98 protein-coding genes, 5 tRNA genes, 1 rRNA gene, 8 pseudogenes and 1 riboswitch (1 of these 113 running past the window's edge) are annotated in these 115,343 nt (G+C 55.5%); of the genes and pseudogenes, 51 read left to right on the top strand and 61 right to left on the bottom strand.

Annotated features, from left to right (window positions below; genetic code table 11):
* Nucleotides 1–169: ribosomal RNA gene (locus LA04_RS11850) — 16S ribosomal RNA — on the bottom strand; the annotation flags it as partial.
* Between the two features lie 810 nt (nucleotides 170–979).
* Here LA04_RS11850 and purH point away from each other — a divergent pair.
* Both purH and purD read left to right on the top strand, forming a co-directional pair.
* Nucleotides 980–2,569 carry a bifunctional phosphoribosylaminoimidazolecarboxamide formyltransferase/IMP cyclohydrolase gene (gene purH, locus LA04_RS11855; RefSeq protein WP_047651710.1) on the top strand — a complete coding sequence of 530 codons (1,590 nt, stop codon included), beginning with the start codon at nucleotides 980–982 and terminating at the stop codon, nucleotides 2,567–2,569.
* 15 nt (nucleotides 2,570–2,584) lie between these two features.
* The gene (gene purD / locus LA04_RS11860; RefSeq protein ID WP_047651712.1) at nucleotides 2,585–3,877 is read left to right on the top strand and encodes a phosphoribosylamine--glycine ligase; all 1,293 of its coding nucleotides are present in this window, start codon (nucleotides 2,585–2,587) and stop codon (nucleotides 3,875–3,877) included.
* A gap of 47 nt (nucleotides 3,878–3,924) precedes the next feature.
* Here purD and LA04_RS11865 read toward each other — a convergent pair whose 3' ends face one another.
* The 6 genes from LA04_RS11865 to nudC all read right to left on the bottom strand — a co-directional run bounded on the left by LA04_RS11865 (nucleotide 3,925) and on the right by nudC (nucleotide 8,277).
* The gene (locus tag LA04_RS11865) at nucleotides 3,925–4,617 is read right to left on the bottom strand and encodes a DUF1481 domain-containing protein (protein WP_047651713.1); all 693 of its coding nucleotides are present in this window, start codon (nucleotides 4,615–4,617) and stop codon (nucleotides 3,925–3,927) included.
* A gap of 11 nt (nucleotides 4,618–4,628) precedes the next feature.
* On the bottom strand, nucleotides 4,629–4,901 hold the full coding sequence (gene hupA, locus LA04_RS11870; protein ID WP_002445246.1) for a nucleoid-associated protein HU-alpha: 273 nt from the start codon (nucleotides 4,899–4,901) through the stop codon (nucleotides 4,629–4,631).
* 186 nt (nucleotides 4,902–5,087) lie between these two features.
* On the bottom strand, nucleotides 5,088–5,678 hold the full coding sequence (locus LA04_RS11875; protein WP_023309980.1) for a YjaG family protein: 591 nt from the start codon (nucleotides 5,676–5,678) through the stop codon (nucleotides 5,088–5,090).
* A 41-nt stretch (nucleotides 5,679–5,719) separates the two neighbouring features.
* The gene (gene nfi, locus LA04_RS11880) at nucleotides 5,720–6,391 is read right to left on the bottom strand and encodes a deoxyribonuclease V (protein WP_023309979.1); all 672 of its coding nucleotides are present in this window, start codon (nucleotides 6,389–6,391) and stop codon (nucleotides 5,720–5,722) included.
* A gap of 9 nt (nucleotides 6,392–6,400) precedes the next feature.
* Nucleotides 6,401–7,465: a uroporphyrinogen decarboxylase gene (hemE, locus tag LA04_RS11885; RefSeq protein ID WP_029742041.1), complete on the bottom strand. Its 1,065-nt coding sequence runs from the start codon at nucleotides 7,463–7,465 to the stop codon at nucleotides 6,401–6,403.
* Between the two features lie 38 nt (nucleotides 7,466–7,503).
* Nucleotides 7,504–8,277 (bottom strand): NAD(+) diphosphatase, encoded by a 774-nt coding sequence (gene nudC, locus LA04_RS11890; protein WP_045357738.1) that lies wholly within the window; start codon nucleotides 8,275–8,277, stop codon nucleotides 7,504–7,506.
* A gap of 95 nt (nucleotides 8,278–8,372) precedes the next feature.
* On the opposite strand from nudC, the gene LA04_RS11895 reads away from it, so the two are divergent.
* From LA04_RS11895 to LA04_RS11940, 10 genes are all read left to right on the top strand, one after another.
* Nucleotides 8,373–8,870, top strand: coding sequence for an Rsd/AlgQ family anti-sigma factor (locus LA04_RS11895; protein ID WP_032662962.1), 498 nt, complete (start codon nucleotides 8,373–8,375; stop codon nucleotides 8,868–8,870).
* A gap of 54 nt (nucleotides 8,871–8,924) precedes the next feature.
* Nucleotides 8,925–9,036: riboswitch (TPP riboswitch) on the top strand.
* A 78-nt stretch (nucleotides 9,037–9,114) separates the two neighbouring features.
* A complete protein-coding gene (gene thiC, locus LA04_RS11900) occupies nucleotides 9,115–11,010 on the top strand; it encodes a phosphomethylpyrimidine synthase ThiC (RefSeq protein ID WP_047651714.1) in 1,896 nt (631 codons plus the stop codon).
* Entirely contained in the window at nucleotides 11,010–11,651 is a 642-nt protein-coding gene (thiE, locus tag LA04_RS11905) for a thiamine phosphate synthase (RefSeq protein ID WP_047651715.1), read from the top strand. The genes thiC and thiE overlap by 1 nt, the downstream gene beginning before the upstream one ends.
* A complete protein-coding gene (locus LA04_RS11910) occupies nucleotides 11,638–12,393 on the top strand; it encodes a HesA/MoeB/ThiF family protein (RefSeq protein ID WP_047651716.1) in 756 nt (251 codons plus the stop codon). Before thiE ends, LA04_RS11910 begins: the two co-directional genes overlap by 14 nt.
* On the top strand, nucleotides 12,377–12,577 hold the full coding sequence (thiS, locus tag LA04_RS11915) for a sulfur carrier protein ThiS (protein WP_032644502.1): 201 nt from the start codon (nucleotides 12,377–12,379) through the stop codon (nucleotides 12,575–12,577). The genes LA04_RS11910 and thiS overlap by 17 nt, the downstream gene beginning before the upstream one ends.
* A gap of 1 nt (nucleotide 12,578) precedes the next feature.
* Nucleotides 12,579–13,349, top strand: coding sequence for a thiazole synthase (gene thiG, locus LA04_RS11920; protein WP_023334103.1), 771 nt, complete (start codon nucleotides 12,579–12,581; stop codon nucleotides 13,347–13,349).
* A complete protein-coding gene (gene thiH / locus LA04_RS11925; protein WP_047651718.1) occupies nucleotides 13,346–14,473 on the top strand; it encodes a 2-iminoacetate synthase ThiH in 1,128 nt (375 codons plus the stop codon). Before thiG ends, thiH begins: the two co-directional genes overlap by 4 nt.
* Before the next feature lie 337 nt (nucleotides 14,474–14,810).
* Nucleotides 14,811–16,352, top strand: a complete 1,542-nt coding sequence (locus LA04_RS11930; RefSeq protein ID WP_047651720.1) for a sensor domain-containing diguanylate cyclase — start codon at nucleotides 14,811–14,813, stop codon at nucleotides 16,350–16,352.
* Between the two features lie 181 nt (nucleotides 16,353–16,533).
* Complete coding sequence (locus tag LA04_RS11935; protein WP_010425948.1) at nucleotides 16,534–16,842, top strand: PTS sugar transporter subunit IIB; 309 nt, start codon at nucleotides 16,534–16,536, stop codon at nucleotides 16,840–16,842.
* Nucleotides 16,842–17,159 (top strand): PTS lactose/cellobiose transporter subunit IIA, encoded by a 318-nt coding sequence (locus tag LA04_RS11940; RefSeq protein ID WP_008503455.1) that lies wholly within the window; start codon nucleotides 16,842–16,844, stop codon nucleotides 17,157–17,159. Before LA04_RS11935 ends, LA04_RS11940 begins: the two co-directional genes overlap by 1 nt.
* Nucleotides 17,160–17,216: 57 nt before the next feature.
* Here the strand turns inward: LA04_RS11940 and rpoC are convergent, their stop codons facing one another.
* The 14 genes and pseudogenes from rpoC to LA04_RS12010 all read right to left on the bottom strand — a co-directional run bounded on the left by rpoC (nucleotide 17,217) and on the right by LA04_RS12010 (nucleotide 31,781).
* Complete coding sequence (gene rpoC, locus LA04_RS11945) at nucleotides 17,217–21,440, bottom strand: DNA-directed RNA polymerase subunit beta' (protein WP_029741888.1); 4,224 nt, start codon at nucleotides 21,438–21,440, stop codon at nucleotides 17,217–17,219.
* Between the two features lie 76 nt (nucleotides 21,441–21,516).
* Nucleotides 21,517–25,545, bottom strand: a complete 4,029-nt coding sequence (gene rpoB, locus LA04_RS11950; RefSeq protein WP_023334099.1) for a DNA-directed RNA polymerase subunit beta — start codon at nucleotides 25,543–25,545, stop codon at nucleotides 21,517–21,519.
* Nucleotides 25,546–25,864: 319 nt separating this feature from the next.
* On the bottom strand, nucleotides 25,865–26,230 hold the full coding sequence (gene rplL / locus LA04_RS11955) for a 50S ribosomal protein L7/L12 (RefSeq protein ID WP_006176746.1): 366 nt from the start codon (nucleotides 26,228–26,230) through the stop codon (nucleotides 25,865–25,867).
* A 66-nt stretch (nucleotides 26,231–26,296) separates the two neighbouring features.
* Complete coding sequence (gene rplJ, locus LA04_RS11960; RefSeq protein ID WP_001207203.1) at nucleotides 26,297–26,794, bottom strand: 50S ribosomal protein L10; 498 nt, start codon at nucleotides 26,792–26,794, stop codon at nucleotides 26,297–26,299.
* Between the two features lie 291 nt (nucleotides 26,795–27,085).
* Entirely contained in the window at nucleotides 27,086–27,790 is a 705-nt protein-coding gene (gene rplA, locus LA04_RS11965) for a 50S ribosomal protein L1 (protein ID WP_006810530.1), read from the bottom strand.
* A gap of 3 nt (nucleotides 27,791–27,793) precedes the next feature.
* A complete protein-coding gene (gene rplK / locus LA04_RS11970) occupies nucleotides 27,794–28,222 on the bottom strand; it encodes a 50S ribosomal protein L11 (RefSeq protein ID WP_008503452.1) in 429 nt (142 codons plus the stop codon).
* Nucleotides 28,223–28,378: 156 nt separating this feature from the next.
* Nucleotides 28,379–28,924, bottom strand: a complete 546-nt coding sequence (gene nusG, locus LA04_RS11975) for a transcription termination/antitermination protein NusG (RefSeq protein WP_002438628.1) — start codon at nucleotides 28,922–28,924, stop codon at nucleotides 28,379–28,381.
* A gap of 1 nt (nucleotide 28,925) precedes the next feature.
* Entirely contained in the window at nucleotides 28,926–29,309 is a 384-nt protein-coding gene (gene secE / locus LA04_RS11980) for a preprotein translocase subunit SecE (RefSeq protein ID WP_014068449.1), read from the bottom strand.
* Nucleotides 29,310–29,537: 228 nt separating this feature from the next.
* A pseudogene (locus LA04_RS25255) lies at nucleotides 29,538–30,422 on the bottom strand (EF-Tu/IF-2/RF-3 family GTPase); the annotation flags it as partial.
* Between the two features lie 3 nt (nucleotides 30,423–30,425).
* Nucleotides 30,426–31,220, bottom strand: a pseudogene (gene tuf / locus LA04_RS24795) (elongation factor Tu); the annotation flags it as partial.
* A gap of 118 nt (nucleotides 31,221–31,338) precedes the next feature.
* Nucleotides 31,339–31,414, bottom strand: a tRNA-Thr gene (locus tag LA04_RS11995).
* A 6-nt stretch (nucleotides 31,415–31,420) separates the two neighbouring features.
* A tRNA-Gly gene (locus LA04_RS12000) sits at nucleotides 31,421–31,495 on the bottom strand.
* A gap of 117 nt (nucleotides 31,496–31,612) precedes the next feature.
* Nucleotides 31,613–31,697: transfer RNA gene (locus LA04_RS12005), tRNA-Tyr, on the bottom strand.
* Between the two features lie 8 nt (nucleotides 31,698–31,705).
* A tRNA-Thr gene (locus LA04_RS12010) sits at nucleotides 31,706–31,781 on the bottom strand.
* 317 nt (nucleotides 31,782–32,098) lie between these two features.
* On the opposite strand from LA04_RS12010, the pseudogene coaA reads away from it, so the two are divergent.
* Nucleotides 32,099–33,050 (top strand): annotated as a pseudogene (gene coaA / locus LA04_RS12015) (type I pantothenate kinase).
* A gap of 43 nt (nucleotides 33,051–33,093) precedes the next feature.
* Here coaA and dppF read toward each other — a convergent pair.
* The 9 genes from dppF to LA04_RS12060 form a co-directional block, all read right to left on the bottom strand.
* Nucleotides 33,094–34,107, bottom strand: a complete 1,014-nt coding sequence (gene dppF / locus LA04_RS12020; RefSeq protein ID WP_047651722.1) for a dipeptide ABC transporter ATP-binding subunit DppF — start codon at nucleotides 34,105–34,107, stop codon at nucleotides 33,094–33,096.
* Nucleotides 34,104–35,087, bottom strand: a complete 984-nt coding sequence (dppD, locus tag LA04_RS12025; RefSeq protein ID WP_008502772.1) for a dipeptide ABC transporter ATP-binding protein — start codon at nucleotides 35,085–35,087, stop codon at nucleotides 34,104–34,106. Before dppD ends, dppF begins: the two co-directional genes overlap by 4 nt.
* A gap of 10 nt (nucleotides 35,088–35,097) precedes the next feature.
* Nucleotides 35,098–36,000, bottom strand: coding sequence for a dipeptide ABC transporter permease DppC (dppC, locus tag LA04_RS12030; RefSeq protein WP_047651724.1), 903 nt, complete (start codon nucleotides 35,998–36,000; stop codon nucleotides 35,098–35,100).
* Nucleotides 36,001–36,009: 9 nt separating this feature from the next.
* Nucleotides 36,010–37,029: a dipeptide ABC transporter permease DppB gene (gene dppB, locus LA04_RS12035; RefSeq protein ID WP_023334097.1), complete on the bottom strand. Its 1,020-nt coding sequence runs from the start codon at nucleotides 37,027–37,029 to the stop codon at nucleotides 36,010–36,012.
* A 161-nt stretch (nucleotides 37,030–37,190) separates the two neighbouring features.
* Complete coding sequence (gene dppA / locus LA04_RS12040; protein ID WP_029742038.1) at nucleotides 37,191–38,798, bottom strand: dipeptide ABC transporter periplasmic-binding protein DppA; 1,608 nt, start codon at nucleotides 38,796–38,798, stop codon at nucleotides 37,191–37,193.
* 620 nt (nucleotides 38,799–39,418) lie between these two features.
* Nucleotides 39,419–39,495 (bottom strand) — tRNA-Pro (locus LA04_RS12045).
* A 91-nt stretch (nucleotides 39,496–39,586) separates the two neighbouring features.
* The gene (gene eptB / locus LA04_RS12050; RefSeq protein WP_047651726.1) at nucleotides 39,587–41,281 is read right to left on the bottom strand and encodes a kdo(2)-lipid A phosphoethanolamine 7''-transferase; all 1,695 of its coding nucleotides are present in this window, start codon (nucleotides 41,279–41,281) and stop codon (nucleotides 39,587–39,589) included.
* Between the two features lie 239 nt (nucleotides 41,282–41,520).
* Nucleotides 41,521–42,723 (bottom strand): L-lactate MFS transporter, encoded by a 1,203-nt coding sequence (locus tag LA04_RS12055; protein ID WP_047651728.1) that lies wholly within the window; start codon nucleotides 42,721–42,723, stop codon nucleotides 41,521–41,523.
* A gap of 238 nt (nucleotides 42,724–42,961) precedes the next feature.
* On the bottom strand, nucleotides 42,962–43,660 hold the full coding sequence (locus tag LA04_RS12060) for an autotransporter domain-containing protein (protein ID WP_047651730.1): 699 nt from the start codon (nucleotides 43,658–43,660) through the stop codon (nucleotides 42,962–42,964).
* 154 nt (nucleotides 43,661–43,814) lie between these two features.
* On the opposite strand from LA04_RS12060, the gene tag reads away from it, so the two are divergent.
* A complete protein-coding gene (gene tag / locus LA04_RS12065) occupies nucleotides 43,815–44,396 on the top strand; it encodes a DNA-3-methyladenine glycosylase I (protein ID WP_047651732.1) in 582 nt (193 codons plus the stop codon).
* Nucleotides 44,374–44,820 (top strand): N-acetyltransferase, encoded by a 447-nt coding sequence (locus LA04_RS12070; RefSeq protein WP_032661790.1) that lies wholly within the window; start codon nucleotides 44,374–44,376, stop codon nucleotides 44,818–44,820. Before tag ends, LA04_RS12070 begins: the two co-directional genes overlap by 23 nt.
* Here LA04_RS12070 and LA04_RS12075 read toward each other — a convergent pair.
* Nucleotides 44,783–47,062: a molybdopterin guanine dinucleotide-containing S/N-oxide reductase gene (locus LA04_RS12075; protein ID WP_052119546.1), complete on the bottom strand. Its 2,280-nt coding sequence runs from the start codon at nucleotides 47,060–47,062 to the stop codon at nucleotides 44,783–44,785. The two genes, LA04_RS12070 and LA04_RS12075, sit on opposite strands and share 38 nt — an antisense overlap.
* A gap of 211 nt (nucleotides 47,063–47,273) precedes the next feature.
* On the opposite strand from LA04_RS12075, the gene LA04_RS12080 reads away from it, so the two are divergent.
* From LA04_RS12080 to ghrB, 6 genes are all read left to right on the top strand, one after another.
* Nucleotides 47,274–47,936: an OmpA family lipoprotein gene (locus tag LA04_RS12080; RefSeq protein ID WP_047651735.1), complete on the top strand. Its 663-nt coding sequence runs from the start codon at nucleotides 47,274–47,276 to the stop codon at nucleotides 47,934–47,936.
* A gap of 180 nt (nucleotides 47,937–48,116) precedes the next feature.
* Nucleotides 48,117–49,133, top strand: coding sequence for a LacI family DNA-binding transcriptional regulator (locus tag LA04_RS12085; RefSeq protein ID WP_039261180.1), 1,017 nt, complete (start codon nucleotides 48,117–48,119; stop codon nucleotides 49,131–49,133).
* Between the two features lie 103 nt (nucleotides 49,134–49,236).
* Complete coding sequence (locus tag LA04_RS12090) at nucleotides 49,237–49,986, top strand: sugar phosphate isomerase/epimerase family protein (RefSeq protein ID WP_047651737.1); 750 nt, start codon at nucleotides 49,237–49,239, stop codon at nucleotides 49,984–49,986.
* Nucleotides 49,987–49,989: 3 nt separating this feature from the next.
* Complete coding sequence (locus LA04_RS12095) at nucleotides 49,990–50,928, top strand: sugar kinase (RefSeq protein WP_047651738.1); 939 nt, start codon at nucleotides 49,990–49,992, stop codon at nucleotides 50,926–50,928.
* A 117-nt stretch (nucleotides 50,929–51,045) separates the two neighbouring features.
* On the top strand, nucleotides 51,046–52,326 hold the full coding sequence (locus LA04_RS12100; RefSeq protein WP_047651739.1) for an MFS transporter: 1,281 nt from the start codon (nucleotides 51,046–51,048) through the stop codon (nucleotides 52,324–52,326).
* Between the two features lie 26 nt (nucleotides 52,327–52,352).
* A complete protein-coding gene (ghrB, locus tag LA04_RS12105; RefSeq protein ID WP_047651741.1) occupies nucleotides 52,353–53,327 on the top strand; it encodes a glyoxylate/hydroxypyruvate reductase GhrB in 975 nt (324 codons plus the stop codon).
* A 58-nt stretch (nucleotides 53,328–53,385) separates the two neighbouring features.
* On the opposite strand, the gene cspE is transcribed toward ghrB, so the two are convergent.
* Nucleotides 53,386–53,598, bottom strand: coding sequence for a transcription antiterminator/RNA stability regulator CspE (cspE, locus tag LA04_RS12110; RefSeq protein ID WP_003860775.1), 213 nt, complete (start codon nucleotides 53,596–53,598; stop codon nucleotides 53,386–53,388).
* A 247-nt stretch (nucleotides 53,599–53,845) separates the two neighbouring features.
* Nucleotides 53,846–54,556: a DUF3053 domain-containing protein gene (locus LA04_RS12115; RefSeq protein WP_047651743.1), complete on the bottom strand. Its 711-nt coding sequence runs from the start codon at nucleotides 54,554–54,556 to the stop codon at nucleotides 53,846–53,848.
* 331 nt (nucleotides 54,557–54,887) lie between these two features.
* Here LA04_RS12115 and LA04_RS12125 point away from each other — a divergent pair, with 331 nt between their 5' ends.
* Entirely contained in the window at nucleotides 54,888–55,175 is a 288-nt protein-coding gene (locus LA04_RS12125; RefSeq protein ID WP_029740975.1) for an HTH-type transcriptional regulator, read from the top strand.
* A gap of 39 nt (nucleotides 55,176–55,214) precedes the next feature.
* Here the strand turns inward: LA04_RS12125 and LA04_RS12130 are convergent, their stop codons facing one another.
* Entirely contained in the window at nucleotides 55,215–56,834 is a 1,620-nt protein-coding gene (locus LA04_RS12130) for an ABC-F family ATP-binding cassette domain-containing protein (RefSeq protein ID WP_047651746.1), read from the bottom strand.
* 242 nt (nucleotides 56,835–57,076) lie between these two features.
* A pseudogene (locus LA04_RS12135) lies at nucleotides 57,077–57,568 on the bottom strand (Hcp family type VI secretion system effector).
* Between the two features lie 299 nt (nucleotides 57,569–57,867).
* Between LA04_RS12135 and LA04_RS23585 the strand changes: the two are divergent.
* The gene (locus LA04_RS23585; protein ID WP_235211332.1) at nucleotides 57,868–58,176 is read left to right on the top strand and encodes a polymorphic toxin type 44 domain-containing protein; all 309 of its coding nucleotides are present in this window, start codon (nucleotides 57,868–57,870) and stop codon (nucleotides 58,174–58,176) included.
* Nucleotides 58,154–58,618: a hypothetical protein gene (locus LA04_RS12140; protein ID WP_047651748.1), complete on the top strand. Its 465-nt coding sequence runs from the start codon at nucleotides 58,154–58,156 to the stop codon at nucleotides 58,616–58,618. Before LA04_RS23585 ends, LA04_RS12140 begins: the two co-directional genes overlap by 23 nt.
* 72 nt (nucleotides 58,619–58,690) lie before the next feature.
* Here the strand turns inward: LA04_RS12140 and glyS are convergent, their stop codons facing one another.
* From glyS to LA04_RS12155, 3 genes are all read right to left on the bottom strand, one after another.
* The gene (gene glyS, locus LA04_RS12145; protein WP_047651749.1) at nucleotides 58,691–60,760 is read right to left on the bottom strand and encodes a glycine--tRNA ligase subunit beta; all 2,070 of its coding nucleotides are present in this window, start codon (nucleotides 60,758–60,760) and stop codon (nucleotides 58,691–58,693) included.
* Between the two features lie 9 nt (nucleotides 60,761–60,769).
* On the bottom strand, nucleotides 60,770–61,681 hold the full coding sequence (glyQ, locus tag LA04_RS12150; RefSeq protein WP_003860141.1) for a glycine--tRNA ligase subunit alpha: 912 nt from the start codon (nucleotides 61,679–61,681) through the stop codon (nucleotides 60,770–60,772).
* Nucleotides 61,682–61,842: 161 nt separating this feature from the next.
* Complete coding sequence (locus tag LA04_RS12155) at nucleotides 61,843–62,148, bottom strand: YsaB family lipoprotein (protein ID WP_047651750.1); 306 nt, start codon at nucleotides 62,146–62,148, stop codon at nucleotides 61,843–61,845.
* 183 nt (nucleotides 62,149–62,331) lie between these two features.
* Between LA04_RS12155 and LA04_RS12160 the strand changes: the two genes are divergently transcribed.
* Complete coding sequence (locus LA04_RS12160) at nucleotides 62,332–63,327, top strand: acyltransferase (RefSeq protein ID WP_047651751.1); 996 nt, start codon at nucleotides 62,332–62,334, stop codon at nucleotides 63,325–63,327.
* On the opposite strand, the gene LA04_RS12165 is transcribed toward LA04_RS12160, so the two are convergent.
* The 4 genes from LA04_RS12165 to xylA all read right to left on the bottom strand — a co-directional run bounded on the left by LA04_RS12165 (nucleotide 63,320) and on the right by xylA (nucleotide 67,732).
* A complete protein-coding gene (locus LA04_RS12165; RefSeq protein WP_047651752.1) occupies nucleotides 63,320–64,240 on the bottom strand; it encodes a GlxA family transcriptional regulator in 921 nt (306 codons plus the stop codon). The genes LA04_RS12160 and LA04_RS12165 overlap by 8 nt on opposite strands.
* Nucleotides 64,240–64,779 carry an isochorismatase family protein gene (locus tag LA04_RS12170; protein ID WP_047651753.1) on the bottom strand — a complete coding sequence of 180 codons (540 nt, stop codon included), beginning with the start codon at nucleotides 64,777–64,779 and terminating at the stop codon, nucleotides 64,240–64,242. Before LA04_RS12170 ends, LA04_RS12165 begins: the two co-directional genes overlap by 1 nt.
* A 103-nt stretch (nucleotides 64,780–64,882) precedes the next feature.
* A complete protein-coding gene (gene xylB / locus LA04_RS12175) occupies nucleotides 64,883–66,337 on the bottom strand; it encodes a xylulokinase (protein ID WP_047651754.1) in 1,455 nt (484 codons plus the stop codon).
* A 72-nt stretch (nucleotides 66,338–66,409) separates the two neighbouring features.
* Entirely contained in the window at nucleotides 66,410–67,732 is a 1,323-nt protein-coding gene (gene xylA / locus LA04_RS12180; protein ID WP_087823749.1) for a xylose isomerase, read from the bottom strand.
* A 371-nt stretch (nucleotides 67,733–68,103) separates the two neighbouring features.
* Here xylA and xylF point away from each other — a divergent pair, with 371 nt between their 5' ends.
* The 4 genes from xylF (at nucleotide 68,104) to xylR (ending at nucleotide 73,081) form a co-directional block, all read left to right on the top strand.
* The gene (gene xylF, locus LA04_RS12185; protein WP_032650791.1) at nucleotides 68,104–69,096 is read left to right on the top strand and encodes a D-xylose ABC transporter substrate-binding protein; all 993 of its coding nucleotides are present in this window, start codon (nucleotides 68,104–68,106) and stop codon (nucleotides 69,094–69,096) included.
* Between the two features lie 72 nt (nucleotides 69,097–69,168).
* Nucleotides 69,169–70,710 carry a xylose ABC transporter ATP-binding protein gene (locus LA04_RS12190; RefSeq protein ID WP_047651755.1) on the top strand — a complete coding sequence of 514 codons (1,542 nt, stop codon included), beginning with the start codon at nucleotides 69,169–69,171 and terminating at the stop codon, nucleotides 70,708–70,710.
* Nucleotides 70,688–71,869, top strand: coding sequence for a xylose ABC transporter permease XylH (gene xylH, locus LA04_RS12195; RefSeq protein WP_047651756.1), 1,182 nt, complete (start codon nucleotides 70,688–70,690; stop codon nucleotides 71,867–71,869). The genes LA04_RS12190 and xylH overlap by 23 nt, the downstream gene beginning before the upstream one ends.
* 33 nt (nucleotides 71,870–71,902) lie before the next feature.
* On the top strand, nucleotides 71,903–73,081 hold the full coding sequence (xylR, locus tag LA04_RS12200) for a D-xylose utilization transcriptional activator XylR (protein ID WP_047651757.1): 1,179 nt from the start codon (nucleotides 71,903–71,905) through the stop codon (nucleotides 73,079–73,081).
* A 39-nt stretch (nucleotides 73,082–73,120) separates the two neighbouring features.
* Here the strand turns inward: xylR and LA04_RS12205 are convergent, their stop codons facing one another.
* Nucleotides 73,121–73,945, bottom strand: a complete 825-nt coding sequence (locus LA04_RS12205; RefSeq protein ID WP_032661838.1) for a protein bax — start codon at nucleotides 73,943–73,945, stop codon at nucleotides 73,121–73,123.
* A 314-nt stretch (nucleotides 73,946–74,259) separates the two neighbouring features.
* Here LA04_RS12205 and LA04_RS12210 point away from each other — a divergent pair, with 314 nt between their 5' ends.
* Nucleotides 74,260–76,290, top strand: a complete 2,031-nt coding sequence (locus LA04_RS12210; protein ID WP_047651759.1) for an alpha-amylase — start codon at nucleotides 74,260–74,262, stop codon at nucleotides 76,288–76,290.
* A 190-nt stretch (nucleotides 76,291–76,480) separates the two neighbouring features.
* Nucleotides 76,481–77,737 carry a valine--pyruvate transaminase gene (avtA, locus tag LA04_RS12215; RefSeq protein ID WP_023309932.1) on the top strand — a complete coding sequence of 419 codons (1,257 nt, stop codon included), beginning with the start codon at nucleotides 76,481–76,483 and terminating at the stop codon, nucleotides 77,735–77,737.
* Nucleotides 77,738–77,741: 4 nt separating this feature from the next.
* Here the strand turns inward: avtA and LA04_RS12220 are convergent, their stop codons facing one another.
* Nucleotides 77,742–78,197, bottom strand: a complete 456-nt coding sequence (locus LA04_RS12220; RefSeq protein WP_047651760.1) for a 4Fe-4S dicluster domain-containing protein — start codon at nucleotides 78,195–78,197, stop codon at nucleotides 77,742–77,744.
* Between the two features lie 93 nt (nucleotides 78,198–78,290).
* A pseudogene (locus LA04_RS12225) lies at nucleotides 78,291–78,641 on the bottom strand (helix-turn-helix transcriptional regulator); the annotation flags it as partial.
* 51 nt (nucleotides 78,642–78,692) lie between these two features.
* Here LA04_RS12225 and LA04_RS25145 point away from each other — a divergent pair.
* A pseudogene (locus LA04_RS25145) lies at nucleotides 78,693–78,794 on the top strand (hypothetical protein); the annotation flags it as partial.
* 195 nt (nucleotides 78,795–78,989) lie between these two features.
* The gene (locus tag LA04_RS12230; protein ID WP_047651761.1) at nucleotides 78,990–80,066 is read left to right on the top strand and encodes a type I restriction endonuclease; all 1,077 of its coding nucleotides are present in this window, start codon (nucleotides 78,990–78,992) and stop codon (nucleotides 80,064–80,066) included.
* Nucleotides 80,067–80,101: 35 nt separating this feature from the next.
* Here LA04_RS12230 and LA04_RS25005 read toward each other — a convergent pair.
* Both LA04_RS25005 and LA04_RS12235 read right to left on the bottom strand, forming a co-directional pair.
* Nucleotides 80,102–80,173, bottom strand: a pseudogene (locus tag LA04_RS25005) (type II toxin-antitoxin system HicB family antitoxin); the annotation flags it as partial.
* Nucleotides 80,174–80,461: 288 nt separating this feature from the next.
* Nucleotides 80,462–81,202, bottom strand: coding sequence for a MipA/OmpV family protein (locus tag LA04_RS12235; RefSeq protein ID WP_047651762.1), 741 nt, complete (start codon nucleotides 81,200–81,202; stop codon nucleotides 80,462–80,464).
* A 120-nt stretch (nucleotides 81,203–81,322) separates the two neighbouring features.
* Between LA04_RS12235 and LA04_RS12240 the strand changes: the two genes are divergently transcribed.
* Complete coding sequence (locus tag LA04_RS12240; protein ID WP_047651763.1) at nucleotides 81,323–82,285, top strand: LysR family transcriptional regulator; 963 nt, start codon at nucleotides 81,323–81,325, stop codon at nucleotides 82,283–82,285.
* Here LA04_RS12240 and aldB read toward each other — a convergent pair.
* The 6 genes and pseudogenes from aldB to LA04_RS12270 form a co-directional block, all read right to left on the bottom strand.
* Nucleotides 82,282–83,821, bottom strand: a pseudogene (gene aldB / locus LA04_RS12245) (aldehyde dehydrogenase AldB). The gene LA04_RS12240 and the pseudogene aldB sit on opposite strands and share 4 nt — an antisense overlap.
* Before the next feature lie 85 nt (nucleotides 83,822–83,906).
* Nucleotides 83,907–85,754, bottom strand: a complete 1,848-nt coding sequence (selB, locus tag LA04_RS12250; protein WP_047651764.1) for a selenocysteine-specific translation elongation factor — start codon at nucleotides 85,752–85,754, stop codon at nucleotides 83,907–83,909.
* Nucleotides 85,751–87,136, bottom strand: a complete 1,386-nt coding sequence (gene selA, locus LA04_RS12255) for an L-seryl-tRNA(Sec) selenium transferase (RefSeq protein ID WP_047651766.1) — start codon at nucleotides 87,134–87,136, stop codon at nucleotides 85,751–85,753. The genes selB and selA overlap by 4 nt, the downstream gene beginning before the upstream one ends.
* 103 nt (nucleotides 87,137–87,239) lie before the next feature.
* On the bottom strand, nucleotides 87,240–87,848 hold the full coding sequence (locus LA04_RS12260; RefSeq protein ID WP_047651767.1) for a glutathione S-transferase: 609 nt from the start codon (nucleotides 87,846–87,848) through the stop codon (nucleotides 87,240–87,242).
* Between the two features lie 90 nt (nucleotides 87,849–87,938).
* The gene (locus LA04_RS12265) at nucleotides 87,939–89,075 is read right to left on the bottom strand and encodes an HlyD family secretion protein (RefSeq protein ID WP_047651768.1); all 1,137 of its coding nucleotides are present in this window, start codon (nucleotides 89,073–89,075) and stop codon (nucleotides 87,939–87,941) included.
* Nucleotides 89,076–89,077: 2 nt separating this feature from the next.
* Entirely contained in the window at nucleotides 89,078–89,434 is a 357-nt protein-coding gene (locus tag LA04_RS12270) for a DUF3302 domain-containing protein (RefSeq protein WP_023334046.1), read from the bottom strand.
* 659 nt (nucleotides 89,435–90,093) lie between these two features.
* Between LA04_RS12270 and LA04_RS12275 the strand changes: the two genes are divergently transcribed.
* From LA04_RS12275 to trmL, 9 genes are all read left to right on the top strand, one after another.
* A complete protein-coding gene (locus LA04_RS12275; RefSeq protein WP_047651769.1) occupies nucleotides 90,094–92,001 on the top strand; it encodes a PTS mannitol transporter subunit IICBA in 1,908 nt (635 codons plus the stop codon).
* Nucleotides 92,002–92,100: 99 nt separating this feature from the next.
* Nucleotides 92,101–93,249, top strand: a complete 1,149-nt coding sequence (mtlD, locus tag LA04_RS12280; RefSeq protein WP_047651770.1) for a mannitol-1-phosphate 5-dehydrogenase — start codon at nucleotides 92,101–92,103, stop codon at nucleotides 93,247–93,249.
* On the top strand, nucleotides 93,246–93,836 hold the full coding sequence (mtlR, locus tag LA04_RS12285; RefSeq protein ID WP_023309920.1) for a mannitol operon repressor MtlR: 591 nt from the start codon (nucleotides 93,246–93,248) through the stop codon (nucleotides 93,834–93,836). Before mtlD ends, mtlR begins: the two co-directional genes overlap by 4 nt.
* 58 nt (nucleotides 93,837–93,894) lie before the next feature.
* Nucleotides 93,895–94,257, top strand: coding sequence for a YibL family ribosome-associated protein (locus LA04_RS12290; RefSeq protein ID WP_010436679.1), 363 nt, complete (start codon nucleotides 93,895–93,897; stop codon nucleotides 94,255–94,257).
* Nucleotides 94,258–94,528: 271 nt separating this feature from the next.
* On the top strand, nucleotides 94,529–96,184 hold the full coding sequence (gene lldP, locus LA04_RS12295; RefSeq protein WP_032650757.1) for an L-lactate permease: 1,656 nt from the start codon (nucleotides 94,529–94,531) through the stop codon (nucleotides 96,182–96,184).
* Complete coding sequence (gene lldR / locus LA04_RS12300) at nucleotides 96,181–96,954, top strand: transcriptional regulator LldR (RefSeq protein ID WP_023294814.1); 774 nt, start codon at nucleotides 96,181–96,183, stop codon at nucleotides 96,952–96,954. Before lldP ends, lldR begins: the two co-directional genes overlap by 4 nt.
* On the top strand, nucleotides 96,951–98,138 hold the full coding sequence (lldD, locus tag LA04_RS12305) for an FMN-dependent L-lactate dehydrogenase LldD (RefSeq protein WP_047651772.1): 1,188 nt from the start codon (nucleotides 96,951–96,953) through the stop codon (nucleotides 98,136–98,138). Before lldR ends, lldD begins: the two co-directional genes overlap by 4 nt.
* Before the next feature lie 182 nt (nucleotides 98,139–98,320).
* A complete protein-coding gene (locus LA04_RS12310; protein ID WP_047651773.1) occupies nucleotides 98,321–99,661 on the top strand; it encodes an MFS transporter in 1,341 nt (446 codons plus the stop codon).
* A gap of 45 nt (nucleotides 99,662–99,706) precedes the next feature.
* Nucleotides 99,707–100,180 carry a tRNA (uridine(34)/cytosine(34)/5-carboxymethylaminomethyluridine(34)-2'-O)-methyltransferase TrmL gene (gene trmL / locus LA04_RS12315; protein ID WP_033147028.1) on the top strand — a complete coding sequence of 158 codons (474 nt, stop codon included), beginning with the start codon at nucleotides 99,707–99,709 and terminating at the stop codon, nucleotides 100,178–100,180.
* On the opposite strand, the gene cysE is transcribed toward trmL, so the two are convergent.
* The 5 genes from cysE to LA04_RS12340 all read right to left on the bottom strand — a co-directional run bounded on the left by cysE (nucleotide 100,177) and on the right by LA04_RS12340 (nucleotide 103,286).
* On the bottom strand, nucleotides 100,177–100,998 hold the full coding sequence (gene cysE / locus LA04_RS12320; RefSeq protein WP_008502718.1) for a serine O-acetyltransferase: 822 nt from the start codon (nucleotides 100,996–100,998) through the stop codon (nucleotides 100,177–100,179). The genes trmL and cysE overlap by 4 nt on opposite strands.
* Before the next feature lie 74 nt (nucleotides 100,999–101,072).
* Nucleotides 101,073–102,092 carry an NAD(P)H-dependent glycerol-3-phosphate dehydrogenase gene (gpsA, locus tag LA04_RS12325; RefSeq protein ID WP_047651774.1) on the bottom strand — a complete coding sequence of 340 codons (1,020 nt, stop codon included), beginning with the start codon at nucleotides 102,090–102,092 and terminating at the stop codon, nucleotides 101,073–101,075.
* Nucleotides 102,092–102,559, bottom strand: a complete 468-nt coding sequence (gene secB, locus LA04_RS12330) for a protein-export chaperone SecB (protein WP_003860835.1) — start codon at nucleotides 102,557–102,559, stop codon at nucleotides 102,092–102,094. Before secB ends, gpsA begins: the two co-directional genes overlap by 1 nt.
* A gap of 32 nt (nucleotides 102,560–102,591) precedes the next feature.
* Nucleotides 102,592–102,843 (bottom strand): glutaredoxin 3, encoded by a 252-nt coding sequence (gene grxC, locus LA04_RS12335; protein WP_023309914.1) that lies wholly within the window; start codon nucleotides 102,841–102,843, stop codon nucleotides 102,592–102,594.
* Between the two features lie 11 nt (nucleotides 102,844–102,854).
* On the bottom strand, nucleotides 102,855–103,286 hold the full coding sequence (locus tag LA04_RS12340) for a rhodanese-like domain-containing protein (RefSeq protein ID WP_023309913.1): 432 nt from the start codon (nucleotides 103,284–103,286) through the stop codon (nucleotides 102,855–102,857).
* A 247-nt stretch (nucleotides 103,287–103,533) separates the two neighbouring features.
* Here LA04_RS12340 and gpmM point away from each other — a divergent pair, with 247 nt between their 5' ends.
* From gpmM to LA04_RS12355, 3 genes are read left to right on the top strand one after another with little or no spacing between them, the layout of a single operon-like run.
* Nucleotides 103,534–105,078, top strand: coding sequence for a 2,3-bisphosphoglycerate-independent phosphoglycerate mutase (gpmM, locus tag LA04_RS12345; protein WP_047651775.1), 1,545 nt, complete (start codon nucleotides 103,534–103,536; stop codon nucleotides 105,076–105,078).
* 33 nt (nucleotides 105,079–105,111) lie between these two features.
* A complete protein-coding gene (gene envC, locus LA04_RS12350; protein WP_235211333.1) occupies nucleotides 105,112–106,371 on the top strand; it encodes a murein hydrolase activator EnvC in 1,260 nt (419 codons plus the stop codon).
* Between the two features lie 3 nt (nucleotides 106,372–106,374).
* Complete coding sequence (locus LA04_RS12355; RefSeq protein ID WP_047651778.1) at nucleotides 106,375–107,307, top strand: divergent polysaccharide deacetylase family protein; 933 nt, start codon at nucleotides 106,375–106,377, stop codon at nucleotides 107,305–107,307.
* A 3-nt stretch (nucleotides 107,308–107,310) separates the two neighbouring features.
* On the opposite strand, the gene LA04_RS12360 is transcribed toward LA04_RS12355, so the two are convergent.
* On the bottom strand, nucleotides 107,311–108,111 hold the full coding sequence (locus tag LA04_RS12360; protein WP_047651779.1) for a glycosyltransferase family 2 protein: 801 nt from the start codon (nucleotides 108,109–108,111) through the stop codon (nucleotides 107,311–107,313).
* Nucleotides 108,112–108,316: 205 nt separating this feature from the next.
* Between LA04_RS12360 and LA04_RS12365 the strand changes: the two genes are divergently transcribed.
* Together LA04_RS12365 and LA04_RS12370 are read left to right on the top strand one after the other, a co-directional pair.
* Nucleotides 108,317–109,522: a glycosyltransferase gene (locus LA04_RS12365; protein WP_047651780.1), complete on the top strand. Its 1,206-nt coding sequence runs from the start codon at nucleotides 108,317–108,319 to the stop codon at nucleotides 109,520–109,522.
* A 15-nt stretch (nucleotides 109,523–109,537) separates the two neighbouring features.
* Nucleotides 109,538–110,452 (top strand): hypothetical protein, encoded by a 915-nt coding sequence (locus LA04_RS12370; RefSeq protein ID WP_047651781.1) that lies wholly within the window; start codon nucleotides 109,538–109,540, stop codon nucleotides 110,450–110,452.
* Between the two features lie 27 nt (nucleotides 110,453–110,479).
* Here the strand turns inward: LA04_RS12370 and tdh are convergent, their stop codons facing one another.
* Together tdh and kbl are read right to left on the bottom strand one after the other, a co-directional pair.
* Nucleotides 110,480–111,508 (bottom strand): L-threonine 3-dehydrogenase, encoded by a 1,029-nt coding sequence (tdh, locus tag LA04_RS12375; protein ID WP_047651782.1) that lies wholly within the window; start codon nucleotides 111,506–111,508, stop codon nucleotides 110,480–110,482.
* A 9-nt stretch (nucleotides 111,509–111,517) separates the two neighbouring features.
* Nucleotides 111,518–112,714 carry a glycine C-acetyltransferase gene (gene kbl, locus LA04_RS12380; RefSeq protein WP_047651783.1) on the bottom strand — a complete coding sequence of 399 codons (1,197 nt, stop codon included), beginning with the start codon at nucleotides 112,712–112,714 and terminating at the stop codon, nucleotides 111,518–111,520.
* Nucleotides 112,715–112,929: 215 nt separating this feature from the next.
* Between kbl and rfaD the strand changes: the two genes are divergently transcribed.
* The 3 genes in view from rfaD to rfaC are tightly spaced (at most 3 nt apart) and all read left to right on the top strand, a layout consistent with a single transcriptional unit that may run on beyond the window.
* Nucleotides 112,930–113,862 (top strand): ADP-glyceromanno-heptose 6-epimerase, encoded by a 933-nt coding sequence (gene rfaD / locus LA04_RS12385; protein WP_008502707.1) that lies wholly within the window; start codon nucleotides 112,930–112,932, stop codon nucleotides 113,860–113,862.
* 2 nt (nucleotides 113,863–113,864) lie between these two features.
* Nucleotides 113,865–114,911, top strand: coding sequence for an ADP-heptose--LPS heptosyltransferase RfaF (gene rfaF, locus LA04_RS12390; protein ID WP_047651784.1), 1,047 nt, complete (start codon nucleotides 113,865–113,867; stop codon nucleotides 114,909–114,911).
* Between the two features lie 3 nt (nucleotides 114,912–114,914).
* A protein-coding gene (gene rfaC / locus LA04_RS12395) for a lipopolysaccharide heptosyltransferase RfaC (RefSeq protein WP_047651785.1) crosses the window boundary here: on the top strand, nucleotides 114,915–115,343 show its beginning. 555 nt of this gene lie beyond the right edge of the window; the window shows 429 of its 984 coding nt (coding positions 1–429); its start codon is at nucleotides 114,915–114,917; the stop codon falls past the right edge of the window.

Below are 115,343 nucleotides of genomic sequence, written 5' to 3' on the forward strand. Positions count from 1 at the left end.
GCTACCGTTTCCAGTAGTTATCCCCCTCCATCAGGCAGTTTCCCAGACATTACTCACCCGTCCGCCGCTCGTCACCCGGAGAGCAAGCTCTCCTGTGYTACCGCTCGACTTGCATGTGTTAGGCCTGCCGCCAGCGTTCAATCTGAGCCATGATCAAACTCTTCAATTTAAGTTTGATGCTCGTGAATTAAACTTCGTAATGAATTACGTATGTTCACTCAGAGACTTGGTATTCATTTATTGTCCGAAGACATTAAGAATCCATGTCACTTTGAGTGCCCACACAGATTGTCTGATAAATTGTTAAAGAGCAGTTGCAACGCGGCTTTCGCTCACCGTTGCGAGGTGGCGTATATTACGCTTTCCTCTTTCAGAGTCAACCCGTTATTTCAGGATTTTTTCTCTTCAACCGACCGGGCTGTCTGTGAAGTGATTCACATCCGCCGTGTCGATGGAGGCGCATTATAGGGAGTTCTCAGCAGGCCGCAACCGCTAAATGACATTAAGAATCCATGTCACTTTGAGTGCCCACACAGATTGTCTGATAAATTGTTAAAGAGCAGTTGCAACGCGGCTTTCGCTCACCGTTGCGAGGTGGCGTATATTACGCTTTCCTCTTTCAGAGTCAACCCGTTATTTCAGGATTTTTTCTCTTCAACCGACCGGGCTGTCTGTGAAGTGATTCACATCCGCCGTGTCGATGGAGGCGCATTATAGGGAGTTCTCAGCAGGCCGCAACCGCTAAATGTCAGAAAAATGACTGACTGCTGCATTCCACAGCAAAACCCCGCCTTATACCTTTTTACACACAGACTTATCCACAATGATACGAAAAAATGAAAATGTGCGAGCGTTGCGCAAACGTTTTCGTTAAAATGCTCGCGCTTAATAAGGATGCCCCGTCAGGTGTGTTAGATGAGTTTTTCGCAGGAAAATTCATCTAACGCTCTCTGTAATCGTGAAATCCAGGGGATTTACCATGCAACAACGTCGTCCAGTCCGCCGCGCTCTGCTCAGTGTTTCTGATAAAGCCGGTATCGTCGAATTCGCTCAGGCACTTTCCGCACGCGGTGTGGAGCTGCTTTCTACAGGCGGTACCGCTCGCCTGTTAGCAGATAAAGGTCTGCCGGTAACCGAAGTGTCCGATTACACCGGTTTCCCGGAAATGATGGATGGACGCGTCAAAACCCTGCATCCCAAAGTGCACGGCGGTATCCTTGGCCGTCGCGGTCAGGACGACGCCATTATGGAACAGCATGACATCGCCCCAATCGACATGGTTGTCGTTAACCTCTACCCGTTTGCCCAGACCGTAGCCCGCGAAGGCTGTTCTCTGGAAGATGCCGTAGAGAATATTGATATCGGCGGCCCAACCATGGTGCGCTCCGCGGCCAAGAACCATAAAGATGTGGCTATCGTGGTGAAGAGCAGCGATTACAACACCATTATTAACGAGATGGACGCCAACGAAGGGTCACTGACTCTGGAAACGCGTTTCGACCTCGCAATCAAAGCCTTCGAGCACACCGCGGCGTACGACAGCATGATTGCCAACTACTTCGGTAGCCTGGTGCCGGCTTACCACGGTGAAAGCAAAGATCCTTCCGGCCGCTTCCCGCGCACCCTGAACCTGAACTTCATTAAGAAGCAGGACATGCGTTACGGTGAGAACAGCCACCAGCAGGCCGCCTTCTATATAGAAGAAGAGGTAAAAGAAGCCTCTGTTGCGACCGCTCAGCAGGTTCAGGGCAAAGCGCTCTCCTATAACAACATTGCCGACACCGACGCCGCGCTGGAATGCGTGAAAGAGTTCAACGAGCCGGCCTGCGTTATCGTTAAGCACGCCAACCCATGCGGCGTTGCCGTGAGCACCTCTATTCTGGATGCCTACGATCGCGCATACAAAACCGACCCAACCTCTGCGTTCGGCGGCATTATCGCCTTCAACCGCGAGCTGGATGCTGAAACCGCACAGGCCATCATCTCCCGCCAGTTCGTTGAAGTGATCATCGCGCCATCCGCATCTGAAGAAGCGCTGAAAATCACCGCGGCAAAACAGAACGTCCGCGTGCTGGTCTGCGGCCAGTGGGCAAAACGCGTACCAGGCCTGGACTTCAAGCGCGTGAACGGCGGTCTGCTGGTTCAGGACCGCGATCTGGGTATGGTGACAGAGGCCGACCTGCGCGTGGTAACCAAACGCCAGCCGAGCGAACAGGAACTGCGTGATGCGCTGTTCTGCTGGAAGGTCGCGAAGTTCGTTAAATCCAACGCCATCGTCTACGCCAAAGAGAACATGACCATCGGGATAGGCGCAGGCCAGATGAGCCGCGTCTACTCCGCGAAAATCGCGGGTATTAAAGCAGGCGATGAAGGTCTGGAAGTGAAAGGCTCTGCCATGGCTTCTGACGCCTTCTTCCCGTTCCGTGACGGTATCGACGCAGCTGCTGCAGTGGGCATCACCTGTGTGATCCAGCCAGGCGGCTCAATTCGCGACGACGAAGTGATTGCCGCCGCTGACGAACACGGTATTGCGATGATCTTCACCGACATGCGCCACTTCCGCCATTAATTCCCGGAGCAGAAAATGAAAGTATTAGTGATTGGTAACGGCGGACGCGAGCACGCTCTGGCGTGGAAAGCGGCGCAGTCTCCGCTGGTGAAAACAGTTTTCGTAGCGCCGGGCAACGCCGGTACCGCGCTGGAACCCGCGCTGCAGAACGTGGCTATTGGCGTAACCGATATTCCTGCGCTGCTGAGCTTTGCCCAGAGCGAGAAAATCGATCTGACGATTGTGGGCCCGGAAGCGCCGCTGGTGATTGGCGTGGTGGATGCGTTCCGCGCGGCGGGTCTGACAATCTTCGGGCCTACGCAAGGGGCCGCGCAGCTGGAAGGCTCCAAAGCCTTCACCAAAGATTTCCTCGCGCGTCATAACATCCCGACGGCGGAATATCAGAACTTCACCGAAGTGGAGCCAGCCCTGGCCTACCTGCGTGAAAAAGGCGCGCCGATTGTCATCAAGGCCGACGGTCTGGCCGCAGGTAAAGGCGTTATCGTCGCGATGACCCTCGAAGAAGCAGAAGCCGCGGTTCAGGATATGCTGGCGGGCAACGCCTTTGGCGATGCGGGCCACCGCATCGTGATCGAAGAGTTCCTCGACGGTGAAGAGGCCAGCTTTATCGTGATGGTCGACGGCGAGCACGTTCTGCCGATGGCCACCAGCCAGGACCACAAGCGCGTAGGCAATGGCGATACCGGCCCGAATACTGGCGGAATGGGCGCTTACTCCCCCGCTCCGGTAGTGACTGACGAAGTCCACCAGCGCACCATGGATCGCGTCATCTGGCCGACCGTGAAAGGGATGGCGGCGGAAGGCAACACCTACACCGGTTTCCTCTATGCGGGTCTGATGATCGACAAGCAGGGTAACCCTAAGGTCATCGAATTCAACTGCCGCTTTGGCGATCCGGAAACGCAGCCCATCATGCTGCGCATGAAATCCGATCTGGTGGAACTGTGTCTGGCAGCCTGCGAAGGCAAGCTCGACGAGAAAACCTCAGAGTGGGACGAGCGTGCGTCTCTGGGCGTGGTGATTGCTGCTGGCGGCTATCCGGGCAATTACAACACCGGAGATGAAATCCACGGCCTGCCGCTGGAAGAGATTGACGGTGCGAAGGTGTTCCATGCGGGTACGAAGCTGGCTGAAGACGATCGCGTCCTTACCAACGGCGGACGCGTGCTGTGCGCAACCGCGCTGGGCCATACCGTGGCCGAAGCGCAGAAACGCGCCTACGCGCTGATGGCGGATATTCACTGGAACGGCAGCTTTAGCCGTCAGGATATCGGTTATCGCGCGATTGCGCGCGAGCAGGGAGAGTAATTTCCCCCTCATCCTAACCCTCTCCCTCAAGGGAGAGGGGATTTAAATCAAAAACTTTTTTCCGTCGGCTGCCAGGTGCAGAAGTCTTCGTTCGCCACCAGCAGCAGCTGAGAGCCTTCCGGCGCTTCCAGCCACGCCACACTCACTTCCATTGATGAATGACGCTGACGGCGTTGAATGTGTTCGGTTGCCCAGGATTCAAGCTCAGGCTTGACCGTCTGTCCTTCGCAGGTTGTCACCGTCCCATCGGCATGCCAGCGCCCCTGACGCAGCACAACGCGTCCCAGACGAAGCGCATCGCTGGTCTGTCGGATTTGTTCGGCACGATAACGGTAAAGAGCGATTTGATCGCTGGAAAGCTGCTGTTTTTGACCGCTGACTTCGCGCTGCATAAAGCTCAGCTCGCCATGGTCGTCAAAACGCACTTTCACGTGTTCGGGGGTCTTGCTGTAGACGTTCAGTTCAATCAGCGACAGGTCATCTCCCTGCCAGCGATATTCCGCCGTCGACGTATTGCCGTTATGCCACGGGCTGAAGGCAGAAAGCAGGTGCACTTCATCGCCGGAATCTTTGCGCCAGATCCTGACCGCGCCCTGGTTGTCCGCGTAGCCGCTGGCGGTAAACGGCGGCAGGGAGGTGTCGTGGCTGCAGGCTGACAGCAGCAGCATGCCTGCCAGCGCGAGCGTTCCACGCCAGAAAGACAAAAGGGGCGTTGCCGCCCCTTCGCTAAAACTGTTCACTGCCACGCGTCTTACTTAACAGCGTCTTTCAGTGCTTTACCAGAAACAAATGCCGGCACGTTAGCTGCGGCGATTTTGATTTCTTTACCGGTCTGCGGGTTGCGGCCAGTACGCTCAGCGCGGTGGTTCACTTTGAAGGTACCGAAACCAACCAGTTGTACAGCATCACCTTCTTTCAGAGACTCAGTAATAGCAGCCAGGGTAGATTCCAGAGCAGCTTTAGCCTGCACTTTAGACAGATCAGCCTTGTCCGCAATTACATCAATCAGTTGAGTCTTGTTCATAAGTTATCCTTTCAATGTGTTTATCGCTTGCTAAGCATCGAGTGCGACGAAAATGCCAAAAAAGCACTCTCCTGCATACACGCACCGATAGCCACTTTTTTTCGCCCCCCAAATGTAGACCAGACAAGGGGCGAAAGGGAAGAGTCGAGGAGCGACAAAACGGGCGTTATCTCAAGTTTTCTTGTCTCATTGGTTAAAAATTATACCAATATTGCTCTCACCAGCCTCTCGTAAGTCCGCGCGCAGCCCTTTTATCAGCTCAATATCGCGTTCTTCACACTCTGCCAGCAGGCGGAAAATTTCCCACTGAATGTCCCATTCTTGCTCAACCGCCGGGTTCGCACGCAGCTCTTCGTCGGTCATCTCGCGACCTTCCTGGGTCATTTCCAGCATCGCGACGGTCGTAATAGACGCCTTACTGACTTCAATAGCGTGCTCCAGCGTTTCACCGCTCAGGCGGGAGTGGAGCAGTTCGCTTAACGCCACGCAGGCATCAATCGCCGGATAGACACCGTACAGGTCAAAATCATCCGCAGCCGGAATCGCCTCTTCCAGCTTTTCCAGCTGGGAGTCGAAGTTCACCTTCGCGTCTTTCACCGTCAGCGTTTCCCAGATCAGATCCAGAATGCGGCGGTAGATATGGCCATCACCAAAGCCCGTCTCCTTACAGAACGCGGCATAGTTGGGATACATGCGCTCGCACAGGCAAGCCATAAACGTCACGTGCTGCCAGCTTTCAAGTTTCTCAAGGCGCAGGTGAATCGGGTTTTGTAGCATGATGATCTCTCGAATCGAAAATTAGGCGCAGTTTACCTGAATCATCGCTGAATTTCCTGCCAACGAACAAAAGCCGGACGCGAAGAGGCCACCGCGTCTGCCCAGCGCGTCGGCTCCGGCAAGCGGTAACCCTTCATGCAGCGCTGCACCCACGCCAGGGCACTGTCCATGCTTACCCGGTGCCCGGTGGCGATAAAGAGCGGGTTACAGCGCGCCTTGCTGCGCCAGACCCACGCCAGCTGCTCACCTTTATGGATAAGCGGCGCCAGCGCGCCCGGCTCGGCAGAAAGAGGTTCAAACGCGCCGCACAGGCGTTTCTTGGCGACGCCAATGGTCGGCACATCCACCAGCAGCCCAAAGTGGCTGGCAACGCCTAAACGGCGCGGGTGTGAGATACCGTGTCCATCGACAAACAGCAGGTCAGGTTTTTGCGAGAGTTGCTCCCACGCTGCCAGCAGCGCGGGATATTCGCGGAAGGAGAGAAAGCCCGGAATGTACGGCATGGTGGTCGCGATACGCGCTACCTTGTACTCCACCAGCTCAAGCGAAGGGTATTTCAGTACCACCATCGCCGCTCGCGTCACTTCCCCACCCTGCTCGAATCCGACGTCTGCTCCGCCAATGTACTGCGGAGGATCTTTATCCAGACGATCCTCGCGGATCACCGATGAGGCCAGTTCGATTTGCTGAGCGCGTAGCGACGCGAGATCCATAATCACTCCTTACTTGTGATACTGGGCAGAAAGCCGATGCACCGCCTCCACAAATACGCCTGCGTGTTCTGGCGGTACATCCTGATGAATGCCGTGGCCGAGGTTAAAGACGTGGCCTTCACCCTGGCCGAAACCAGACAGTATAGTCGACACTTCTTCTTCAATACGGGCTGGCGGCGCATAGAGCATGGACGGGTCCATATTGCCCTGCAGCGCCACTTTGTCGCCCACGCGGCGGCGCGCATCGGCGATATCGGTGGTCCAGTCGAGGCCCAGCGCATCGCAGCCGGTTGCCGCCATCGCTTCCAGCCACTGGCCGCCGCCTTTGGTGAACAGCGTCACCGGCACGCGGCGACCTTCGTTTTCACGCAGCAGGCCATCAACGATTTTGTGCATGTAGTACAGGGAGAACTGCTGATAATCGCGCCCGGTCAGTACGCCGCCCCAGGTATCGAAAATCATCACCGACTGCGCACCGGCTTTAATCTGCGCGTTCAGGTAGAGGGTGACGCTCTTCGCCAGCTTGTCGAGCAGCGCGTGCAGGGCCAGCGGCTCGGCGTACATCATCTTTTTAATCATGGTGAAGGCTTTGCTGCTGCCCCCTTCCACCATATAGGTCGCCAGCGTCCACGGGCTGCCGGAGAAGCCAATCAGCGGCACTTCACCTTTCAGCTCGCGGCGAATGGTGCGCACGGCGTTCATCACGTAGCCCAGCTCGCCTTCCGGATCGGGGATCGGCAGCTTATCCACGTCGGCTTTGCTTTTGATTGGGGAGGTGAAACGCGGACCTTCACCGGTTTCGAAGTACAGGCCAAGGCCCATTGCATCCGGAATGGTCAGAATATCCGAGAAGAGGATCGCCGCATCCAGCGGGAAGCGGCGCAGCGGCTGGAGCGTCACTTCACAGGCCAGCTCGGCGTTTTTGCACAGCGACATAAAATCGCCCGCCTGCGCGCGCGTGGCTTTGTACTCTGGCAGATAGCGTCCCGCCTGGCGCATCATCCACACCGGGGTGACATCAACGGGCTGGCGCAGCAGCGCACGCAGATAACGATCGTTCTTCAGTTCGGTCATTTTTGCAGTTCCTTAAGCGTCATGGCCTCAGTGTAACACTACTCATACTCGGCCCGACACATTGCCACGGTATCTTCTATCAGCCGACGCGCCACGGTGCCCGGCGGAGGTAACAGCGGTAAATCGTCGTAGCGATACCAGTTCGCGTCCAGCAGCTCTTTCTGGTCGATAACGATCTCGCCGCTGTCGTATTCGGCCATAAATGCCGTCATCAGCGACTGCGGGAATGGCCACGGCTGGGAGGTAACGTAGCGCAGGTTCTTCACTTTGATCCCACTCTCCTCCATCACCTCGCGCGCCACCGCCTGCTCCAGCGTTTCGCCCACCTCGACGAAGCCGGCCAGCACGGTGTGAATGCCGTTGCGATGGCGGGTATGCTGCGCCAGCAGGATGGAATCCTCCCGGCGGATAGCGACGATAATGCACGGCGCGATCTGCGGATAGTAGCGTTCGCGGCAGTGGCTGCAGAGCATCGCCCACTCGGTTTTGCTCGGGCGCATGGTATGGCCGCAGTAGCCGCAGTATTTATGCGAGCGGTAAAACTCAGCCAGCTGCACGCCCCGCCCCGCCAGCTGGAACAGCCCCACGTCCAGATCCAGCACCTGGCGCACCGATCCCATATCCTGCCGGCGGGGCTGTTGGATCAACCACACCGGCTCACCCTGCCACTCGCCGATCTGTAGCGCTGGCTGGCCAACAAGATCGAACGCCTCAGCTGCACCGTAGGGAATTTCTCCGGCAGGAAGCCATAATTTTTGTTCGTGACTGACGATCCACCAACCAAGATCTGATTTTTCAATAATACGATCCATATCTATTGCACTACCTTCGCTTCACTGACATGTTGTTAGCATTGTGGTTACATTCTGGATAAGCAGATTCAATCCTACATTTTGCGGAGTCGACCATGTTAAACCAGCTGCAAAGCCTGACTGAGCGCGTTAGAGGAAGTAACAAACTGGTGGATCGCTGGCTACATGTGCGCAAGCATCTACTCGTGGCTTATTACAATCTGGTCGGTATTAAGCCTGGCAAAGAATCGTTTATGCGACTGAATGAAAAAGCGCTGGATGATTTTTGTCAGGGCCTGGTCGACTATCTGTCCGACGGCCATTTCAATATTTATGAACGCATTATCCGCGAAATGGAAGGGACAACGCCGTATTTAGCGGCCAGCAAGCTCTATCCACTTCTGGAAGCCAACACCCAGCAGATCATGGATTACTATGATTCCGCGCTCGAGAACGCTATCGACCACGATAATTATCTTGAGTTTCAGCAGGCGCTATCTGACCTCGGTGAAGCGCTGGAAGAGCGATTCACGCTGGAAGATAAGCTGATCGCCCTCGTGCTGGATAATGATTTGAACATCAGTAACGAAGAGAACGTCGCGCGCCCTGCTTGAGTTCTTCACCGTTAACGAGTAATTTACAACCATTCGCCCCTCTCACGAGGGGGATTTTTCTTGTCGGAGTGCCCAGCGCCTGAAAGCGCGGGCTGAGACCGTTAATTCGGGATCCGCGGAACCTGATCAGGCTAATACCTGCGAAGGGAACAAGAGTCACACTGCTGTTGAATCGCCCCCGGGCGATCCTCTCTTGCTTCATCCGTCGTCTGACAAGCCATGTCCTTCACTTTTGGAATGAGCTATGTCTACTGTAAAACTGACCCGCCGCGAACAGCGCGCACAGGCCCAACACTTCATCGACACGCTGGAAGGCAGCGCTTTCCCGAACTCGAAACGCATCTACATTTCCGGCTCGCAGGCCGATATCCGCGTCCCAATGCGCGAAATTCAGCTTAGCCCGACGCTTATCGGCGGCAGCAAAGATAACCCGCAGTATGAAGACAACGAAGCCGTGCCGGTGTATGACACCTCCGGTCCGTATGGCGATCCCTCTGTTACTATCAACGTCCAGCAGGGTCTGGCGAAGCTGCGCCAGCCCTGGATTGACGCGCGTAACGACTGCGAAGAGCTGAGCGTGCGCAGCTCTGCGTACACCAAAGAGCGCCTGGCCGACGACGGTCTGGACGAGCTGCGCTTTACCGGCCTGCTGACGCCAAAACGCGCTAAGGCGGGCAAATGCGTGACCCAGTTGCACTACGCGCGCCGGGGTATCGTCACGCCGGAAATGGAGTTCATCGCCATCCGCGAAAACATGGGTCGCGAGCGCATCCGTAGCGAAGTGCTGCGCTATCAGCATCCGGGTGAAGGCTTTGGCGCTCGTCTGCCGGAGAACATCACGCCGGAGTTTGTGCGTGACGAAGTGGCCGCAGGCCGCGCGATTATCCCTGCCAACATCAACCACCCGGAATCCGAGCCGATGATTATCGGCCGCAACTTCCTGGTGAAGGTCAACGCTAACATCGGTAACTCGGCCGTCACCTCCTCCATCGAAGAAGAGGTGGAGAAGCTGGTCTGGTCCACGCGCTGGGGTGCGGACACGGTAATGGATCTCTCCACTGGCCGTTATATTCACGAAACCCGCGAATGGATCCTGCGTAACAGCCCGGTACCGATTGGCACCGTCCCGATTTATCAGGCGCTGGAGAAGGTCAACGGCATCGCCGAAGACCTTACCTGGGAAGCGTTCCGCGACACGCTGCTGGAGCAGGCCGAGCAGGGCGTGGACTACTTCACCATTCACGCGGGCGTGCTGCTGCGCTACGTGCCGATGACCGCGAAGCGTCTGACCGGCATCGTCTCGCGCGGCGGTTCTATCATGGCGAAGTGGTGCCTGTCCCATCACCAGGAAAACTTCCTCTACGAACACTTCCGCGAGATCTGCGAAATCTGCGCCGCGTATGATGTCTCTCTGTCGCTGGGCGACGGCCTGCGTCCGGGCTCTATTCGCGACGCGAACGACGAAGCGCAGTTTGCCGAACTGCACACGCTGGGCGAACTGACCAAAATCGCCTGGGAGTATGACGTGCAGGTGATGATTGAAGGTCCGGGACACGTGCCGATGCAGATGATTCGTCGCAACATGACCGAAGAACTGGAGCACTGCCACGAAGCGCCGTTCTACACCCTGGGCCCGTTGACCACCGATATTGCGCCAGGCTACGACCACTTCACGTCAGGGATTGGGGCGGCGATGATCGGCTGGTTCGGCTGCGCCATGCTCTGCTACGTGACGCCGAAAGAGCACCTCGGCCTGCCAAACAAAGAGGACGTGAAGCAGGGGCTGATTACCTACAAAATTGCCGCCCACGCGGCGGATCTGGCCAAAGGCCATCCGGGCGCGCAAATCCGCGATAACGCCATGTCGAAGGCGCGCTTTGAATTCCGCTGGGAAGACCAGTTCAACCTGGCGCTGGACCCGTTCACCGCCCGCGCCTATCACGACGAGACCCTGCCGCAGGAATCGGGCAAAGTCGCGCACTTCTGCTCCATGTGCGGGCCAAAATTCTGCTCGATGAAAATCAGCCAGGAGGTGCGCGACTACGCCGCCGCGCAAACCATTGAAGTGGGGATGGCGGACATGTCCGAAACCTTCCGCGCCAGAGGCGGCGAAATCTACCTCAAAAAAGAGGAGGCGTAATGTACCAGCCCGATTTCCCGCCCGTCCCCTACCGTTTAGGGCTCTATCCGGTGGTGGACAGCGTGGCGTGGATAGAGCGACTGCTGGAGGCAGGCGTTCGCACAATTCAGCTGCGCATCAAGGATAAGCGCGATGAGGAGGTGGAAGCCGATGTGGTTGCCGCCATTGAGCTGGGGCGTCGGCATAACGCCCGCCTGTTTATCAACGATTACTGGCGGCTGGCCGTTAAGCACCGGGCGTACGGCGTGCATCTGGGTCAGGAGGACCTGGAAACAACGGATCTGAGCGCTATCCGCGAAGCCGGACTGCGTCTTGGCGTTTCAACACACGATGACATGGAGATCGACGTGGCCCTGGCGGCCCGTCCGTCTTACATCGCGCTCGGTCACGTCTTCCCGACGCAAACCAAGCAGATGCCCTCCGCACCGCAGGGGCTGACGCAGCTGGCGAGTCACGTTAAACGCCTTGCCGATTACCCCACCGTCGCCATCGGCGGAATCAGCCTTGAACGTGCCCAGGCGGTGCTGGAGACCGGCGTCGGCAGCATCGCCGTCGTCAGCGCCATCAGCCAGGCCGCAGACTGGCGGTCCGCCACCGAACAGCTTTTAAAGCTGGCAGGAGCGGGCGATGAACGATCGTGACTTTATGCGCTACAGCCGTCAGATCCTGCTGGAGGATATCGCCATTGACGGCCAGCAAAAACTGCTCGCCAGCCGGGTGCTGATTGTCGGTCTGGGTGGATTAGGCGCGCCCGCCGCGCTTTACCTGGCTGGCGCAGGTATCGGTACGCTGGTGCTGGCCGACGACGACGAGGTTCACCTCAGCAACCTGCAGCGGCAAATCCTCTTTACCACCGAGGATATCAACCAGCCGAAAGCGCAAATCACCCGGCAGCGCCTGAACCAGCTCAACCCGGATATCGCGCTGATTGCCCTGCAGGAACGGCTCAGCGGTGACAACCTCAGCCGTGAGGTCGCCCTTGCCGACGTGGTGCTGGACTGTACCGACAACATGGCGACGCGCCAGGCGATCAACGCCGCCTGCGTGGCAAATCATACGCCGCTTATCACCGCCAGCGCGGTGGGGTTCGGCGGGCAGATGATGGTCCTGACCCCGCCGTGGTCGCAGGGCTGCTATCGCTGCCTGTGGCCGGACGATGCCGAGCCGACGCGCAACTGCCGTACCGCGGGCATTCTTGGTCCGGTGGTCGGCGTGATGGGCACCATGCAGGCGCTGGAGGCCATCAAGCTGCTCAGCGGCATGGAGACGGAACGCAATACGCTACGGCTATTTGATGCCCGCTCCAGCGGCTGGCGCCAGCTGGCGTTACGCCGCGCCAGCCGCTGCCCGGTATGCGGAGGCCGCGATGCGCATTCTGTTTAACGATGAGCCGATGAGATGCGACGACGGGCTTACCGTTGCCGCACTGCTCGACAAGCTGCGTCAGCTCAAGCCGGGAACGGCGCTGGCGCTCAATCAACAGATCCTGCCGCGCGAGCAGTGGGAACATCAGCAGGTCAATGAAGGCGACCAGATCCTGCTGTTTCAGGTTATCGCAGGGGGCTGAGATGTTACGTATTGCCGATAAGGTTTTTGATTCGCATCTGTTTACCGGTACCGGAAAATTCGCCTCGCCGCAGCTGATGGTGGATGCCATTCGTGAAAGCGGCAGCCAGCTGGTGACGCTGGCGCTCAAGCGCGTGGATCTGCGCCATCACAGCGATGCCATTCTGGCGCCTTTACTGGAGGCTGGCGTCACGCTGCTGCCCAACACCTCCGGTGCCAAAACGGCCGAAGAGGCGATTTTCGCCGCGCAGCTGGCCCGCGAGGCGCTCGGCACCCGCTGGCTGAAGCTGGAAATTCATCCGGATGCCCGCTGGCTGCTGCCCGACCCGATTGAAACGCTGAAAGCGGCTGAAAAGCTGGTTCAGCAAGGGTTTACCGTCCTGCCTTACTGCGGGGCCGACCCGGTGCTGTGCAAACGTCTCGAAGAGGTCGGCTGCGCCGCCGTCATGCCGCTGGGCGCCCCCATTGGCTCCAACCAGGGGCTGGAAACCCGCGCGATGCTGGAAATCATTATTGAGCAGGCTACCGTACCTGTGGTGGTTGATGCGGGCATTGGCGTGCCCAGCCATGCCGCGCAGGCGCTGGAGATGGGTGCTGACGCGGTGCTGGTCAATACGGCCATCGCGGTGGCCGACGATCCGGTCATGATGGCGCGTGCGTTCCGCATGGCCGTAGAGGCTGGCCTGCTGGCAAGGGAGTCTGGCCCCGGCTCGCGCAGTTTCCAGGCGCAGGCCACCAGCCCGCTGACCGGTTTTCTGGAGGCGATCTCATGAGCACGTTTACCGAGCGCTGGCGACAGCTTAACTGGGACGACATTGCCCTACGCATCAACAGCAAAACGGCGGCTGACGTGGAGCGCGCGCTCAATGCCCGCCACCTGACCCGCGAAGATCTGATGGCCCTGCTCTCCCCGGCGGCCAGCGCGTACCTCGAACCGATGGCGCAGCGCGCCCAGAGGCTTACCCGCCAGCGCTTTGGCAACACGGTGAGCTTCTACGTGCCGCTCTACCTCTCAAACCTGTGCGCCAATGACTGCACCTACTGCGGCTTCTCCATGAGCAACCGCATCAGGCGTAAAACGCTCGATGAAGGTGAGATCGCCCGCGAGTGCGCGGCCATTCGAGAAATGGGCTTTGAACATCTTCTGCTGGTCACGGGCGAGCATCAGGGAAAAGTGGGAATGGGCTATTTCCGTCAGCACCTTCCCGCCATTCGTCGTCAGTTTGCGTCGTTGCAGATGGAAGTGCAGCCCCTGTCGCAGGAGGAGTACGCGGAACTCAAGACCCTCGGGCTGGACGGGGTCATGGTCTACCAGGAAACCTATCACGAGACGACGTACGCCCGGCATCACCTGAAGGGCAAGAAACAGGATTTCTTTTTCCGCCTGGAAACGCCGGACAGGTTGGGTCGCGCGGGCATCGACAAAATCGGTCTGGGCGCGCTGATCGGGCTCTCTGACAGCTGGCGGGTGGATTGCTATATGGTGGCGGAACATTTGCTGTGGCTTCAGCAGCACTACTGGCAGAGCCGTTATTCCGTCTCCTTCCCGCGCCTTAGACCTTGCGCGGGCGGAATTGAACCGGCTTCGCTGATGGATGAACGCCAGCTGGTGCAGATCATCTGCGCGTTTCGCCTGCTCGCCCCGGAGGTTGAATTATCGCTCTCAACGCGTGAGTCCCCGGCGTTTCGCGATCGCGTTATCCCGCTTGCGATTAACAACGTCAGCGCGTTCTCCAAAACGCAGCCTGGCGGCTACGCCGACGATCGTCCGGAGCTGGAGCAGTTTGTGCCGCATGACGGGCGACGTCCTGAAGCGGTCGCCGCAGCCCTGACGGCGCAGGGTCTTCAGCCTGTCTGGAAAGACTGGGACAGCTGGCTGGGAAGAGCCTCGCAGTGACGATGAAACGCACTGCAACACCTTAAAAAATTGTCGAGGCGCGACGAAAAGGCAAAACCGGAGGATTGTCAGCGATCGTCCGGTTTTTTATTGTTGCACGGTCAGCAACGGATGCTGACCAGGGCGAAAAGCTTCTTCCTCGTTTCGCCCTGCCTCTGGTTCATTACACAAACGGCCGCCAGCAAGCTGAATAAGTATTTTCTTAATGATTCTTAAGATAAATCATCCCGCCAGAAATCGTGTGCCGTATAATTCACCGCTAACCGCAGGACAGCGACTATGCTGAGAGGATATCGGCAAACGAAAAGTATTCACCATCAGGAACGATGTACAGCTCATGGCACTTCACAGCAAAAAGCTCTCTTTTACCCGGCCAATCATGCTCAGCTTCGCGGGGATCCTCTGCAGTTTTGCGGTGATCGCGATCGCGGTGACGCTTTCGCAACGAAAGGATTTTCTTGAGGATTATCATAAGATAAACAGCAATTTCACGCACAACCTGGCGGTGAACTACACCGGGTCGATCCTGCGTGAAAACGACTATATCCTGGGCCGTGCCGCGATGTACTTTTCGCGTAACGACAGGCTAAACGAGACGCTCAACGTCAACCCGACGCAAGGGCTACAGATGGTGATGCATCTGCAGAACCTGATGCCGACCGTCTCCTCCATCTCGCTGGCGGACACGCAGGGGCATTATCTCCGCGTACCGGAAGTACTCCCCACGGAGAAAAGTAAAACCTTCGATCCCCGGACGCGGCCGTGGTTTGTCGCCCAGGCCGAAGCCAGCATCTTCAGCCACTATACCAGCCCCTACATGGACTACTTCACTGGCCATCCGACGGTCACACTCTATAAGCCATTGATTTCTCCCGAAGGAAGACTGAAGGGAACGATCGCGTTTCATCTCGATTTGACGTCAATGGGCTACACCCTGCGTCAGATGGTGGCACCCGTTCAGGGGGAATTCTTCGTCGTCGAACGCGACGGCGCCGTGGTGCTTCACCCGGATACAGGCGCGCTCTTCAAACAGTACGTTAGCGAAGCGCTGATGGACAAAATGACCAGCGGTGAAGGCCACCTTTACGACAAGAAAAGCAACGTCTGGTATTACTACTACTCGTTTACCAACCCGGACTGGTTTGTCATCTACCGGGTCTCTGGCGAGACGCTCACCGATATCACCCGCCACGAAACGACGATTGTTGGCTGGGGATTTGCGCTGGCGGCCATCATCATCATCCTCTTCGGCTTATACCTGCGCCACGCCTCGCGTAGCGTGCTGATGCACATTATCAATGCCATCAAAACCGGCGACGTCAGCGAAGCGCCGCGCCTGGAAGCGATGCTGAGCCATACTATCCAGTCCAATAAAGAGCGTGAGATGGCCTATGTGCGTCAGGCGACTCACGATGCGCTGACGGGCTGTAAAAACCGCCGCGCGTTCGATAGCGATATCGCCGAGCTGCTGAATGCCCAGCAGCCTTTCGCGCTGGCGCTGGTGGACATTGATAACTTTAAATCGATTAACGACACGCTGGGCCACCTGACCGGTGATATCGTTCTGCGCAACGTGGCCCGCGAAGGGATCCAGATCATGCAGCCACATGACGTCTCGATTTACCGCTACGGTGGAGAAGAGTTCGCGGTAATTTTCCAGGCTGAGCAGATGACGTCTGCGCTCTCATTGCTGGAAGCGTGGCGTACCGCCGTTGAAAAGCGCGTCTGGCGGGAAGAAAACCTGCGGGTTACGTTCAGCGGTGGTCTTGGGGAGTGGCACTTTGAACCGCTGGAACAACTTGTCGGAAGCGTTGATAACGCCCTCTACAGCGCCAAACAGCAGGGCAAAAACCGCATTAACCGAACGTCCATCAGCTAATCCTCCCTCTTTCACCCCTGCCCGTTTCGACGGGCCGGGTACCCGACAACGCGAAATTGTAACCGGTTTCAGAAAATCGCCGGTTTCTTTGTGATGCCTGACACACAATCGCGGTAAACCGGTTGTTGAAGCGGTCTGCACGGGATAATTATCAATAAACACATGTAGATCGAGGCTGATTATGAAGAACATCGTTTTATGCTGTGCAGCGGGAATGTCAACCAGCATGCTGGTTCAACGTATGAAAGACGCCGCGCAGAAAAAAGGGGTTGAAGTCACCATTAAAGCCGTTCCGGTTGCGGAGTTTAAAGACAACATCGCGACGGCCGACATCGTATTGCTGGGGCCACAGGTTAAATACGAGCAGGCTAAACTCCAGGCGCAGGCCGACCCGTTGGGTAAAAAGGTCGCGGTGATCGACATGATGGATTACGGCATGATGAAAGGTGATGCCGTACTGGAAAAAGCACTCAAACTTCTGGAGTCATAATGGAAGACTTAGAAACCACGATTATGGAGCTGCTGGTCAATGCAGGCGCGGCGCGTAGTGCAGCCCTGACGGCGTTGCAGATGGCGCGTAAAGGGGAGTTTGACGAAGCTGAAAAAGCGATGGAAGAGTCGCGCGAATATGTGAAGCATGCGCACACCATACAGACGCAGCTTATCGGTCTTGACGAAGGGACCGGGAAGCTTCCGGTTAACCTGATCACCGTCCACTCTCAGGATCACCTGATGAACGCGATGGTCATTCAGGATCTGGCGGGCGATATGATTGAGCTTTATCGTCGGATCCCGCTGGTGAATTGAAAACATGCAGATGTAAAAAAACCCGCCGAGGCGGGTTTTTTATTAGCGGCTCAACGATTACTCGTTGTCGGAACCACCCAGACCTGCGTTCAGCAGTTCTGCCAGGCTCGCGGATGCATCTTCAGCAGTCACCTGCGGTGCAGCTGGCAGTTCGCCCGCAGCACGACGACGCATACGATCCTGATGGTACGCATAACCGGTACCCGCCGGGATCAGACGGCCCACGATAACGTTCTCTTTCAGACCGCGCAGTTCATCACGCTTACCAGCAACAGCGGCTTCGGTCAGGACACGAGTCGTTTCCTGGAACGATGCTGCAGAGATGAAGGACTCGGTTGCCAGAGACGCTTTGGTGATACCCAGCAGATCGCGCGAGAAGGTCGCACCGATTTTGCCGTTCGCTTCCAGATCGCGGTTAGCAATCTTGACGCGTGAGTATTCAACCTGCTCGCCTTCCAGGAACTCGGAGCTGCCTGCGTTTTCGATGGTTGCTTTACGCAGCATCTGACGAACGATAACTTCAATGTGCTTATCGTTAATCTTAACGCCCTGCAGACGGTAAACGTCCTGCACTTCGTTGGTGATGTAACGCGTTACCGCGTGTACGCCACGAAGACGCAGAATGTCGTGCGGAGCTTCTGGACCATCGGAAACCACGTCACCACGTTCTACACGTTCACCTTCGAACACGTTGAGCTGACGCCACTTAGGAATCATCTCTTCGTACGGTTCGCTGCCATCTACTGGAGTGATAACCAGACGGCGTTTCCCTTTGGTCTCTTTACCGAAGGAGATGATACCGCTGATTTCAGCCAGGATTGCAGGCTCTTTCGGACGACGTGCTTCGAACAGGTCCGCAACGCGTGGCAGACCACCGGTGATGTCCTTGGTACCGCTGGATTCCTGTGGAATACGCGCCAGAGCATCACCCGCACCGATCTGAATGCCATCTTCCAGCTGAACGATCGCTTTACCCGGCAGGAAGTACTGCGCAGGCATGTCGGTACCCGGGATCAGAACGTCGTTACCCTGAGCATCAACGATTTTCAGCGCAGGACGCAGATCTTTACCACCGGTAGTACGTTCAGCAGAATCCAGAACCACCAGAGAAGACAGACCGGTCAGCTCGTCAGTCTGACGAGTAATGGTCTGGCCGTCGATCATGTCAGTGAAGCGGATGAAACCACTTACTTCGGTGATAACCGGCATGGTGTGTGGATCCCAGTTTGCAACGGTTTCACCGCCAGCAACCTGCTCACCATCACCTTTCGCCATAACCGCACCGTAAGGCACTTTATAGCTCTCTTTGGTACGACCGAATTCGTCGATCAGCTTCAGCTCGGTATTACGAGAGGTTACAACCAGCTTGCCTGCGGAGTTAACAACAGACTTCGCGTTGCTGAGCTTGATGCTACCTTTGTTTTTCACCTGGATGCTGGATTCAGCAGCCGCACGAGATGCCGCACCACCGATGTGGAACGTACGCATCGTCAGCTGTGTACCCGGCTCACCGATGGACTGTGCCGCGATAACGCCGATTGCTTCACCTTTGTTGATGATGTGGCCACGCGCCAGGTCACGACCGTAGCAGTGCGCACATACACCAAAGTCGGTGTCACAGGATACAACGGAACGTACTTTCACGGAGTCAACAGAGTTCGCTTCCAGCAGGTCACACCAGTGCTCGTGCAGCAGCGTGTTGCGTGGAACCAGAATGTCTGCAGTACCCGGCTTCAGAATGTCTTCCGCGGTAACACGACCCAGAACGCGATCGCGCAGTGGCTCTTTAACATCACCGCCCTCGATAACCGGGGTCATGGTGATACCTTCGAGGGTGCCACAATCGTCTTCGGTCACAACCAGATCCTGAGCAACGTCAACCAGACGACGCGTCAGATAACCGGAGTTCGCAGTTTTCAGTGCGGTATCCGCCAGACCCTTACGAGCACCGTGGGTGGAGATGAAGTACTGGAGTACGTTCAGACCTTCACGGAAGTTCGCGGTGATTGGCGTTTCGATGATGGAGCCATCTGGCTTCGCCATCAGACCACGCATACCTGCCAGCTGACGAATCTGTGCTGCGGAACCACGCGCACCGGAGTCGGCCATCATGTAGATGCTGTTGAAGGAAACCTGCTGCTCTTCTACGCCGTCACGGTTAATCACGGTTTCGGTCTGCAGGTTATCCATCATCGCTTTGGATACACGATCGTTCGCCGCGGCCCAGATATCGATAACTTTGTTATAGCGTTCGCCCGCGGTAACCAGACCAGACTGGAACTGCTCCTGGATCTCAGCAACTTCGGCTTCCGCTTCAGAGATGATCTCGTGTTTCTTCTCTGGGATGACCATGTCATCGATACCAACAGATGCACCTGAACGCGCTGCATAAGCAAAGCCGGTATACATTGTCTGGTCAGCGAAGATAACGGTCGGCTTCAGACCCAGAATGCGGTAACAGGTGTTCAGCATTTTGGAGATCGCTTTCTTGCCCAGCGCCTGGTTGACGATGGAGAAAGGCAGACCTTTCGGAACGATCATCCACAGAATGGCACGGCCAACGGTCGTGTCTTTCAGGCTGGTTTTCGCAACGAATTCGCCGTTTTCATCTTTTTCGTATTCGGTGATACGCACTTTAACGCGCGCATGCAGAGAGGCCAGGCCAGCGCGATAAATACGCTCAGCTTCTTTCGGGCCAGTCAGCACCATGCCTTCGCCTTTGGCGTTAACACAGTCACGGGTCATGTAGTACAGACCCAATACAACGTCCTGAGAAGGAACGATGATAGGTTCACCGTTCGCTGGGGACAGGATGTTGTTGGTAGACATCATCAGCGCACGCGCTTCGAGCTGGGCTTCCAGCGTCAGCGGTACGTGAACAGCCATCTGGTCACCATCGAAGTCGGCGTTATATGCCGCACAAACCAGCGGGTGCAGCTGGATAGCTTTACCTTCGATCAGGACTGGCTCAAATGCCTGGATACCCAGACGGTGCAGTGTTGGTGCACGGTTCAGCAGTACCGGGTGTTCGCGGATAACTTCGTCCAGGATATCCCAAACGACAGCTTCTTCACGCTCAACCATTTTCTTAGCGGCTTTGATGGTGGTGGCGAGGCCACGCAACTCCAGCTTGCCGTAGATGAACGGTTTGAACAGCTCCAGTGCCATTTTCTTCGGCAGACCGCACTGATGCAGACGCAGGTATGGACCTACGGTGATAACAGAACGGCCGGAGTAGTCAACACGCTTACCGAGCAGGTTCTGACGAAAACGACCCTGCTTACCTTTGATCATGTCGGCCAAAGATTTCAGAGGACGTTTGTTAGAACCGGTGATCGCACGACCGCGACGACCGTTATCCAGCAGGGCATCAACCGCTTCCTGCAGCATACGTTTTTCGTTTCGTACGATGATGTCCGGCGCAGCCAGATCCAGCAGACGTTTCAGACGGTTGTTACGGTTGATAACGCGACGATACAGATCGTTCAGATCGGACGTTGCGAAACGACCACCATCCAGCGGAACCAGTGGACGCAGATCTGGCGGCAGAACCGGCAGAACGGTCAGGATCATCCACTCTGGTTTGTTACCAGACTGAACGAACGCTTCCAGCAGTTTGATACGCTTGGTCAGCTTTTTACGTTTGGTTTCGGAGTTGGTTTCGTTCAGCTCTTCACGCAGCTGCTCGCACTCTTGCTCCAGATCCATGCTCTTCAGCAGGGCCTGAATAGCTTCCGCACCCATCTTCGCGTCGAATTCGTCACCGAACTCTTCCAGCGCGTCCAGATACTGCTCTTCAGTCAGGATCTGATGACGTTCCAGGTTCGTCATCCCGCCTTCGATAACCACATAAGATTCGAAGTACAGAACGCGTTCGATATCGCGCAGCGGCATATCCAGCAGCAGACCGATACGGGACGGCAGAGATTTCAGGAACCAGATGTGAGCGGTCGGAGACGCCAGCTCGATGTGGCCCATGCGCTCACGACGCACTTTGGTCTGGGTCACTTCAACGCCGCACTTCTCACAGATCACACCACGGTGTTTCAGGCGCTTGTACTTACCGCACAGGCACTCGTAATCTTTTACTGGCCCGAAAATACGCGCACAGAAAAGGCCGTCACGCTCAGGTTTGAACGTACGGTAGTTGATGGTTTCCGGCTTTTTAACTTCACCGAAAGACCATGAACGGATCATGTCTGGCGAAGCCAGAGCAATTTTGATCGCATCAAACTCTTCGGTTTTAGTCTGCGCTTTCAGAAACTTTAATAAATCTTTCACGGATTTGCTCCCGTCGGAGTTAGCACAATCTGGTGCCGGGGGTTAACCCGGCACCAGTGACCTGTTTGAGCGAGAATTACTCGTCTTCCAGTTCGATGTTGATACCCAGCGAACGAATCTCTTTCAACAGTACGTTGAAGGATTCTGGCATGCCCGGCTCCATCTGATGGTTGCCGTCCACGATGTTTTTATACATCTTGGTACGACCGTTCACGTCATCAGACTTAACGGTGAGCATTTCCTGCAGGGTGTATGCCGCGCCGTATGCTTCCAGCGCCCACACTTCCATCTCCCCGAAGCGCTGACCACCGAACTGTGCCTTACCACCCAGCGGCTGCTGAGTAACCAGGCTGTAAGAACCAGTAGAACGAGCGTGCATCTTGTCGTCGACCAGGTGGTTCAGTTTCAGCATGTACATGTAACCTACGGTTACCGGACGCTCGAACTGTTCACCGGTACGGCCGTCAAACAGCGTAATCTGACCAGACGTTGGCAGACCACCCAGTTGCAGCAGCTCTTTAATTTCAGCTTCTTTCGCACCGTCGAAGACTGGCGTTGCGATTGGCATACCTTTTTTCAGGTTCTCAGCCAGACGCAGCACTTCTTCATCGCTGAAGGTATTCAGGTCGACTTTCTGACGCACGTCGGTACCCAGATCGTAGGCACGCTGGATGAATTCGCGCAGTTTCGCGACTTCTTCCTGCTGCTTCAGCATGGCGTTAATCTTGTCGCCGATACCTTTCGCAGCCATACCCAGGTGAGTTTCCAGGATCTGACCGATGTTCATACGAGACGGTACGCCCAGTGGGTTCAGTACGATATCTACCGGCGTACCGTTAGCATCGTGCGGCATATCTTCGATCGGGTTGATCTTAGAGATAACACCCTTGTTACCGTGACGACCTGCCATCTTATCACCAGGCTGGATCTGACGTTTAACGGCCAGATACACCTTAACAATCTTCAGCACGCCTGGTGCCAGATCGTCGCCCTGAGTGATTTTGCGGCGTTTCGCTTCGAGTTTTTTCTCGAACTCGTGTTTCAGTTCATCATACTGCTCAGCCAGCTGTTCCAGCTGATTTTGTTTCTCTTCGTCGGTCAGGCCCAGTTCCAGCCAGCGATCGCGTGGCAGTTTGTCGAGCTTCTCAGCTTCAACGCCACCGGCAACCAGCACCGCATAGATACGGCTGAACAGACCCGCTTCGAGGATCTGCAGTTCTTCAGACAGGTCTTTCTTAGCCTGTTTGAGCTGCATCTCTTCGATTTCCAGCGCACGTTTATCTTTCTCAACGCCGTCACGGGTGAAGACCTGAACGTCGATAACCGTACCGGAAACACCGTTTGGTACGCGCAGAGAAGAGTCTTTAACGTCAGACGCTTTCTCACCGAAGATTGCACGCAGCAGTTTCTCTTCTGGCGTCAGCTGGGTTTCACCTTTCGGCGTAACCTTACCAACCAGGATGTCGCCACCGGTCACTTCCGCACCGATGTAAACGATACCGGATTCATCCAGTTTGGAGAGCGCAGCTTCACCCACGTTAGGGATGTCAGCGGTGATCTCTTCTGGCCCCAGCTTGGTGTCACGGGACACACACGCCAGTTCCTGAATGTGGATGGTGGTGAAACGATCTTCCTGAACCACACGCTCGGAGACGAGGATGGAGTCTTCGAAGTTGTAACCGTTCCACGGCATGAACGCTACGCGCATGTTCTGACCGAGCGCCAGTTCACCGAGGTCGGTGGACGGACCGTCTGCCAGCACGTCGCCGCGCTCAACTGGCTCACCCAGAGACACACAAGGCATCTGGTTGATACAGGTGTTCTGGTTAGAACGGGTGTATTTGGTCAGGTTATAAATGTCGATACCTGCTTCGCCCGGATACATCTCGTCTTCGTTAACTTTGATAACGATACGGGATGCATCGACGTACTGAACAGTACCACCACGTTTAGCAACCGCAGTAACACCGGAGTCAACGGCAACAGCACGTTCCATACCGGTACCAACCAGCGGCTTATCAGCGCGCAGAGTTGGAACGGCCTGACGTTGCATGTTCGCACCCATCAATGCACGGTTGGCGTCATCGTGTTCCAGGAACGGGATCAGGGACGCACCGACGGATACCACCTGCTGGGTGGATACGTCCATGTAGTCAACCTGGTCGCGGCTGAACAGGCTGGATTCGCCTTTGCTACGGCAGGTAACCAGATCTTCTACAAAGTGGCCTTCGTCATCCAGGTTGGAGTTCGCCTGAGCGATAACGTAGTTGCCTTCTTCGATAGCAGACAGGTAGTGAATTTCGTCGGTTACAACACCGTCGGTCACTTTACGGTACGGGGTCTCGAGGAAACCGTATTCGTTAGTCTGTGCGTACACGGACAGGGAGTTGATCAGACCGATGTTTGGACCTTCAGGCGTTTCGATTGGACATACGCGACCGTAGTGCGTCGGGTGTACGTCTCGAACTTCAAAGCCTGCGCGTTCACGGGTCAGACCGCCTGGGCCGAGTGCAGAGATACGACGTTTGTGCGTAATCTCAGACAGCGGGTTGTTCTGGTCCATGAACTGAGACAGCTGGCTTGAACCGAAGAACTCTTTCACTGCTGCAGAAATCGGCTTGGCGTTGATCATATCCTGAGGCATCAGGGTATCCAGATCGCCCAGAGACAGACGCTCTTTCACCGCACGCTCTACACGTACCAGGCCAACGCGGAATTGGTTTTCCGCCATTTCGCCTACGGAACGGATACGACGGTTGCCGAGGTGGTCGATATCGTCCACTTCGCCTTTACCGTTACGGATATCGATGAGCTTCTTCATCACTTCGATGATGTCGTCTTTGCTCAGGATACCGGAACCTTCGATTTCGTCGCGCAGCAGAGAACGGTTGAACTTCATACGACCAACCGCGGACAGATCGTAGCGGTCTTCGGAGAAGAACAGGTTCTCGAACAGGCTTTCCGCCGCTTCGCGAGTTGGTGGCTCACCAGGACGCATCATGCGGTAGATTTCGACCAGCGCGCTCAGACGATCGGTGGTTGGGTCGACGCGAATAGTCTCAGAGATATACGCACCGTGGTCCAGATCGTTGGTGAACAGCGTTTCGATACGTTTGTGACCAGACTGGCTCAGCTTAGCCAGCAGATCCAGGCTCAGCTCCATGTTCGCTGGGCAGATCAGCTCACCCGTTGACTCGTCAACGTAATCTTTCGCGGCTACTTTTCCTGCAATGTACTCAACCGGAACTTCGATGAGTTTGATATCATCTTTTTCCAGCTGGCGGATGTGGCGCGCGGTGATACGGCGACCTTTTTCCACATACACTTTGCCGTCGGCTTCGATGTCGAACGACGCGGTCTCACCACGCAGACGTTCCGGCACCAGCTCCATCTGCAGCTTGTTGTCGCGGATTTCAAAGATCACTTTCTCAAAGAACAGGTCCAGGATCTGTTCAGTGGTGTATTGCAGCGCACGCAGAATGATGGTTGCAGGCAGCTTACGACGACGGTCGATACGGACAAACAGGTTGTCTTTCGGATCGAACTCGAAGTCCAGCCATGAACCACGGTAAGGAATGATGCGTGCGTTATACAGTACTTTACCGGAAGAGTGTGTTTTACCTTTATCGCTGTCGAAGAAGACGCCCGGGCTACGATGCAGCTGGGAAACGATAACACGCTCAGTACCGTTGATAACGAAAGTACCGTTGTCCGTCATGAGTGGAATTTCACCCATGTAGACTTCTTGTTCTTTAATGTCTTTAACGGTGCCTTCCGGCGCTTCGCGCTCGTAGATCACCAGACGCAGTTTTACGCGCAGCGGTGCGGAATAGGTCACGCCACGGATCTGACATTCCTGAACGTCAAACACCGGTTCGCCAAGGCGGTAGCTGACGTACTGCAGCTCGGAGTTACCGCTGTAGCTCTGAATCGGGAACACGGAGCGGAAGGCTGCTTCCAGACCGTACTGCCCTTCAGGATCTTGCTCGATAAACTTCTGGAACGAGTCAAGCTGGATAGAAAGGAGATATGGAATGTCCAGAACTTGTGGACGTTTACCAAAATCCTTACGAATACGTTTTTTCTCGGTATAGGAGTAAACCATAGGGTTCCTCAGCTCGCTGACAAGTCGACCCATCTGTCCGACGAAGGGACAGTTTGTGCAACACCATTTTGTGGACCGGAAAATTGAATACTTTCCGCAATACCTGTTGCTATCACGCTTAAATCATTTCGTCGCGATTTACACAGAGCGAGCACCCTGTCGCAATATATTAAGTCGTCGATAGAAACATGCATTGTCAGGACAATCAGCAGTCAAACAGTGTGAAATGCTACTGATGCCTTACAGCGCAAAAAGGCTGGTGACTAAAAAGTCACCAGCCATCAGCCTAATTACTCAGGCTGCAACCAGAAAAGTTGGCTTATTTAACTTCAACTTCAGCGCCAGCTTCTTCCAGAGATTTTTTCAGTGCTTCTGCGTCGTCTTTGCTCACGCCTTCTTTCAGCGCAGCTGGAGCAGATTCTACCAGGTCTTTAGCTTCTTTCAGACCCAGGCCAGTTGCGCCACGTACTGCTTTGATAACAGCAACTTTGTTAGCGCCAGCAGCTTTCAGAATTACGTCGAATTCAGTTTTTTCTTCAGCAGCTTCAGCCGGGCCCGCAGCTACAGCTACAGCAGCAGCAGCAGAAACACCGAATTTTTCTTCCATTGCAGAAATCAGTTCTACAACGTCCATTACGGACATAGCTGCAACTGCTTCAATGATTTGATCTTTAGTGATAGACATTTAAATTGTTCCTGAAAATCAGAATAAGTTTATACGTAAGCGAATGCTTTATAAAGATAACTGCGATTAAGCAGCTTCTTTCGCATCGCGAACAGCAGCCAGAGTGCGAACCAGTTTGCCAGCCGAAGCTTCTTTCATGGTTGCCATCAGGCGTGCAATTGCTTCTTCGTAGGTCGGCAGGGTTGCCAGGCGATCGATTTGCGATGCCGGGATCAACTCACCTTCAAAGGCTGCAGCTTTGACCTCAAATTTTGCATTCGCTTTCGCGAACTCTTTGAACAGACGAGCAGCAGCGCCCGGGTGTTCCATAGAGTATGCAATCAGGGTCGGACCAACAAACGTGTCTTTCAGGCACTCGAACTGAGTACCTTCAACTACGCGACGCAGCAGGGTGTTACGAACAACACGCATGTATACGCCAGCTTCACGACCTGCTTTACGCAGTTCAGTCATTTTGTCTACAGTAACGCCACGGGAATCCGCAACTACTGCAGACAGCGCGCCTTTGGCTACTTCGCTGACTTCAGCAACAATCGCTTGTTTGTCTTGAAGATTTAAAGCCATTAGCTTTGCTCCTGGATGTTTGCCGGAACTCATGTTCCGGAACTCACTTCACTCTCCCCAACGGAAAGAGCGTCTTAATACGGTGAGCAGAAACAAGCCAGAGTATCCAAAAATAATCTTAGCGTTCTGTCACCGTCTACGCAGGGGATTAAGTCTCTTGCGAAACACCTGCGGTCTTCGACGGAGGCCTGGATTAGGCCAGGCTCCAACGAACAAATCTTTTAGCCGCTAACTTTCGTTAGCAAACGTGGGGGTAAGATTGTAGACAAAATCACCGCCCACGTAAAGGCATTAGTTTGCAGCAGCGCTCAGGCCAGCCTGGTCAACTGCAACACCTGCACCCATGGTGGTGGAGATGCTAACTTTCTTGATGTACACGCCTTTCGCCTGAGTTGGTTTTGCTTTTTTCAGCGCAACCAGCAGAGCTTCCAGGTTTTCTTTCAGTTTGTCAGCGTCAAAGTCCACTTTACCGATGGTGGTGTGGATGATGCCGTTTTTGTCGTTACGATAACGAACCTGACCTGCTTTAGCGTTCTTAACCGCTTCAGCAACGTTAGGAGTTACAGTACCAACTTTCGGGTTAGGCATCAGGCCGCGTGGACCCAGAACCTGGCCCAGCTGGCCAACAACGCGCATTGCATCTGGAGAAGCAATAACAACGTCAAAGTTCATTTCGCCTTTCTTGATCTGATCAGCCAGATCTTCCATACCTACCAGTTCAGCGCCGGCAGCTTTAGCAGCTTCAGCGTTTGCACCCTGAGCAAATACAGCTACGCGAACGGAACGGCCAGTACCGTGTGGCAGTACAGTTGCGCCACGAACGTTCTGATCGGATTTACGCGCGTCGATGCCGAGGTTAACGGCAACGTCAACGCTTTCAACGAACTTAGCAGTTGCCAGTTCTTTCAGCAGAGCGATAGCTTCGTTGATGTCGTACTGTTTGGTCGCATCAACTTTGTCACGGATCACGGACATGCGCTTGGTCAGTTTAGCCATTTCTTAGTCCTCCACTACCAGGCCCATGGAACGTGCAGTACCTTCGATTGAGCGAGTCATCGCTTCAATGTCGGCACCAGTCATGTCGGCAGCTTTGGTCTGCGCGATTTCCTGCAGCTGAGCGCGGGAAATTTTACCCACTTTGTCTTTGTTCGGTTTACCGGAACCAGACTTGATACCAGCCGCTTTCTTCAGCAGAACTGCTGCTGGAGGGGTTTTGGTAACGAAAGTGAAAGAACGGTCAGCGTAAACAGTGATTACGACTGGGATTGGCAGACCTTTTTCCAGGGATTCGGTTTTGGCGTTGAACGCTTTACAGAATTCCATGATGTTCACACCCTGCTGACCCAGAGCTGGACCAACTGGTGGACTTGGGTTCGCCATACCAGCTGCAACCTGCAGCTTGACGTAGGCTTGTACTTTCTTAGCCATTCTAAAATCCTCTGATTGGGTGATAGCGCCTCAGGGAGGCTCCCCGTGAATAAAATTCGTTTTACGGGCCGGGGCCCATAAAAACAAAAGGCGCGAAATTGTATTCCAATCTCGCGCCCTGTGCAACGATTAAATCGCCGCTTTTTTGATCGCTGCTTAGGCTTTTTCGACCTGCGCAAAGTCCAGTTCTACCGGGGTCGCACGACCAAAGATAGAAACAGAAACTTTCAGGCGGGACTTCTCGTAGTCCACCTCTTCAACGACGCCATTAAAGTCAGCAAACGGACCGTCGCTAACACGAACCATTTCACCCGGCTCAAACAGCGTTTTAGGACGCGGCTTATCACCCACCTGCTGCAGGCGGTTCATAATCGCATCAACTTCTTTGTCGCTGATTGGCGCCGGACGGTCAGACGTGCCGCCGATAAAGCCCATCACGCGCGGTACGCTGCGCACCAGGTGCCAGCTCGCGTCGTTCATCACCATCTGAACCAGCACGTAACCCGGGAAGAATTTACGCTCGCTTTTGCGACGTTGGCCGCCACGGATCTCAACCACTTCTTCGGTCGGAACCATAACTTCGCCAAATAACTCTTCCATGTTGTGTAATTTGATATGCTCACGCAGCGACGTTGCTACGCGGCCTTCAAAACCGGAAAACGCCTGAACGACGTACCAACGCTTTTTAGGGGCTTCAGACATCTTAGAACCTCAGGCCAGTAATAAAGGAAACCAGGCGAACCAGAATACCATCCAGTCCCCACAGGATCAGTGACATTACCGCAGTTACTGCTGCCACGATCAGCGTGGTGTGCAGTGTTTCCTGGCGAGTCGGCCAAATGACCTTGCGGACTTCGGTACGCGCTTCACGTGCAAAAGCAACGGTTGCTTTACCTTTAGTCGTCAACAGCGCGACACCGCCCGCTGCAGCAATCAGAATCACCACTGCCAGCGCGCGGAGCGGCAGCATCATGTCACGATAAAGATAGTTGCCAACGATTGCCACAATCAGCAGCACGGCAACAGCGACCCACTTCATCGCTTCCAGGCCGCGCCCGCTCCCTTGAGCTTCGGTATTCGCACTCATAAACCAACCTGTCAGAAGAATTCTACAAATAATTTCACCCCGCGATTGCGAGGCGAGCCAAATCGAAACGCTAATCCCTTTATGGATTATACGCTCTCTGCAGAGCCTGTCTCAGCAATGATTATGACAAAAATAATCACTGATGAGCCAGGTTCTGATGTGAAAGCGTGCAAAAAGGGCATCAAATGATGCCCTTTTCATGCGCATTGCGTCAAATGTTATCAGCGATTAGCCGAGAACTTTAGCAACCACGCCCGCGCCAACGGTACGGCCACCTTCACGGATTGCGAAACGCAGACCGTCGTCCATCGCGATTGGGTGGATCAGAGTCACAACCATCTTGATGTTGTCGCCTGGCATTACCATCTCAACGCCTTCTGGCAGTTCGATGGTACCGGTCACGTCAGTTGTACGGAAGTAGAACTGTGGACGGTAGCCTTTGAAGAACGGAGTATGACGGCCGCCTTCGTCTTTGGACAGGATGTACACTTCAGATTCGAACTTGGTGTGTGGCTTGATTGAGCCTGGCTTCGCCAGAACCTGACCACGTTCNTCCATCGCGATTGGGTGGATCAGAGTCACAACCATCTTGATGTTGTCGCCTGGCATTACCATCTCAACGCCTTCTGGCAGTTCGATGGTACCGGTCACGTCAGTTGTACGGAAGTAGAACTGTGGACGGTAGCCTTTGAAGAACGGAGTATGACGGCCGCCTTCGTCTTTGGACAGGATGTACACTTCAGATTCGAACTTGGTGTGTGGCTTGATTGAGCCTGGCTTCGCCAGAACCTGACCACGTTCGATTTCTTCACGTTTGATACCACGCAGCAGAACACCAACGTTCTCACCAGCACGGCCTTCGTCCAGCAGTTTGCGGAACATTTCAACGCCAGTACAGGTAGACTTCGCAGTCTCTTTGATACCAACGATTTCAACTTCTTCGCCAACTTTGATGATACCGCGCTCTACACGACCGGTAACAACGGTACCACGACCGGAGATGGAGAATACGTCTTCGATTGGCAGCAGGAATGGCTTGTCAATCGCACGCTCTGGTTCTGGGATGTAAGAATCCAGGAAGCCAGCCAGTTCGATGATTTTCGCTTCCCACTCNAGCAGTTTGCGGAACATTTCAACGCCAGTACAGGTAGACTTCGCAGTCTCTTTGATACCAACGATTTCAACTTCTTCGCCAACTTTGATGATACCGCGCTCTACACGACCGGTAACAACGGTACCACGACCGGAGATGGAGAATACGTCTTCGATTGGCAGCAGGAATGGCTTGTCAATCGCACGCTCTGGTTCTGGGATGTAAGAATCCAGGAAGCCAGCCAGTTCGATGATTTTCGCTTCCCACTCTGCGTCGCCTTCCAGCGCTTTCAGAGCAGAACCACGAACGATTGGGGTATCGTCGCCCGGGAAATCGTACTGAGACAGCAGTTCACGAACTTCCATCTCTACCAGTTCCAGCAGCTCTTCGTCATCAACCATGTCACATTTGTTCAGGAACACGATGATGAAAGGAACGCCTACCTGACGACCCAGCAGGATGTGCTCACGAGTCTGAGGCATTGGGCCGTCAGTCGCAGCAACAACCAGGATCGCGCCGTCCATCTGCGCAGCACCGGTGATCATGTTTTTAACATAGTCGGCGTGGCCTGGGCAGTCTACGTGTGCGTAGTGGCGAGTCGGGGTGTCGTACTCAACGTGAGAGGTGTTGATGGTGATACCACGAGCTTTTTCTTCTGGTGCGTTATCGATCTGGTCGAATGCACGAGCAGAACCACCGTAGGTTTTTGCCAGAACGGTAGTGATTGCAGCGGTCAGCGTTGTTTTACCATGGTCAACGTGGCCGATAGTACCGACGTTAACGTGCGGTTTTGTACGTTCAAACTTTTCTTTAGACATCGATTGTCCCTCTAAGACACGGATAAATCGGTGATATCACCACATCAACCAGGCGAAATGCCTGAATTGTTGAATACAGTAAAATTGAAACAGAGAGAAACGGGAAGGAGAAGTGAAGTGGTGCTGATACCCAGAGTCGAACTGGGGACCTCACCCTTACCAAGGGTGCGCTCTACCAACTGAGCCATATCAGCACGTATTGGAGCGGGCAGCGGGAATCGAACCCGCATCATCAGCTTGGAAGGCTGAGGTAATAGCCATTATACGATGCCCGCATCCTGAAACTCGGCTACCCAGTTCTTTCTGTAACAAAAAAAGAGATTTCTCTCTTTTTCAGTTTGAGCTGGCTAATTTTTCCAACCAGCTCCGGCGGCATTTACGCTGCCAGAAAGTGGTGGTGGGGGAAGGATTCGAACCTTCGAAGTCTGTGACGGCAGATTTACAGTCTGCTCCCTTTGGCCGCTCGGGAACCCCACCGGACTTGATGGTGCCGACTACCGGAATCGAACTGGTGACCTACTGATTACAAGTCAGTTGCTCTACCTACTGAGCTAAGTCGGCATCAAGTAGCGCGCATTCTATGGATACCTGCGCGGTCATGCAACTAAAAATTTGCATAAAACGTTCTTTCGCTCACATTTTATGCGAAGAGCGTATCAAGCGCTGTAAAAGTAGTCATTTGAGGTCAAATATTCAACATATCATCGTGATTTGCACTGTATTCACCGTAGCGTGACGGCTTCCGCGTAACGCAGCGCTTTCCATCTTTTTTCTTATTATTCCCGTCATCTGGTGTTAACCTCCTGCCCATTGTCCAAAATTAACTGTGTGATGAGCCACGATCCGGCAGTGTGATGCTGGCTCACTGAAGCATGCTTATGAGCAAAAAAGAGCAAACGTTAATGACGCCTTATCTTCACTTTAACCGGCAGCCAGTGGGCTGCCCTGCGTGATTCCGTCCCTATGACGCTGACGGAAGGTGAAATCGCGCGGTTAAAAGGGATAAACGAAGATCTGTCCCTGGAAGAGGTGGCAGAAATTTATCTTCCCCTCTCTCGCTTGCTTAACTTCTATATCAGCTCGAACCTGCGCCGTCAGGCCGTGCTGGAGCAGTTTCTCGGGACGAACGGTCAACGCATTCCTTATATCATTAGTATCGCAGGCAGCGTGGCCGTGGGTAAAAGTACCACCGCGCGCGTCCTGCAGGCGCTGTTGAGTCGCTGGCCGGAACACCGCAGCGTGGAGCTGATCACCACCGACGGCTTCCTGCACCCGAACGAGGTGTTAAAAGAACGTGGGCTAATGAAGAAGAAGGGTTTCCCGCTTTCTTATGATATGCATCGTCTGGTGAAGTTTGTCTCTGACCTGAAATCCGGCGTGCCGCACGTGACTGCGCCAGTCTATTCGCACCTGATCTACGATCGCATTCCGGGCGGGGATAAAACCGTGGTCCAGCCGGACATCCTGATTCTGGAAGGTCTGAACGTACTGCAAAGCGGGATGGACTATCCTCACGACCCGCATCACGTATTCGTCTCGGATTTTGTTGATTTCTCTATTTATGTCGATGCGCCGGAAGACCTGCTGCAAAACTGGTACATCAACCGCTTCCTGAAGTTCCGCGAAGGGGCCTTCACCGATCCGGATTCCTATTTCCACCACTATGCCCAGCTTTCTGAAGAAGAAGCGATCGGTGTGGCCACGGGGCTGTGGAACGAGATCAACTACGTGAACCTCAAAGAGAACATCCTGCCGACGCGCGAGCGTGCAAGCCTGATCCTCACCAAGAGCGAGAAGCACGCCGTCGACCAGATTCGCCTGCGGAAATAATCAAGCAGACATAAAAAAACCGGCTTAGCGCCGGTTTTTTTCGTTATGGATGTGGCTTCTCGCCATTTTCATCCTGATCGACCGCAAAGCAGGCAACCAGCTGGCCGCCATACTCCTTCAGCTGCGGCTGGAGCTGGGTGCACGGGCCAAAGCGGCGGCTGCAGCGGGCGTTGAATGCACATCCCGGAGGCGGATTCAGCGGGCTTGGCAGTTCACCCGTCAGCTTAATACGCTCACGACGATCGTCCGGGTTCAGACGCGGCGTCGCAGACAGCAGCGCCTGGGTATACGGGTGACGAGGGTTATTAAAGATCTGGTCTTTAGTCCCCTTCTCCACGCAGCGTCCCAGGTACATCACCATCACTTCATCAGCAATGTGCTCGACAACCGACAGGTCGTGGGAGATGAACACGTAAGACAGCCCCAGCTCCTGCTGGAGATCCATCATAAGGTTCAGCACCTGCGCACGCACGGATACGTCGAGCGCGGAGACCGGCTCATCGGCAATCACCACGTCCGGATCGAGCATCAGCCCGCGGGCGATCGCAATACGCTGACGCTGGCCGCCGGAGAACATGTGCGGATAGCGATCGTAATGCTCGGTTTTGAGGCCGACCTTCGCCATCATCGCCAGCGCTTTTTCACGGCGCTGCTCCTTGCTCAGATTACTGTTGATCAGCAGCGGCTCTTCCAGAATCTGCCCGACTTTTTTACGCGGATTCAAAGAACCATACGGGTTCTGGAACACAATCTGGATTTTCTGGCGACGCAGCTTCTGCGCCTGCGGATCGTGCTTGAGCAGATCCTGCCCCTGATAGTAGAGCTCGCCGCCGGTCGGCACTTCAATCATCGTCAGCAGACGGCCCAGCGTCGATTTGCCGCAGCCTGACTCCCCCACCACCGCCAGCGTTTTACCGCGTTCGAGGTTAAAGGAAACGCCGTCCAGCGCTTTCACCAGGCGTTCAGGGGCAAACAGTCCCTTCTTCACCGGGTAGTATTTTTTCAGATCGATGGCCTGCAGCAGCGGTTGTTGCGTGGTGGCCTGATGCGTACTCATAGTGTTGGCCTCCCGGCATCATCGAGTGGGTAGTGGCATTTCGACTGACGACCGTCAGCAAGCTGGTTCAGCTCTGGCTCTTCTGCCCGGCATTTGTCCGTTGCATACGGACAGCGCGGATTGAGCAGACAGCCCTGCGGACGGTCATATTTACCCGGTACCACACCCGGCAGCGACGCCAGACGCGCTTTGTCCTGGGCAAACTCCGGCAACGCGCGTAACAGCGCCTGGGTATACGGGTGACGCGGCGCGCGGAAAATATCGTGTGAATTTCCGGTCTCGACCACCTGGCCGGCATACATCACGATGATTTTGTGCGCGGCTTCGGCCACCAGCGCCAGATCGTGCGTAATCAGCACCAGCGCCATATTCTCTTTCTGCTGCAGCTCCAGCAGCAGTTCGATGATTTGCGCCTGAATGGTCACATCCAGCGCCGTCGTCGGTTCATCTGCAATCAGCAGTTTTGGTCGACAGGCAATCGCCATCGCGATCATCACGCGCTGGCTCATCCCGCCGGAGAGCTGGTGCGGGTAAACGTCCAGACGCGATGCCGGGTCAGGAATACCCACCTGGTTCAGCAGGTCGATCGCCCGCTGACGACGGGTTTTCTTATTCCCGCCCTGATGCACCTTAATCGCTTCCATAATCTGGAAACCAACGGTGTAGCAAGGGTTCAGGCTGGTCATGGGATCCTGGAAAATCATCGCCACTTCGGCGCCCACCAGCTGGCGGCGCTGTTTTTCAGAAATGCGCTTCAGATCCTGACCGTTGAACTGCAGGTTTTCCGCCATCACGCGGCCCGGGTAATCTATCAGCCCCATGATCGCCAGTGAGCTCACCGACTTACCGGAACCGGACTCCCCGACAATGCCAACCACTTCGCCCTGATTTACGCTGTAGCTGATGCGGTCCACGGCGCGAAACGGGGTGCCTTCGTCGCCGAAGTGCACCGATAATTTATCTACATTTAATAACGCCATCTCGTGCCTCTTACTGCTTCAGTTTGGGATCAAGCGCATCACGCAGGCCATCACCCATCAGGTTAAATGCCAGCACCGTCAGCAGGATTGCCAGACCCGGGAAGGTGACAACCCACCAGGCGCTTTGTGCGAACTGCAACACGTCGGAGAGCATGGTGCCCCACTCCGGTGTTGGCGGCTGCGCACCCATGCCCAGGAAGCCAAGAGCGGCCATATCAAGAATGGCGTTAGAGAAACCGAGCGACGCCTGAACGATCAGCGGCGCCAGGCAGTTAGGGAAGATATTGACGAACATCTGGCGCATCGCACCGGCACCCGCCACGCGAGAAGCGGTGACGTAGTCGCGGTTCACTTCCACCAGCACCGCCGCACGGGTTAAACGTACGTAGTGAGGAAGCGCCACGAAGGTCAACGCCAGCGCGGCATTGCCTATCGACGGGCCGAAGATCGCCACCAGCACCAGCGCCAGCAGCAGACTTGGCAGCGCCAGCATAATATCGACGATACGCATGATGATGTTATCAACGATGCCGCCGAAGTAACCGGCAACCAGGCCGAGAACGATCCCCATAATCAGAGACAACACCACCACCAGGCAGCCGACAAGCAGCGACAGGCGCGCGCCGTACATCAGACGCGACAGCACGTCGCGGCCCACGTCATCGGTACCCAGCAGGTGCGTCAGGCTACCGCCATCCTGCCAGGCAGGCGGCGCGAGCAGCGCATCGCGGAACTGGTCCGCCGGGTTATACGGTGCGAGGAAGTTCGCAAACACCGCAATCAGGATCATGATTACGACATACACTAGCCCTACCACCGCGCCTTTATTGCGCTTGAAGTAGTGCCAGAATTCCTGCAGCGGCGTCATAGGAACCGGTGCAGCGACCACTTTATTTTGAGTGACTTGTGACATGATGGTCCCTTACTTCTTATGACGAATACGCGGGTTCACCACGCCGTACAGCAAATCGACCAGCAGGTTGACGAGGATAATCATCGTCGCGACCAGCAGTACACCGCCCTGCACAACCGGATAGTCACGGCGTTGCAGCGCGTCAATCAGCCAGCGTCCAAGGCCCGGCCAGGAGAAGATGGTTTCGGTCAGGATCGCCCCCGCCAGCAACGTCCCCACCTGGAGGCCGATAACGGTCACCACCGGCAGCATGGCATTACGCAGCGCATGGACGATGATGACGCGCATACGCGTCAGGCCCTTGGCGCGCGCGGTGCGGATATAATCCTCACCCAGCACTTCCAGCATCGATGAACGGGTCATTCGCACGATCACCGCCAGAGGAATGGTGCCCAGCACCATGGCAGGCAGGATCATGTGCGCCACGGCATCAATGAAGTTGCCCTCTTCGCCCCATATAGCCGTATCAATCAGCATAAAGCCGGTAAGCGGGTTGGAGTCATCCAGGAAGACCATATCACTGACGCGCCCGGAGACCGGTGTCAGGTTAAGCTGCACCGATACCAGCATGATCAGCATCATGCCCCACCAGAAGATAGGCATGGAGTAGCCGGTCAGCGCCAGGCCCACGGCGGTGTGGTCAAAAATAGAGCCACGCTTGACGGCAGCCAGTACCCCGACAGGAATACCCACCGCAGTGGCGAAAATCATAGCGCAGACGCCAAGCTCCAGCGTCGCTTTAAAACGCGGCACGAACTCGTCCCACACCGGAAGACGGCTTTTCAGCGAAATCCCTAAATCACCGTGCAATACGCCCCAGATATAGTGGAGGTATTGCTGCCACATCGGCTTATCGAGACCGAGTTCCGCCAGCAGCTGTGCATGGCGCTCAGGGGAAATACCACGCTCGCCCGCCATAATCATTACCGGGTCGCCGGGGATCATATGGACGAAGGCAAAAGTGAGAAGGGTGATACCGATAAACGTGGGGATAACAAGTCCCAGACGTCGGAGGATGAACTGCAACATAACCCGGATTCTCTCTGATGACGCACGACCAGTGGCGTGACGTCTGTATTGCTCACAAATGTAAATTCCCTCTCCCAGCGGGAGAAGGTTAGGGTGAGGGGATGCATGCACGCCCCTCACCCCTGCCCTCTCCCAGAGGGAGAGGGAGAACACCCTACTTATTATTCAACAGATACGTTTTCGAAGTGGTGTTTGCCCAGTGGATCAACCACGTAGCCCTTCACTTCTTTACGCACTGGCTCGTACACGGTGGAGTGAGCAACAATCAGCGCCGGAGCCTGATCGTGCATAACAACCTGAGCCTGCTTGTACAGTTCAATACGTTTGTTGTGATCGTCGGTCGCACGCGCCGGCTGGATCAGGTCTTCAAACGGCTTGTAGCACCAGCGAGAGTAGTTAGAACCGTCTTTTGCCGCCGCGCAGCTGAACAGGGTAGCGAAGAAGTTGTCCGGATCCCCGTTATCACCGGTCCAGCCCATCATGACTGCCTGGTGCTCACCCGCTTTGGCGCGCTTCAGGTACTCGCCCCACTCGTAGGTCACAATCTTGGCCTGAACGCCAACCTTAGCCCAGTCAGCCTGAACCATTTCCGCCATACGGCGTGCGTTCGGGTTGTACGGACGCTGTACCGGCATCGCCCACAGCTCAACGGTAAAGCCTTTATCCTGGCCCGCTTCTTTCAGCAGCGCTTTCGCTTTCTCAGGATCGTAGGTGTAGTCTTTAACGTCGTCGTTATAGCCCCACATGGTTGGTGGGATCAGGTTTTTGGCAGCAACGCCAGCGCCCTGGTAAACCGCCTTGATAATCGCTTCTTTGTTCACCGCGTAGGTCAGCGCCTGACGCACCTTCACGTCATCAAACGGTTTCTTCTCGGTGTTGAAGGAGAGATAGCCCACGTTCAGGCCAGCCTGCTCCAGCAGGTTGATGTTCTTGTCCTGCTTCATGCGGGCGATATCAGCCGGGTTCGGGTACGGCATCACCTGGCATTCGTTTTTCTGCAGTTTTGCATAACGTACGGATGCATCAGGTGTGATGGAGAAGACCAGACGGTCAATCTTCGGCTTGGTGCCCCAGTAGCCTTCGAACGCTTTATACAGAATGCGGGAGTCTTTCTGGTACTGCAGCAGCTGGAATGGACCGGTACCGATTGGGTTCAGGTCGACTTTTTCCGGCGTACCGGCTTTCAGCATGTTGTCCGCGTACTCTTTGGACAGAATTGAAGCGAAGTCCATGGCCAGGTCAGCCAGGAATGGCGCTTCCGGACGCGTCAGCACGAACTGAACCGTTTTATCGTCCACTTTTTTCACTTCAGCGATCAGGTCTGGCAGACCCATCCCTTCGAAGTATTCATAGCTGCCGCCAGACACTTTGTGGTAAGGGTTCTGAGCGTTTTTCTGACGGTCGAAGGAGAACACAACGTCGTCGGCGTTAAAGTCGCGCGTTGGTTTGAATTCTTTGCTGTCCTGCCACTTCACGCCCTGGCGCAGGTGGAAGGTATAGGTTTTACCGTCTTCGCTGACGTCCCACTTCTCGGCCAGACCCGGAATCACTTCCGTGGTACCGGTTTTGAATTCAACCAGACGGTTATAGATCGGTACAGAGCTTGCGTCGTAAGTCGTACCAGAGGTAAAGAGCTGTGGGTTAAAGCCTTCCGGCGAGCCTTCAGAACAGTAAACCAGGGTTTTTGCCTGTACGCTTGCTGCCACGGTCATAGCCACCAGGCTCAGACCAAGCTTCAGCATCCCTGACTTCTTCAAGGAAATACTCATTATTCTGCTCCAATGTGATGTTTTGCTTTGTTGTGTTACGCCGCCAGACCTTTATTTATTTTTTACCCGGTCCGGTCGGAGATGCCCGAAGGCTTTAAAGGGATGGAGAATCCTTTCAGAAGAGCGTTTGAGTTGCAGCGCAGATCGTCCCTGAAATGCCCCTCATGCCCTACAATCTGTCAACAGAATGTGAAAACGTCAATACAGGTGACGGGGATTTACGCTGAGTGTGAGAAACCGCAAACAAAGATTAAAAAAACTATGTATGCCAGTTTTCAGCAGGGAAATTTATGCTACTCGCTATCTTGCAGCACAAGTCTCTTCATATTTCGCAACAATCAGTGATTAACTTTTATTCAGAATGGGTAAATTTTCTTGCGGAATGGTGATTATCTGAGCACTAAATACCGCGAACGTTAAAACGCACAGCGAAAAATGCTGAGGTTATCCATAAGCAACGCGAAAAAAGATCAATCTATATATAAAAAAATACAATGGATTATGTCACAAAATCGTTAACAGGCAGGGAGAAGCAGGCCTAAGGGGCGTTTTGGATACTCTGACGGGATAAGATCATAATGCAAAAAGGGCTAACCTTGCGGTTAGCCCTTTTCAGAATGTGGTCGGCGAGAGAGGATTCGAACCTCCGACCCACTGGTCCCAAACCAGTTGCGCTACCAAGCTGCGCTACTCGCCGAATGCGGAGCGCATCTTACTGCTGAGGTGCGCCCCCGTCAATCCCTTATTTTCAAAAAGCCATTCAACTGGCGATATTCTCGCCAGAGCAGCTACTGCGCGGCTTTTACGCTGTTATCAGGGAGTTTACACCAGTTGTTGTTTTCGTTAATCCCACCGTTCGGTGAGGTATAGCCGAGACAGCCCATAATAGTGTCGTACAGCTCAACGTGACGACGCGGCACCTTCATCTCCGCCTCTTTTTTCAGCTGAGCAAACATCTTCGCCTTCTCCGGATTTTCCAGATACTTATCCGACATCCACATGATCATCGGCACGCGGAACTGCTCCGGCGGTGCCAGCTTGCGCGGCGTACCGTGCAGGTGCTCTTTCTCGTTGATGGATTCACCGTGGTCTGCCGCGTAAATCACAATCGCTTTTTTATCGCGCAGCTGATCGATCACCCGACTCAGGAAGGTATCCACGTACAGCACCGAGTTATCGTAGGCGTTGATCAGCTCCTGCTTGCTGCAGTCTTTATTAATGCCCACGCACTCAGGCTGCCACTTCGCGAAATCCCGCGTGTAGCGCTGGTAATAGCTGTAATGCGACCCTTTGGTATGCAGAATAACCAGATGCTTACCCTGCGGATGGTTCTTGAGGGACTGCGACATCTCTTCCAGCAGCAGCATGTCGTCGACGTTTTTGCCGCGGTTACGCGGCTCGGCACCAATCTGCTCACGGTACGCGATGTTATCTGCCAGAGTATTGGTGTAGAACCACATCTCACTTTGCATGGCGAACAGGTCTGAGCTAAATCCAAGCTGCTTCAGCACGGCAAACACGTTCTGCTCTTTCAGCGTGCGTTGCGGGTTATCGCTTGCACCGCCTTCACGCACAAACATACAGCGCAGCGAAAGCTTCGTTGCGGTATCGCAGGAATAGCCACGGTAAGCCACCAGGTTTTTCTCCTGCGCCAGCTTTGGCGTGGTATCCCGGTTATAGCCGAGAATACCCATATGATCCCATCGCGTCGTTTCGCCGATGACAAAGACGACGTACGTATCATCAATCCCGTCGGCTGGCGGCTGGTAGGTGAATTGTTTCGTTGGATTGATCAGCGATTTTACATCACTGGATTCGTCCGCCTGCGCCCAGGCATACAGACCTAACGCTGACAGCCAGTTAGACGGCAAATACGAGTTTGCCACCACGCCGCCATAGCTTGGCATATCCACGCCCGTCGCTTTTTCGACGCGTTTTTGCTGCGTTTCCATCAGGCGAATAGGCGCCCATACCAGCAGACCGGCCAGCAGGACGACGACGATATTGCGGATCCGCTGTCCACGGGTGCGCAGCTGGCGTAACAGCGTATAGCGGCAGGTATTGCTCCAGATAAAGAACAGCGGGATCAGACAGGCTAAAACCGTCCAGACGATAAAGCCTTTCCCTACCACCTCTTTCGAGAGGTCGATATCCGTGGTCATCACCGAGGCAACGATACCGTAACCAATGACCACGTTCATAAAGGTCATGTAATAGCTTGCGGCGGCGGAAATAATCACCACCAGCGAGGCCAAAATTTGCCAGGTACGTCGGCCAAAAAGGGACAGCAGGCGTAAGAGGAAGAAGGTAGCGAGGACGGAGCCGAACACTTCAATGGCGGCAAAAATACCATTACTCACGGTAAGGTTTTCAAAATAACCTTCCACTCTTCTGAACAGTACCGCGCCATTCAGAAATAATCCGATATAGACAGCCAGCATCAGACACAATCTTTGCTGGGTAAGAGACCTAATGTATTTCATGCAAACAACCCTGGGGGAAGGGGTATAAAGACCCGTCGAATCTCAAAGAGAAAGCGGACAGAGTAAGTAAATGCGTAAGGAAGCGTTATGAGAAACGTCTACAAGCGCGGTAAGTAGACCACAGCGGGAGAGAAAAGTGGCAGCAGAGAGTGTGATCGGTGTAAATTTTTACAAAATATCGAAACGGGAAGCGTCTCGCATAAAGAAAAAAGAGGCCACAGAGGCCTCTCTCATACAGCTTACGCGTGCGCTTCTTTGAATACTTCGCGCTGCGGCTGGCGAATCGTGGTCGAGAGCGCCAGCGAGATAATCAGCAAGGCAAATATTACGCAGAAGGTCACGTAGAACCCGCCGAACAGGGAGGCAATCAGCGAGCCGCAGATACTGCCGATCCCGAAGCCAAGATAGATAACTCCGTAGTTTTTCGCCAGATTGTTCAGGCCAAAGAACTCGCTCACCAGTGACGGGAAGACGGTAATGGTGCCGCCGAAGTTAAAGGCCACGCAGGCAATCGCCGCAAAGAAGGTGGCTTCATTCAGCGGAGCGAACAGCAGCGCCGCCATACCGACCAGCGAAACCACCTGCCCAATCGTAATCACACGGATGCGGGCAATTTTGTCAGACAGAATACCGAGCACCAGACGACCGGAGAGGTTGGCTATGGAGATGACCGTCACCGCATTCGCCGCCGTGGCGGCATCCAGCTTCACCATCCCCTGCGCGATATCCTTCGCCACGCCGATGACATAAAGACCGCTCATGCAGGCCGTCAGGAACATCACCGCCAGCATCCAGTACTGCGGCTTACGCATGGACTGCGCGAGGGTGAAGTCGTTCTCCACCACGCCGTTAACGGATTTGACCTCCTGCTGCGGCGCATCGGTCATCAGCGTGGCGCCGAACAGAATCATCACCAGCACGATTGCGCCCCAGATCATAAAGGTGTTTTCGAGGCCAACGGACGCCAGCAGATGGGAGTCGATAAATTTGAACCCGAGGCTGCCCAGGCCATAAGAGCCGATGGCGAACGCGGAGATTAAGCCTTTACGCTCCGGGAACCACTTCACGCAGTTCGACAGCGTCAGCAGATAACCTGCGCCATCGGCCAGACCCACCAGCACGCCGGCGCTCAGCCACAGCATCATCAGGTTGCTGGAGTGCGCCGTCAGGAAAAAGCCCAACCCCAGCAGAATGCCGGACGCCATGGTCACACGCTTCACGCCAAAACGCTCCTGCAGCTTGCCCGCGACCGAAGACGAAATCGCCAGACCCAGGCTCAGCAAACCAAAGGAGAACGCGACCTGGCTGACCGGCGCGCCGAGTTTGTCGGAAAGCGCGCTGTTAAACAGGCTCCAGGTATAGACCGACCCCAGCGCAAACTGGGTGACGATGGTGCCAAAGAGCGTGAGCCAGCGCGTGCGGTTATAAGATGATGTGTTCATGGCAGTTGTCCTGCAAGAGAAATTAAGGAAGTTCGCTGAGGACAACGATAAACAAAACCTTAAAACGCCTGGGGTAAAACGGCATGAAATGCAGGCGGAACGGAATGAAATGCCTGGAATCGGGAATGAATGGCCTGGCCCAGGAATAAAGCGACAGGGTGTTAGTATCTGCTATCGCTGTATAGCCCGTGGTTGTTGTATTCGAGATGTTATCGTAACGTTTAAAAAAGTAACAACTCTAGAAATTTGCGCTAACGCCGAGGGTGTATAAAAACTCCTCACCGGTGGTGGAGTGCTCCCCTTGAGCCAGCGACGCATAGGCCGCCACGTGCGTATTAAAGGGAATATCCGTTCCCACGGTGACGTCCATCCAGCTACCGTTTTGGGCAGGGGCTGGCGTTTGCGGCATGCCAAACTGCGATTTCCACTGGTTTTCACCAAACTGCTGGTTATAGCTAATCTGCGCCCAGGGACGGAGATCCCCGTACTGGGTATTCACGCGCCACCCCAGCGTGCTGACGCTGGCATGCCAGAGCGGGTCGGTGATTGCCTGCGTCGACGCGCTATCACCAAACTCGTTGATCATCATGGGAGCCGTGCCGTCGTAGCGCCACGCCACTACCGGACCGGTGGTGATACGGGCTGAAACCGGAAAATTCCAGCCCACGCTCATCGCCCCCTCCGTCGCGCTGCCAGACGGTATATTCAGGGCAAGACCCGGCGCATTTTGTGAAGACTGAATACGCTCAGCCAGAATATCCTCATAACGCGGTTGGTGATCCGCGTCCCATGTATAGCGTTCCGCCGTATTATTTTGGGCGTCTGAAACGATATATTCCTGTTGCCAGGCATACGCTGTATTACAAAAAAACAGGCAGGCTGAAATCCCCACCAGGCCAGAAGCAGCATGGCGACCACTGATTTTTTTTATCATCATCAACGCGACCCCAGAGAGAGCCGAATTCGGCGATATTTGTCGTTATTCAGGAAGAGCTTATAGCCCTTGTATTAACTATTGTCTTTATAGTAAACACGTCAAGCCAGTCAGAACGAAATATTTGCGAAATCAGTATCAATAAGGGAGATGACGGATGGAACGTTGCGGTTGGGTGAGCCAGGATCAGCTTTATATCGACTATCACGATCGGGAATGGGGCGTGCCGGAAACGGATGGCAAAAAACTCTTTGAGATGATCTGCCTGGAGGGCCAGCAGGCGGGGTTGTCATGGATTACGGTACTGAAGAAACGCGAAAACTACCGCAACGCCTTCCATCAGTTCGATCCTGCCGCCGTCGCCGCGATGACCGATGAAGATGTGGAACGCCTGGTGCAGGACGCCGGTATCATCCGTCATCGCGGTAAAATTCAGGCCATCATCGGTAACGCACGCGCTTATCTGGCAATGGAACAAAACGGCGAATCGTTCTCAGATTTTGTCTGGACGTTTGTGAACAACGATCCGCAGGTCACCCGGGCCGCCACGCTCGCGGAAATCCCGGCCTCTACCCCGGCCTCGGATGCGCTCTCGAAGGCCCTGAAAAAACGCGGCTTTAAGTTTGTCGGCTCCACCATCTGCTACGCCTTTATGCAGGCCTGTGGCCTGGTCAACGACCACGTTACCGGCTGCTTCTGTCATCCGGGAGGCCATCATGATCCGCAAATGGCAAAGTGAGAATACCGCGCCGCTTTTGAGCCTGTGGCTTGAAAGCACCACGGAAGCGCATCCGTTTATCGAGCCGGGTTACTGGAAAGAGAACGAGGCCATGGTGCGGGACGTTTATCTGCCGTCGGCGGAAACCTGGGTCTGGGAACAGGATGGCGAGCCATACGGATTTATCAGCGTGATGCAGTCTCAGTTTGTCGGCGCGCTGTTTGTCGCACCATCATGCATCGGGAAAGGCATCGGGCGCGCGCTGCTGAACCATGTTCAACAGCGCTTCCCGCATTTAACCCTGGAGGTATATCAGAAAAATGTGCGGGCGGTGAATTTCTACCATGCTCAGGGCTTTCGCATTGAAGACAGCGCCTGGCAGGATGACACTCAGCACCCGACGTGGATCATGAGCTGGCAGGCGGATCAAACGCCGTTAAGGTAAGCTCGGGTCCCTGATATTTTTCTACCCAGGCCAGCGCCGTGTTCCCTGCGCAGCCATTCCCCAGCTTCGAGCTGGGGAGATCTTTGGTCAGCACGTTAACCGCCCCGTTTTTACAGATCCCTCCCTCGGCGGGCTCAAGGTCGGGCCATGCGCCCTGATGAATGCAGATCACGCCCGGTTTAATTCCGTCGCTCACTACCGCCCCTGCCAGCACCTGCCCGCGCGAGTTCCAGACGCGCACCACGTCGCCGTCCGCAATCCCGCGCGCTTTCGCATCGAGGGTATTCAGCGTGATCGGCTCTCGCCCGGCGACCGCATACTGCTCGCGCAGGGACGTATAGTTAAGCTGGCTATGCAGACGGTGCGAGGGATGCGCAGACAACACCTGCAGCTGATCCGGCCGGGCGTTGCCGTGCCATTCGTCCGGCTCGAGCCACATCGGGTGTGGCGGGCAGTCGGCATAGCCAAAGCTGGCGATGCGCTCGCTGTGGATCACGATCTTTCCGCTCTCGGTTTTCAGCGGGTGGTTCTCCGGGTCGCGGCGGAAATCGGCGAAACGGACAAACTTCGCGTTCTGTTCGCTCTCCGGCATCTCGACGATCTGGTTCGCCTCCCAAAACTCAGCAAATGGCGGAAGCGTCACGCCCTGCGCCGCGCCGCGCTGGCCGGCAATCTGGTAGAAGCTCTCCAGCCATTGCAGATCGCTTTTCCCTTCGGTAAAACGCTCGCGGCCGCCCGCTTCCCAGAGCTCGCTCAGTTCAGCAAACACGTCAAAATCATCACGCGCTTCGTCTCGCGGGGCGACAACGCGCTTCATCGGGACCATATGCTGGTTACTGTAGTCGCCGGTCATGGTGAGATCGTTACGCTCAAACGAGGTGGTCGCCGGGAGCACGATATCTGCATGCTTAGCCGAACCGGTCCAGAAGCACTCGGAAATCACCACCAGCTCCGGCTTTTGCCAGGCGCGGATCAGGCGGTTGGTATCCTGATGGTGCGTGAAGTTCGATCCGCCCGCCCACCAGACAAATTTAATGTCCGGGAAGTGGCGGTCCAGGCCGTTGTGCTGATAAAACCCGCCGGGGTTTTCCAGAGCTTCAACGATCCGCGCCACCGGAATTTTATCTACCGCATCCACGCCGCCCTGCACCGAGCCTTGCAAAGACGCCAGCACCGCCGCTTTACGCGTCGGGTTACCGCCGTTCGCGAAGTGATAGGAGAGACCAAAACCGCCGCCCGGCGTGCCGATCTGCCCAAGCATCGCGGCAAGGGTCACCAGCATCCAGTGTTTTTGCTCACCAAACTGCTGGCGCTGCATTCCCCAGCCGGACATCAACATCGTGGTATTTTTATGAAACAACGCCGCCAGTTCGCGGAGTTTGTCCGCAGGAACGCCACAAATACTTGCCGCCCACTCTGCCGTTTTTGCTACCCCATCGGATTGGCCCGTCAGGTAGTCGGCGAATTTATCGAAGCCGGTTGTACAGCGCGTCAGGAATTCAACATCGTGCCAGCCGTTTTCTACCAGCGTATGGGCAATCCCCAGCATCATCGCCACGTCGGTGCCCATATGCGGGGCAATCCACTCGGCGCTGTCGCCGAAGAAATCCATGGTTTCAGAGCGCATAGGGTCAATGCAGATGATGCGCTTGCCGCTTTTGCGCAGCGCGTCGAAATACCCGATGCCCTGCTCGTCGCTGGCGTTCCAGGCAATTTTCAGCGTGTTGAGGGGGTTAGCGCTCCAGAGCACCACCACGTCGGTATGTGCCAGCACCAGCGGCCAGCTGGTCTGCTGCTGGTACACTTCGTTCCCTCCCACGACGTACGGCATGATCGCCTGCGCCGCGCCGGTGGAGTAATCCCCGAGATGGCCGGTATAGCCTCCCGCCAGGCTCATGTAGCGCTGCAGCAGCGTTGAGGCCTTGTGCAGCACGCCGTTAGAACGCCAGCCGTAGGAGCCGGCAAAAATGGACGACGGACCGTAAGTGTCGCGGATGCGCTTATGCTGGGCGTGGATCAGCGCCAGCGCGTCATCCCAGCTCACGCGAACAAACTCATCCTGACCGCGAACCCCCTGCGGCTTGTCCGGCGAGGCCAAAAAACCTTTACGCACCATCGGCCAGCGCACGCGCGTTTTGCTGTGCACCTGATCGCGAACGGCGGTCTGTAACGAGTTGGGATGTTGGGTTGGCAGTGCCCCGCGGGACGACAGAACATTTTCGCCATCGGTTTCGACCAGCATCGGCCCCCAGTGGGCGGCGGTCAGAATGGTTTTCGTTGAGGTGCTCAAGCGTGCGCTCCTGGTTGCGTGCAGGTTTACGGCCTTCTTGTTGAGGCAGTTTATGGTTTGTCACAAATTTCAGAGTTATACCCGGAATTTTCTCCGTATCTGGACGTCATAATCAACTGCCACGCTCGCCGTGGCAAAGAATAAAAAGGATTAAGGAAAGAAGATGAAAAAACGCGTACTCGTTATTGCCGCTCTGGTGAGCGGTGCACTGGCTGTTTCTGGCTGCACAACTAACCCTTACACCGGTGAGCGTGAAGCGGGTAAATCCGGCATTGGCGCGGGTATCGGCTCGCTGGTCGGCGCAGGCGTGGGGGCGCTCTCCTCCTCCAAGAAAGACCGCGGTAAAGGCGCGCTGATTGGCGCCGCGGCGGGTGCGGCACTGGGCGGCGGCGTTGGCTATTACATGGACGTGCAGGAAGCGAAGCTGCGCGACAAAATGAAGGGAACCGGCGTGAGCGTGACGCGCAGCGGCGATAACATCATCCTGAATATGCCGAACAACGTGACCTTCGACAGCAGCAGCGCAACGCTGAAACCCGCAGGTGCGAACACCCTTACCGGCGTGGCGATGGTGCTGAAAGAGTACAACAAGACCGCCGTGAACGTGATGGGCTACACCGACAGCACCGGCAGCCAGGATCTGAACATGCGTCTGTCCCAGCAGCGCGCCGACGCCGTGGCCAGCTCGCTGATTACCCAGGGTGTTGAAGCGAACCGTATCCACACCAGCGGCATGGGCCCTGCCAACCCTATCGCCAGCAACAGCACGGCGGAAGGCAAAGCGCAGAACCGCCGCGTAGAGATTACGTTAAGCCCAATTCAGTAGGTAAAAGCAAAACGGCAACGCTCGTTGCCGTTTTTAGTGTTTGCGCCCTCTCCCGTGGGAGAGGGTTGGGGTGAGGGCATCAGACCGCAACCTCCGGTAAGCGCAGCGCCACCCGGCAAATTACTTGATTCGTCCGATTTTCCCGTTAAGGTATTCTCACTAAATTCAGGGAAATCAGCGATGAGCAAACCAGCCCGGGCCACCATCAGCGACGTGGCGAAAGCCGCCAAAACCGGTAAAACCAGCATTTCACGCTACCTCAACGGCGAGAAACACCTGCTGTCCGACGCATTGCTGGCGCGTATTGAACAGGCCATTGCCGATCTCGACTACCGTCCCAGCCTCATGGCGCGGGGGCTCAAACGTGGCCGCACCCGCCTTATCGGGCTAATCATCGCCGATATCACCAACCCCTATTCCGTTAACGTGCTCAGCGGTATTGAAGCCGCCTGTCGCGAGAAAGGTTTCACGCCCCTGGTCTGTAATACCAACAACGAAGTCGACCAGGAGCTGCATTACCTCGATCTGCTGCGCAGCTATCAGGTCGAAGGGATCGTGGTGAACGCGGTGGGCATGCGGGAAGAGGGTTTAAACCGCCTGCAGCAGTCCTCTCTGCCTATGGTCCTCATCGACCGTAAAATCCCGGAATTTGCCTGCGATGTGGTCGGGCTGGATAACACCCAGGCCGCCACGACCGCCACGGAACATCTGATAGAACAGGGCTTCGAGGCCATTCTGTTTCTGAGTGAACCGCTAGGGATGGTCAACACCCGTCGCGAGCGTCTTAGCGCATTTCGCGCCACGCTGGAGCGATATCCCGGCGTGATCGCCGAAAATGCCGAAACGCCGCTTCACGAAGCCGACCAGCTCGACAACACCCTGCGCCAGTTCCACACGCGCCATCGCGGTATGCGCAAAGCCGTTATCTCCGCCAACGGGGCGCTGACGCTTCAGGTCGCCCGCTCGCTCAAGCGCATTGGCCTGCACTGGGGCAGCGATATCGGTCTGCTGGGGTTTGATGAACTGGAGTGGGCGGAGCTGGCTGGCGTCGGCATTACGACCCTCAAACAGCCCACCTGGCAGATTGGCTATGCTGCTGTTGAACAAGTGGTTCGTCGCATTGAAGGCACCAGCGATGCCGTTCGCGAGCAGGTCTTCTCCGGAGAGCTGATCGTTCGCGGCTCCACGGCGCGTTAATTTTCCCTTGTGATACCGATCATAAATTCGACATCCTGACCTTTTCTTTGGAACCGGTTCCATCTAGCGTAATAGTATTGATATGTTGCGATGGAGTCCGAAGATGGGCAGGAAAATTATGGTGGTCACCGCCGCGTACGGTGCGGAACAGGTGCGACAGGCAGGCGGCCAGCGGGCAATGCTTCCCGTTATTGCAGGCGCGGGGGCAGACGGCGTGGAGATCCGCCGGGAACTGTTCAGCAGCGAAGAGCTGCTGACGCTGCCTGCGCTGGGCGAATCCATTGAGCTGCTGGGCCTGCTGGCGTGCTACTCCGCCCCCGCCGCCCTGTTTATGCCCGACGGCACCCTCAACCCGGACCTGACCCGCTATCTCTCTGAGGCCAGCACCCTGAACGCCCTGTGGCTGAAGGTTTCCCTGGGCCATTTCCGCGATGTGCAGCCTCTCGACACCCTGCGTAGCCTGCTGAACGCAAGCGGCATGGCGCTGGTCGTGGAGAACGATCAGACCGACTGCGGACAGCTCGCGCCCATGCAGCGCTTCCAGGCCGCCTGTCGGGAAATGGCTTTACCCATCACGCTGACCTTCGACATGGGCAACTGGCTGTGGGTCGGTGACTCCCCCGAAGAGGCCGCCCGTCACCTTGCCCCTGCGGTGAGCTATATCCACGTGAAAGCCGCCGTGCCGCATAAAGATAACTTCCGCGCCGTGGCGCCGGACCACACTGATGCGCGCTGGCTGGATCTGCTCGGCCAGCTGCCTGCCGATGCCCCGCGCGGTATCGAGTTCCCGCTGGAAGGGACGGATTTAACCGCCGTTACCCGCCATTACGTCAACCTGCTGCGCGAGGGGTAAACCATGCACAAGACGCTGGATGTCATCACGATCGGCGAGGCCATGGCGATGTTCGTCGCCACCGAAACGGGCGAGCTGAGCGCGGTAGAGCACTTTATCAAACGCGTCGCAGGCGCAGAGCTAAACGTCGCGACCGGCCTGGCGCGCCTTGGCCTGAACGTCGGCTGGGTCAGCCGCGTGGGGGACGACAGCTTTGGCCATTTCGTTCTCGATTCGCTGAAAAAAGAGGGGGTTGATTCCGCAGGCGTCACCCTCGACGGACGCTTCCCTACCGGCTTTCAGCTTAAATCCAAGGTCGAAAATGGAACCGATCCCATCGTGGAGTATTTCCGTAAAGGATCGGCCGCAAGCCACCTCTCCGTGGCGGATTACCACGCCGACTATTTCGCCTCCGCGCGCCATCTGCACCTGAGCGGCGTGGCGGCAGCGCTGTCCGCCAGCTCGTATGAACTGCTGGATCACGCGGCAGCCACGCTGAAAGCCCAGGGAAAAACGATCTCTTTCGATCCGAACCTGCGCCCGGTGCTGTGGAAAAGCGAAGCGGAAATGGCCGAGAAACTCAACCGTCTGGCGTTCAGAGCAGACTTGGTTCTGCCGGGCCTGAAAGAAGGGATGATTCTGACCGGCGAAAGCACGCCGGAAGGCATTGCCGATTTCTATCTGAATAAAGGGGTAAAAGCGGTGGTGCTGAAGACCGGCGCCGATGGTGCATGGTTTAAGACGGCCGACGGCCAACAGGGCGCGGTCGCGGCGGTTAAGGTTGAGAACGTGGTCGACACCGTCGGCGCGGGCGACGGTTTTGCCGTGGGCGTGATTAGCGCTCTGCTGGAAGGCAAAACGCTGTCGCAGGCCGTGGCGCGGGGCAACAAAATTGGCTCGCTGGCCATTCAGGTGCAGGGCGACAGCGAAGGATTACCTACGCGAGCAGAGCTCGGCGTTTAACTTCCCTCTCCCTGTGAGAGAGGGCCAGGGTGAGGGCAGCAAGCCACACCAAATAATTAAGCCACCGTGTACCCTACAGACAACGGCGGTAACAACCTCAACAACAGAGGCAAGCCTATGAACAGTTCGACCAATGCAGTAAAACGCTGGTGGTACATCATGCCAATCGTGTTTATCACGTACAGCCTGGCGTACCTTGACCGTGCCAACTTCAGCTTCGCGTCCGCGGCGGGGATCACAGAGGACCTTGGCATCACCAAAGGTATCTCCTCCCTGCTGGGCGCCCTTTTCTTCCTTGGCTATTTCTTCTTCCAGATCCCCGGCGCGATTTATGCGGAACGCCGCAGCGTGCGTAAGCTGATCTTCGTCTGTCTGATCCTGTGGGGCGCCTGCGCGTCACTGACCGGCGTGGTGAACAATATTCCTGCCCTGGCCGCCATTCGCTTTATCCTCGGCGTCGTTGAGGCGGCGGTCATGCCGGCGATGCTGATCTACATCAGCAACTGGTTTACCAAATCTGAACGCTCGCGCGCGAATACCTTCCTGATCCTCGGTAACCCGGTCACGGTGCTGTGGATGTCGGTGGTGTCTGGCTACCTGATCCAGTCCTTCGGCTGGCGCGAGATGTTTATCATCGAAGGGGTGCCGGCAGTGATCTGGGCATTCTGCTGGTGGGTGCTGGTGAAAGATAAACCTGCACAGGCGAAATGGCTTTCCGAAGACGAAAAAGCGGCGCTGCAGGCACAGCTGGATAAAGAACAGCAAGGTCTGAAGGCGGTACGCAACTACGGTGAAGCCTTCCGCTCGCGCAACGTGATCCTGCTCTGCGCGCAGTACTTTACCTGGAGCATTGGCGTGTACGGCTTTGTGCTGTGGCTGCCGTCGATTATCCGCAGCGGCGGCGAAAACCTCGGCATGGTCGAAGTAGGCTGGCTCTCTTCCGTACCATATCTGGCGGCAACCATCGCCATGATCGTCGTCTCCTGGGCATCGGACAAGCTGCAGAACCGAAAATTGTTTGTCTGGCCGCTGCTGCTGATCGCTGCTTTTGCCTTTATCGGCTCGTGGGCCGTGGGTGCAAATCACTTCTGGGCCTCTTATACCCTGCTGGTGGTCGCCGGTGCCGCCATGTATGCCCCGTATGGTCCGTTCTTTGCCATCATCCCGGAAATGCTGCCGCGTAACGTTGCGGGTGGCGCGATGGCCCTGATTAACAGTATGGGTGCGCTGGGGTCGTTCTGCGGCTCCTGGTTCGTCGGCTACCTGAACGGTGCCACCGGCAGTCCGTCCGCATCGTACATCTTTATGGGGGTGGCGCTTTTCGCCTCCGTGTGGCTTACTCTGATTGTTAAGCCTGCTCATAATCAACAACACCCCATCGGCGCACGCCACGCCTGAACCCTTAAAAATCAACGGAGATTAGCATGAAGCCGTCCGTCATTTTGTACAAAGCACTGCCGGAAGATCTGCAGAAACGTCTTGAAGAACACTTCACCGTCACGCAGGTGAAGAACCTGAGCCCGGAAACCGTGGCGCAGCACGCCGAAGCGTTCGCCAGCGCCGAAGGCCTGCTGGGTTCAAGCGAGAAAGTGGATGTCGCCCTGCTGGAGAAAATGCCGAAGCTTCGTGCTACCTCTACCGTTTCCGTGGGTTACGACAACTTCGATGTGGATGCCCTCAATGCCCGCAAGATCCTGCTGATGCATACGCCGCATGCCCTGACGGAAACCGTGGCCGACACGCTGATGGCGCTGATGCTCACCACGGCCCGTCGCGTGGTGGAAGTGGCTGAGCGCGTCAAAGCGGGCGAATGGACAAAAAGCATTGGACCGGACTGGTTCGGCGTGGACGTTCACGGCAAGACGCTGGGCATTGTCGGTATGGGTCGTATCGGGCTGGCGCTCGCGCAGCGCGCGCATTTTGGTTTTAACATGCCGATTCTGTATAACGCGCGTCGCCATCACGGTGAAGCCGAAGAACGCTTCAACGCCCGTTACTGCGAGCTGGATACTCTGCTGCAGGAAGCCGATTTTGTCTGCGTGGTTCTGCCGCTGACGGACGAAACGCGTCATCTGATTGGCAAATCCGCATTTGAAAAAATGAAGAAATCCGCCATTTTCATCAACGCGGGTCGTGGCCCGGTGGTGGATGAGAAGGCGCTGATTGAGGCCCTGCAAAACGGTGAGATCCATGCAGCAGGTCTGGACGTGTTTGAGCAGGAGCCGCTGCCGGTGGATTCGCCGCTGCTTTCGCTGCCTAACGTGGTTGCGCTGCCGCACATCGGCTCAGCCACCCATGAGACGCGCTACAACATGGCGGCCACTGCGGTCGATAATCTCATCGCCGCTCTTAGCGGAAAGGTGGAGATAAACTGCGTGAACCCGCAGGTGCAACGATAGAAACGAAAAAACCCGCCAGAAGGCGGGTTTTTGAATTTTGTGCTACTGGGTTGGAAGCTTACAGGCTTACAACGTTACCAGCTGCTGGGCCTTTAGCGCCGCTTTCGATGGTGAAGGAAACTTTCTGACCTTCGTCCAGAGATTTGTAGCCATCGTTCTGGATAGCAGAGAAGTGTACGAACACATCTTTAGAGCCATCGTCAGGAGTGATGAAGCCGAAACCTTTATCAGCGTTGAACCATTTTACCAGACCAGTCATTTTAGCAGACATAGAAATTACCTTATTAACAAATATATTGTGCCTTCCGGCTTGATGGATTGCGTTACAGATTTTTAAGCGATGAAGGAAGGGTCACTACGAAGGGTATCTATGGATAACAATCTGGACTGCTTTACTAAACTGCTTTAGGTCTGTGTAACAAACCGACGGGGATAGTTATACCGATGTGGTAGATGAATGACAAGCGTTATTTTCGATATGCATAAAAAAACCCCGCCAGAAGCGGGGTTTTTTCGGTTTATTCTGTGGCCGTGACTGCGGCACTCCAGGCCTGGCTAAAGGCCTGATGCTGGGAGGCTAGCGGCCCAATCAGCGTATTGTACTGGCTTGCCTGCTGCGAGGTCGGGAACTGAATGCCGTTGGCAACAAAGCTCACCTGAGTTTCCTGCTGGGCGATAAAGTCACCCACCTGAACCAGCTGCTGCGTGAAGATTTGCGCGGCCGGAATCAGCGGTTGCAGCGCTTCAGACGGTTTCGTCACCACTTTCTCATACACTTTGTCGAAGACAGGTTTGAGATCGTCGCCCTGCTTCAGCGCAGAACGTGACGCGTCAGCCTGCATTTTCGCATTCTGCAACTGCTGGCTCAGTACACCAAGCGCACCGTTGGACTGGCGAAGCGGTTCGCGCTGCGTCATATAATCCTGCGGAACGCGAATGGCGTTCACGCTATCCACTACCGGGCGGATACCGGAATCCATCGCCTGGCTCACCTGCTGTGAATAACCATAAAGAATGGCGTAATCGGACACGAAGGGGCCAAACTGTTTTTTCTGATCCGCAGTCAGCGTCGGCAACCGCTCGCCGCTGCGCATCACTGTATTCTGCAGAAAATCGATAAACGCTTTGCGCTGATCGCCTTCTTTATCAAAACACCCACTCAGGCTAACAACCATCAACAACGCCGCAATAGGCGCAAACCAGCGAGAGCAGGACTTTCCTGTCGCCATTTTATTACTCCTTTCACCCAAAAAAGCGCACACCGGCACACGCGTGCCCGACGCTGACAAGGATAGTCCAGGTCAGCCTTGCAAGATACTCTTTTCATGCAAAACGGCTATTGCCGATTTATTTCTTACCATTTACAAAAAAATACCTGCCGAAGCCGACATATGACTAATCAGGTAATTAGCATAACTATCCATATCGCTGAATCGCGTAAAGCGATCGTTATCGCACAATTAATCACACCCGTGACGATCCTGGGTTCGTATTAGGGACTATTCTTAACTGGCTCTCTGATGTTCTTGATCACGATGTGAGATTTAAGAGGAGTCCTCAATGGAATATAAAGATCCTGAGTTTGAGCTGCTGAGCAGCCTGGAACAGATCATTTTTAAAGACGTACCGCAGGCGATTACCCTGCAACAAAAATCCAATCCCTTTACAGAATACGAGCAATTGCGCAAAGGGACAGGACTGAAAACAGAAGAATTCGCCAGAGCGATGGGTGTCAGCGTGGCTATGGTGCAGGAGTGGGAGTCAAAACGTGAGAAACCCACCCCAACCGAGTTAAGGCTGATGCGCCTGATTCAGGCCAACCCTGCACTCAGCAAACAGATAGCGTAGTGAAGATTGAATGCCCCCGCCTCTGCGGGGGCTTGTGTTTTAAAGGCTCTCGCAACGCCAGCCCGCCTCTTCCCATACCCACTCATGCGTTAACGTTAAACCTCTTAAAAAAGCCTCGTCGTGTGATACCACCAGCAGCGCGCCGGGGAAACCGGCCAGTGCCGCTTCAATGGCCTGGACTGAGGCCAAATCCAGATGGTTGGTAGGTTCATCCAGCAGCAAAAGCTGCGTAGCCTCCGCGCGCCACAGCACGCAGGCCAGCGCGGCCTTAAGACGCTCGCCGCCGCTGAGCTCCGCCAGCGGGAGCGTAACTTTGTCGGCACCCAGTTGAAGCTGCGCCAGACGGGTTCGCAATACCCCTTCTTCCAGAGGCGTATGACTCAGGTTGAGATGCGTCATGACCGACTGCGAAAGATCGAGCCGGGAAAGATGTTGGTCAAGATAAGCGCAGCTGACTGAAACCCTACAGGTACCCGAACGGGGAGCAATCTCGCCAAGGATGGTTTTTAACAGCGTCGATTTTCCGCAGCCGTTCGGTCCCTTTAACGCCACGCGCATCGGTCCGTCCATCCGCCAGTTGAGCGGAGGAACAGGCACATGCGGCAGCACCAGATCCTCCAGCACCAGTACCTGCTTCCCGTCCGGGATCTGACTCCCCGGCAGGGTGAACATTACCGGGTTATCTTCTTCAACGCGTTCACGCGCCTTGCTTACCGCGGCGTTCAGGGCTTCATTTTGCTCGCTGTGCTGTTTTTTCCAGGAGCCGATCCGCTCCTTTGCCGCGCCTTTATATTTGACCCGCTCGAACGACGCGATATTCAGGGTATCGACGGTCCGCAATGTCTTTGCCGAACGCCGCTGGCTGTCATCATGCTCTTTTTGCATGCGTGCCCGAGTGCGTTTGCGCTCGGTTGCAGCATGTTCCAGCGCCGCGCGGGCCGCCTGCTGTTCGGCATCGCGCTGGGTTTGATAATCAGCATAATTCCCGCCGTAGCTGCGCAGACCCGAGGCGCTCAGCTCAAGGATACGCGGCACCAGCTCCAGCAGCTCGCGGTCATGGGAAGCCACCAGCACGCCGCCCTGAAAACGGCTAAGCTGGTCGTAGAACCACGCCCGGCCCTGTCGGTCCAGATGGTTAGTGGGTTCGTCCAGCAGCATGAAATCCGCCTCAGCCGTAAACGCCCCGCACAGCAGGGCGCGAACGCGCTCGCCGCCGCTGAGTTCAGCGGCAGGTTTATCCGGGTCGAACGGCGGGAGATTCGCATTGATAAACGCCTCGCTCAGGCGCTCGGCGACATCCCAGCGGCCGTCGAGCGTGTCCAGATCGTCAGGCTGGTAATCGCCGCTGTCGATGCGCTTACGCGCCGTAAAAATCGCGTCATACCCAAGCAGTTCAGCAAGCGTCGTCTGCGGCGAAATGACGTGCTGCTGCGCCACCCAGGCATGCGAGCCAAAGCGTTCAATATGACCGGAAGCCGGTTCGTCCAGCCCCGCCAGCAGACGCAGCAGACGCGTTTTCCCGCTGCCGTTGCGGCCAACCAGCGCGCACAGGGAGGGTTCCAGCGTGAGATTCAGCGGACCAAAAAGTGTATCGCCCGTCGGAAACTGACAGGTGACCTGATGCAAAATAAAAGAAGGGGACTGCGCAAAATGAGCCATAAGCACTCCTGAATGAAATCAAAACATCCCCTGCCGACGCGATGGCGTTTAGCAAGGCTCGAAATTCATCAGTCGTGTTTGTTCATTTTTGGGGGGTGCTCCAGCGCGAGAAAGTTACCGGGATAAGGATAGCGGGAATGTGTTGAAGGTTTCAAGGTTAAATTTTGGTCGATGCAAAACATGTGGGTTAAGCATCGACCAGGATTGTATACCGATTACGAGTAAAAGAAATAAACACTCATTTAACCTGTTTGACGTTCATTCCATGCATCCGCAAACTGAACATTCCCATCACAATATTTCCATGTGATTTTCTCATAACGTAATTGTATGCCTTCATTATGATTATGAATTTTCATTGAAGGTTCTTTGCAGTTATGCATCACGGGATTGATACTCACAACTCGTACATTTTCAAGAAATATATTGAAATATTCAACCTACTGGCCTGCATCGTTTATTTTGTACCATTTGAACTCAGCGCTCTTAAGCGTCTGACCAGTTGCAACAGCTTTATAAAAATATGGGCTGGATGAATCAAACTCTTTTTCAAATGTGAGAGGTGAATGTAAACGAGTCCCAGTGATCTTCCCAGTATTGTTATCTGTAGGAACAAGTAAACCATGACCAAATGATAAAATCTCTATACTGCCCTCACGATCTTGAACATCAACGGATCCTTTTATATCATTGCCGCCATCATCCTTAAGCCAAAGATAAGCTGGTATTGCCATTTTCATTCCTCCCTGAGATGTGAGAGTACAGTACATATAAAAAACAAAACTCATTTAATACATTTTGTGTCATTAATAAAGATGATGAAACAGCCTAATTCATTCGTTAAAAAAATTGCATATAACGTAATGAAATTTGATCTTAAACATTACATGTAAAAAATTACAGCCCTATTTTTTAATCTCTATTAAAAGCAAGGGCTATTACAATGGCTTGTATTCCTCTTTACCCTCCACAGGGATTAAATGCATTGAAAGAACATATCAGGTTAGCTCGGGCACGCGGAGAAGTTCAGGGAATGGCAACCCCCTTAACCTATTTATGGTTTTATCAACGCGTACGAAACAGAGGTCCGTGGGATTACAAACAAAAAAGTAGGCTGTGGGCTGACTTTGGTAATTTTCACTATGGTGCAGTTGGTTATGCCGCTTGCATACCTGAAAAAATATTACATATTGCAGGCGGTGTAGCTCAAGAAATAGCCGGTACATCCGATACCAAGCGCTGGGGACATTTTTATTCTAATCATCTCCCTTATGGCGATGACCCGATAGATCAATTCTGGATACAGCAAGGCATAGACTATGTTAAACAGCATCACCTTTAAGGCGCTACACTGGATCGTCACTATCATTATGGGTGTTATGATTGGCTGTCATTTTTATTTTGAATACGAGCAACGCATAACGGTACGAGATAAGCTCTACAATGCTCGTCAACTCACACCGCGTACATGGTTATATATCACTGAATACGCGGGAGCCAATATGACTACAGGAAACGTATACCGCTATTTCTTAGCGGGTAAATTAAACGGCAATCCCCTATTCATGCTGGAAAAACAAGGCATAGCCCCTACGCTGACAGCCAATACCCCCAGCGCAAAAGTCGATGGCATAGGCAATAATGTCTCATTCACGGTTTATGGAACGGTATACGACTTTTCGACCACCGCTTTTTTCTATGATACCGACGGGATAGCGGTTGCCCCTTCGATCGATCTCACGGCGCGGGGAGAAGGGTGGGATAAAGGAAAATTTAGTCGATAAAAAAACCCGCCGAAGCGGGTTTTTCTCACCTGTAGGCCCGGGCAAGCGAAGCGCCGCCGGGCAACGGGCACCTTACTGCAGCAGCGAAATATCCGCCACGCGCAGGAACAGCTCGCGCAGTTTATCGAGCATAGAGAGACGGTTAATACGCAGCTCTTTATCTTCTACGTTCACCATCACTTTCTCGAAGAAGGCGTCGATCACGTCACGCAGCTCGGCCAGCTCCACCAGCGCTTCCTGGTAGCGACCTTCTGCGAAGTACGGCTCGAGCTTGTCGCGCAGCACCACAACCTGCATCGCCAGAGCGATCTCTTCCGGCTCTTTCAGGGTCGCGGCGTTCACACGCTCGTTCAGCGTCTCGTCGGATTTCGCCAGAATGTTGGATACACGCTTGTTGGCCGCGGCCAGGGCAGATGCCGCTTCCAGCGTACGGAAGTGGGAAACCGCCTTCATACGCGCATCGAAATCAGCCGGACGGGTTGGACGACGCGCCAGCACCGCCTGAATGGTGTCAACGGTGTAACCTTCGTCCTGATACCACGCGCGGAAACGACCGAGCATGAAGTCGATCACGTCATCTACAACGTTCACGTTAGTCAGCTTGTCGCCGTACAGACGCACCGCTTCTTCGGTCAGGGTCTGCAGATCGAGGTTCAGGTTCTTCTCAACGATGATACGCAGCACGCCGAGCGCAGCACGACGCAGCGCAAACGGATCTTTGTCGCCTTTCGGATGCTGGCCGATACCGAAGATACCCGCCAGGGTGTCCATCTTATCGGCGATCGCCACGGCGCAGGCAACCGGGTTAGACGGCAGTTCGTCACCCGCAAAGCGCGGCTGATACTGCTCGTTCAGGGCGATGGCTACATCTTCCGCTTCGCCATCGTGACGCGCGTAGTGCATGCCCATTACGCCCTGGGTGTCGGTAAATTCGAACACCATGTTGGTCATCAGGTCGCATTTAGACAGCAGGCCCGCGCGAGTCGCGTGGTTGACGTCCGCACCGATTTCACGGGCAATCCAGCCGGACAGCTCCGCAATACGGTCGGTCTTGTCGCGCAGCGTCCCCAGCTGCTGCTGGAACAGCACGGTCTGCAGGCGCGGCAGGTTATCTTCCAGGCGCTTTTTACGGTCGGTATTGAAGAAGAACTCTGCATCCGCCAGACGCGGACGAACGACTTTCTCGTTACCGGAGATAATCTGGATCGGATCTTTCGATTCGATGTTTGCCACGAAGATGAAGTTTGGCAGCAGCTTGCCGTCGTTGGCGTAAACCGGGAAGTACTTCTGGTCACCCTTCATGGTGTACACCAGCGCTTCAGCCGGAACGGCGAGGAATTTCTCTTCGAACTTCGCCGTCAGCACAACCGGCCATTCAACCAGAGAGGTCACTTCTTCCAGCAGGCTGTCGCTCAGGTCTGCGTTACCGCCAATCTGGCGCGCCGCTTCTTCAGCGTCCGCTTTAATTTTGGCTTTACGCTGCTCGTAGTCGGCAATAACCTTACCGCGCTCCAGCAGGATCTGCGGGTACTGGTCAGCATTGTCGATGGTGAACTCAGGCTCACCCATGAAGCGGTGGCCGCGGATCACGCGATCGGACGCCACGCCCAGAATGGTCGCCGGGATAACGGTATCGCCCAGCAGCAGGGTCACGGTGTGAACCGGACGCACGAAGTGCACGTCGGACGCGCCCCAGCGCATCAGCTTCGGAATCGGCAGCTTCGCCAGAGACGTGGCAATCATGTCCGGCAGCAGCGCTTCCGCGCTTTCGCCTTTCACGTGCGCACGATACAGCAGCCATTCGCCTTTATCCGTGGTCAGACGCTCGGCCTGATCGACGGTGATGCCGCAACCGCGCGCCCAGCCTTCAGCCGCTTTGCTCGGCTTGCCTTCCGCGTCAAACGCCTGGGCAATCGCCGGGCCACGTTTTTCGACTTCGCGATCCGGCTGAGACGCCGCCAGGTTAGCCACTTTCAGCGCCAGACGGCGCGGTGCAGCAAACCACTCAATTTTACCGTGTGCCAGGCCAGCGTTATCCAGCTCGGCAGTCACGTTCGCAGCGAAAGATTCAGCCAGGCTGCGCAGGGCTTTTGGTGGCAGCTCTTCGGTGCCGATTTCCACCAGGAAAGTTTTCTCAGACATGGCCGCCTCTTATTTGTTTCGGTTGCACATCGGGAAGCCAAGGGCTTCACGGGACGCATAGTAAGCTTCTGCAACGGCTTTGGTCAGGGTACGAATACGCAGAATGTAGCGCTGACGTTCAGTCACGGAGATGGCTTTGCGGGCGTCCAGCAGGTTGAAGCTGTGGGCGGCCTTCAGAATACGCTCGTAGGCAGGCAGCGGCAGCGGAGTCTCCAGCGCCAGCAGCTGCTGCGCTTCTTTCTCATACTGCTCGAAGCAGGTGAACAGGAAGTCCACGTCCGCGTATTCGAAGTTATAGGTGGATTGCTCCACTTCGTTCTGATGGAACACGTCGCCGTAGGTGGTTTTACCCAGCGGGCCGTCGCTCCAGACCAGGTCGTAAACGCTGTCTACGCCCTGAATGTACATCGCCAGACGTTCCAGACCGTAGGTGATTTCACCGGTGATTGGCTTACATTCCAGACCGCCAACCTGCTGGAAGTAAGTGAACTGGGTCACTTCCATGCCGTTCAGCCACACTTCCCAACCCAGACCCCAGGCACCCAGCGTTGGGTTTTCCCAGTTATCTTCCACGAAGCGAATGTCGTGGATGGTTGGATCCATACCCAGCTCTTTCAGCGACCCGAGGTACAGTTCCTGAATGTTGTCGGGTGATGGCTTAATCACCACCTGGAACTGATAGTAATGCTGCAGACGGTTCGGGTTCTCACCGTAACGACCATCGGTCGGACGACGGGAAGGCTGCACATACGCGGTCGCCATTGGCTCTGGCCCCAACGCGCGCAGGCTGGTCATCGGGTGTGAAGTGCCGGCGCCGACTTCCATGTCCAAAGGTTGAACAATGGTACAGCCCTGACGAGCCCAGTAATCCTGTAAGGTCAGGATCAGGCCCTGGAAGGTCTTGGTATCAAACTTTTGCATAGTATTTCGTGCTGGATACGTGTGGTTTTAAATGGAAGGGACCAGTATACCCGCTGGCTGCAAGATATACAGTACGAAACGGGGTTGTTTAGGGAAAATTGGGGAAATAAGCCTTCCGGCCAGAACGCTGACGGCGTCTGGCTGTTGATTATACGAGCAGGCTAGCGCATGGAGAGGTGTAAAAACTGACCGTCCGCATCAAACGAGCAGACAAAGCCCTCTTTGCGCGACGTATGCCCCCGCAGCTCATAGCTTCCCTGAAAACGCTCAAACCCGGTGACATCAATTTTCTGTACGTCAGAGTTATAGCGGCGAGCGGCCCGATCTTTACAGAGCGCTTCCATATTCAGTGAACGTTCCGGGCTCATTTTACCCTGCTGCGCTTTCTGCACAGGTGCTTCTTGCGGTGCGCTGCATCCCGCCAGGATCGCCAGCAGAAAGAGTGACGCCACACGCTTCATCATCATTTTTATTACCGCCCTGGTCAGTGGCTGTTATTTTTAGTATCAAAGCTTTTATAGATTACGGTCCGGCATTCTGCGAATCTCGCGGCCTCCCTACAAGCCTGCGGAATAAAACTCAGAATTTTCCAAGCGAAGACTTTTGGACAATGGCAGTCACACTCAATTTACAGGGAATACGAGGAACTGATGCAGTCAAAAATTAACTGGATTGATAACCTGCGAGGAATAGCGTGCCTGATGGTGGTCATGATCCACACGACGACCTGGTACGTCACGAATGCCCACAGCATCAGCCCCGTTAACTGGGATATCGCCAATATTCTCAACTCTGCGTCACGCGTCAGTGTGCCGCTGTTCTTTATGATTTCCGGCTTTCTCTTTTTTGGCGAACGCAGCGCGCAGCCGCGGCACTTCATTCGCATCGCGGCCTGTCTGGGGTTCTACAGCGCCGTTGCCCTACTCTATATCGCGCTGTTCACCTCCATTAACGCCGGGCTATCGCTGAAATACGTGCTGCAAAAACCGGTGTTCTACCACCTGTGGTTCTTCTTCGCCATTATCGTTATCTATCTGGTCTCCCCGCTCATCCAGGTAAAACACGTCAGCGGGAAAATGCTGCTGGCCCTGATGGTGGTTATCGGTATTGTCGCCAACCCGAATACGCTCTCACAGAAAATCGACGGATTTGAGTGGTTGCCGATCAATCTCTATATCAACGGGGATACTTTTTACTACGTGCTTTACGGCATGCTGGGGCGCGCCATCGGGATGATGGACACGCAAAAACGCGGTCTTAACTGGCTCTGCGGGGCGCTGTTTATCGCTGGGGTGGCGGTGATTTCACGCGGGACGCTGCACGAGCTGCAGTGGCGCGGCAATTTTGCCGATACCTGGTATCTCTATTGCGGGCCGATGGTCTTTATCTGTGCCGTTTCGCTGCTCACGCTCGCCAAAAATACCCTGAACGCGCGCGCCCTGCCCGTGCTGAGCGTCATTTCACGACACTCTCTCGGGATTTACGGTTTTCACGCGCTGGTGATCCACGCGCTGCGCACGAGAGGCGTTGAGCTAAAAAGCTGGCCGGTGCTGGATATGGTCTGGATTTTTGCCGCCACGCTGGCGATCAGCCTGCTGCTGTCGATGCTGCTGCAAAAAATAGACGTTCGCCGCTTCGTCAGTTAACGCTGCGCTGCCGGGCGCGATGGTACTGGCGCGGGGAGGAAAAGCCCGCCGCCAGTGAAGCCTGCTCAACGCCGCGCCCCTGCAATAGCCACTGCTCCGCCACCGCCAGACGCAGCTGTTCCAGATAATCGCGAACGCTAATCCCTAAATGTGACTTGAAAAGCCGGGTGAGATGACGCGGGCTGACGTGCGCCAGTGCGGCAATGTCAGGCAAGCTCCACGTTTTTTGCGGCTCGGCGGTGAGCGCATCCTGCGCCCGATGGATCGCCGGATGAAGATGATTGCGGTAGCGCAGCCACGGGGATAGCTGGGGATCGTCACCGGAACGGCGGAACCAGACCACCATCTCGCGCGCCACGGTCAGCGCCTTTTCGGGGCCGCACAGGCGGTTAATCATGTGCAGCGCCAGATCGATGCCAGACGTGATCCCTGCGCTGGTCCAGATGTTCTCATCCTGCACAAAGATGCGGTTTTCTTTAATCGTCGCCGTGGGGGCCGCGGTGCGTAAACGGCTAATAACGTCATGATGGGTCGTGCACTGCCGGTTGTTCAGCAGGCCCGATTTCGCCGCCAGTAAGGCCCCTGAACAGACGCACATCACGGTGATTTCCTGGCGCTGGATCTGCTGGTGCAGGCGTATCAACCAGTGCTGGATCTTCTGCGCTTGTGGCGTTGAGAACTGACTGCGGGAGTCGCTCACACCCGGCAGCACCAGCAGGCTGCCTTCCGGGAGACGCTCCGGCGGCGGCTGGATGCCGCTCATCGTCAGGCCAATGGACGTCGGAACCTCAGATTGCGGTCCAATGTAATGCAGGCGAAACGCGTCGCCTGCCAGCACAAAGGTTTCTGCCGGGCCGGTCATGTCTAATGACAGCACCCCGGGCAACATCACGAACCAGACGTCGATGCGCATTACAATGACTCCAGCGTCTCCGCTACCGTTTTAATCTCGGCAAAACGCCCGGCCAGCACCGTCTCGGTACGATGGCGAATTTCCGCTGCGCTAAGGGTTATCCCCTTGTACGTCATGGGAAACGTCAGCGTTGCCTCACTAACAAAGGTCACAGCATAACCCAGATCGGATGCCACCCGGGCGGTGGTTTCACAGCATTGTTCAGTACGAATGCCGCAGATAATCAGCTGGTTGATATCACGCTCGCGCAGCCAGCGGTCAAGCCCGGTATCCGTGAAGGCATTATGGACGTGTTTCTGGAAAACCACAGCCGGCTGATGACGCAAAAAGGCCATCGGTTTGACATAGCCGCTTTGCAGCGTGAAGGGGCCGTCTTCATCCACGTGAAAAATATCAACGACCGGAATATTGCGCGCCTGGCAGCCTTCAATCAGCCCCAGCATCGCCTGCTGAAAGGCAGGAATTTCGTCCTCCTGCCAGTAATTGCGTTGATGGAAGGACTGCTGAGTATCGATGTTGATTAATGCAATACGTGACATGATGGATCTCCTCGCCAGTGGGTGTGACACCATACTGGCAAGGAAATGAAGGCACGCACAGACCAAAAAAGGACATCCTCGTGCCTCTCCCGGACAAGCGTATTTACGACATCAGCGGCAGCAGCTGCTGGTAGATTTTGCGGAACACATTACGCCTTTCCGCGTACCGCGCATGGCGCCCCGCGTCAGGTACGTGCGCCTGTTCAAGCGTTAGCTGCGGCAACAGTTGCGAAAGCGGTTGTTCCGGATGAATGGCTATCTGTGCCAGACGCGCAGCACCGAGCGCGGGGCCGACATCCCCGCCGGTGCGGAAATCCAGCTGCAAACCGCTGATATCCGACAGCATCTGCCGCCAGTACGGGCTTCTCGCACCGCCGCCAATCAGGGTGACGCTCGTCGGTTTCAGGCCGCAGTCGTGCACCACGTCCATCCCGTCGGCCAGCGCATACCCCACGCCTTCCAGAACCGCGCGCGCCAGCTCTGCCGGGCCATGTTGATGAGTTAAGCCAAAGAACACCCCTTTCGCTTCCGGGTTGTTGTGCGGCGTACGCTCGCCGGAAAGATATGGTAAAAACCAGACGGTACCCGCAGCGTCATCCGCCTGCTGGGCTGCGGAAATGAGCGCCGGAACGTCGGCCATGCCGGTGAGTTTTGCCGCCCAGTCCAGGCAGGATGCCGCACTGAGCATCACCGACATCAAATGCCATTTCCCGGGAAGGGCATGACAGAAACTGTGCACAGCGCTTTCAGGATTACTGCGATACCCGTCGCTGACGGCAAAATAGACGCCGGACGTTCCCAGCGAGAGCATCGCCTGCCCCGCCTCAACCATGCCAACGCCCACGGCGCCCGCCGCGTTATCGCCGCCCCCGGCCACCACCGGTACGGCAGGCATATTCCAGCGTTCCGCAACGGCTGGCAGCAGTGTGCCTGTCACCTCACAGCCTTCGTACAGCGCGGGCATATGTTCCCGGGTCAGATGGCAGGCATCCAGCATCGCCTCGCTCCAGTCGCGTTTCGCCACGTCGAGCCACATGGTGCCCGCGGCATCCGACATGTCGCTGGCAAAATCGCCCGTCATGCGAAAACGCAGATAGTCTTTCGGCAGCAGGACTTTCGCCACCTGACGGAAAATCTCCGGTTCGTGGCGCTGCACCCACAGCAATTTGGGCGCAGTAAAGCCGGGCATCATCAGGTTGCCGGTAATCTCGCGGGAATTGGGCACGCGTTCCTCAAGAAGCGCGCACTCTTCCGCACAGCGGCCATCGTTCCAGAGGATCGCAGGGCGCAGCACGCGATGCTGGTTATCGAGCAGCGTAGCGCCGTGCATTTGCCCGGCAATCCCCAGCGCTTTCACGTCACGAAGGCTGTGCTGCTCTCCTAAAGCTTTGATTGCGCGATCCGTCGCCTGCCACCACTGCTCCGGATCCTGCTCCGACCACAGCGGATGCGGACGTGAAACCTGCAGCGTTTCCGTCTGCGTTGCTAACACGTCGCCCTGCTCGCTCAACAGGATGGCTTTCACACCCGATGTGCCAAGATCGATCCCGATATACATTACGGTGACTCCTTTAACAGAAATGCCCGGTGGCGCTAACGCTTACCGGGCCTACGTGCATCTTCAGCTCAATCACTTATCAAACAGATAGTGGTTTACGAGATTTTCCAGCAGTTCCTGGTGCCCGCTCTGGTGCTGCGGCGCCAGCTGCTGTTGTTCAGCGTACTTCGCAATTTCCGCCAGCGATAACTGACCTTTCAAGATTTGCTGGCCCAGCTCACTGTTCCAGCCGCTGTAACGCTTCGCTACGCGTTTATCCAGCTCGCCGTCTTCAATCATACGAGCCGCCACTTTCAGCGCCAGCGCCATGGTGTCCATCGCGCCAATGTGGCCGTAGAACAGATCGTATTTATCGGTGCTCTGGCGACGCACCTTGGCGTCAAAGTTCAGGCCGCCGGTGGTGAAACCGCCCGCTTTGACGATCTCGTACATCACCAGCGCATTCTCTTCCACGCTGTTCGGGAACTGGTCGGTGTCCCAGCCCAGCTGCGCGTCGCCACGGTTCGCATCGACAGAGCCGAAGATGCCCAGCGCAATTGCAGACGCGATCTCGTGGTGGAAAGAGTGGCCCGCCAGCGTGGCGTGGTTGGCTTCAATGTTAACTTTAATCTCTTTTTCCAGGCCGAACTGCTTCAGGAAGCCGTACACGGTCGCGACGTCGTAGTCATACTGGTGCTTGGTTGGTTCCTGCGGTTTCGGCTCGATCAGCAGCGTGCCGCGGAAGCCGATTTTGTGCTTGTGGTCGACAACCATCTGCATAAAGCGGCCAATCTGCTCGCGCTCCTGGCGCAGGTCGGTGTTGAGCAGGGTTTCATAGCCTTCACGGCCACCCCACAGGACATAGTTTTCGCCCCCCAACTGATGCGTAGCGTTCATTGCCGTCACAACCTGCGTGGCCGCCCAGCTAAACACTTCCGGATCCGGATTGGTGGCCGCACCCGCGCCGTAGCGTGGGTTGGTGAAGCAGTTTGCCGTGCCCCAGAGCAGCTTCACGCCGCTTTGCTGCTGTTTTGCCGCCAGTACATCCACCATCTGTGCAAAGTTGTTCAGATACTCTTTCAGCGATGCTCCTTCCGGCGACACGTCCACGTCATGGAAGCAGTAGTACGGCACGTTCAGCTTGTGGAAGAACTCAAACGCCACATCGGCTTTGCGCTTTGCCAGCTCGATAGCCTCACCAGGCTGCTGCCACGGGCGGTCAAAGGAACCCACGCCGAACATATCGGCGCCATTCCAGCAGAAGGTATGCCAGTAACAGGCGGCAAAGCGCAGATGATCTTCCATGCGCTTACCCAGCACCAGCTCATCCGGGTTGTAGTGACGAAATGCTAAAGGATTGGTCGTTTTTGGGCCTTCGTAACGAACACGATCGAGTTGGTCGAAATAAGCTTGCATATTGAGCTCCATAATCAGGGTATGCGGCGAGTCGTTGATACAGGAGTAATAGTGAATAGACATTTTGGGTTGCTCAATTACGTTATTTCACACTGCTATTGAGAGAATGCACAACTGTGCGCTGGCTCGCAAAATAATGCGCAGACAAACTATTTTTCGGCGCATATTCCAGAATCAAATGTAATTAAGACGTTACGTATTTTAAAATCCGATCGCGGTCATAAATTCAGAAATAAACCAAATATCATAATGAGAAGATAAAAATCTGTAATTGCCAGCCCGCCTTTCCGCGTTAAAAATTTGCTGCGTCTCAGCAGTGAATGTTTCTTTTATCTCAGCAACACATACCCCTACAAAAAGGCCTAATAATTATGAAGATAAAGAACCTGACTCTAACGCTCTGCACTACGCTCCTCCTTGCAAGCTTTGCAGGGCATGCCAAAGAGGTCAAAATTGGCATGGCGATTGACGACCTGCGCCTGGAGCGCTGGCAAAAAGATCGCGATATTTTTGTGAAGAAAGCAGAATCCCTCGGCGCCAGCGTGTTTGTTCAGTCGGCTAACGGCAACGAAGAAACACAAATGTCGCAGATCGAGAATATGATCAACCGTGGCGTCGATGTTCTGGTCATTATCCCCTATAACGGCCAGGTATTAAGTAACGTGGTGAAAGAAGCCAAACAGGAAGGCATAAAAGTCCTGGCCTATGATCGCATGATTAATAATGCGGATATTGATTATTATATTTCATTCGACAATGAAAAAGTCGGGGAATTACAGGCGCAAAGCCTGATCGACAAAGTGCCTCAGGGCAATTATTTCCTGATGGGCGGCTCTCCGGTAGATAACAACGCCAAACTGTTCCGCGAAGGGCAAATGAAAGTCCTTAAGCCGTACATCGACAACGGGAAAATTAAAGTGGTAGGCGATCAGTGGGCCGACGGCTGGCTGCCAGAAAACGCGCTGAAAATTATGGAAAACGCGCTGACGGCCAACAACAACAAAATTGATGCGGTTGTGGCCTCCAACGATGCCACTGCAGGCGGTGCTATCCAGGCTCTGAGCGCCCAGGGGCTGGCCGGTAAAGTCGCCATTTCAGGACAGGATGCCGATCTCGCTGGCGTAAAACGCATTATCGCAGGCACCCAAACCATGACGGTCTACAAACCGATTACCCAGTTGGCCAATACGGCGGCGGAAATCGCCGTGGAGCTGGGCAATGGCAAACAACCTAAGGCAGACGCAACGCTGAATAACGGCCTGAAAGACGTTCCGGCTCGCCTGCTCACGCCGATTGAAGTCAATAAAGAGAACATTGACGCCACCGTGGTTAAAGACGGTTTCCACAAGAAGAGCGAACTGTAATCCGGCGCGGCCCCTGCTCTGCGGGGGCGCATCACGTAGTACTGTTCTTCCCTCGGGTTATGTGGAGCGGTTATGCCCTATTTACTTGAAATGAAAAGCATCACCAAGCGCTTCGGCACGGTGAAAGCCGTCGATAACGTTAGCCTCCGGTTGAACCCCGGCGAAGTGGTTTCACTGTGCGGCGAGAACGGCTCGGGCAAGTCGACGCTGATGAAAGTACTGTGCGGGATCTACCCACACGGCAGCTACGAAGGCGAAATCATCTTTGCCGGCGAAGTGATTCAGGCGACACACATCCGCGATACCGAACGCAAAGGCATCGCCATCATCCACCAGGAGCTGGCGCTGGTGAAGCATCTCACCGTACTGGAAAACATTTTCCTCGGAGCCGAAATTTCCCGCCACGGCGTGCTGGATTACGACACCATGACGCTCCGCTGCGAAAAGCTGCTGGCGCAGGTGAGCCTCAACATTTCACCGGATACCCGCGTGGGGGATCTGGGCCTTGGGCAACAGCAGCTGGTCGAAATCGCTAAAGCGCTCAATAAGCAGGTCAGGCTGCTGATCCTTGATGAGCCTACAGCCTCGCTCACCGAACAGGAAACCGCGGTTCTGCTCAACATCATCCGCGATCTGCAAAACCACGGCATCGCCTGTATCTACATTTCGCACAAGCTGAACGAGGTTAAAGCCATTTCGGACACCATCTGCGTGATCCGCGACGGGCAGCACATCGGCACGCGTGAAGCCGCCGGGATGAGCGAAGATGACATCATCACCATGATGGTGGGCCGCGAGCTGACGGCGCTCTACCCGAATGAGCCTCACGCTAAGGGCGATGAAGTGCTGCGCGTGGAAAATCTGACCGCGTGGCACCCCGTTAACCGCCACATCAAGCGCGTCAATAACGTCTCGTTTTCCCTTCACAGCGGTGAAATTCTTGGGATTGCTGGCCTCGTCGGTGCCGGGCGCACCGAAGCCGTACAGTGTCTGTTTGGCGTGTGGCCGGGGCGCTGGGAGGGCACCATTTATATCGACGGCCAGCCGGTGAAAATCGACAACTGCCAGCAGGCGATTGCCCACGGTATTGCCATGGTGCCGGAAGATCGTAAGAAAGACGGCATCGTACCGGTAATGGCGGTGGGTAAAAACATTACGCTTGCGGCACTCGATCGGTTCTCCGGCGCGCTGAGCAGCCTGGACGACGCCGCCGAGCAGCAGTGCATCCTCCAGTCGCTTGCCCGGCTGAAGGTCAAAACCTCCTCGCCGGAGCTGGCGATAGGCCGCCTGAGCGGGGGAAACCAGCAGAAGGCGATTCTGGCGCGCTGCCTGCTTCTCAATCCACGCATATTAATCCTTGATGAGCCCACGCGCGGGATTGATATCGGTGCCAAATATGAAATCTACAAACTGATTAATCAGCTTGTACAGCAAGGGATTGCCGTCATTGTCATTTCGTCTGAGTTACCCGAAGTGCTCGGCCTGAGCGACCGCGTGCTGGTCATGCACGAGGGAAAACTGAAAGCCAACCTGATTAACCAGAACCTGACGCAGGAGCAGGTGATGGAAGCCGCTTTAAGGAGCGAACGTCATGTCCAAAAGCAATCCGTCTGATATCAAAGTCGCTGTTCCGACGCCCGGTGCGTTCGCGGGGCTTAAAGCGCTTAACCTGCAGGTTTTCGTGATGATCGCGGCCATTATCGTCATCATGCTGTTCTTTACCTGGATGACCGATGGCTCGTACTTAAGCGCGCGTAACGTCTCTAACCTGCTCCGCCAGACCGCTATCACCGGCATTCTGGCCGTAGGCATGGTGTTCGTGATTATCTCCGCGGAGATCGACCTGTCGGTCGGGTCGATGATGGGGCTGCTCGGCGGCGTGGCGGCGATTTTTGACGTCTGGCTCGGCTGGCCGCTGCCGCTGACCGTGGCGGTCACGCTGGTGCTGGGTCTGGTTCTGGGTGCCTGGAACGGCTGGTGGGTTGCCTACCGTAAGGTGCCATCGTTCATTGTCACCCTGGCGGGGATGCTGGCCTTCCGCGGGATCTTAATAGGCATCACTAACGGCACCACCGTCTCCCCGACCAGTGCAGCCATGTCGCAGATTGGCCAGAGTTATCTCTCAGATAGCATAGGCTTTACGATCGGTGTGGTGGGGTTGCTGGGGTTTGTCGCGTGGCAGTGGCGTGGACGCATGCGTCGTCAGTCGCTGGGGCTGGCTTCTCCGGCGTCAACGTCGGTAGTGGGGCGTCAGGCGCTCACGGCGGTCATTGTGCTGGGCGCCATCTGGCTTTTAAACGACTATCGCGGTGTCCCGACACCCGTCCTGCTGCTGGCGCTTTTACTGCTGGCCGGTATGTTTATGGCCACGCGCACCGCGTTTGGTCGCCGTATTTATGCCATTGGCGGCAACCTTGAAGCTGCCCGCCTCTCGGGTATCAATGTCGAACGTACCAAGCTGGCGGTTTTCGCCATTAACGGCCTGATGGTCGCTATCGCCGGGTTGATCCTCAGCTCGCGTCTGGGTGCCGGCTCGCCCTCCGCCGGTAACATCGCCGAGCTGGATGCTATCGCCGCCTGCGTCATTGGTGGAACCAGCCTCGCAGGGGGTATCGGTAGCGTGGCGGGCGCGGTCATGGGGGCATTTATCATGGCGTCGTTGGATAACGGGATGAGTATGATGGACGTCCCGACGTTTTGGCAGTATATCGTCAAGGGGGCCATTCTTTTACTGGCAGTCTGGATGGACTCGGCCACCAAGCGACGGGCCTGATAACCGTATTGTGACTTAATTGGGAAGTGAGCCATGTTTGAAAAGCGTCACCGCATTACGTTGTTATTCAATGCCAATAAGGCCTACGACCGTCAGGTGGTGGAAGGCGTGGGTGAATATTTGCAGGCGTCGCAATCTGAATGGGATATTTTTATTGAAGAAGATTTTCGCACCCGTCTGGAGAACATCAAAGACTGGCTGGGCGATGGCGTCATCGCCGACTATGACGATCCCGTCATCGAGCAGCTGCTGACCGACGTCGACGTCCCGATTGTGGGCGTCGGCGGCTCCTATCATGCGCCCGAACACTACCCGCCGGTTCACTATATTGCCACCGATAACCATGCCCTGGTCGAGGCCGCCTTTCTCCATCTAAAAGAGAAAGGCGTCCATCGCTTCGCGTTTTATGGTTTACCCACCACCAGCGGCAAGCGCTGGGCCGTTGAGCGAGAACACGCGTTTTGCCAGCTGGTCGCACAGGAGAAGTATCGCGGCGTGGTGTACCAGGGGCTGGAGACCGCGCCGGAAAACTGGCAGCACGCGCAAAACCGCCTGGCGGACTGGCTGCAAACGCTGCCGCCGCAAACCGGTATTATCGCCGTGACGGACGCCCGCGCGCGGCACGTGCTGCAGGTCTGCGAACATTTACACATTCCGGTGCCCGAAAAGCTGTGCGTGATTGGCATTGATAATGAAGAACTGACCCGCTATCTGTCTCGCGTGGCGCTCTCCTCCGTTGCTCAGGGCACGCGTCAGATGGGCTATCAGGCGGCGAAGCTGCTGCATCGTCTGCTGGATAAAGAATCTCTGCCGCTTCAGCGCTTGCTCGTGCCTCCTGTCCGCGTCGTAGAACGTCGCTCAACCGATTATCGCTCCTTAAGCGACCCGGCCGTTATTCAGGCCATGCACTACATTCGCAACCACGCCTGCAAAGGGATAAAGGTCGATCAGGTGCTGGATTCGGTGGGCATTTCGCGTTCGAATCTGGAGAAGCGTTTTAAAGAAGAGGTGGGCGAAACCATTCATGCCGTCATCCATGCTGAAAAGCTGGAGAAAGCACGCAGCCTGCTCATTTCTACGTCGCTGTCGATCAACGAAATCTCGCAGATGTGCGGTTACCCGTCTCTGCAATATTTCTATTCCGTGTTTCGCAAGGAATATGACACCACGCCGAAGGAGTATCGGGATCGCCACAGCGAGGTGTTGATATAGAAAAGAAAACGCCTTCCAGTGGAAGGCGTTTTTTCGAGATTACATATGGGCGGCGATTAAGCGCTGGTTATCCTGGTACATGGCGAACAGATAGTTGTTATAGCTCTGTCCCTTTGTCGAATAACCTTTCAGCTTGTGGATCATCGTACTGGCCGTCACTTCCTGGTCCGCTTTACGCAGCTGAGCGCGGGATTTACGGAACGATGAGTAGGCCGGGTGCGTGTTCAGATTCACCACGTAGGCGCTGACGGAATCCTTCACAGATTCAAACTGCGAATAGCCTTTCACCTTGCCAGGGGCATTATTACAACGACCTTTCACACATTTCATGCCGAAAAGGTTGTTGTTGCTACGCGCAAGCTTAGAAGTACCCCAGCCGCTTTCGGCAGCAGCCATGGTCGCAACCATGCTGCCCGGGATGATATCCACACGCTCAAGGAGTGCATTCCACGGCACACGACGCGTGTTACCGTTCCAGCTCAGCTTATAGCGCTTTGTGATATCTTTCAGACGCGCGCGCTCTGACGGCGACCAGCGGCTATCGTACTGCTTGGAAATTAGCCAGTTACGATCCGCAGTAATCGCGGCATTTTGACTCGTGATGTAAGGCATTACCGTCCGGAGAAACGCTTTTTTTCTTGGTGTTCCGGAAGGGTATTTTCGCAAATCAGGAAGTGAACTACTCTTTGCACTATTGCGAGAATACTCTTGTTTACTGCTAACCTTACTACTTGTCGTCTTTATTACGTGGGCTTTCTTACTCGTTGTATCCGTGTGCGTCTTCGCAAGCACCTCACCCGAAAATGCCGTGGTGAGTAACATGAGTATCGCAGCCCCATATCGTCGAATGGGAGTCGATATCATTAGGTCTCCTGGTCGGATGTAATCATCCCAACACCTTATTTTTTTCACAAATTTGAGAGCGGAATCTCAAATCATATCAAAAATAGACTTCAAGAGCACGTATAGAAATAGTCCAATTCCGAAACTATGTCACCTGAAACTTGCTCATAAAAACATCATTCCACAAAAACTGTGTGCGCTATCGCAGATAACTGCCTAATTTTGCGCGAGATCACTCATCCTCACGCATCCTCCCGGCAGAAAGCGACAGGGGATGAGTTTCAGCTCCCCGCCTGATGGCACACTGGTCAAAAATGCCGCGACAGGAAAAAGGAATGAAACGTACCGCATTAGCCTTTCTGATGTTACCCGCACTGGCGCATGCCGACTGGTCATCACCGGGATTTAGCGCATTTAGCGCCGAAGGCACCGGGGTCTTCACCAGCCAGGCAAAGCTTGCGAAGGGTACGCGTCCTCTGACGCTGAGTTTTGACAAGACGTGCTGGCAGCCTGCGGACGCGATAAAACTCAACGAGATGCTGTCGCTCAAGCCCTGTGACGGCACGCCGCCGCAGTGGCGCCTTTTCCGCGACGGTAACTACCAGATGCGGATTGATACCCGCTCCGGCACGCCCACCCTGCTGCTGACGATTCAGAGTGTCGCAGAACAGCCGGTTGCAAACGTCATCCGCCAGTGTCCGAAGTGGGACGGTAAACCGCTGACGCTGGACGTCAGCAGTACCTTCCCGGAGGGCTCCGTCGTACGCGACTACTACAGTAAACAGACGGCGACGGTGCAGAATGGAAAAATCACCCTGCAGCCCGCCGCCAACAGTAACGGCCTGCTGCTGCTTGAGCGCGCCGAAATCGACAAGCCTGCGCCGTTTAGCTGGCAAAACGCCACCGTCTATTTTGTGCTGACCGACCGTTATGTGAATGGTGACCCGGGCAACGACAACAGCTACGGTCGTCATAAAGACGGTATGCAGGAGATTGGCACCTTCCACGGCGGAGACCTTAAAGGGCTCGCCGGCAAGCTCGATTATTTACAGCAGCTGGGAGTGAACGCGCTCTGGATAAGCTCCCCGCTTGAGCAGATCCACGGCTGGGTAGGCGGTGGCACTAAAGGGGATTTCCCGCATTACGCCTATCACGGCTACTACACTCAGGACTGGACGAAGCTCGACGCCAACATGGGCACCGAAGATGATTTACGCCATCTTGTCGACGAAGCGCACAAGCGCGGCATTCGCATCCTGTTCGATATCGTCATGAACCACGCGGGCTACGCGACGCTTGCTGATATGCAGGAGTACCAGTTTGGCTCGTTGTATCTGCAGGGAGATGAGCTGAAAAAGACGCTGGTAGAACGCTGGACGGACTGGAAGCCGGGCGCGGGCCAAAGCTGGCACAGCTTTAACGACTACATCAACTTTAGCGACAAAGCCGCATGGGAGAAATGGTGGGGCAAAAAGTGGATCCGCACGGACATCGGCGATTACGACAACCCCGGCTTCGACGATTTGACCATGTCGCTGGCATTTCTGCCGGATCTGAAAACGGAATCCACGACGCCTTCCGGATTGCCAAACTTCTACCAACACAAGCCCGACACCCACGCGAAGGCCATCCCGGGATATACCCCGCGCGATTATCTGACCCACTGGCTGAGCCAGTGGGTACGTGACTACGGCATCGACGGTTTCCGGGTGGATACGGCGAAACACGTTGAGCTTGCGGCCTGGCAACAGTTGAAAGACCAGGCAAGCCAGGCGCTGGCCGCCTGGAAAGGGGCGAACCCGGACAAAAAGCTCGACAACGCACCGTTCTGGATGACCGGAGAATCCTGGGGCCACGGGGTGATGCAAAGCGATTATTACCGCCACGGTTTTGATGCGATGATCAACTTTGACTATCAGGAGCAGGCGGCAAAAGCGGTGGATTGTCTGGCCGATATGGATCTCACCTGGCAGCAGATGGCGGAGAAGCTGCAAAGCTTCAACGTGCTGAGCTATCTCTCATCACATGATACGCGTCTGTTCCGCGAAGGGGGCCAGCGCGCGGCGGAGCTGCTTCTGCTGGCACCCGGCAGCGTACAAATCTATTACGGTGATGAATCCGAGCGTCCGTTCGGTCCGACGGGTTCTGACCCATTACAGGGCACCCGTTCGGATATGAACTGGCAGGACGTCACGGGCAAGCAGGCCTTAACCGTCGCCCACTGGCAAACGCTGGGCCAGTTCCGCGCCCGCCACCCATCGATTGGTGAAGGCAAACAAACCACGCTGTCGCTGAACGAGGGGTATGGATTCGTGCGCGAGCACAATGGCGATAAGGTGATGGTGGTATGGGCAGGTAATCAATAACGGCACACTCCAGTTTCCTCTCCCTGTGGGAGAGGGCTGGGCTGAGGGAAAATCCACCAGAACTATTCACTACATAAATCCCACTCTACCATACAAAACAGCAAATCCGACCACATCACCCGATTTGCACCAGCACGGTGCTAGCGTTATGGTTACCCACTTTCAAAATAAGCTCGACAGATCACCTGCTATGACGTTTTCACTTTTCGGCGACAAATTTACCCGCCATTCAGGCATTACTCGCCTGATGGAGGACCTCAACGACGGGCTGCGCACACCGGGCGCAATCATGCTCGGAGGCGGAAACCCGGCTCAAATCCCGGAGATGAATACCTATTTCCAGACGCTGCTCGCTCAGATGCTGGAAAGCGGCAAAGCAACCGATGCGCTTTGCAATTACGACGGCCCGCAGGGTAAAACCGAACTGCTGGCACTCCTCGCCGAAATGCTGCGTGACGAGCTGGGTTGGGATATCGAACCACAGAATATTGCACTGACAAACGGCAGCCAGAGCGCATTTTTCTACTTGTTTAACCTGTTCGCAGGGCGTCGCGCCGACGGCACCACCAAAAAAGTGCTGTTCCCGCTGGCACCGGAGTACATCGGCTACGCCGATTCCGGCCTGGAAGAGGATCTGTTCGTCTCCGCGCGCCCGAACATCGAGCTGCTGCCGGAAGGACAGTTCAAATATCACGTCGATTTTGAACACCTGCATATTGGTGAAGAGACGGGCATGATCTGCGTATCGCGCCCGACTAACCCAACGGGCAACGTGATCACCGACGACGAACTGATGAAGCTGGATGCGCTGGCGAATCAGCACGGTATTCCGCTGGTGATCGATAACGCCTACGGCGTGCCGTTCCCGGGCATTATCTTCAGCGAAGCACGTCCGCTGTGGAACCCGAACATTGTCCTGTGCATGAGCCTCTCTAAGCTGGGTCTGCCGGGCAGCCGCTGCGGCATCATCATCGCCAACGAGAAAATCATCACCGCCATTACCAATATGAACGGCATTATCAGCCTTTCACCGGGCGGCATTGGCCCGGCGATGATGTGCGAAATGATTAAGCGCAACGACCTGCTGCGTCTGTCAAATGACGTGATCAAGCCATTCTATTACCAGCGCGTTCAGGAGACGATTGCGATACTTCGCCGCTACTTGCCGGAAGAACGCTGCCTGATCCATAAACCTGAAGGAGCGATTTTCCTCTGGCTGTGGTTTAAGGATTTGCCTATCACCACCGAACTGCTCTACCAGCGCCTGAAAAAGCGCGGCGTGCTGATGGTACCGGGCGATTATTTCTTCCCGGGACTGGATAAGCCGTGGCCGCATACTCACCAGTGCATGCGCATGAACTACGTGCCCGATCCGGAAAAAATCGAAGCGGGTGTTAAAATTCTCGCCGAAGAAATTGAAAAAGCCTGGCGCGAAGACGGTCAGTAAGTTCTTACGCCAGATTATGCAGCCGTTCGGCGCGTAGTCTGGCAGGATCAACACAGCGCAGCGCGTGAGTTGGACAGGCCTCCACGCAGGCCGGTCCGCCTTCGCGATGCAGGCACAAATCACATTTCAGCGCCTGCGCCTTATTTCCCTCCAGGCGCACCTGCATCGCCCCGAACGGACACGCCACCATACAGCTTTTGCACCCAATGCAGCGCGTCTGCTCAACGAGCCAGGCTCCCGCCGTACGGCTGATGGCATGGGTTGGACAGACCTTAGCACACGGCGCGTCCTTGCACTGATGGCAACCCACTGCCGTAGTGTATGAACTTCCCTTAACCACCCGAAGGCGGGGCGAAAAGGTATTAGCGGAGACGATGTCCTGATGCGACACCGCGCAGGCCACTTCGCAGGTGCGGCACCCAATGCATTTTTCCGCATCCGCCATGATAAATCGGTTCATGTATTACGCCTCGCGTGCATTAAAAGCCGGTACTGCACACATCTTACATACTGCCCGATTCAGCGAAGGTGTGATGGGTCAAATAGGAGGCGCTCAGCCGGAATTATTATGCTCTTTACAATACCGCCGTTTCCAGACGGCAGGTGTTAAGCCCGTATGCTTTGAAAATATTTGCCGAAAATAGCCCACGTCATTAAAACCACAGCGGTTTGCTACTTAGGTAAGCGACGCAGAGCCATCCAGCAACAGCTTTTCCGCTGCCCTGACGCGCTGGCGATGTATCGCCTCCATCAGGGTTAAATGGAAAGTCCGGCGAAATACGTGCCCCAGGTAATCGGCATTGCAGTGCAACGCTTTTGCCAGCTACGGCGTCGAAAGCGGTAAATGAAACTGCGTGCGAATAAGCTGCTTCGCCTTCCACGCCATCGCCGCACCGGCCTGATCCACGCTGTCTCCATTCCCTGAAGAGAGCGACACCTGCTATAAAATCATCTCCAGCGCCAGCACCGCACGCTAACCTTTATACCCCGGTTCAGTTGGGCAAACAGGGGAGTAGCAGAGATGCGGATTTGGGTGGATAAACATAAACAAGGATAATGTCACCTTTATAGATATATAATATTTTTATCAAGCTCAGTAATGCCAAGTTCACGGATTATCATCGACTGAAAGACAATGTGATCTAACCCTCGGTATTGTTTTTTTGCAGCAGTTCAGCTCAGACATACCATTGTCTGACATGCATTTTAGTGTTATTCCATAAAGACACACAGCTAAAAATAAGGACATCCCATGGAATTCACAGAAAGATTAAATGCCTTATCAAATAAAATAAAACAACAACTTGATGTAATTAATACTGAAGAAGCAACAAAAACCGCATTTGTAATGCCATTCATTCATAACGTTCTGGGTTATGATGTTTTTGATCCTTCAGAGGTAACACCTGAGTTTGTCTGTGATGTTGGTACAAAAAAGGGCGAGAAAATCGATTATGCCATAATGAAAAATAATGACGTTCAGATACTTATTGAATGTAAGAAAATTGGCGAACCATTAAATATAAATCATGCTTCGCAGTTATTCAGGTATTTTCATGTAACAAACGCCAGAATTTCAATCCTTACCAATGGACAAAATTATAAATTTTTTACAGATCTGGATGCTCCCAATAAAATGGATGAAAAACCATTTTTGGAAGTAGATCTTCTTGATATTGACGAAAATATAATACCTGAGCTAAGAAAATTAACTAAGTCTTCGTTTGATTTGGAATCAATTATCAATGCTGCTGGTGAATTAAAATATGTCAGTCAAATCAAAAAAATCCTGCATTCTCAGCTAAATAATCCTGAAGATGACTTTGTGAAATTTTTTGCATCCCGAGTTTATGATGGGATTCTGACTCAAAAAGTCAGAGAGTCTTTTTTAAACTTGACCAAAAAAGCTGCAAGCCAGTACATAAATGATCAGGTTAATGAGCGACTTAAGTCAGCTATTACGGGCATAACCCCAGCGATCATCGATACTCCAAATGAGTCATCACAGATTGAGGAAGACGAACATAAAGATGAAAGTGATGTGGTTACAACGCTAGAGGAGCTCGAGGGATATCATATAGTTAAAGCAATCACCAGAGCAGTACTGGAGGCACCCCGTATAACTCACAGAGATACCAAAAGTTACTTTGGTATCCTTGTAGATGACAACAACCGCAAACCCCTTTGCCGATTGCATTTCAATCGTACGCAAAAATACATCGGACTTTTCGACATAGAAAAAAACGAAACGCGTCATCCTATAACGACAGTCGATGATATCTATTCCTTTGCTGATATCCTGAAAGCGACAGCAGCTCTATATAATTAATTTTTTACTGAGGCAGCACGCGACGTGCTGCCTCAGCCTGGAACGTCAGGTAAAAAGTCGCTGGCGCTACCGTCGGAATCAGAATGAATGTAAGCCGGATAAAACATAACGACTCCTGATATCCGTGCTTAATTCGCGCCCGTCGCCAAATCCGGGCGAGAGTGCCCGGTATAAATTTCTTTAAGAATGATACACATGATACGCACCTTTATTGATGGCGCAGATCGCATTAGCGTATCAGGAATATTAATGAGGAAGTCATGACGGAAAGGGAAACGGGAGATAGGTACTCTCAAATATGCCCGGCAGCGCTTCGCTTGCTCGGGCCTACGTAAAACTGCGATGGCAGTCCATGTAGGCCCGCGTAAGCGAAGCCGCCACCCGGCTTTAGCGCATCAGAAACGCCAGGTCAGGCCGGTCATCAGCGCGAAGCTGTCGTCGCGATCGATCACCGGGCTGTTCTTCACGTCGTCAGGCAAAACGGTGTAAACCGCGCTGGCGTTGAGGTATAGCTTCTGGGTTAACTGATATTTAGCCGCCAGGCCAACGTATGGCGTCCAGCTGTCACCGGCGGTGTATTGATCCAGTCCGGAGCGGCGAGACTCGCTGCCGGATACGCCGTAGTAGTAGTCGTTATAGCTTTCGTCGCTATAGAAAATACCGACAGAGGGCGTCAGGGTCAGGCGTTCCATCCTGATTGGGCGGAAGTATGAAACCTCGCCGATCAGACCGCCGCTTTCATCAGTGGCATCGCCCGAGACCGCCACTTTCAGCGAACCCCAGCTTTCGTGGCGGTAGTACGCGCCGCCGAGGAAGGCAGAAGCTTTACGCTCATCAAGCTTTTTCATCTGATGGTCGTCGTTGTCATCAGGATCGAAATGCAGCGGCATCCACGATGCGGTCAGGCTGAGTTCGTTTTTTGCGTCTTTCCACAGGATCCATCCGCCCGTGGTCTGGCGAACATAAAAGCTATCGCCTTCGTAACTAATTAACGGTACTGCGGTCGTATTTTCGTTATAGCCTTTGTAAGGAGACTCATTAAATACAGCCCCCGCTCCTAGTGAAAAGTCACCGGCCATTGCTGATGATGTTGCAAATAACGTGGCAGCGATGAGTAAATTGTATTTAATAGTCATTACATGTAATCCATTAAAATGCCAAACAAGCGAGGCGCATAATAATGGTTACAAATTTGCCAATGCAACGCTGCGGTTTATATAATATTATATATAAAATCATATAGATGGGTGCGCAGGATGAGTAATTTACAGCTAAAGCCACGCGAATTAAAAATCATATCCGTCATCGCCGCAACTCGCAGCATTGGTGATGCCGCCGCCCTGCTGGGCATGGCGCAGGCCAACGTCAGCAAATATCTGTCTGATTTTGAAACGCGGGTTGGACTCAAGGTTTTTGAGCGCACCACGCGCCAGCTGGCGCTTACTCAGTTCGGTGAAGCGTTACTTCCCTACGTTAACGCCACGCTGGATAAAAACACGCAACTTGTTAATTTCATTGCTGATTACAAGCATGAAAAACGCGGTAAGGTCACGATTTACGCCCCTACGGGTATTGTGACCTATCTGTCGCGGCATGTGATCCACAAAATTGAGGATATCGGTGACATCCGCATATCCCTGAAAACGTACAATCTGGATCGCAATGAATTTGCTGAAGGTGTTTCGTTTCCAGATGACTGCGATATTTTAATTACCTATGCGCAGCCGAAAGACGAAAGTCTGGTTGCCAGCGTGTTAACAAAATATTCCGTTACGGCATTTGCAACCGTTGAGTATTTAAATAAGCATCCCTTAAAGGGACCTGAAGATTTAATTAATCATTCCTGTATTCTCATTGACTCCATGCTGGTCGATGATGCAAATATCTGGCGTTTCCGCGTGCACGGCAGTGATAGCGTGCATGACTACCGGGTGACCGGTAATTATATTTGCGACAATACGCAGACGGCCCTAGAGCTGGCAAGAAATAATCTTGGGGTTGTTTTTGCGCCAAAAGAGAGTCTGAAAAGAGAATTAACGCAAGGGATGCTGGTCCCCTGCTTCCCACATCAGGAAGAGTGGTGGCTCGATCTGACGGCCATCTTCCGCAAACGCGAATACCAACCCTGGCGCGTGCAATACGTTCTGGATGGCGTTCTGAACTGCCTGCGCCAGCAAATAGCTCAGGCCGCCCATGGACGGCCTGAGCTGGGCGATTAGAACAGCCCCAGCGGTTTATCGGAGTAGCTGACCAGCAAACATTTCGTCTGCTGATAATGTTCCAGCATCATCTTGTGGGTTTCACGCCCGATGCCCGATTTGCTTATAACCGCCAAATGCCGCGTGCGCCGGATAGGCGTGGTAGCAGTTGGTCCATACGCGCCCGGCCTGAATGCCTCTGCCCATTTTATAAGCCAGATTACCGTTACGGCTCCAGACGCCGGCTCCCAGGCCATACGGCGTGTCGTTGGCAATCTCCAGCGCCTCCTCCATCGTTTTGAAGGTGGTGACGGCCAGTACCGGTCCGAAAATTTCCTCCTGGAAGACGCGCATGTTGTTCTGACCGAACAGGATCGTCGGCTCAAGGTAATACCCTTCCTGCAGATCCCCGCCGAGCACCTTACGGCGACCGCCGGTCAGAATATCCGCCCCCTCTTTCTTGCCGATATCGATGTAGTTGAGGATAGTTTCCAGCTGTCCATGCGAGACCTGCGCCCCCATCTGCGTGACGTTATCGAGCGGGTTACCGCTGCGGATAGACTCTACGCGGCGAATGGCCCGCTCCATAAAGCGCTCATAGATGGACTCCTGCACCAGCGCGCGGCTCGGGCAGGTGCAGACTTCGCCCTGGTTAAACGCAAACAGCGCAAACCCTTCCAGGGCTTTATCGAAGAAGGCATCCTCTTCCTCCAACACGTCCGCGAAGAAGATGTTCGGGGATTTCCCGCCCAGCTCCAGGGTCACGGGAATGATGTTCTGCGTGGCGTACTGCATAATCTGCTGGCCCACTTCCGTCGACCCGGTAAACGCCACTTTAGCGATCCGTTTCGAGGTAGCCAGATATTCTCCTATCTCACCGCCCGCGCCGTTGACCACGTTAATCACGCCCGGCGGCAGAAGATCGCCAACGATTTCCATCAGCAGCAGCACCGAGAGCGGGGTCAGACGCGCCGGTTTCAGCACAATGCAGTTGCCGGCGGCCAGCGCGGGCGCCATTTTCCAGCTCGCCATCAGCAGCGGGAAGTTCCACGGAATGATTTGCCCGACGACGCCCAGCGGTTCGTGGAAGTGATACGCCACGGTGTCGCTGTCTACCTCGCTTATTCCACCCTCCTGAGCGCGAATGCAGGAGGCAAAATAGCGGAAGTGGTCAATGGCCAGCGGCACGTCTGCCGCCATCGTTTCCCGGATCGGCTTGCCGTTATCCCAGGTTTCCGCCGTCGCCAGCAGCTCCAGATTCTGCTCCATCCGGTCGGCGATTTTGAACAAAATGGCCGCACGATCCTGAACGGAGGTGTGGCCCCATTTATCTTTCGCTTTGTGCGCCGCATCCAGCGCCAGATCGATGTCGCGCTTGCCTGAGCTGGCTATTTCGCACAGCGGCTGGCCGGTAACGGGGGTCAGGTTGGAATAGTATTCGCCGTCGACGGGTGCCACCCAGTCGCCGCCAATAAAGTTGTCATAACGGGGCTTCAGCTTGAGGGGAAAACCATACTCGCCGGGCTGGATACGCGATGAGGGAGGATTGTTTGTCATGACCGTCTCCTTACTGTTGGTGTACATCAAGGGTAGTTCCGGCTGGCGATTTTCTCGCCAACCGGTAACGGCTTTACGACGGGGGTCACGGAGTTTCAGGAAATAATAACGAATCTCGCAATAAATGATCGTTACCGCGACGGCGGGTAAAGCCGATGCGGTTGAAATACTCCAGGATCTGAATCGCCAGCTTGCGGCCCACGTTCAGCCGGTCGCGGAAATCGGCTGCACAGGTAGAGCCCCGCTCCTGATCCAGCTCGCGGATCAGGTTCGCAAAAGCCACAATGCGATCGTTACGGTAATAACGATCTTTCACGATCGCGACTATCAGCCCCTGCTGCGCCGCATGGCGCAATACCTGACGCATTACCTGCTCGTCGGTATTCGTTTCGCGGGCCAGATCGCGAACCCACCACGGCTCATCGCCAAACAGCGAGGCCACTTTTTGCCATACCGCTTCTTGCTCTTCGGTGAACCCGGCCTTGTGATCCGGCAGATGCAGCCAGCCGTGGTGGCTTTTGATCGCCCCGCTTTCGCGCATGTTTTCAATCAGCAGCAGCACCAGCGCATCGTCTTCCATCGGCAGCGCCATGCGCCGCAGACGCTCACGGCCCGGGCCAGGCTCATCCTGATGCTGTTCATGATAGGTTTCGAGCGTGTTCAGTATCTTACGCTGCCAGTGTGCAGCAACCGGGGCGTTTAGCAGACTGTTTCCAGCCTGAATAAAGCCCGGCTGCTGGGCCAGCAGGCGTAACCCTTCCTCGCTCAGCTGGCGTGCCCATGCAAAATCACGCAGGCTCACCGCACCGCGATCGAGATGCACCCGCAGCGCGGCGTTATCATCGCTGGCCTGCGCCAACGCTGCCAGCCACTGCAGATATTCAGGTTTACGCTTGCCGCGTCGCGGTGGATTCAGCGCGACCACCCGTGCCCCGGCCAGCGTTTCCCGCGCGGAAATATCACGCAGAACCAGACGATCGTTGTCTGCAAGCCAGAGCGGAGAATCGAATACCAGTTCGGCAAGGTCGTTTTCCAGCAGCGACACGCGCCCGGTGATATGGCTGGCCGCGTGGTGAATATGCAGCGGCTGCCATTGGGTCAGGGGCACGTTTGTCTGCAGGGAGACAATGACGCGTTCAGACGGCTCAGGTGGGGCATCGGCCAGCAGCCAGTCGCCGCGGTTAAGCTGCTCTTTTTCCGCATCCCCTGCAATGTTCAGCGCGATCCGCTGCCCGGCATGAGCACGCTCCGCGGGCTGGTTTTGCGCATGCAGGCCGCGCACGCGCATCGGTTTGTTAACGCCCGTCAGCCATAAGCTATCGCCTACCTTCACTTCACCGCTCAGCGCCGTACCGGTCACCACCAGCCCCGCGCCTTTGACGGTAAACGCCCGGTCAATTGCCAGACGGAAGCGGTGATGACTGGCGTGGTCACGCGACGAAAGCTGCCGTAAGTGGTGGCGAAGTTCATCGATACCGCGCCCTTCTGTCGCCACGGTGACAAAAAGCGGTGCATCGGCAAAACCATACTCCTGCAAGGTCGCCTGTACCGCTTCGCGCACCTCGCTGACGCGTGCGTCATCCACGCGATCGGCTTTGGTGAGCGCCACGGTCAGCTGCGGGTTGCCGGTCAGCTGCAGGATCGCCAGGTGCTCGCGGGTTTGCGCCATCACGCCGTCATCGCAGGCCACCACCAGCAGGGCATGATCGATGCCGCCCACGCCCGCCAGCATGTTAGACAGAAACTTTTCATGCCCCGGTACATCAATAAAACCCAGTACGCGGCCATCAGGCTGGGGCCAGTAGGCATAGCCCAGATCGATGGTCATGCCGCGCTTTTTCTCTTCCGGCAGGCGGTCGGCGTTTATGCCGGTAATCGCCTGCAGCAACGTGGTTTTTCCGTGGTCGACGTGACCGGCGGTGGCAATAATCATTTCAACAACATCTCCAGAAATCGCTCTTCATCTTCAAGGCAGCGCAGATCCAGCCACATTCGGCCATCGTAAATCCGCCCGATAACCGGCGCGGGAAGGCCACGCCAGCGCGACGACAGGGCTTCAAGGTGGCTGCCGCGGCCGTCACGCGGGGTGAACGTGAGCGCTTCACTCGGCAGCCTGTCCACCGGCAGCGAACCGCTGCCAATCTGCGACTGGCAGGGTTCAATACGAACGTCAAAATCGGGGTAGTGCGGGGCAATGCGCGGCAGCAGTAACTCGGCCTGGGCGCGAATCGAGGCGGCATCGCGGGTTAACAAACGCAGCGTAGGCAGGCGATCGGCCAGTTTTTCCGGGTGGAGATAGAGCCGCAGCGTCGCGTCCAGCGCGGCAAGCGTCATTTTATCAGCTCGCAGGGCGCGCTTGAGCGGATGCTGCTGCAGCTTCGCAATCAGCTCGCGCTTGCCGACGATAATCCCGGCCTGCGGCCCGCCCAGCAGCTTGTCGCCGGAAAAGCTGACCAGGCTGACGCCCGCAGCAATCATCTCTTGCGGCATCGGCTCTTTCGGCAGCCCGTAAAGGCTCAGATCCACCAGCGAGCCGCTGCCGAGATCGGCAATCACCGGTATATTCAGTTCGAGACCAATCGCCACCAGCTCCGCCTCTTCAACCGTTTTGGTGAAGCCTTCAATATGGTAATTGCTGGTATGGACCTTCATCAGCAGGGCGGTATTTTCATTCACCGCCGCGCGATAATCTTTCGCATGGGTGCGGTTAGTGGTGCCCACTTCATATAGCGTGCAGCCCGCCTGGCGCATCACGTCCGGAATACGAAACGCCCCGCCAATCTCCACCAGCTCGCCGCGGGAAACCACCACCTCTTTGCCGCTGGCGGTGGCCGCCAGCATCAGCAGCACCGCGGCGGCGTTGTTATTCACAATGCAGGCATCTTCCGCGCCGGTCAGCTGGCACAGCAGCTCCGCCAGCGCCCGGTCGCGGTGCCCGCGTCCGGCGCCGTCCAGATCGTACTCCAGCGTCACGGGCGCCCGCATGGCCTGCACAACCGCCGCGATAGCCTCATCCGCCTGCTGCGCGCGTCCCAGGTTGGTATGCAGCACGGTACCGGTCAGGTTAATCACCGGGCGTAACGCGCTTTGCGCTTTCTCATCCAGCCGGTTTTCAACTTCCTGCTCCCACGCCGCGCACCAGTCGGGCAAGGCGTTTTCTGCCTGAATAGCGCATCGGGCTTCGTCCTGAAGCAGGCGTAACATCTCCACCGTCGCGGTATGGCCAAAACGCTCAACGGCAGCATGAATGCGGGGCTCGCGAAGGAGACGGTCGGTAGCGGGAATCTGGCTGTACAGCGAATGATGAGTAGTCATGAAAGCGCCTGGCGAGTAAATATCTTCCCCCCTCCCGACGGGAGAGGGAGTTAACATGTGGAGGGATTGTACCGCCTCCGACGCCGAAGTGTTATAACCCGCGTCAAGCCTTTGGCGGTTCGGTACGGGCAAAGCTCTCGCGGCTAAACAGCGTGTCTGCAAGCTTCACCAGCAGCGGACGGTCGACGCACCAGCCGGGGGAGACGCGGCGGAAATTGAGATAACCAATCGCGCAGGCGATGGCGATGGTCCCCAGGTTCAGGCTGTCGGTTTGAATCTTTCCTTCCCGGATAAGCTGTTCGCACCTGTCCAGGCTGCGGCTGATTTTTTCCCGCTGGCGTAACAGTTCCGTTTCCGACTGCTGGGCAGCGGGCCTTGCCTGTTCACGCACGGAGGTTAACGCCGCATCCATAATGCCATCGGCCAGGGCTTCAATTTGCTTCATCGCCAGCGCCGCCTTTGGGTCAGCCGGCAGCATTGCCGGGGCAACGCCCAACAGCTCGATATACTCCGCAATAATCGGGGAATCGAACCAGTATTCGCCCTCGTCCGTCACCAGCGCCGGGACTTTCCCCAGCGGGTTGTACTGCGCGACGCCGTTTTCAGCGTTGTAGGGCTGTTCATTCACGAATTCAAATTCAATCCCTTTCTCCAGCAGGAGAATCGAGATTTTTCGCACGAAGGGACTGGTGTAGCTACCGATGAGTTTCATTGCCTGATCCTTGATGCCGGAAAAAAGTCAGTATGGATCAAGCGATGAAAAAAGGGCAGGTATGCGTGTCGTATTCCTGCCCAGGAAGGATTAGTGATCGAGATAGAGGTAGTGCATCCAGCTGGTCATGCGCAGCAATACTTTACGCATCACCGAGACGTGGGCGAAATGGTCCGAGTAGACCGCCACCTGGGCATAGATACCGTCCGGCAGGGCATCGACTTCAGCGTCAGGGCTCAGCTCTATGATGGCCTGCACGCCATCCGTACCCGGTGTGACCGTCAGAGACTGCAGCGCGCCCTGCGCCTGATAGGTTCCTCCCGGCACCACAGGCAGAATTGCGGTGAGCTTACCGGAGAACACCTGGCCCGGCAGGGCATTAAACACCACTTCCGCTTCATCGCCCGGCTTCAGACGCAGCAGCGAGTTCTGACGGAACTGGGCCACAATCTGACGCTTCTGTTCAGGAATAAAGACCATCACCGGACGCAGCGGCAGCGCGGCGGCGTACGTCCCCGGACGGATCAGCACCTGGGTGATGTAACCATCGCTCGGCGCACGCACCACGGTTTGATCCAGGTTGTATTTCGCTTCGGCAAGCTGAGCGCGTAGTGAAGCAATCTGCGACTGCTCGCCGTTCACCATGCTGTCCAGCTGGCTTTGAATCTGCGTCTGTTCAGCAACGGAGCCTTTCACAAGCGCATCCTGCGCGAGATAGTTCTGCCGCGCGTTGTCGATATCGCTTTCAGAGAACGGATTCACCTTCGCCTGGCTGCCTTTCAGGTAGCGCTGATAATCTTTATACAGGCGATCGCGTTCAGCGGAGACGCGCGTGGTATTGGCAACGGCTTCCGCCAGCTGCGCTTTCAGATTATCGATATTGTGCGTCGCGGTCACCAGGTCAGCCTGGAGTCTGTCGACGCGCGCCTGGTAGCGGCCAGGATCCAGCTTAAATAACACTTCGCCTTTTTTAATAAGCTGGTTATTTTTATCGGTCACTTCACTAACCACCCCGGTAACCTGCGGCGTAATCGGAATAGAAATAACCGCCTTTTGCGCCGTAAAGGTGTACGGATGGTTATAGTTCATTAACAGAATAAGTCCGGCAACAATAAACACCCCGCCTAATGTTGCGGTGGCAAGCGTCCACTGGTTTACCGGAATGCGGAATATTTTAAAGATGGCCCAGGCAAATGCCACGTAGGTCAAAATAATCAACAGATCCATGATTAGCGCTCCAGCGTGTTTTTATCAGCAGCGGGCTGTACCGCGGCCAGCTTTTGTTCTAATTCGGCCACGCGTTTGGCCAGCGCATCCATGCCCGGAACCTCATCAGGCTTGGTGATGTGGTTTTGCATCCCCCAGCCGCGATCTTCACGGTACAGCGTGGCCCATATCCACAGGAACGGCCAGATGGCATGGAGCGTAAACAGGCTAATCCACCCTGCCGTGTGAATCGCATCGGCATGCGGATGGTTTCGCTTTTTGGCCATATTATAAGGAATGTCATGGATGGCGATGATTCCGTAAAAGAGAACCAGAAATACAAAAATCAATACGCCCAGCGCGAAATAGTTGAGAAACATATTCTCCTCACTTAAACAACGTCAACTCATTGAATTAATAAAACAGTACGCAACCTAATTAATTTATTTTAAAATACATAAGGTATACTGGTTATTTCAGAGCCGGGGAGTATCGGTTTTTATAATATCTCCGTGCAAGTTTATAAGCGTGTCAAAATATATCCTGAATAATAATATACTTAACCTTACAATATGAGCGTAATCCACCTTTTAACTTTTCGCCATACCACACATCAAAAGTGGTTTTTTAGCTTATCGTGTCGTGCAATATCATCCTGGCGCTGAATCGCGAAGCAGAGTTTGCCGCCGATCGCAGCCGGAGAAATCTGCATAAAAATATTTTGTGAAATCAGTCACAATCCAGAAATAAACCCACAAAATCAAATCGTGACACCTATCACAGAAAAGGGTGGTTTTTGTCGTTTTTCTCACCATCGTATTTTTTTTAGTCATACATTTTGTGATTCAGATCACCTCATTAATGTCCACACCCCCTACATTTACGTGATACACGTCACATAAATTTTCGCCGTCTGGACAGTTGAACGATTCAGTGCCAGATTTCACAGCATCAGAACAGGGCCCGGCTACCTCTGCCGCCTCATTAACAATAAACCTCGGGCCGCAAGCCTAAGCGTAAACAGAAGAAGGGGTGTTTTATGTCATCCGATTTCAAGATCAAAGTTCAAAGCTTTGGTCGTTTCCTCAGCAACATGGTGATGCCAAATATCGGCGCGTTTATCGCGTGGGGTATCATCACTGCATTGTTCATTCCGACAGGGTGGTTGCCTAACGAAACGCTGGCGAAACTTGTTGGCCCAATGATTACCTATCTCCTGCCGCTGCTCATCGGTTTCACCGGTGGTCGACTGGTGGGCGGTGACCGTGGTGGCGTAGTGGGTGCCATCACGACCATGGGGGTTATCGTCGGTGCGGATATGCCGATGTTCCTCGGTGCAATGATTGCCGGTCCTCTGGGCGGCTGGGCGATTAAGAAATTCGACGTCTGGGTTGATGGTAAGATCAAATCCGGCTTCGAAATGCTGGTGAACAACTTCTCTGCGGGCATCATCGGGATGATCCTCGCGATTCTGGCGTTCCTCGGCATTGGCCCTGCGGTAGAAGTGCTGTCCAAAATTCTGGCGGCAGGCGTTAACTTTATGGTTGCGCACGATATGCTGCCGCTGGCGTCTATCTTCGTAGAACCGGCGAAAATCCTGTTCCTCAACAACGCCATCAACCACGGCATCTTCTCGCCGCTGGGTATTCAGCAGTCTCACGATCTCGGCAAGTCTATCTTCTTCCTGATTGAAGCCAACCCGGGTCCGGGTATGGGCGTACTGCTGGCGTACATGTTCTTTGGTCGCGGCAGCGCTAAGCAGTCTGCTGGTGGTGCGGCAATCATCCACTTCCTGGGCGGTATCCACGAAATTTACTTCCCGTACGTGCTGATGAACCCACGTCTGATCCTGGCCGTTATCCTTGGCGGTATGACCGGCGTGTTCACCCTGAGCGTGCTGGGCGGCGGTCTGGTGTCTCCGGCCTCTCCGGGTTCTATCCTGGCGGTGCTGGCGATGACGCCAAAAGGGGCGTACTTCGCCAACATCGCGGCCATCTGTGCAGCCATGGCCGTCTCCTTCGTGGTCTCTTCTATCCTGCTGAAAACCAGCAAAGTGAAAGAAGATGATGACATCGAAGCGGCGACCCGTCGTATGCACGACATGAAAGCCGAATCCAAAGGCGCAACCCCGCTGGCGGCTGGCGATGTGTCTAACGACCTGAGCCACGTGCGTAAAATCATCGTTGCCTGTGATGCCGGTATGGGTTCCAGCGCAATGGGTGCAGGCGTGCTGCGTAAGAAAGTGCAGGATGCGGGCCTGACCAACATCTCCGTCACCAACAGCGCCATTAACAGCCTGCCGCCGGACGTTGACCTGGTTATCACGCACCGCGACCTGACCGAACGCGCCATGCGCCAGGTGCCGCAGGCGCAGCACATCTCGCTGACCAACTTCCTCGACAGCGGCCTGTACACCAGCCTGACCGAACGTCTGGTTGCGGCGCAGCGTCATGAAGACAATGAAGTGAAAGTGCGCTCAAGCCTGCAGGACAGCTTTGACGAGAGCAATGCCCACCTGTTCAAACTGGGTGCGGAAAACATCTTCCTCGGTCGTACCGCGGCAACTAAAGAAGAAGCGATTCGCTTTGCCGGTGAGCAGCTGGTGAAAGGCGGCTACGTTCAGCCTGAATACGTTGACGCGATGCTGGAACGCGAAAAACTGACGCCAACCTACCTGGGCGAATCCATCGCGGTGCCGCACGGTACGGTTGAAGCGAAAGATCGCGTTCTGAAAACCGGCGTCGTATTCTGTCAGTACCCGCAGGGCGTGCGCTTCGGCGAAGAAGAAGATGAAATCGCCCGTCTGGTGATTGGTATCGCCGCTCGCAACAACGAGCACATTCAGGTGATTACCAGCCTGACCAACGCGCTGGACGATGAGTCTGTCATTGCGCGTCTGGCGAGCACCACCAGCGTGGAAGAAGTCCTGGCACTTCTTAACAAATAAGTTCTCTTCCCTCTCCCCCATGGGGGAGAGGGCTAGGGTGAGGGGAAACGTTCCTCACCCCAGCCCTCTCGGGTAAAAACATTGATGAAGGTTAACACTATGAAAGCATTACATTTTGGCGCAGGTAATATCGGTCGTGGTTTTATCGGTAAACTGCTGGCAGACGCGGGCATTACGCTGACATTCGCCGATGTGAATCAGGTGGTCCTGGATGCCCTGAATGCGCGTCATAGCTATCAGGTCCATGTGGTGGGCGAAAACGAACAGGTTGAGACGGTATCCGGCGTCAATGCGGTCAGCAGCATCGGCGAAGACGTTATCGACCTGATCGCCAGCGTCGATCTGGTCACCACCGCCGTGGGCCCGGTTGTGCTTGAGCGCATCGCCCCTGCGGTCGCGAAAGGCCTGGCAAAACGTAAAGCGCAGGGTATCGACACCCCGCTGAATATCATCGCCTGTGAAAACATGGTGCGCGGCACCACGCAGCTGAAAGGCCACGTTCTTAACGCTGTAGCGGACGAAGACAAAGCCTGGGTTGAAGCGCACGTGGGTTTTGTGGATTCCGCCGTGGACCGCATCGTCCCACCTTCTGAATCCGCCACCAACGATCCGCTGGAAGTGACCGTGGAAACCTTCAGCGAGTGGATCGTTGATAAAACCCAGTTTAAAGGCGCCCTGCCGACCATTCCGGGAATGGAATTAACCGATAACCTGATGGCATTTGTCGAGCGCAAGCTCTTCACGCTGAACACCGGGCATGCTATAACCGCGTACCTCGGAAAATTGGCCGGTCATCAGACCATTCGTGACGCGATCCTCGATGAGAAGATCCGCGCGGTGGTAAAAGGGGCAATGGAAGAGAGCGGCGCGGTGCTGTTCAAACGCTACGGTTTTGATGCTGAGAAACACGCAGCATACATCCAGAAAATCCTCGGTCGCTTTGAAAACCCGTATCTGAAAGATGACGTTGAGCGCGTGGGCCGTCAGCCTCTGCGCAAACTGAGCGCAGGCGACCGTCTGATTAAGCCGCTGCTGGGCACGCTTGAATACGGCCTGCCGCACGCCAACCTGGTGAAAGGGATTGCCGCCGCGATGCACTACCGCAGCGAGCAGGACCCACAGGCGCAGGAACTGGCTCAGCTGATTGATGACAAAGGCGCGCAGGCTGCGCTGGCGCAGATTTCCGGTCTGGACGCCAACAGCGACGTGGTTGTGGAGGCGGTTAACGCATACAACGCAACCAAATGATGCACAGTGCGGCGCAGGTTAACCTGCGCCCAAATAATAGATTGTCAGATATGCAGGCAATAATGGAACAAACCCAGGCCTTTGAAAATCGTGTGCTTGAGCGTCTGAATGCTGGCAAAACCGTACGAAGCTTCCTGATTGCCGCCGTCGAGCTATTAACCGAGGCGGTGAATATCCTGGTGCTTCAGGTGTTTCGCAAAGACGACTACGCGGTAAAGTATGCTGTAGAACCGTTACTGGACGGAGACGGACCGCTGGGCGATCTATCCGTGCGTCTGAAGCTGATTTATGGTCTTGGCGTGCTCAACCGACAAGAGTATGAAGATGCGGAGCTGTTAATGGCGCTGCGCGAAGAGCTCAATCATGACGGTAACGAGTACACCTTTACCGATGATGAGATCCTGGGGCCCTTCGGCGAGCTGCACTGCGTCACCGCGCTGCCCCCTGCGCCCCATTTTGATAACAGCGACCCTGAGCTCTACGCGATGCAAAAGCTGCGTTATCAACAGGTTGTCCGTTCCACGATGGTTCTCTCCCTGACTGAGCTGATTTCCCGAATCAGCTTAAAAAAAGCGTTTCAGAAGTAAGCCTGCTCACATTGGTGTATCCTTCCCTGTAAATTCCCCGTTTTCAGAGTTATTTGTCATGAAAGAAGTCGAAAAGAACGAAATTAAACGCCTGAGCGATCGCCTGGATCTGATCCGCCACCAGATGGCTGGCCTGTCACTGGTCGATTCCGCCGAGAAGTACGCCGAGCTGGAAAAAGAAGCCGCCACGCTGGAAACAGAAATCGAGCGCCTGCGCGAAGTGAAAGGCCAGAAGCTGAGCAAAGAAGCGCAGAAGCTGATGAACATGCCGCACCGCCGCGCGATCACCAAAAAAGAACAGGCCGACATGGGCAAGCTGAAAAAAAGCGTCCGTGGTCTGGTGGTGGTACACCCGATGACTGAGCTTGGCCGCGAAATGGGCCTGAAAGAGATGACGGGTTTTTGTAAGACCGCGTTCTGATTTCATGCCGGGTGGCGCTGCGCTTACCCGGCCTACTCTTTTCCCCTTCGTGTGAATTGGTCCAACCAATAGCGCAACCAATCCTTCCCCGGTTCACAATTCCATTATTTCCGCTCACAAACTCATTGCCCACTCATAACATTTGGTTAACCATTCATTGTCATTAACCCTACAACACAACATTGGCAGGACCACTTTTACACAACCTGTGACGCAGAGTTGAGCGGAGACTCACCCGCAGCGCAGGCTGTCTGGTCCCCAGGAGACCTGCATGAGCCTCTGGCAACAAAACTACGACCCGGCCGGAAATATCTGGCTGTCGAGCCTGATCGCATCGCTTCCGATCCTGTTCTTCTTCTTTGCGCTGATTAAGCTCAAGCTGAAGGGCTACCTCGCCGCGACGTATACCGTTGCCATCGCCCTGATGGTGGCGCTGTTCTTCTACAAAATGCCGGTCGATCGCGCGCTGGCCTCCGTTGTCTACGGTTTCTTCTACGGCCTGTGGCCGATTGCGTGGATCATTATCGCCGCGGTGTTTGTCTATAAAATCTCGGTGAAAACCGGGCAGTTCGACATAATCCGCTCGTCGATTCTTTCCATTACTCCAGACCAGCGCCTGCAGATGCTGATTGTCGGCTTCTCCTTCGGGGCATTTCTGGAAGGCGCGGCAGGCTTTGGCGCACCGGTGGCGATCACCGCCGCGCTGCTGGTGGGTCTGGGCTTTAACCCGCTCTATGCCGCGGGCCTGTGCCTGATTGTGAACACCGCGCCGGTTGCGTTTGGCGCGATGGGTATTCCGATTCTGGTGGCCGGACAGGTCACCGGGCTGGACAGCTTCGAGATCGGCCAGATGGTTGGCCGCCAGCTGCCCTTCCTGACCATTATCGTCCTGTTCTGGATCATGGCGATTATGGACGGCTGGCGCGGCGTGAAGGAGACCTGGCCTGCAGTGATGGTGGCGGGCGGTTCGTTCGCTATCGCTCAATACCTCAGCTCGAACTTCCTCGGCCCGGAGCTGCCGGACATCATCTCCTCGCTGGTGTCGCTGGTCTGTCTGACGCTGTTCCTGAAACGCTGGCAGCCGGTACGTATCTTCCGCTTCGCCGACATGGGCGCCTCGCAGGTCGATCAAACCCTGGCCCGTACGGGCTATACGGCAGGACAGGTGATCCGCGCCTGGTCGCCGTTCCTGTTCCTGACCGCAACGGTCACCCTGTGGAGCATCCCGCCGTTTAAAGCCCTGTTCGCCCCGGGCGGCGCGCTGTACGACATGGTGATTAACATCTCCGTACCGTTCCTCGACAAAATGGTCGCCCGTATGCCGCCGGTGGTGCACGCCGCTACGCCGTATGCCGCGGTCTATAAATTCGACTGGTTCTCCGCCACCGGTACCGCCATCCTGTTTGCCGCTATCCTTTCCGTAGTGTGGCTGCGCATGAAGCCTGCGGCCGCGGTGCAGACCTTTGCGGCGACCATTAAAGAGCTGATGCTGCCGATTTACTCCATCGGCATGGTGCTGGCGTTCGCGTTTATCTCGAACTACTCCGGCCTGTCATCGACGCTGGCGCTGGCGCTGGCCCATACCAGCCACGCCTTCACCTTCTTCTCGCCGTTCCTCGGCTGGCTGGGGGTGTTCCTGACCGGTTCCGATACCTCGTCTAACGCCCTGTTTGCCGCGCTGCAGGCCACGGCAGCCCAGCAGATTGGCGTGTCGGACGTCCTGCTGGTGGCCGCGAATACCACCGGCGGCGTGACCGGGAAAATGATCTCTCCACAATCCATCGCCATTGCCTGTGCGGCGGTGGGACTGGTCGGTAAAGAGTCGGATCTGTTCCGCTTTACCGTGAAACACAGCCTGATATTCACCTGCATGGTCGGGGTGATCACCACCCTGCAGGCCTATGTCTTAACCTGGATGATCCCATGATAGTGATGCCCAGACGCCTGTCCGACGAGATTGCCTCTCGCGTGCGGGCGCTGATTGAAGAACAACAGCTGGAAGCGGGCATGAAGCTGCCCGCCGAACGCCAGCTTGCCGCCCAGCTTGGCGTGTCGCGCAATTCACTGCGCGAGGCGCTGGCGACGCTGGTCAGCGAAGGTGTGCTGGTGAGCCGTCGCGGCGGCGGCACCTTTGTGCGCTGGCAGCATGACGACTGGTCCGAGCAAAACATCGTGCAGCCGCTGAAGACGCTGATGGAGAACGACCCGGACTACAGCTTCGACATCCTTGAAGCGCGTCACGCCATCGAAACCAGTACCGCCTGGCACGCGGCCATGCGGGCAACCGACGCCGACAAAGAGAAACTCATCGCCTGCTTTGAGGCCACGCAAAGCAGCGACCCGGATATCGCCTCCCAGGCGGACGTCCGTTTTCACCTGGCGATTGCCGAGGCGTCGCACAACGTGGTGCTGCTTCAGACCATGCGCGGGTTCTTCGACCTGCTGCAATCCTCCGTGAAGCAGAGCCGCCAGCGCATGTATCTGGTTCCGCCGGTGTTTGCCCAGCTGACCGAACAACACGAGGCGGTGCTCAACGCCATTCTGGCCGGTGATGCCGAGGCCGCGCGCAAAGCGATGATGGCGCATCTCGGTTTCGTGCACACCACCATTAAACGATTCGATGAAGACCAGGCCCGACAGGCGCGTATTACCCGTCTGCCTGGCGACAGTGATATTTCCAGGGAGAACAAAGCATGATCATTTCAGCAGCCAGTGACTATCGCGCCGCGGCGCAGCGCATTTTGCCCCCGTTCCTGTTCCACTATATCGACGGCGGGGCGTATGCCGAATACACCCTGCGCCGCAACGTGGAAGATCTGTCGGAGGTGGCTCTGCGCCAGCGCGTGCTGAAGAATATGTCTGACCTGAGCCTTGAGACAAAGCTGTTCAACGAAACGCTCTCCATGCCCGTGGCGCTCGCGCCTGTAGGCTTATGCGGCATGTATGCCCGCCGCGGTGAAGTGCAGGCGGCAGCGGCAGCGGATGCCAAAGGCATTCCGTTTACCCTTTCCACCGTGTCCGTCTGCCCGATTGAAGAGGTCGCCCCGACCATCAAGCGCCCGATGTGGTTCCAGCTGTACGTCCTGCGCGATCGCGGCTTTATGCGCAACGCGCTGGAGCGCGCCAAAGCGGCGGGCTGCTCCACGCTGGTCTTTACCGTCGATATGCCGACGCCCGGCGCGCGCTATCGTGATGCCCACTCCGGCATGAGCGGCCCGAATGCTGCGCTCCGCCGCTACTGGCAGGCGGTTACGCATCCGCAGTGGGCGTGGGATGTCGGCCTGCACGGTCGTCCGCACGATCTGGGCAATATCTCGGCATACCTCGGTAAACCGACCGGACTGGAGGATTACATTGGCTGGCTGGCGAACAACTTCGATCCGTCGATCTCGTGGAAAGACCTGGAGTGGATCCGCGAGTTCTGGGACGGCCCGATGGTGATCAAAGGGATCCTCGACCCGGAAGATGCCCGCGACGCGGTGCGCTTTGGCGCAGACGGGATTGTGGTCTCTAACCACGGCGGACGCCAGCTTGACGGGGTGCTCTCCTCCGCCCGCGCCCTGCCGGCCATCGCCGATGCGGTGAAAGGCGATATTGCGATCCTGGCCGACAGCGGCATCCGCAACGGGCTGGACGTGGTGCGCATGATTGCGCTGGGCGCTGACAGCGTGCTGCTGGGGCGCGCGTATCTGTATGCGCTGGCGACGGCGGGCCAGGCAGGGGTGGCGAATCTGCTCAACCTGATCGAAAAAGAGATGAAGGTGGCGATGACGCTGACAGGTGCAAGAACGATTAGCGAAATCAGTAAGGATTCTCTGGTGCAGGAGTTAAGCAAATTACCGGCGGCGCTGGCGCCACTTGCTCAGGGAAACGCGGCCTAAATTCTCCTCCGTTAATACACCTTTTTCTCGCGCCCGATTTCCCCCTCGGGCGCTTTTTTACGCCAAAAATAACATCCATATAACATATTGGATAAGAAAATTTGACATCCACCTGCCGTCCGCAATTGTATAGACAAGCAAATACAAGAACACAAAAACAACATCAGATCGGAGTGGAGCGTATGGCATATTCAGGTAAGGTGGATATTCAGCAGGTGATCGATGAGAGTCCCTTTTCAGGGTTTCACTGGCTGCTCATTGTGCTGGGCTTTCTGGTTCTGGCGATCGATGGTTTTGATACGGCGGCGATGGGTTACATCGCGCCTACGCTGTCGGCAGAATGGGGGATACACAAACAGGATCTGGGTCCGGTGCTGAGCGCGGCGCTGCTGGGGCTATCGCTGGGTGCGCTGATTGCCGGTCCGGTATCGGACCGGATGGGGCGCAAGCGCGTGCTGGTTTTTTCGTGCCTGTTCTTCGGCCTTGCGAGCCTGGGGACGGCCTGGGCGCAAAGTCTGAATACGCTCACGCTGTGGCGCTTTCTGACGGGCCTGGGCCTCGGTGCCGCAATGCCTAACGCCATTACGCTGATCTCCGAGTTTGCCCCCCAGCGCTGTCGCGCCATGGCGATTAATACCATGTACTGCGGCTTCCCTCTGGGCGCGGCGGGCGGCGGCGCGATCTCTTCCTGGCTTATCCCCCACCACGGCTGGCGAAGCGTGCTGCTGACCGGGGCGATTGCGCCGCTGGTTTTAACACTGCTGCTGGCGCTGTTTTTACCGGAGTCCGTGAAGTTTCTGGTGCAGCGCGGGAAAGACGTCATGCAGGTCAGCCGTATCGCCAGCCGGTTCGCCCGCAGCACGCTGGATAGCGTCACGGGCTTCTTCCTGGCGGAGGAGAAGCTCGCCTCTAAAAAAGGGAGCGTGTCGCAGCTCTTTTCCATGCCCTGGCTGCCCGGCACCCTGATGCTGTGGGTGACCTATTTTATGGGGCTGGTGATTTACTACGTCCTGCTTAGCTGGATGCCAACGCTGATGCAGGAGATGGGCTATGCGCTGGCGGAATCCGCCTGGCTCACCTCGCTGTTCACCTTCGGCGGCACCGCAGGCATTCTGCTCGCGGGCTGGATGATGGACCGCTGGGAAGCGCATAAAGTGGTCGCGTGTGGTTTCGTGCTGACAATGGGCCTCATTCTTTTGCTTGGCATTGAGCATAACCATATCGCCCTGTTTGGCGGGCTGATTTTCCTGATGGGGATCGCGATGAACGGCGCGCAATCGGGCATGCAAACCCTGGCCGCCACCTTTTACCCTACCGAGTGCCGCGCGACGGGCATCGCCTGGATGCAGGGGATCGGCCGCTTTGGCGGCGTGGCGGGAACCATGACCAGCGCCCAGCTTCTCGCTATGCAGTGGCAGGCAGACAGTATTTTAATGATCCTCAGCGTGCCCGCTCTGGTGGCCGCTGCGGCAACCGTCTACAAAATGCTGTACAGCCGCTCGCAGGAACCCGGCGTCGCGTAGTTCCTCTCTTTTCTGCTATTCTGCCCCCGCAATTAAGGGGGCAGCATGCTTAACATCGTTTTATTCGAACCAGAAATTCCGCCGAATACCGGCAATATTATCCGCCTGTGTGCCAACACCGGTTTTCGTCTGCATATCATTGAGCCGATGGGCTTTACGTGGGACGACAAACGCCTGCGTCGCGCAGGGCTGGATTATCATGAATTTACCGCCGTCGTTCGCCATCACGATTACGCTGCGTTTCTGGAAGCAGAGAAGCCGCAGCGCATGTTCGCCCTGACCACCAAAGGCACGCCAGCGCACAGCGCCGTGAGCTATCAGGCAGGTGACTATCTGATGTTTGGCCCGGAAACCCGCGGCCTGCCGGCCACGATCCTGGATGCCCTGCCCGCTGAGCAGAAAATCCGTATTCCGATGATGCCGGACAGCCGCAGCATGAACCTATCGAACGCGGTGTCGGTGGTGGTGTATGAAGCCTGGCGCCAGCTGGGATATCCGGGCGCCATTCTCAGAAGTTAAATGCCGTCGCCATACTCGAAGGTATGGTGAATGCCGTTGAAGTGCTGATCCATGTCCATGGACGGCTTGTCGCTGTCTGGTTTACCGACGATGCGCGCCGGTACGCCAGCGGCGGTGGTATGCGGCGGTACGGGCTGGAGCACCACGGAGCCTGCGCCAATCTTCGCGCCGCGCCCGACTTCGATATTGCCAAGGATTTTGGCACCCGCGCCAATCATCACCCCTTCACGGATTTTCGGATGGCGATCGCCGCTGGTTTTACCGGTACCGCCCAGGGTAACCGACTGCAGGATCGAGACGTCATCTTCAATGACCGCCGTTTCCCCGACGACAATCCCGGTGGCGTGGTCGAGCATGATCCCGCGGCCAATTTTCGCAGCCGGGTGAATATCGACCTGGAACGTCACGGAAACCTGGTTTTGCAGGAAGATCGCCAGCGCGCGGCGGCCTTCATTCCACAGCCAGTGGCCGATGCGGTAAGCCTGCAGGGCGTGGAAGCCTTTCAGGTACAGCAGCGGCGTAGAATATTTATCGACCGCCGGGTCACGCGTGCGCACGGCCTGAATATCGCAGGCGGCAGAGGCGATCATTTCCGGGTCTGCGGCGTAAGCCTCTTCCACCACTTCACGAATAGCGATAGCGGGCATGATCGAGGAAGCCAGCTTGTTGGCGAGCATATAGCTCAGCGCGCTGCCGAGATTTTCGTGCTTAAGTAGCGTTGCGTGGTAGAAACTGGCCAGCATAGGCTCACAGTCGGCCAGCGCCCGGGCTTCGGCTTTAATATTGTTCCAGACGATATCCAGTTCTTCACACGGCATTGCTTACTCCAGACGATAGTTAATGACCAGCCAGTTCTGCGCTGGCTGGGTCATTCAGGTGACAACGGTTCCGACTAGTTACTGCTGCGCTCGTCCTTGCGCGCACGACCTAATAAGGTCAATGCTGCCTCGCGCGCATTTTTTCCGCAATACAATACCTGATAAATTTCCTCGGTTATTGGCATTTCGACACCGAAACGGTGCGCCAACTCGCGGACTTCCTTGGTATTGCGGTAGCCTTCAACCACCTGACCAATCTTCTCCTGCGCGCCTTTCACATCGCTGCCCTGTCCGAGCATCATGCCAAAGCGGCGGTTACGAGACTGGTTGTCGGTACAGGTCAGCACCAGATCGCCCAGGCCAGCCATCCCCATAAAGGTGGCCGGATCGGCACCCAGCGCTTCGCCCAGGCGGGACATCTCGGTCAGCCCTCGGGTGATCAGCGCCGTACGCGCATTCGCACCAAAACCAATGCCGTCTGACATCCCTGCCCCAATCGCAATCACGTTCTTCACCGCACCGCCCAGCTGCACGCCGATAAAATCGGGGTTGCTGTAGACGCGGAAGCTCTTACCGCAGTGCAGCAGCTGTTGAAGATCGTCGGAGAAGGCCCGATCGGTGGAGGCCAGCGAAATCGCCGTCGGCAGGCCAGCGGCCAGCTCTTTGGCAAAGGTCGGGCCGGAGATGACCGCCAGCGGGATCGCATCACCCAGCGCTTCGCGGGCGACGTCCTGCAGCAGTCGTCCGGTTTCGGCTTCCAGTCCTTTTGTCGCCCAGACAATGCGCGCATCCGGGCGCATCAGCGGCTTAATCTGACGCAGCACGTCGCCAAATACATGGCTCGGGACCACAATCAGAATGTTGCGGCTGGCCGCCAGCGCGGTAGCAAGGTCGCTTTCAAGGTGCAGGGAGTCGGGGAACGGAACGTCCGGAAGAAACGCCACGTTACAACGGTCGCGTTGCAGCGTTGCGATATGTTTTGGATCGTGGCCCCAGAGGACCACATCGTGACCATTTCTTGCCAGCGTGATGGCAAGAGCGGTGCCGTATGAGCCGGCACCGATCACAGTCATTGACGCATTAACAGTGCTCATCAGGCATCCTGATGTTGTTCAGCACCTTCGCCAGCTTGCTGCTGCAGATAGTTCATGAACAGCGCATCAAAGTTAACTGGCGCAAGGTTCAGTTGCGGGAATGTACCGCGAGAAACCAGGCTGGTGATGCATTCACGCGCATACGGGAACAGAATGTTCGGGCAGTACGCACCCAGGCAATGCGCCATCTGGTTGCCTTCGATACCGCCGATAGAGAAGATACCGCCCTGCTGAACTTCACACAGGAATGCAGTTTCTTCGCCCAGGGACGCGGTAACGGTCACACGCAGCACGACTTCATACACGTCATCTGCCAGCTGGGTAGATGCGGTATCCAGATCAAGTTTAACCTCTGGCTGCCAGTCTTTCTGGAAAACATGTGGCGCATTTGGCGCTTCGAAAGAGACGTCCTTGGTGTAGATACGCTGGATCTGGAAAGTCATTTCGGTGTTGTTTTGTTCTGACATGGAAATACCCTTTTTAATTGTCCTAAAGTCTCTTAGCTCAGCAGCGGATCGAGTCCACCACGGGCGTCGAGCGCATACAAGTCATCACAGCCGCCAATGTGCTGCGCATCAATAAAAATCTGCGGAACCGTCGTGCGACCACTACGTTTGATCATCTCTTCGCGTTTAATCGCGTCACCGTCGATCGGCAGTTCCTGGAACGTGACGCCTTTGCTGTTCAGCAGCGCTTTCGCACGATGACAGAACGGGCACGTCGCTTTGGTATAGATCTCAATATTGGCCATGACTGAACTCCTTATTTACCGCGTACCAAAGGAAGATTTTCCCCGCTCCAGCCGGAAATACCTTCTTTCAGCACCGTTACGTTTTCGAAGCCTGCTTTATGAAGCGCGCTGGCAGATTCCTGTGCCTGCATGCCGGTCGCATCGACAACGATAATCGGCTGGGCTTTGTGTTTCTCAAGCTCACCGACGTTGTTCGCTTTGATTTCAGCTGGCAGCAGGTTGATTGCGCCCGCAATGTGACCTTTACGGAAATCGTCACGCTGACGCAGATCGACCACGACGGCATCTTCTTTGTTGATCAGACGCGTCGCTTCACCACGGGTGATAACCTTAATTTTAGACGTCAGGCTCTTAAATGTGGTGAACAGCACAGCAGCCAGCAGGCCAATCCACGCGATGCTCAGAACCGGATGGCGGCTAACGAATTGCATAATTTCTTGCATGGAGGGTAACTACTCCCGACTAAGTGATAAAAAAAACCAGGACAGGAGTATACCTGTGCGTTCTGGCAAATACAGCCAGCGACCATAACCTAATCCATTTTCTGCGGCATGCCACCTAAAAAAATGCCTCAAAATGGTCTGGTGAACATCTTGCCCCTGCGCTTTCTTTGATCTTCTGCGGCTATTTGATCGATTCAGCTGTAGTAAAATTACGCAAATTTTGACTCTTGAGCATGAGGTTGTCGCAATGTCGGTTTCTAAAAAACCTATGGTACTGGTGATTCTGGATGGCTATGGCTACCGTGAAGATAGCCAGGATAACGCTATTTTCAACGCCAAAACCCCGGTCATGGATGCCCTGTGGGCGAAACGTCCGCATACGCTGATTGACGCGTCTGGCCTGGAAGTGGGCCTGCCGGACCGCCAGATGGGCAACTCCGAAGTCGGTCACGTAAACCTGGGCGCCGGGCGTATTGTGTATCAGGATCTGACGCGTCTGGACGTTGAAATCAAAGAACGCACCTTCTTCTCCAACCCAACGCTGTCTGGCGCGGTCGATAAAGCCGTTGCCGCTGGCAAGGCCGTACACATCATGGGCCTGCTCTCTGCTGGCGGCGTTCACAGCCACGAAGATCACATCATGGCGATGGTTGAACTGGCCGCCGAGCGCGGTGCGGAAAAAATCTATCTGCACGCCTTCCTGGATGGTCGCGATACGCCACCACGCAGCGCAAAAGGCTCTCTGCAGGCCTTCGAAGAGAAATTCGCAGCGCTGGGTAAAGGCCGCGTAGCGTCCATCATTGGCCGTTACTACGCTATGGACCGCGACAACCGCTGGGATCGCGTTGAACAGGCCTATGACCTGATGACCCAGGCAAAAGGTGAGTTCCAGTTCGCGACCGCCGTTGAAGCGCTGGAAGCGGCCTATGCACGTGATGAAAACGACGAATTCGTGAAAGCATCCGTGATTCGTGCTGAAGGCCAGGCCGACGCCGCCATGGAAGATGGCGACGCGCTGATCTTCATGAACTTCCGCGCTGACCGCGCGCGTGAAATTACCCGTGCTTTCGTCAACAGCGACTTCGACGGTTTTGCCCGTAAGAAAGTGGTGAAACTCGATTTCATCCAGCTGACTGAATACGCCGCAGACATCAAAGCGCCTTGCGCTTACCCACCGGCATCGCTGGCAAATACCTTCGGCGAGTGGATGGCGAAGAACGACAAAACGCAGCTGCGTATTTCCGAAACTGAAAAATACGCGCACGTGACCTTCTTCTTTAACGGCGGCGTTGAAGAGCCGTTCAAAGGCGAAGACCGCATTCTGATCAACTCTCCCAAAGTCGCTACCTACGATCTGCAGCCAGAAATGAGCTCTGCAGAATTGACTGAAAAACTGGTTGCGGCCATCGAGAGCGGTAAGTACGACACCATCATCTGTAACTACCCGAACGGCGACATGGTTGGGCATACCGGGGTGATGGAAGCGGCAGTGAAGGCGGTTGAAGCGCTGGATCACTGCGTTGAGCAGGTTGCGAAAGCGGTTGAATCCGTCGGCGGCCAGCTGCTGATTACCGCTGACCACGGTAACGCTGAACAGATGCGCGACCCGGCGACCGGCCAGGCCCACACGGCCCATACTAACCTGCCTGTTCCGCTGATTTATGTGGGTGATAAATCACTGAAAGCAGTGGAAGGCGGCAAGCTTTCTGACATCGCGCCAACCATGCTGTCGCTGATGGGTATGCCGATCCCTGAAGAGATGACTGGTAAGCCGCTGTTCATCGTGGAATAATCGCTCCCCATGAGGGGAAAGGCGATTTTTTCAATCACATGGGTCGTGAAGCCGCTTAGGTTATCAGTCAGACCTCTGTTTTACGCCAGCGCACTCAGCGCTGGCGTATTGCTGTGCGCCGCATCCGCCCACGCGGATGACCGCGACCAGCTGAAATCCATTCAGGCCGATATCGCCGCCAAAGAGCGGGCGGTACGCCAGCAGCAGCAGCAGCGCTCTGCCCTCCTCGCCCAGCTTAAGCAGCAGGAAGAGGCGATCTCCGCCGCCGCGCGTAAACTCCGTGAAACGCAAAACACCCTCGCCCAGTTGAACAAACAGATCGACGAGATGAACGCGTCGATTGCCAAACTCGAGCGCCAGCGCGATGCGCAGGAGCGCAATCTTGCCGCACAGCTTGATGCCGCATTCCGCCAGGGTGAACATACCGGACTCCAGCTGATCCTCAGCGGCGAAGAGAGCCAGCGCGGCCAGCGCCTGCAGGCCTACTTTGGCTATCTCAACCAGGCGCGTCAGGAGACGATCGCGCAGCTGAAGCAGACGCGCGAAGAGGTCTCCACGCAAAAAGCCGAGCTGGAAGAGAAACAGAGCCAGCAGCAGACGCTGCTCTACGATCAGCAGGCCCAGCAGGCGAAGCTTGAGCAGGCGCGCAACGAGCGTAAGAAAACCCTTTCCGGCCTTGAATCCTCCATTCAGGAAGGTCAGAGCCAGCTCAGCGAAATGCGCGCCAACGAATCAAAACTGCGTAACAGCATCGCTCGTGCGGAAGCGGCGGCGAAAGCGCGCGCCGAAAAAGAGGCTCGCGAGGCGCAGGCCGTTCGCGACAAGCAGCAGGAAGCCTCCCGCAAAGGGACTACCTACAAGCCAAGCGAGAGCGAGCGTTCCCTTATGTCGCGTACCGGCGGTTTGGGCTCTCCTCGCGGTCAGGCTTTCTGGCCCGTTCGCGGTTCAATTCTGCATCGCTATGGCGAACAGCTGCAGGGTGAGCTACGTTGGAAAGGGATAGTTATCGGTGCGTCTGAAGGTAGCGAAGTAAAAGCCATTGCCGATGGCCGCGTGATTCTGGCCGACTGGCTGCAGGGTTACGGACTGGTGGTGGTGGTCGAACACGGTAAAGGTGATATGAGCCTTTACGGCTACAACCAGAGCGCGCTGGTCAGCGTCGGCACGCAGGTGCGCGCAGGCCAACCCATCGCCCTTGTGGGCAGCAGTGGCGGTCAGGGCCGCCCGTCACTCTATTTCGAAATTCGTCGCCAGGGTCAGGCGGTCAATCCACAGCCGTGGTTGGGAAGATAAGTTTTGCTTCAATTTCGTCGAATGGTTTTCTCCGTCGTCAGCGCGCTGGCGCTGGCTGCACCGGTATACGCAGGTAAACTCGCTATCGTGATTGATGACTTCGGTTATCGTCCACACTATGAAAATCAGGTGCTGGCGATGCCGTCGGCTATCTCTGTCGCCGTCCTTCCAAATGCGCCCCACGCGCGTGAGATGGCGACCAAAGCCCATAACAGCGGTCATCAGGTGCTGATCCACCTGCCCATGGCCCCGCTCAGCAAGCAGCCGCTGGAAAAAGATACCCTGCGCCCGGACATGAGCAGCGAGGAGATCGAGCGCATCATCCGCGACGCCTATAACAAAGTGCCGTATGCCGTAGGGCTGAACAACCATATGGGCAGCGCGATGACATCAAGCCTGTACGGGATGCTCAAAGTGATGCAGGCGCTGGAGCGTTACAATCTCTACTTCCTCGACAGCATGACCATCGGCAACAGCCAGGCGATGCGTGCCGCTCAGGGAACGGGCGTAAAGGTGATTAAGCGCAAGGTGTTCCTGGATGATACCCAGAACGAAGCCGATATCCGCATGCAGTTTAATCGCGCGGTACAGCTGGCCCGCCGCAATGGCTCAGCCATCGCCATCGGTCACCCGCACCCGTCTACCGTTCGCGTCCTGCAGCAGATGCTGCCGACCTTGCCTGCCGATATCACGCTGGTGCGTCCGAGCGATCTGCTGAACGAGCCGCAGGTAGATACCTCTACACCAAATTCTGCGCAGCCCGTCCCGACAGCGCCGCGTAATCCGTTCCGCGGCGTGAAGCGCTGTGTACCGAAGCAACCGCCTGAACCGGTCTATGCGACCCGCTTCTTCTCCGTCATCGGAGACAGCATCAGTAACAGCACCCTGGTGAAGTACGTCCAGCAGCAGTGGCAGGGATGGGGCAAGAAAGCCTGACGCTTATTTCGCAATCTGAGAGTCCGTATGCTCGTTAGCAACGGACTCTTTTTTTTCCTGATGCTGATACCAGGATTTGAAATACTTTAAAAAGCTATAGGCTGTGGCATACAGTCCCGTCGCCACCCCCACTTTGCCCTTACGCCAGGCGCCGCTAAACAGATACCATTTGAAAAAAGCCCCGATGGCGCTGATTACGCCGCGCCCGATAGAGGGCCGTATTTTTTGATGTTGAACCAGGCGGGTTGTATAACAATTTAATTTGTTAAAAAGCTCATGCAGCGTGGGAAACGTATCATGTTTTACATAACCCGGAATACGTTCACAACGGAGAAAACCTTCGACCTGATCGTCTACCGGCCTGTTATTAAACCGGGACTGGTTACGGTTAAAAAGACGCACAGGATAATCGGGAGATGAAACAGGATAAATCGTCCGGACTTCTTCACCCAGAACAAACCAGTGGCGGCATATTCGCCATGCCATTCCGGGGTCAGGCTCATCGCCTGCTTTTAACGTTAAAACGGCATTCACCGTTTCCTGGTCAAGTATTTCGTCGCTGTCGATGCACAGGACCCAGTCATGGCTGGCTAAGGATATGGCATAGTTCATCTGCTCACCATGCCAGCCAAATTTTTTATAGACGGGTTGCAGTCCAAAGCTTTCACAAATATATCGTGTTTTGTCCGTACTGCCAGAATCGACCACGATAATTTCATCCGCTATTTTCAAAAGAGGCGGGATAACATCATGCAATAATCTTTCAGAATTAAACGTTAATAAGCAGACCGTTATTTTAAACATTTTCCCACTCTCAATAGCTGCCTAAATTAATATTATTAATACTATATAAATGAGTAGAGACGATTAAAGTCCTGATTCACACTTTTAAAATAAGCACGCTTGAAATTTGGTCTAATCCTGAAACGCAATAAAATAGAAAAATCTATTTTATTTCAACAGATTCTTTATAATGCAGTCAGGTGAAGGGTAGCACACGGATTCAGACATGCCGCACAAAAGTAAAATTCTCCTCCTGGATACGGGTAAAGAATGGGGGGGAGGCACCAACAGTATGCTTGAGCTCCTGAAGCGAATCAATCGCGATAAATTCGATATTACCTGTTGTTTTTACAGTGATTATAGTCGTGCTGAAGGTGAGACGATTGGCCAGGTGCTCAACGGCATCGGCATCCCGCTCATCGTGATCCCTCAACGTCCGCAGCCGGTCTGGGCCAAATTGTTGAAGGAAGCGGGACGTAGCCTGCTGTTTTTCTCACGCAGCGCCCGCAAGGCATTGACGCGTCACGTGGATATCATGTGGCGCATCAGGCCTAACGTCAGCAAAATCGAGACCCTTTTCACGCAGGGCGGTTTCGATACGCTCTATATGAATAACCAGCCGGGCTCAAACGAGGAAGGCTATCTGGCGGCGGCGAACCTGCAGGCGCGGTTGATCCAGCACTGCCGCATTGAGCCTGTTTTGACCCCGCCGCTGGTAAAGCTGGTTAATGCCCATGCCACAAAAATCATCGCCGTCTCGCACGGCGTTGAACGCGTGTTGCTTCAGCATGGCGTCAGGCCCGAACTGTGTACGACGGTCAATAATGCCATCGACATCCACCAGCCTTTACCTGATCGACGCGCGATGCGCCAGCGCCTGAACATCGATGACGACACGTTTGTGTTCGGCAGTATTGGGTCGTTAATCCCTCGCAAAGCCAATCACCACACGCTGGAGGCGCTGGCACAGTTCAGCCAGAAGCATCCCGAGGCGAAATGGAAAATGGTGCTGGTCGGCGAAGGTGGCGAACGCCGCGCTTTAACAGAACAGGCCCGAGCGCTGGGAATTGAATCCCGCATCATCTTCACCGGTTTTCAGAATACCCCATTTGATTACCTCGCTACGTTTGACGCCTTTATTCTGGCCTCAAAAAGCGAAGGGCTGCCGCGCGTGGTGCTGGAAGCGATGCTTCTCAATATCCCCGTTATTGGCTCTCAGGTGACCGGCACGGCGGAACTGATTGATCATGATTCGACAGGGCTGCTCTTCCCCTGGAGCGATGTTTCACAGCTTGCACAGCATCTGGACAATATCTGGGCAGACGCGGATCTGCGTGCTCGACTGGCGGCAGTTGCATACCAGAACGTCTGTCATACCTATGCCATCGAAAACTATGTCAGCGGTGTCGAAGCCGTGCTTGGCGCGCACTAACCAAACGAGATAACTATGTTTAAATTTCTTAATGCTCGCTATCGTCATATCACCGGGCGACACAACATTCCTTACAGCTCTCTGCCCGTAACGGGCGCGCTTGCAGCGGTGGATTCTATTGTGATTCCGTGTACCGGCGCAGATTTCGTTGAAGAAGCATTACTCTCTGCCACCTTCGCGGAGCGTTATGCCACCGGGGTGAGCGAAATCGTCATCGTCAGCGATCAGCCTGAATCCGCCTTTGGGGTACTGCCGCCTAAAACCCGCGTAGTGACGCTAAATCTTCCGGTTCGTGAGGAAGGTTACCGCTATAAGCAGATCTATCTCAGCCGTCTGGTGAAGCTTAACGCCCCGCTGCAGGCGCGCGGTGAAGGCGTATTGATGATCGATTCCGATCTCAACTTGCTCAAGATGCCCGAGATCAACATGGCCGATATGCACATCTACTCCAGCTTCCGTCAGGGCAAAATGATTGCCAAGCTGGACGGTGCGCCAGCGGAGAAAGTGCCGGCGTATTACAAGGAGACGGTGCGCCCGTATCTGGTCGATCACGTTAACGGCGCGTTTCTTGCGGCAACCAAAAAAACCTGGCGCCGTATCTGCCCGCTGTGGCTGACGCTGTTCCAGGATACCTGGGAGCTGATGGATGATACGCAGCCGCCGACCGATCAGCTGCCGCTCGCCGCGCTGCTGGACATGCTGGATTTAAAAACGGTTAACCTGGGTGACTGGATGAACTGGCCGGTCTCGAAAAAAATCGGCGGTCAGGAAGCCGTGGTACCGAAAGAGGTTATTGGCGCGCACGGCGGTTTCCCTCTCTCCGAATGGCAGAAGTATCTTGAATCGCCGGATAACAAACTGCTGTTCAAAGGTCAGGACTACACCCGCAAGGTGCGCTACCTGACGGACGAAGAGAAAAAGAAGCAATGAAAAAAGGGGCCTCAGGCCCCTTTTTGATTACTTATCCCAGCTCAGGATCACTTTCCCTGACTGGCCGGAACGCATCGCGTCGAAGCCCTGCTGGAACTCATCGATGGAGAAGCGGTGAGTAATAATCGGGGACAGATCCAGACCGGACTGGATCAGCGCCGCCATCTTGTACCAGGTCTCGAACATCTCGCGGCCATAGATGCCCTTGATGAACAGCCCCTTGAAGATGACCTTGTTCCAGTCGATAGACATATCTGACGGCGGAATACCCAGCATCGCGATACGGCCACCGTGGTTCATGGTGTCGAGCATGGTGCGGAACGCCGGTGGCGCGCCGGACATCTCCAGACCCACGTCAAAGCCTTCGGTCATGCCCAGCTCTTCCATCACTTCGGTCAGGCTTTCTTTCGAGACATCCACCGCGCGGGTGACGCCCATTTTGCGCGCCAGCGACAGACGGTATTCGTTCACGTCGGTGATCACAACGTTGCGCGCGCCCACGTGCTTCGCCACGGCTGCCGCCATAATGCCGATTGGGCCCGCGCCGGAGACCAGCACGTCTTCACCGACCAGGTCGAAGGAGAGCGCCGTGTGCACCGCGTTACCGAACGGGTCGAAGATGGAGGCCAGATCGTCAGAGATATTGTCCGGGATTTTGAACGCGTTAAACGCCGGGATCACCAGGTATTCCGCGAAGCAGCCCGGACGGTTTACGCCCACGCCAATGGTATTACGGCACAGGTGCGTACGCCCGCCGCGGCAGTTACGGCAGTGGCCGCAGGTAATATGGCCTTCACCGGAGACGCGGTCACCAATCTGGAAGCCTTTCACTTCCTGGCCGATACCCACCACTTCGCCGACATATTCGTGACCGACAACCATCGGTACCGGAATGGTTTTCTGCGACCACTGGTCCCAGTTGTAGATGTGAACGTCAGTACCGCAGATGGCGGTTTTACGAATTTTGATCAGCAGATCGTTATGACCGACTTCCGGCTCCGGCACGTCGGTCATCCAAATCCCTTCTTCCGCTTTCAGTTTGGATAACGCTTTCATCACACGTCCTCAGGCAATTACGCCCAGCTGTTTGCCGATGCGGGTAAAGGCTTCCACCGCACGTTCAATTTGTTCAGGCGTATGCGCCGCAGACATCTGGGTGCGGATACGCGCCTGACCTTTTGGCACCACCGGGAAGAAGAACCCGGTGACGTAAATCCCTTCTTTCTGCAGTTCGCGGGCAAATTGCTGCGCGACGACCGCATCACCCAGCATCACCGGAATGATCGCGTGGTCAGCACCGGCCAAGGTAAACCCTGCGGCGCTCATTTTTTCACGGAACAGGCGGGCGTTGGACCACAGGCGGTCACGCAGCTCAGCGCCGAACTCCACCATCTCCAGTACCTTGATGGAGGCGGCAACAATGGCCGGCGCCAGAGAGTTGGAGAACAGATACGGACGGGAGCGCTGGCGCAGCCACTCGACCACCTCTTTACGCGCGGCGGTATAGCCGCCGGACGCACCGCCGAGCGCTTTGCCCAGCGTACCGGTGATGATATCCACGCGGCCCATCACGTCACAGTATTCGTGGGAACCGCGGCCGTTTTCGCCGACAAAACCGACCGCGTGAGAGTCATCGACCATCACCAGCGCGTCGTATTTATCCGCCAGGTCGCACACGCCCTTCAGGTTGGCGATCACGCCGTCCATGGAGAACACGCCGTCGGTGGCGATCAGCACGTGGCGAGCGCCAGCTTCACGCGCCTCTTTCAGGCGGGCTTCCAGCTCGACCATGTCGTTGTTGGCGTAGCGGAAACGCTTCGCTTTACACAGGCGTACGCCGTCGATGATGGAGGCGTGGTTCAGGGCGTCGGAGATAATCGCATCTTCTGCGCCAAGCAGGGTCTCAAACAGACCGCCGTTGGCGTCGAAGCAGGAGGAATACAGAATCGCGTCTTCCATTCCGAGGAAGCTCGCCAGCTTTTGCTCAAGCTGCTTGTGGCTGTCCTGCGTACCGCAGATAAAGCGTACGGAGGCCATGCCGAAACCGTGGGTGTCCATGCCGTTTTTTGCAGCGGCAATCAGCTCAGGGTGATTCGCAAGACCTAAGTAGTTGTTCGCACAAAAGTTGATCACATGGCTGCCGTCGGCAACGGTGATGTCCGCCTGCTGGGCAGACGTGATAATACGCTCTTCCTTGAACAACCCTTCCGCACGTGCGGTGTTGAGGTCGCTGTTTAACTGTTTGTAAAAATCACCACGCATTGCAATTCTCCAGACTCGGCAAATTTCGGGACATATTACCCAAACCTATAGTTCATGACGAGATGACACGTCATCTCTTGTCGTTTTTGCAGCATAAATCACGCGTACCCCTGCGCTGTGAAGGTGAATGGCTGAAGGGCAGCCATACTAATGATATGATAGAGACATTAGCGTCCGGGATTGTCCCCGGGCTCCACACTTCAAAGGTTACAGTTATGATCATCGTTACCGGCGGCGCGGGCTTTATCGGCAGCAATATTGTTAAGGCTCTCAATGACAAAGGCATCACCGACATCCTGGTGGTTGACAACCTGAAAGACGGCACCAAGTTCGTCAACCTGGTGGATCTGAACATCGCTGACTACATGGATAAAGAAGACTTCCTTATCCAGATTATGGCAGGCGAAGAGTTCGGCGAGATCGAAGCCATCTTCCACGAAGGTGCGTGCTCTTCCACCACCGAGTGGGACGGTAAGTACATGATGGACAACAACTATCAGTACTCCAAAGAGATCCTGCACTACTGCCTGGAGCGTGAAATTCCGTTCCTGTACGCCTCCTCCGCGGCAACCTACGGCGGCCGCACCTCGGACTTTATCGAGTCCCGCGAGTATGAGCAGCCGCTGAACGTCTACGGTTACTCCAAATTCCTGTTCGACGAGTACGTGCGTCAGGTGCTGCCAGAAGCGAACTCGCAGATCGTCGGCTTCCGTTATTTCAACGTCTACGGACCGCGCGAAGGCCACAAAGGCAGCATGGCGAGCGTGGCGTTCCACCTGAACACCCAGCTGAATAACGGCGAAAGCCCGAAACTGTTCGAAGGCAGCGACGGCTTTAAGCGTGACTTCGTCTACGTGGGCGACGTGGCCGCAGTGAACCTGTGGTTCTGGGAAAACGGCGTATCCGGCATCTTCAACCTGGGTACCGGCCGCGCGGAGTCCTTCCAGGCGGTGGCTGACGCAACGCTGGCGTATCACAAAAAAGGCAGCATTGAGTACATCCCGTTCCCTGATAAGCTGAAAGGCCGTTACCAGGCGTTCACCCAGGCTGACCTGACCAACCTGCGCGCCGCAGGCTACGACAAGCCGTTCAAGACCGTTGCCGAAGGCGTAACGGAATATATGGCCTGGCTGAACCGCGACGCATAAGTATGAAGATTCTGGTGATCGGCCCGTCATGGGTGGGCGACATGATGATGTCGCAAAGTCTCTATCGCACGCTCAAGGCGCGTTATCCCCAGGCGATAATCGACGTGATGGCACCCGCGTGGTGCCGTCCGTTGTTGTCGCGTATGCCGGAAGTGAATGAAGCCATCCCGATGCCGCTTGGCCACGGGGCGCTGGAAATCGGCGAACGCCGCAAGCTCGGCCATAGCCTGCGCGAGAAGCGCTACGATCGGGCGTATATCCTGCCAAACTCCTTTAAATCCGCCCTGGTGCCTTTTTTTGCGGGCATTCCACATCGCACCGGCTGGCGGGGTGAAATGCGCTACGGCCTGCTGAACGACGCGCGGGTGTTGGATAAAGAGGCCTGGCCGCTGATGGTGGAGCGCTATGTGGCGCTGGCCTACGATAAAGGCGTGATGCGCAGTGCGAAAGACCTGCCGCAGCCGCTGCTCTGGCCACAGCTTCAGGTCAACGACGGTGAAAAATCCCAGACCTGTAACGCGTTTGGTCTATCGTCTGAACGCCCGATGATAGGTTTCTGCCCCGGCGCCGAGTTCGGCCCGGCAAAACGCTGGCCGCACTATCACTATGCGGAGCTGGCGAAACAGCTGATTGACGAAGGCTACCAGATTGTCCTGTTCGGTTCGGCAAAGGACCACGAGGCAGGCAACGAAATTCTCGCGACGCTCAGTAATGAACAGCAGGCCTGGTGCCGCAACCTGGCGGGAGAAACGCAGCTTGAACAGGCGGTTATTCTGATTGCCGCCTGTAAGGCCGTGGTCAGCAACGATTCGGGCCTGATGCACGTCGCCGCCGCGCTCAACCGCCCGTTGGTGGCGCTGTATGGCCCAAGTAGCCCGGACTTCACGCCCCCGCTTTCTCATAAAGCGCGCGTCATCCGCCTGATCACCGGCTATCACAAAGTACGCAAGGGCGACGCCGCAGAAGGCTACCATCAGAGCCTGATCGACATTACGCCAGAGCGCGTTCTCGAAGAGCTTAACGAACTGCTGTTGAGCGAAGAAGGATAACGAATGCGGGTATTGATCGTTAAAACCTCTTCGATGGGCGATGTTCTGCATACGCTCCCGTCACTGACGGACGCCATGCGGGCCATTCCCGGCATTCGTTTTGACTGGGTAGTGGAAGAGGGCTTCGCGCAGATCCCCACCTGGCATGAAGCGGTTGACCGCGTGATCCCGGTGGCGATTCGCCGCTGGCGCAAAGCGTGGTTATCCGCGCCGATTAAAGCCGAACGCAAAGCCTTCCGTGAGGCGGTGCGGGCACAGCATTACGACGCCATCATCGACGCCCAGGGGCTGGTGAAAAGCGCCGCGCTGGTGACGCGTCTGGCACATGGCGTAAAGCACGGCATGGACTGGCATACCGCCCGCGAACCGCTGGCGAGCCTGTTCTATAATCGCCGCCACCACATCGCAAAGCAACAGCATGCCGTTGAACGT

Source organism: Enterobacter sp. UCD-UG_FMILLET (assembly GCF_000762975.1).
Lineage (GTDB): Bacteria > Pseudomonadota > Gammaproteobacteria > Enterobacterales > Enterobacteriaceae > Enterobacter > Enterobacter dykesii.

Bases quoted from the DNA above. Each gene is read 5' to 3' on its own strand.
- LA04_RS12205 (WP_032661838.1), bottom strand. From the start codon at position 73,945: ATGATATCGACTCCCATTCGACGATATGGGGCTGCGATACTCATGTTA.
- thiS (WP_032644502.1), top strand. From the start codon at position 12,377: ATGCGCATTCTGTTTAACGATGAGCCGATGAGATGCGACGACGGGCTT.
- ghrB (WP_047651741.1), top strand. From the start codon at position 52,353: ATGAAGCCGTCCGTCATTTTGTACAAAGCACTGCCGGAAGATCTGCAG.
- dppA (WP_029742038.1), bottom strand. From the start codon at position 38,798: ATGAGTATTTCCTTGAAGAAGTCAGGGATGCTGAAGCTTGGTCTGAGC.
- hemE (WP_029742041.1), bottom strand. From the start codon at position 7,465: ATGACCGAACTGAAGAACGATCGTTATCTGCGTGCGCTGCTGCGCCAG.
- LA04_RS12070 (WP_032661790.1), top strand. From the start codon at position 44,374: ATGATCCGCAAATGGCAAAGTGAGAATACCGCGCCGCTTTTGAGCCTG.
- LA04_RS12210 (WP_047651759.1), top strand. From the start codon at position 74,260: ATGAAACGTACCGCATTAGCCTTTCTGATGTTACCCGCACTGGCGCAT.
- LA04_RS12275 (WP_047651769.1), top strand. From the start codon at position 90,094: ATGTCATCCGATTTCAAGATCAAAGTTCAAAGCTTTGGTCGTTTCCTC.
- thiE (WP_047651715.1), top strand. From the start codon at position 11,010: ATGTACCAGCCCGATTTCCCGCCCGTCCCCTACCGTTTAGGGCTCTAT.
- dppB (WP_023334097.1), bottom strand. From the start codon at position 37,029: ATGTTGCAGTTCATCCTCCGACGTCTGGGACTTGTTATCCCCACGTTT.
- avtA (WP_023309932.1), top strand. From the start codon at position 76,481: ATGACGTTTTCACTTTTCGGCGACAAATTTACCCGCCATTCAGGCATT.
- LA04_RS11930 (WP_047651720.1), top strand. From the start codon at position 14,811: ATGGCACTTCACAGCAAAAAGCTCTCTTTTACCCGGCCAATCATGCTC.
- LA04_RS12075 (WP_052119546.1), bottom strand. From the start codon at position 47,062: ATGCTGGTCGAAACCGATGGCGAAAATGTTCTGTCGTCCCGCGGGGCA.
- lldR (WP_023294814.1), top strand. From the start codon at position 96,181: ATGATAGTGATGCCCAGACGCCTGTCCGACGAGATTGCCTCTCGCGTG.
- tag (WP_047651732.1), top strand. From the start codon at position 43,815: ATGGAACGTTGCGGTTGGGTGAGCCAGGATCAGCTTTATATCGACTAT.
- LA04_RS12095 (WP_047651738.1), top strand. From the start codon at position 49,990: ATGCACAAGACGCTGGATGTCATCACGATCGGCGAGGCCATGGCGATG.
- eptB (WP_047651726.1), bottom strand. From the start codon at position 41,281: ATGAAATACATTAGGTCTCTTACCCAGCAAAGATTGTGTCTGATGCTG.
- purD (WP_047651712.1), top strand. From the start codon at position 2,585: ATGAAAGTATTAGTGATTGGTAACGGCGGACGCGAGCACGCTCTGGCG.
- LA04_RS11940 (WP_008503455.1), top strand. From the start codon at position 16,842: ATGGAAGACTTAGAAACCACGATTATGGAGCTGCTGGTCAATGCAGGC.
- dppF (WP_047651722.1), bottom strand. From the start codon at position 34,107: ATGAGTACGCATCAGGCCACCACGCAACAACCGCTGCTGCAGGCCATC.
- LA04_RS12140 (WP_047651748.1), top strand. From the start codon at position 58,154: ATGTTAAACAGCATCACCTTTAAGGCGCTACACTGGATCGTCACTATC.
- nfi (WP_023309979.1), bottom strand. From the start codon at position 6,391: ATGGATCTCGCGTCGCTACGCGCTCAGCAAATCGAACTGGCCTCATCG.
- LA04_RS12270 (WP_023334046.1), bottom strand. From the start codon at position 89,434: ATGTTTCTCAACTATTTCGCGCTGGGCGTATTGATTTTTGTATTTCTG.
- rplL (WP_006176746.1), bottom strand. From the start codon at position 26,230: ATGTCTATCACTAAAGATCAAATCATTGAAGCAGTTGCAGCTATGTCC.
- rpoB (WP_023334099.1), bottom strand. From the start codon at position 25,545: ATGGTTTACTCCTATACCGAGAAAAAACGTATTCGTAAGGATTTTGGT.
- LA04_RS12055 (WP_047651728.1), bottom strand. From the start codon at position 42,723: ATGAACACATCATCTTATAACCGCACGCGCTGGCTCACGCTCTTTGGC.
- selA (WP_047651766.1), bottom strand. From the start codon at position 87,136: ATGACTACTCATCATTCGCTGTACAGCCAGATTCCCGCTACCGACCGT.
- dppD (WP_008502772.1), bottom strand. From the start codon at position 35,087: ATGGCGTTATTAAATGTAGATAAATTATCGGTGCACTTCGGCGACGAA.
- thiC (WP_047651714.1), top strand. From the start codon at position 9,115: ATGTCTACTGTAAAACTGACCCGCCGCGAACAGCGCGCACAGGCCCAA.
- LA04_RS12190 (WP_047651755.1), top strand. From the start codon at position 69,169: ATGCCCTATTTACTTGAAATGAAAAGCATCACCAAGCGCTTCGGCACG.
- LA04_RS12085 (WP_039261180.1), top strand. From the start codon at position 48,117: ATGAGCAAACCAGCCCGGGCCACCATCAGCGACGTGGCGAAAGCCGCC.
- kbl (WP_047651783.1), bottom strand. From the start codon at position 112,714: ATGCGTGGTGATTTTTACAAACAGTTAAACAGCGACCTCAACACCGCA.
- xylH (WP_047651756.1), top strand. From the start codon at position 70,688: ATGTCCAAAAGCAATCCGTCTGATATCAAAGTCGCTGTTCCGACGCCC.
- mtlD (WP_047651770.1), top strand. From the start codon at position 92,101: ATGAAAGCATTACATTTTGGCGCAGGTAATATCGGTCGTGGTTTTATC.
- LA04_RS12060 (WP_047651730.1), bottom strand. From the start codon at position 43,660: ATGATGATAAAAAAAATCAGTGGTCGCCATGCTGCTTCTGGCCTGGTG.
- LA04_RS12220 (WP_047651760.1), bottom strand. From the start codon at position 78,197: ATGAACCGATTTATCATGGCGGATGCGGAAAAATGCATTGGGTGCCGC.
- LA04_RS12260 (WP_047651767.1), bottom strand. From the start codon at position 87,848: ATGAAACTCATCGGTAGCTACACCAGTCCCTTCGTGCGAAAAATCTCG.
- LA04_RS12170 (WP_047651753.1), bottom strand. From the start codon at position 64,779: ATGTCACGTATTGCATTAATCAACATCGATACTCAGCAGTCCTTCCAT.
- hupA (WP_002445246.1), bottom strand. From the start codon at position 4,901: ATGAACAAGACTCAACTGATTGATGTAATTGCGGACAAGGCTGATCTG.
- selB (WP_047651764.1), bottom strand. From the start codon at position 85,754: ATGATTATTGCCACCGCCGGTCACGTCGACCACGGAAAAACCACGTTG.
- glyS (WP_047651749.1), bottom strand. From the start codon at position 60,760: ATGTCTGAGAAAACTTTCCTGGTGGAAATCGGCACCGAAGAGCTGCCA.
- secB (WP_003860835.1), bottom strand. From the start codon at position 102,559: ATGTCAGAACAAAACAACACCGAAATGACTTTCCAGATCCAGCGTATC.
- glyQ (WP_003860141.1), bottom strand. From the start codon at position 61,681: ATGCAAAAGTTTGATACCAAGACCTTCCAGGGCCTGATCCTGACCTTA.
- LA04_RS12160 (WP_047651751.1), top strand. From the start codon at position 62,332: ATGCAGTCAAAAATTAACTGGATTGATAACCTGCGAGGAATAGCGTGC.
- xylA (WP_087823749.1), bottom strand. From the start codon at position 67,732: ATGCAAGCTTATTTCGACCAACTCGATCGTGTTCGTTACGAAGGCCCA.
- LA04_RS12370 (WP_047651781.1), top strand. From the start codon at position 109,538: ATGTTTAAATTTCTTAATGCTCGCTATCGTCATATCACCGGGCGACAC.
- LA04_RS12240 (WP_047651763.1), top strand. From the start codon at position 81,323: ATGAGTAATTTACAGCTAAAGCCACGCGAATTAAAAATCATATCCGTC.
- LA04_RS11895 (WP_032662962.1), top strand. From the start codon at position 8,373: ATGTTAAACCAGCTGCAAAGCCTGACTGAGCGCGTTAGAGGAAGTAAC.
- gpsA (WP_047651774.1), bottom strand. From the start codon at position 102,092: ATGAGCACTGTTAATGCGTCAATGACTGTGATCGGTGCCGGCTCATAC.
- rplK (WP_008503452.1), bottom strand. From the start codon at position 28,222: ATGGCTAAGAAAGTACAAGCCTACGTCAAGCTGCAGGTTGCAGCTGGT.
- xylR (WP_047651757.1), top strand. From the start codon at position 71,903: ATGTTTGAAAAGCGTCACCGCATTACGTTGTTATTCAATGCCAATAAG.
- rplJ (WP_001207203.1), bottom strand. From the start codon at position 26,794: ATGGCTTTAAATCTTCAAGACAAACAAGCGATTGTTGCTGAAGTCAGC.
- tdh (WP_047651782.1), bottom strand. From the start codon at position 111,508: ATGAAAGCGTTATCCAAACTGAAAGCGGAAGAAGGGATTTGGATGACC.
- LA04_RS12115 (WP_047651743.1), bottom strand. From the start codon at position 54,556: ATGGCGACAGGAAAGTCCTGCTCTCGCTGGTTTGCGCCTATTGCGGCG.
- secE (WP_014068449.1), bottom strand. From the start codon at position 29,309: ATGAGTGCGAATACCGAAGCTCAAGGGAGCGGGCGCGGCCTGGAAGCG.
- grxC (WP_023309914.1), bottom strand. From the start codon at position 102,843: ATGGCCAATATTGAGATCTATACCAAAGCGACGTGCCCGTTCTGTCAT.
- LA04_RS12080 (WP_047651735.1), top strand. From the start codon at position 47,274: ATGAAAAAACGCGTACTCGTTATTGCCGCTCTGGTGAGCGGTGCACTG.
- gpmM (WP_047651775.1), top strand. From the start codon at position 103,534: ATGTCGGTTTCTAAAAAACCTATGGTACTGGTGATTCTGGATGGCTAT.
- LA04_RS23585 (WP_235211332.1), top strand. From the start codon at position 57,868: ATGGCAACCCCCTTAACCTATTTATGGTTTTATCAACGCGTACGAAAC.
- LA04_RS12360 (WP_047651779.1), bottom strand. From the start codon at position 108,111: ATGTTTAAAATAACGGTCTGCTTATTAACGTTTAATTCTGAAAGATTA.
- LA04_RS12340 (WP_023309913.1), bottom strand. From the start codon at position 103,286: ATGCAAGAAATTATGCAATTCGTTAGCCGCCATCCGGTTCTGAGCATC.
- lldD (WP_047651772.1), top strand. From the start codon at position 96,951: ATGATCATTTCAGCAGCCAGTGACTATCGCGCCGCGGCGCAGCGCATT.
- LA04_RS12125 (WP_029740975.1), top strand. From the start codon at position 54,888: ATGGAATATAAAGATCCTGAGTTTGAGCTGCTGAGCAGCCTGGAACAG.
- thiH (WP_047651718.1), top strand. From the start codon at position 13,346: ATGAGCACGTTTACCGAGCGCTGGCGACAGCTTAACTGGGACGACATT.
- cspE (WP_003860775.1), bottom strand. From the start codon at position 53,598: ATGTCTGCTAAAATGACTGGTCTGGTAAAATGGTTCAACGCTGATAAA.
- rfaF (WP_047651784.1), top strand. From the start codon at position 113,865: ATGAAGATTCTGGTGATCGGCCCGTCATGGGTGGGCGACATGATGATG.
- mtlR (WP_023309920.1), top strand. From the start codon at position 93,246: ATGATGCACAGTGCGGCGCAGGTTAACCTGCGCCCAAATAATAGATTG.
- trmL (WP_033147028.1), top strand. From the start codon at position 99,707: ATGCTTAACATCGTTTTATTCGAACCAGAAATTCCGCCGAATACCGGC.
- purH (WP_047651710.1), top strand. From the start codon at position 980: ATGCAACAACGTCGTCCAGTCCGCCGCGCTCTGCTCAGTGTTTCTGAT.
- LA04_RS12365 (WP_047651780.1), top strand. From the start codon at position 108,317: ATGCCGCACAAAAGTAAAATTCTCCTCCTGGATACGGGTAAAGAATGG.
- xylB (WP_047651754.1), bottom strand. From the start codon at position 66,337: ATGTATATCGGGATCGATCTTGGCACATCGGGTGTGAAAGCCATCCTG.
- LA04_RS11875 (WP_023309980.1), bottom strand. From the start codon at position 5,678: ATGCTACAAAACCCGATTCACCTGCGCCTTGAGAAACTTGAAAGCTGG.
- LA04_RS12235 (WP_047651762.1), bottom strand. From the start codon at position 81,202: ATGACTATTAAATACAATTTACTCATCGCTGCCACGTTATTTGCAACA.
- LA04_RS12155 (WP_047651750.1), bottom strand. From the start codon at position 62,148: ATGATGATGAAGCGTGTGGCGTCACTCTTTCTGCTGGCGATCCTGGCG.
- LA04_RS12265 (WP_047651768.1), bottom strand. From the start codon at position 89,075: ATGGATCTGTTGATTATTTTGACCTACGTGGCATTTGCCTGGGCCATC.
- LA04_RS12230 (WP_047651761.1), top strand. From the start codon at position 78,990: ATGGAATTCACAGAAAGATTAAATGCCTTATCAAATAAAATAAAACAA.
- rfaD (WP_008502707.1), top strand. From the start codon at position 112,930: ATGATCATCGTTACCGGCGGCGCGGGCTTTATCGGCAGCAATATTGTT.
- LA04_RS12100 (WP_047651739.1), top strand. From the start codon at position 51,046: ATGAACAGTTCGACCAATGCAGTAAAACGCTGGTGGTACATCATGCCA.
- LA04_RS11910 (WP_047651716.1), top strand. From the start codon at position 11,638: ATGAACGATCGTGACTTTATGCGCTACAGCCGTCAGATCCTGCTGGAG.
- nusG (WP_002438628.1), bottom strand. From the start codon at position 28,924: ATGTCTGAAGCCCCTAAAAAGCGTTGGTACGTCGTTCAGGCGTTTTCC.
- LA04_RS12090 (WP_047651737.1), top strand. From the start codon at position 49,237: ATGGGCAGGAAAATTATGGTGGTCACCGCCGCGTACGGTGCGGAACAG.
- LA04_RS12165 (WP_047651752.1), bottom strand. From the start codon at position 64,240: ATGCGCATCGACGTCTGGTTCGTGATGTTGCCCGGGGTGCTGTCATTA.
- LA04_RS12130 (WP_047651746.1), bottom strand. From the start codon at position 56,834: ATGGCTCATTTTGCGCAGTCCCCTTCTTTTATTTTGCATCAGGTCACC.
- lldP (WP_032650757.1), top strand. From the start codon at position 94,529: ATGAGCCTCTGGCAACAAAACTACGACCCGGCCGGAAATATCTGGCTG.
- LA04_RS12290 (WP_010436679.1), top strand. From the start codon at position 93,895: ATGAAAGAAGTCGAAAAGAACGAAATTAAACGCCTGAGCGATCGCCTG.
- nudC (WP_045357738.1), bottom strand. From the start codon at position 8,277: ATGGATCGTATTATTGAAAAATCAGATCTTGGTTGGTGGATCGTCAGT.
- dppC (WP_047651724.1), bottom strand. From the start codon at position 36,000: ATGTCACAAGTCACTCAAAATAAAGTGGTCGCTGCACCGGTTCCTATG.
- rplA (WP_006810530.1), bottom strand. From the start codon at position 27,790: ATGGCTAAACTGACCAAGCGCATGTCCGTGATCCGTGACAAAGTTGAT.
- cysE (WP_008502718.1), bottom strand. From the start codon at position 100,998: ATGCCGTGTGAAGAACTGGATATCGTCTGGAACAATATTAAAGCCGAA.
- LA04_RS12310 (WP_047651773.1), top strand. From the start codon at position 98,321: ATGGCATATTCAGGTAAGGTGGATATTCAGCAGGTGATCGATGAGAGT.
- thiG (WP_023334103.1), top strand. From the start codon at position 12,579: ATGTTACGTATTGCCGATAAGGTTTTTGATTCGCATCTGTTTACCGGT.
- LA04_RS11935 (WP_010425948.1), top strand. From the start codon at position 16,534: ATGAAGAACATCGTTTTATGCTGTGCAGCGGGAATGTCAACCAGCATG.
- xylF (WP_032650791.1), top strand. From the start codon at position 68,104: ATGAAGATAAAGAACCTGACTCTAACGCTCTGCACTACGCTCCTCCTT.